This is a genomic window from Mesorhizobium jarvisii (assembly GCF_003601985.1).
GTDB lineage: Bacteria > Pseudomonadota > Alphaproteobacteria > Rhizobiales > Rhizobiaceae > Mesorhizobium > Mesorhizobium jarvisii.
Genome location: NZ_QZXA01000019.1, coordinates 1 through 83,542, shown reverse-complemented (window position 1 = coordinate 83,542; position 83,542 = coordinate 1). Strand labels below are relative to the sequence as shown.

Sequence of the window (83,542 nt, the reverse complement as noted above, 5' to 3'; positions counted from 1 at the left end):
GATCGGCTGTTGTCGCGGCTTTCGCCAATCTCCAACGTTGCTGAGAAGAGTGGGGCGCCAAAGCTGCTGATCTCCCCCCTCGTGGGGGAGATGTCCGGCAGGACAGAGGGGGGCGTCGTAGGGCGCAGCGCTTCATTTCATACCCACCCCTCATTGCCGCCCCCGCATCGTAATAAACGCCCCGAACATCACCACGGCCACCATGATGGCGCCTTCGATGATGGCGGTGACGTTGGGGTCGATGGCGAGCAGGGTGAGGTCGGTGCGCACCAGGCGCAGCACGAAGACGGCGACGATGGGGCCGAGCAGGCCGCCCTTGCCGCCGCCGAGCGCCACGCCGCCCAGCACCACGGCGGCAACGCTGGCCAGGAGGTAGGGGCCGGGGATGGGCGCGCCGATGCCGGTGCTCATGGTCAGCGCCAGGCCGCCAAAGGCGGCGAACAGGCCCGACAGCGCATAGGCGATGATGCGGGTGCGCTTGACCGGCACGCCTGAGCGGAACGCCGCCAGCTCGCTCGAGCCGATGGCATAGATGGACAGGCCAAGGCGCGAGCGCCTGAGCGGTATCCATATCACGCAGAGGCAGACGATCAGCACCAGCAGTGCCTTCGGGACCCAGGCGTCGATGGCGTCGGGCAGGCCCGGGATCGGCACGGTGCCTGAGATCAGCGCCTTCAGCCATTCGGCGGCGGCGCCGCCCGGCGCGTCGAGCACCAGCAGGGCGGCGCCCTGCAGCACGAACAGCATGGCGAGCGTGACGACGATGTCGGGCACGCGGGTGACGACGATCAAGAGGCCGTTGAGCGCGCCGAGGACGAGACCCATGGCGAGCACGAAGGGCACCACGAACAGCGCGTATTCCTCGCTAGCGCCCGCCATCATCGAGGCGGCGGTGACGCTGGTCAGCGCCATCATGGCGGCGACCGACAGGTCGATGCCGCCGGCGATGACCACCACCGTCTGCGCCGCGACCGCGAAGGCATAGGGCAGCACGGCCCGCGCCAGCGAGCCGAAATCGCCGCTGCCATAGCCGGGCTGGATGATCCTGGTGGCGATGAACAGCACGATGAGCAGGGCGAACAGGCCGATGACCCAGCCCTGGCGGCGTAGGAAATGGCTCATGGCGCCGTCCCCGAAGACGGGGACTGGGGATCGGCCAATATGCCGATATCGGCCTTGGCGCCGCGCGGCAGGCCGTAGGCGGCGCGCATCAGTGCCGGCTCGTCGGCCTCCTCCACGGCGAAAATGTCGACGAGACGGCCGCCGAAGATGACGATGACGCGGTCGCAGACGCGCTGCACCTCTTCCAGTTCCGAGGTGTAGAACAGCACCGACTTGCTGTGGCCGGCGAGCTCGCGCAGCAGCTTGTAGATCTCCTGCTTGGTGCCGACATCGATGCCGCGCGTCGGGTCGAAGCACAGGATGGTGCGGGCGTCCGCCGCGATCCAGCGGGCGATGGTCACCTTCTGCTGGTTGCCGCCCGACAGGCGCTGCACCTCGCCCTGCGCGCGGGTGTCGATCTGCAGCCGCTCGATGGCGCTGAGCACCTTTGCGCGCTCGCGGCGCATGGGGATAGGTCCCCAGTTGCGCAGCGCCGCACTGAAGGGCAGCGCGATGTTTTCACGCACCGAGCGCTGCATGGCGAGCGCCTCGGACCGGTCGCCCGGCACATAGGCGATGCCCGAGCGGATGGCGTCGATCGGGTGCGAAAACTTCACTGGGCTGCCATCGACCTCGATCGTGCCGCCCGAGGGGCGGATCGAGCCGGCAAGGGCTGCGAACAATTCGTCCTGGCCCTGGCCTTCGAGCGCCACGACGCCGGCGACTTCGCCATCCCTGAGATCGAAGGAGACGTCGTTGAGCTTGGCGCCGACGCGCAGATTGTGCACGGAGAGCCGCGGCCGGGCAGGGGTGGGTGCCGCCTTCTCGGCGGCGCTGCGCGCGGCGACATGGGTTTTCACGATGCGGGTGCCGAGCATCAGCTCGACGATCTTTTCCTCCACGCCCGGCACGATGTCGACGACGCCGACGGTCTCGCCGTCGCGCAGCACGGTGGCGCGGTCGCACAGCGCCGAGATCTCGACGAAGCGGTGCGAGATGAAGATGACGGCGCGACCGGCATCGCCCTGGCGGCGCACCACTTCCAGCACTTTTTCGGCAAGGTTGGCGGGCAGCGCGGCCGTCATCTCGTCGAGCAGCAGCACGTCAGGCTCGACAGCCAGGGCGCGCGCGAGGTCGAGCACGCGCAGCACGGCCAGCGGGATGTCGCGCGCGGTGTCGCGCAGGTCGAGGTCCGCAATGCCGAGCTCGCGCACCCAGGCGCGGAACGGCTCGACCGGCGTGCCGGTCAGCCGCAGATTGGACAGGACGTCGAGATCGGGGATCAGCGACGGCTCCTGGTAGACGGGCAGCAGGCCCGCGCGGCGCGCGGCGGCGGGCGAGCGTATGTCGCGCGCCTCGCCCCGGATCAGGATGCGTCCGGCATTGGCCGATATCGCGCCGGTCAGGATCTTCACCAGCGTCGACTTGCCGGCGCCATTGGCGCCCATCAGCGCATGCACTTCGCCCGGCAGGACGGAGAGCGACGCGTTGCGAAGGGCGGCAACCGCGCCGTAGTTCTTGGCGACGCCAGTGGCGTCGAGGAGGGGGCTTTGCGGCAACGGGTTTGTTGTCAAAATGTGTTGTTCTCGATCTCTGCGGCGGTGCGGCAAGTCGGCCGAAGGCGGCGACTTTCCTTCCCCCCTTGTGGGGGAAGGTGGATCGGCGCGTAGCGCCGAGACGGATGAGGGGTGTTCCAGCGGAGTGAGACGTCGGCATTCCCTGGAGCACCCCTCATCCGACCTCGCTTCGCGAGGCCACCTTCTCCCACAAGGGGAGAAGGAAGAAGCGCGTCCAGCCCTTACTCGCCCGGCCCCTTGCAGGCCACGATCTGGTCCTTCGTATACGTCGTCCAGTCCGGGATCGAGATCGAGACCGGCCATTCGGGGCTGAGCGACGGGTCGGCGGCAGCCTTCAGATTGGCCTTGCCTTCCTCGGTGGCGTTTTCCCAGAGCTGCGGCTGCACCAGAACGGTCTGCTGTGCCGGCTTCTTGCCGTCGAGGATCTGCAGCGCCAGCGTCACGCCCGCGCCGCCGATCGAGCCGGGGTTGGTGACGGCAGCGCCGACGAGGCCCTTTACCGAGCTCAGCTGGCCGACGAAGCCGGCATTGTCGGCACCGACGATCGGCACCAGCGGCGCCTGCGATTCCACCAGCGCGTCGACGATGACGTTGTCGATGCCGGAGGTCCAGATGCCGTTGATCGGCGTTCCCGTCGACAGGAAGGAGAGGATCTGCTGCTTGGCCTGGTCCTGCTGCCAGCCGGTGAAGACTTCCTGCGCCACCTTCACGTCGGGGAATTCGGCCAGCGCCTTCTTGAAGCCTTTGTCGCGGTCGGAGTCAGCCGAAGCGCCGGCGGCGCCGCGCATGTAAAACACCTCGCCCTTGCCGCCCATCTGCTGGAACAGCCATTTGGCGCCGAGATAGGCATATTCCTCCTGGTTGTTGGAGATGATGTAGGCCGACGGCTCGGTGACCGCCTGGTCGACGGCAACGACGACGATGCCGGCCTTGGTGGCTTCCTCCAGGCCCGCCTTGATGCCGGCCGGATCGGCCGGGTTGACGACGATGGCGTCGACCTTGGCGCTGATCAGGTTGCGGATGTCTTCCAACTGGCCGGCGGCATCGGTGTTGCGGTGGGCGATGTTGAGTTTCGCCACTTCGCCGGAAGCCAGCGCCTGCGCCTTCATGGCGCACACCATCTCCTCGCGCCAGCCATTGCCCTGCACGGTGTTGGAAATGCCGATCGTGTATTTGCCGGCGGCCGACGAGACGCCCATTGAGGCCAGCAAGGCAGCGCCCGCAAGGAGCGGGACCATGGTCAGGATTTTCTTCATTTCAGACTTCCTCCACATTGTTTTTCAGTTTCAGTTCCAAGTCGTTGAGACATGCCGTTCAGAAAGAGAGTCAGGCGGCTCAACTCGTTGTTCTCCGCATGTCGTTACCGGCATGCTTTTCACTTGACGTAGGGTCGCAGAACGTCGCGGGCGAGCAGAAAACCCCGCTTCACCTGCTCGTCGCTGCTTTCAAACCGCCTGTCCTCATGTTCGATGATGACCGATCCGTCATAGCCGGCGCGGTAGAGGCCGGAGAAGAAGCCGCTCCAGTCGACATCGCCCAGCCCCGGCATGCGCGGCACCTGCCAGCCTATCCCGGCCGAGAGGATTCCGCGCTCGTACAAACCATCATGATCAATCATCAAATCCTTGGCGTGGACATGCAGCATGTAGGGGCCGAATTCCCTGATGAAGCGGGCCTGGTCGATCATCTGCCAGACCAGGTGCGAGGGGTCGAAATTCATGCCGATATCGCCGCCCCAGGTCTCCAGGATGCGGCGCCAGACCTGCGGCGAATAGGCGATGTTGTGCCCGCCCGGCCATTCGTCATAGCTGAAGATCATCGGGCAATTCTCGAAGGCAAGCTTGATGCCATGGCCGCGTGCAAAAGCGACGATTTCGGGCCAGACTTTCAGCGCGTCCTGCCAGTTGACGTCGACGGTCTTGGACGCATCGCCGCCGCAGAAGGTGTTGACCACGGGCACGCCCATATTGGCGGCCAGCACGATCACCTTCTTCAGATGGCCGATCACCGCCTCGCGATGCGCGGCGTCGGGATGCAGCGGATTGGGGTAGTAGCCGAGGCCTGAGATGGTCAGGTGCCTTTCCGCCAGCGAGGCGGTGATTTCTTTCGCCTTTGCGGGCGAGGTGGAGGCAGCGTCGATATGGCTGGTACCGGCATAGCGCCGCGTCGCACCGGAGGTTTTCGGCCAGCAGGCGATTTCCAGCGCCTCGAAGCCGGCAGAGCTGGCCCAGGCGGCGACATCGGCAAGCGGCGTCTCCGCGAAGGGTGCGGTGAGCAGTCCAAGTTTCATAGTGCCTCCCCTAGCCGTGTCTTCACGGTCGATGTTTATAATGCCTATTGTTTGGATCGTTTCAACCTTGCGGCCTCATCATGTTCGAGACTGTGCCGGACAGCCGCCATCGGATCGTCCGAAAGCAGCTCGCCCAGCGCCGAAGTCACGGCCGCGCGAAACGCAGCGTTCGCGGCAATGCCAGGGTCGAAGATCGTGTCGATGGCAAGGATGGCCGAAGCCAGAGCCGGTGCATCGCGGCCAGTGGCGTCGGCGATCTCGGCGACTTTGCCGGCATAGGGATCCGACACCGGCCAGCGTTTGCCGAAGCGGTCCGAGGCCTGGATCAGATAGGCCATCCAGCCGGCGACCGGCACCGACAGCAAGCCGATGGAGGCGCCCTGGCGCAGCCGGTCGCGGATCGGGTTGAGCAGGCGTTGCACGATCTTCTGCGAGCCATCGGTGGCGATCTGGTGGTTGCGGTGGCGGATCGCCGTGTTCTTCAGCCGGCCGAGGCTCTGCTCGACATAGGCCGGTGGATCCATGCCGGGCACCGGCATCAGCGTCGGCAGCGTCTGCTCGACCAGCATGCGCCTGATGAAGGCCGACAGCAGCGGGTCGGCGATGGCATCCGATGTATGCTCCAGCCCGGCCAGCACGCCGAGCGTGGCGAGCGTCGTCTGGGCGCCGTTCAGCACCCGCATCTTGAGATGCTCGAACGGCGTGACGTCGTCGACGAAGGTCGCGCCGACCAGGTCCCAGCGCGGCACGCGGCCGGCGAATTTCTGCTCGATCACCCATTGCCGGAACGGCTCGCCGACGGCGACGGCGGCGTCGCGGTAGCCGAACCATTGCTCGACACTGTCGAGATCATCCTGCGTCACCGCCGGCGCGATGCGGTCGACCATGGCCGACGGGAAGGCGGCATTGGCCGCGATCCAGTCGGCAAGGCCATTGCCGCGCCGTTCGGCAAAGCTCCGCACGACGGTTTCCAGGATGACGCCGTTGGCCGGGATGTTGTCGCAGGAGAGCAGCGTCAGGGGCCGGCCATGCGTGGCCCGCCGCAGCTCCAGCGCCCGCGCGAGGATGCCGGGCACGCTGCGCGGCGCATGAGGGTTGCCGAGATCATGGACGATGTCGGGATGATCGAGATCGAGCGCGCCGCTCGACGGGATGTGGCAATAGCCTTTCTCCGTCACGGTCATCGTCACCAGTTCGATATCGCGCGAGGACAGCACCGTGAGTGCCGGTGCGGCACTTGCCTGGCTGTCCACCACCTTCACGATGCTGCCGATGACGCGAGCCTCGATATGGCTGTTTTCGCGAATCAGCCTTGTGTAGAGCCCGCTCTGCCGACCGAGCGTGTCGGCAAGGGTGGGCGGACGGATATTGATGCCGACAACGCCCCAGCGGTCGAACTGGCGCGCCAGCAAATCATCGGTGTATTCGGCCTGGTGGCAGCGGTGGAACGCGCCGACGCCGAGATGCGCCATGCCAGGCGCAAGAGTTGCCCGGTCATATCCAGGCGTCCGGACAGCGGCCGGAAGCTGGTCCAGCAAGGCCGGCCCGAGCGTTTCCGGCGCTGTCGAAGCGGCGTTCACCGGTTCGCCCCGATCACCGACTGCTCCTGGTCGATCACGGCGCCGGTCATCGGCCCGGCCGCGTCGGAAAGCAGGAAGACGGCAAGGTTGGCGATATCGTCCGGCTTGAGCAGCCTGCCGAAAGGCTGCGCGGCATTGGCGGCGTCGAGCCAGCCCGGACCGTGGCCCAGCGTCTCGGACTGCATCACGCGTTCGGCCGGCGTGTCGGTCCAGCCGACATTGATGCCGTTGACGCGGATGCGGTCGAAACGGTGGGCGTTGGCGGCGTTCTTGGTCAGCGTCGCAAGCGCACCCTTGGTGGCGGAATAGACGGCGAGTTCGGGGGAGCCGCAATGGGCGTTGATCGACAGGATGTTGACGATGGCGCCGGGCTCCCCGCGCTTCCTCATGTCGGCAATCGCCGCCTGCATCAGGAAGAACGGCGCGCGCGCATTGACGGCGAACAGCGAAGCCCAGTCGTCGAGGCTGGCATCGAGGAAGGAAGCGCGGTCGGTCAGGCCGGCGGCGTTGACGAGGCCATCGATGCGGCCGAAGCGGTCGATGCAGGCCTGCGCCAGCAGGACAGGGGCCTGCGGGTCTCCAAGGTCGGCGGCGACGAAGACGGTCGGCGTCCCGATGGCCGACAGTTCCGCCGCCACGGCGTCGCCGCGTTTGCCGTCGCGACCGGTGATCAGCAGCCCGCCGGCGCCGGCGTGCGCCAGCGCCTCGGCGATGGCGCGGCCGATGCCTTGCGTCGCGCCGGTGACCAGCACGACCTTACCTTGGAGATGAAGCTCCATTCCTCCTCCCGGAACAAAGTTTCTATTTTTTAAAATATGGAACGGCAATTCCCGATAGTCAATTGTGCCAGCAGCGCCTCATGCGCCGCGTTTTGCCGCGACGCCTTGGACCAGCGCCATGCCGACCGCCAGAGACGCCGCCAGCGAGCGGAAGCCGGCGAAGTCGGACTCCACGACTTCCAGCCAACTGTCCGACAAAGCGATCAGCGGGCTGAAGGTGCTGTCGGTGATGGTGACGATGCGGGCCTTGCGTTCATGCGCCACCGCGACAAGGTCGGGCGTGATCGAATTGTAGGGGCTGAAGGAAACGGCCAGCACGGCATCTCGGCCGCCGATGCAGCCGACCTGGTCGAGCGCGGAGGAGCCGACATTGTCGACCAGCACATTGCGCACGCCTTGCTGCGACAAGGTCAGCGACAGATAGGCGGTGACCGGGAAGGCGCGCTTGGAGCCGATGACATAGATCAGCTCGGCCGCCGCCAGCAGCGTCACCATCTTCTCGAAGCTCTCGACGTCGAAGCCGGTCTCGATACGGCCGAGCGAGGCCTGCGAGGCGCCGACCATGCCGCGCAGGAAATGCATGGCGGCGTTGGGTTCGACCTCGGCGCGCGGCTCGCCGCGCGCTTCCGGCCAGGAGCCCTTTACGTGTTCCTTGAACAGGCCCTGGAAATCGGAAAAGCCGGAATAGCCGAAGATCTGGGCAAAGCGCACCAGCGTCGAGGGCTGCACGCCCGCCTGTGCCGCCACCTGGGCGATGGTGCCGAGTGCGACATCGCTCGGATGCTGCCACATGAAGATCGCCACCTGGCGCAGCCGCTTGGGAAAATGCACGGTGCCGGAGGAGAGCACGGCGCGCAGTTCCTCATAGGTCTGCGGCTTGATGTAGCCCAACGCCGCCAGCGAGCGCCCGCGCTTGCGCGTCGCCGCCTCGTCGGCATGAGATCGTCCCGAAGATTTGCCCGCCCCACTCATGATCGCAGGCTAGTGTGGCACAATCGTATTACAATACGGAAATTGGAAATTGTGTTCGAAAGTGTTAGGCCTCACCGTCGTCATCCTAGGGTCTGCGCCGCGTCGCTGCGCTCCTTGCTCCGCCCCAGGATGACGAAGTGATAGGTGGAGGAGAAAACATGGTCTACGCAACATCGGACGGGTCGGCGGGCAAGCGCCTGAGGGTCGGCATGGTCGGCGGCGGCCGCAATGCCTTCATCGGCGCCGTGCATCGGCTGGCCATGCGACTCGACGACCAGATCGTGCTGGTGGCCGGTGCGCTGTCCTCCGACCCGGAGAACGCCGCCGCCTCGGCCGCCGAGATCGGCATCGCGCCGGAGCGCAGCTATGCCGATTATCACGCCATGGCGCTGGCGGAAGCCGGGCGCCCTGATGGCATCGAGGCGGTCGTCATCGTCACGCCCAACCATCTGCACGCACCGATTGCCACCGCCTTCCTCGAGGCGGGCATCGATGTGATCTGCGACAAGCCGCTGTCGACGACGCTCAGCGACGCCGAGGCGCTGGTGACGCTGGCGCGCGCCAAAAAACGCCGCTTCGTCGTGACGCTGAACAACACCGGCTACGCCATGGTCCGGCAGGCGCGCGAAATGGTGATGGCGGGCGAACTCGGGCGGATCGTGTCGGTGCATGGCGCCTACATCCAGGACTGGCTGACCAAGCCGATCGACGCCGAGGGCCAGAAGCAGGCGGAATGGCGCACCGATCCGGCGCGGGCAGGGCAGTCGGCGGTGCTGGCCGATATCGGTGTGCATGCCTTCAATCTGGCGAGCTATATCTCAGGCTGCGAAGCCGAGGCGGTGTCGGCGGACCTGTTCACCGCGGTGCCCGGACGCCGGCTCGACGACAATGCGCATGTCATGGTGCGCTGCGCGGATGGAGCACGCGGCACGATCCTGGCCAGCCAGACCTCGCCCGGCCACTACAACGATCTGTCCGTTCGCATCTATGGCGACAAAGCCGGGCTCGAATGGTCGGGCGGGCGGCCGGAGGAACTGCGCTTCTCGCGCTATGGCGAGGAAACCCGCACGCTGGTGCGCGGCGGCCATGGTTCGACCGAGGAAAGCCGGCGCGTCTCGCGCATGCCGGCGGCGCATCCGGAAGGCTATATCGAGGCCTTCGCCAATTTCTACCGCGACGCCGCCGACATCATCCGCGCGCATCGCTCCGGTGGCGTGGTCGATGCCGCGCGTGCGGCGCGGGTGCCGGACGTCGTCGATGGCGCGCGCGGCGTGAAGTTCGTCGCGGCGGCGGTGGAGTCGAATGCGGCGGGCGGCGCGTGGACTGCGGCGCGGTTTGCGGGGTGACAGCCGATCTCCCCTACGAAGGGAGATTGGCAGCTTTGCCGCCGGCAATCACCCGATCCCCAGCCGCTTCGCCAGATCCGACAGCATCGGGCGCTGGCCCTGCAGAAGTTTTACCTCCGCCTCCGGCAGGCTGAACCAGCCGGCCCTGTCGACCTCCGGAAATTCTTTCATCGACCCAGATCGCGGCGGCCATTCCATGGTGAAGCTGTTGCTCTTGATCGTGGCGACATCGATCTCGGTGCTAGCCTCGACCGACCAGGCAATGACGATCTTGCCGCCCGGTTGCTTGTAGTCGCCGAGGCGCGCGAAGGGGCCGTCGATTGTGATGCCGAGCTCTTCCCCGGTCTCGCGTTGCGCTGCCGCCAGTTCGTCCTCGTCCTCGTCGACGAGGCCTTTCGGGATCGACCAGGCGCCGTCGTCCTTCTTTGCCCAGAACGGGCCGCCCGGGTGAACCAGAAGCACCTGGATATCCCCATCGTTTCGACGATAAATCAGCAGGCCCGCACTGCGTTTTGCCATTTTTGCATGTCCGTTTGCGGCGCCGGTGCGAGGCCCGCCGATTCTTGAGTCGATCATGCGTGCTGAACTTGCACCGGGAAATTGCGACGCTATGTCAGATGCATCTGCATTGCACCTCATCCGCGAGTTCGGCAATCTGATAGCATCGATTCTGGGGCGGCGTCGAAATCAGTTGGGGCGTCCGGAATGCAACTCGGTCTGATCGGCTACTACAGCGATTTCGTGGTCTATCCGCTGGTGATCGCCCTTCTGGGCGTGGCCGGGCTGATCGAGGCCGGGGAGGAGAGTGCGCCGGACTGGATCGGCACGGTGGTGATCTGTCTCGGCCTTTGGACGTTGATCGAATACGTCCTGCACCGCTTCGTCCTGCATCATGTTCCCTACATCAGGGATCTGCACGACCGTCATCACGTCGAAGAGCGCAGTCCGGTGGGCACGCCGACCTGGCTCAGCCTGGGCGTGCATGCGTTGATCGCGCTGCCCATCTGGTTGCTCTCGGATTTCGCGACCGCCAGCGCGGTCGGCTGCGGGCTGATGCTGGGCTATCTCTGGTACATCAGCGTCCACCACATGATCCACCACTGGCATCCCGCCCATCCCAGCTATCTCTACACGCTCAAGCGCCGCCACGCGGTGCATCACCATATAGACGACAACGCCAATTTCGGCGTGACGTCGCTTTTCTGGGATCGGGTTTTCGGCACGGCCCGGCTTTGAGGGCAGTAGGGCAGCCGTTCAACGTCGCTTGCCGCGGCCGGCGGGTGACTTGGCGCCGCGAGGTCCCGTCTGAACCGGCGTGTTGTTCTGGTTTTCGTCGGACAGTTTGCGCCAGCGGGCCAGGCGCTCCGGATCGAGCGTGCCGGCCTTCGACGCTGCCTGCACCGCGCAGCCCGGTTCATGCACATGCGTGCAGTCGCGGAATTTGCACAGCGGTGCCAGCTCGGTGATTTCGGCGAACAGCGTGTCGATGCCGTAGCCGACATCGCTGACCTGCAGCGTGCGCATGCCCGGCGTGTCGATCACCCAGCCGCCACCGGCAATGGCGTGCAGGGACCGCGCCGTGGTGGTGTGGCGCCCCTTGGCGTCGTGTTCGCGGATGGCTCCGGTCTGCTGCGGCGATTGCTGCGCCGATCCGGCCAGCGTGTTGACCAGTGTCGACTTGCCGACGCCGGAGGAACCGATCAGCGCCACCGTCTGCCCCGCGCCGCACCAGGCGGCGAGTGCGCTCGCGGCGCCCGGTATGCGCGGGTTCAGCGTCACCACCGCCAATCCGCGCTGCAACGCGGCAGCTTGCTTCCGGTACGCCTCGGCGTCCTCAGCCGTATCGGCCTTGGTCAACAGGATCACAGGCGTCGTTCCGGCCTCGTTGGCCAGCGCCAGATAGCGTTCGAGCCGGGCGATGTTGAAGTCGGCATTGCAGGACGTGACGATGAACAGCGTGTCGACATTGGCGGCGGCCAGCTGTGGCCCCCTGCCGCCCTGGACGCGGCGTTCCAGAACCGTCTTGCGGGTGAGGCGACGCTGCAGAAGGTGACTGTGCGGCTCGACCAGCACCCAGTCGCCGACGGCGTAGTCGCCGGTGGTGGCCTGCGGCGCCAGGGACAGGTCGGTTTGTCCCGTCTGGGACAGGCCGCTCAGCCGGTCTCGATGGACCATGGCAATGCGGGTCGGGATGAGGTTTGCATCGCTCGCTTCAAGCTGGTCGCCGAAAAACTCCGACCATCCAAGGTCGGCAAGGGAGGGGGAGGAGGCCGTCACGGCTTCGACCAAGGGCACAGCGTCGCTGACATCGGACAGTATTCCCGGCAGGATGGGAGAGGCGCGGACCTCTCGGGATGGGCGATCCGCCCGTCCCGCTGTATGGGCGGCACGGCGGGGTTTGGCAAGCGTTGCCGGTTGTCGCAACAGCCCGGTGAAGATAGATTTGTGTCGGGGTCTGAAGCAGGGGGCGCGCCGGGAATGCTTCTGCCATTCTTGCATTGGCCTGCAACTCGTCGCCACGGCAGGCTGAAATATCTGGCTCTTTTCGCGCCGTTCATCCTCTTGTCCGGCTACATCGCCTATGGCTTTGTCGGCATCCAGATTGACTCGCCGCTCGCCGCCTTAAGGCACTTTGCCGCGTTCCCCAACTGTGCGGCCGCCCGCGCCGTCGGGCTTGCCCCAGCGCGCAGGGGACAGCCGGGCTATTGGCCGACGCATGATTCCGACAAGGACGGGATCGCCTGTGAGCCTTGGCATGGGGGAAGCGGCAGCGGCGTCAGCGTGCATCGCTATTGGCGGACCGGCAGATAGCTCACAGTTCCTTTTCCGCCAGTTCCCTGAATTCGTCGGGCACGGAGCGCGCCGCTTCCAGCGCCACCGTGCCGTAGCCGACGGCCTGCTTGCCGAAGCGTTCGCGGATCTTGTCGATGGCGCGGTCGGCGCCGAAGCGGGCGAGGCCTTTTTTGCTGCCGGGCCGGCGCTTCTCGTCGGCGAGGCCAAGCGGCAGGTCGAGTTGCAGTTCCGCGCTTTCCTCCAGATGCGAGACCGAGATCGCCAGCAGCGAGATGGTCTTTTCGCGTGAATGGTCGGCGAGCACGCCGCGCACAAGGTCGCCGGCGATCTCGGCCAGCATGGTGGTCGCCGAGATAGGCTGATCCAGCGTGATCGAACGCGTGACGGCGCTGAGATCGGCAAAGCGCACGCGCACCGTCACCGTGCGGCCCGGCCGCGCCTTGGCGCGCAGCCGGCTGGCGACGCGGTCGGCCAGATGCAGCAGCGTCGGCACGATCACCTGCGCCACGGCAGGCTTTTGCCCAAGCGCCGATTGCGCGCCGGCCGAGTGTGCCCGGCGCCCGGTCTCCAGTTTCCGCGGATCGCGGTTCCATGCGAGAGCGGCGAGCTTTTCGCCGGCGGCGGGACCGAGCAGCCGCGTCAGCGCGCCGCTATGCGTCCTGGCCAGCTCGCCGATGGTCTCGATGCCGATTTCGGCCAGCCGCGCCTTGGTCGCCGGACCGACGCCCCACATTAACGAGACCGGCAAATCGTGCAGGAAGGCCAGTTCGTTGCCGGGGTCGACCACCAGCAGCCCGTCGGGCTTGGCGACCTGCGAGGCGATCTTGGCCAGATGCTTGGTGGGGGCGACGCCGATCGAGATCGGCAGGCCGAGTTCGGCCCGCACGCGGCGGCGGATCGCCGTGGCGATCTCTTGCGGCTGCCCGAACAGATGCGTGCAGCCGGCGACATCGGCGAAGGCCTCGTCGATGGAAATGCGCTCGACCACCGGGGTGAAATCGTCGAGCACCTTGATCGCCGCGTCGCCCAGCCGCTGGTAGTGGCTGAAATTGCCGCCAACGAAGATCAGTTGCGGGCAAAGCTCGCGCGCCTTGCGCCCCGGCATGCCGCCGCGCACGCCGAAGGCGCGCGCTTCATAGGAGGCGGCGAGCACCACGCCGCCGCCGACCGCGATCGGCTTGCCGCGTAGCGACGGGTCGAGCAACTGCTCGACCGAGGCATAGAAGGCATCGAGATCGGCATGCAGGATGGTGGCTGTCGTTTCCATCCGGCTGCATATCCGCGGTTGCTGATGGATCGGAACGAATAGAGAACATAACATGTACATCTGTCAAGCGGCATGTCCGCGTCCGGCTGTATCGCCTGCTCTCTTCCCGCGAAAATTGCGCGGCCCATGTCGGATCGCGGTTTTCAACTACGTCTTCAAGACGGGCAACGAGGCTGTCAGCATGCCTGAATGCGGAAGGAGCACGACATGACCGACCACATCATCGCGCCTTACTCGGATTGGTTTGAAGCGCACAAATCGCATCTCGCAAAGGAGAAGGCGTTGACCCGACAGCGTCAACAACTCGCGGCGGAGCGGCGCGCGCTGCCGTGGCTGCGCATCGACAAGCTCTACGAGTTCGATACGACCCAGGGCAGGAAATCGCTGGCCGATCTCTTCGGGGGGCGCAGCCAGTTGATCATTTATCACTTCATGTTTCCGCCCAATGCGGACTATCGCTGCACCGGCTGTTCATTCCTTTGCGACCACATCGACGCCGCCAACCAGCATCTCAGGCATCACGACGTCTCCCTGGTCGTCTGCGCGCGCGCTCCCCTGGCCGAGTTCATGGATTTCAAGGCGCGGATGAATTGGCAGTTCGATTGGGTTTCGTCATTCGGCAGCGATTTCAATTTCGACTTCCAGGTGTCGTTCACCGAGGACCAGATCAAGTCGGGCAAGGTGCTGTTCAATTTCGAAGAGGTCGCGATGAAAGGCAGGGATCGCGGCGGCGCGACCGTTTTCTACAGGGATGACGATGGCACGATCTACTGCACTTTCCAGGTGCGGAGCCGGGGCGGCGAGAACCTGATCGGGACCTATAGCTATCTCGACCTCACTCCAATCGGCCGCAATGAAAACGGGCCGTCACATACGCTGGGCGATTGGGTTCGCCTTCACGACGAGTATGATGGCTGACGATCCGTTATCGCCGCGCGGTTGGGGCGCCTCGGCCTCGCGGCATCCTTCAAGAGTTTCGGCGATCATGTGTTCGCCAGATGTTCGGCCCGCAGCGCCGCCTTCATCCGTTCCAGCGCCGGCTCGCCGCCGGCCGCCAGTTCGTCGGCGGTGCGGGCGAGCTGATCGTCGGCCTTGCGGTGCTTGCTGCCCCAGGCGCCGAGCGTGGCCAGCACCGGCAACAGGTCGATGCCGGCTTCCGTCAGCCGGTAGATCGCCTTCAGCCCGTGGCTCGGATCGTCGCTGCGGGTGAGGATGCCTTCGTCCTGCAGGGTCTGCAGCCGCTCGGCCAGCGTGCGCGAGGAGATGCCTTCATCTGATTGCAGGAATTCGCGAAAATGCGTTTTCCCGGCGAAGACCAGATCGCGGATGATGAGCAGCGTCCAACGGTCGCCGAGCAGTTCCAGCGACAGGCTGATCGGGCAGCCGGACCTTTCGCGCGTCGACATGTCTATGGTTCCATTTTTAAATCACTTTACTCTTGACCCCATTTTTGCCTTGCGTCAATGGTTCCAAAAGTAAAGCAATTTTCTTTGAGCCGGACAGACGAGGAGACGACGATGAAGAAGCTTATCTTGCAGATGCAGATGTCGGTCGACGGTTTTGTCGGCGCCAATGACGACCATCGCTGGCAGCTCTGGGAATGGGGCGACGACATCGGCTGGGACCAGGAGCTGAAGCAGGATTTCAACACAGTCTTCGCCGGCATCGACACCATCCTGCTCAGCCGCAAGATGGCCGAGGAGGGCTATCTCAGCCATTGGGGCAATGCGGCGAAGAAGTTTCCACGCGATCCGTTCTACGCCTTCGCCCGGCGCGTCGTGGAGGTCCGGAAGGTGGTGCCGAGCGACAGGTTGAAAACCTCGCGCTGGGAGCGCACGGCGGTGGTGAGCGGCGACCTGCCGCGCCAAGTCGAGGCGCTGAAGGGAGGCGAGGGCGGCGACATCATCGTCTTCGGCGGCGCCGGCTTTGCCTCGTCGCTGATCGCGGCCGGACTGGTCGACGAGTTCCAGCTGTTCATCAATCCGGCCGTGCTGGGTGCCGGCCGCCGCATCTTCGACCAGGGCGGTTTTCGTAACCTCCGGCTGCTCGGCTCGAAAGCCTATGCCTGCGGCATGGTGGTCAACCGCTACGCCCCGGCGCGGTGAGGGGGCACGGCGAAGGTTCCCGTCAAAAAACTGTGTGGGCAGAATCCTTTGCCCTCGTCTCTTCGTCTTCAAGGCGCGGTCGCCGGTGGGGCGGCCGCCTCACTGCAGACGGAGAGATGACGATGATCCTGGTGACGGGTGCCACGGGGCTGAACGGCAAGGCGATCGTGCACGAGTTCGCGCGGCAGGGGCATGAGGTGAGGGCGCTGGTGCGCGATGCGGACCGGGCGTCAGTGGCGGGGCTCGGCGGCCTTGTCGGCGTCGAACTGGTCGAGGGCGACATGCGCCTGGCGGACACACTTGGCGCGGCACTCGACGGCATCGACCGCGTGCTGATGATTTCGACCGCCGCCGACGACATGACGGAAACGCAGTGCCGTTTCATCGATGCCTGCGGCCGGGCCGGCGTCGCGCATGTGGTGAAGTTCTCCGGCGCCGAATCCAACATCGGCTACGATGCGAAGAGGTTCCGCTTCACCCGCATGCATGAGGAGGTCGAACGCTATCTGGAGGGGGCCGGCATGGCATGGACGCATCTGCGCCCCAGCCAGTTCATGCAGGTGTACCTGCGCGATGCACCGACCATTGCCGCCGAGGGCGCCTTCTATCTCGCGCTCGGCGAGACCGAACTGTCGCCGGTCGATGTCGAGGATATCGCCAAGGTGGCCTTCCGGCTGCTGCGCGATGGCGGCCATGAAGGCGAGAGTCTCGATATGACCGGGCCGCAGGCGCTGACGATGAGCGATATCGCCGCACTGATATCGCAGGCGATCGGCAAGCCGGTTCGCTATATCGATGTCAGCCCCGCAGAGCGGCGGCGCAACCTGCTGGCCAGCGGCGTCCCGGCCGGCTTTGCCGATGCGCTGGACGAACAACTGGCCGAGCGGCTGCGACGGCCGAAATCGCGGGTGCATCTGGTGACGCACGACATGTTCGGTGTGCGGCCGACGCCGTTCGTCGAATTCGCCCAACGCCACGCCGCGATGTTTCGGGGTGAGGGCTAGCCGGGGCGGAAAATCGTCCGCGGCGACGTATCCTTTTTGTCGGCCCATCCGTCTCTGCTTCTCGAAAGGTCGCGCGGTCCGCGATCCGTAACCCAGGAGAGCATCATGGCGAGCATCGAGAGCGAAGCAAACAGGAACCACTACGCGGCGATCGGCGCCAATGCCGGCAAAATGAGCCCGCAGGCATTCGTCGAGTTCAACGATGCCAGTTGGACGGCGCTGACCGGCGAACCCGGCGGCGTCGACTATGTCGAGGTGGATGCCGGCGGCGTGCCTGCGCTATGGGTCGTGCCGAAGGGCGCGGACGAGCGGCGGGTGCTGTTTTATGCGCATGGCGGCGGCTTCGTCGGCGGCTCGATCTACACCCATCGCAAGCTGGTCGGCCATCTGGCCAAGGCCGTCGGCTGCCGGGCCTTGCTCTATGGCTATCCGCTGGCCGACCAGGCCAAGTATCCGGCCCAGCTCGAGGCGGCGATGACAGCCTGGGACTGGCTCATCGACCAGGACTTCGACACCAGGCGGATCGCGCTTGCCGCGGATTCCTGCGGCGCGGTGCTGACCTATGGCGTCCTGCAGCGGCTGCGCGCGCGGGAGCGGCCGCTGCCGGCCGCCACGCTGATCATCTCCGGCTGGTTCGACATGGCGCTGACCGCCACCAGTTACGAAACCAACCGTGAAAAGGATCCCTTCTTCGCCAAGGGAGGCGTCGACTGGCTGGTGACCAACTTCATCGGCGACTACGATCGGCTCGATCCGGAGGTCAGCCCGCTCTATGCCGATTTGAGTGGCTTTCCGCCGGTCTTCCTGCAGGCCGGCGCCGACGAGACGCTGGTCGACGAAAGCCGCATGTTCGCCGAGCGCGCGCGGCAGGCTGGCGTCGAGACGCGCCTCGACGTCTTCGACGACATGCTGCACTCCTTCCAGATGATGGCCGGCCGGGCGCCGGAGGCCGACGACGCGATCGGCCGCCTCGCCGCCTGGGTGCGGCCGAGGCTCGGGCTGCCGGATGCCGGTGACAATGCCGTCAGCGGCAAGGTCGCCGGCGGCAAGGCGGCGTAGGCATGAGAGGGCCGATCGGGTCGCACTTCGGGCTTGTGGATGCGCAGCGCTTGCGCAATGCTGCGGTGACGCTGAGCGACGTGCCGCGATGAACCAGCAGATCCGCAATTCCCCTGAGACGAGGCAAGGCATCGAGCCGCGCCTCGACCCCGAAGGCCTGTTCGACCTGCGCTACAGGGCGTTCCTGGAGACGGTCTCGCATTTGCGCGTCCGTCTGCACCGCTATTGCGCGCGCATGACCGGCTCGGCCCTCGATGGCGAGGACATCATGCAGGAGGCGCTGTTCGAGGCCTATCGCAAGATCGGGCTGCTCGACGACACACAGGCGCTGCGGCCGTGGCTGTTCCGCATCGCACATAACAAGTGCATCGACTTCATCCGCACCCGCCGCACGCGGCTCAAGGCCGAAGCTGGCTATGCCAGCGATGAGATCGTGCTGCCGGTCGAACCCGCCGGTGCGGGCGCCGGCCGCGCCATCGAAAGGCTGGTGGTGCACCTGCCGCCGAAGGAGCGCGCCTGCGTGCTGCTCAAGGATGTCTTCGACCATTCGCTGGAGGAGATTGCCGGCCTGGTCGGTTCGACATCGGGGGGCGTCAAGTCGGCACTCAATCGCGGCCGGGCCAAGCTCGCCGCCTTGCCGGCGCAACCGGTCGCGGCGCCGGCGCACGATCCCGAACTGGAGCGGCTGCTTAGCCGCTATGTCGAGCTCTTCAATGCCAGGGACTGGGACGGGGTGCGGGCGCTGACCAGCGCCGACGCCCGGCTGCGGGTTTCGGACTGCTACAACGGCCTGCTCTCCGACTCGCCCTATTTCGTCGAGTATGAGCACGGCGAGCCCTGGCGCATGCGGCCAGACACGATCGAAGGGGAGGCCGTGCTGGTCGTCGACAGGCGCCATGGCGAGCTCTGGCGGCCAGCCTATTTCGTGCGCGTCCATGCCGACGGCGGCGTCATCGACCGCATCGCCGATTATTACGCGTGCCCGTGGATCCTGGAGATGGTCTTCGGCGACGCGGAACGAGGCGGCGCTTTCCCTTCTCCACAAGGGGGGGAAGGTAAGAAACGCTCACTTCGCATCGTGAAAGATAATGCCGACCGTGTGGCGCATGCCTGAGCGCAGGCGGCTGACACCGTGGCGCAGGTTGACGCGGTAGTTGCCCTTGGTTCCCTGCACCGGCCGGTTGTGGACGGCGAAGGCCACGGCGTCGCCCTGGCGCAAGGGCACCACCTCGACCCGGCTCTGCATGCGCGGCCGCTGTTCGGTCAGCACGAATTCGCCGCCGGTGAAATCCTTGCCCGGCTCGGAGAGCAGGATCGCCACCTGCAGGGGAAAGGCGAGGTCGCCATAGAGATCCTGGTGCAGGCAGTTGAAGTCGCCGGGGACATATTGCAGCAAAAGCGGCGTCGGCCTGACCTGGCCCGCGGCGTGGCACTGGTCGAGAAATTCGGCATGCGTGGCGGGGTAGCGCAGGGGGATCGCCATGCGCTCGTTCCAGCGGTTGGCGACCTCGGCCAGCCTGGGATAGAGCGCGCTGCGCAGGCCGCCGACGAGGTCGGGCAAGGGATAGCGGAAGTAGCGGTATTCGCCCTTGCCGAAACCGTGCCTGGCCATGTGGATGTGGCTGCGGAAATGCTCTTCCTTGATGTAGAGGCCGGCGATCTGCCGGCACTCCTCAGGCGAGAGCAGTTTTTGCATCACCGCGCAGCCGAAGCCGTCGAGCTCGGCGGCCAGCGCTGGCCAGTCGTAAATGGCGACGCGTGTTTCGGCGGCTTCCACCGCCGCTGTGGCAACCTTGGCATGGGCGTTCATATCGCGGCCTCCTTGTCGAGCAGAGCGCGCTTGCGTTCGATGCCCCAGCGGTAGCCCGACAGCGTGCCGTCGGCGCGGACCACGCGGTGGCAGGGAATGCCGAGCGCGATGGCGTTGGCGGCGCAGGCGGTCGCCACGGCGCGCGCGCCGTACGGCTGGCCAAGGCGCCGGGCAAGCGCGGTGTAGGTGATGGTGGCGCCGCAAGGGATGGCGCGCAGCACCTCCCACACCCTTTGCTGGAATGGCGTGCCGTGGCGTATGTCGAACGGCAGGTCGAGGCCGGCGCCCGGCGTTTCGATGAAGCGGGCAATCGCGGCGAGATCATCGTGGAGGGCACCCTTGTCTTCGACCAGCACCTTGCCGGGAATGCGGTCGGCGAGGTCCTGCTCCAGCGCGTCGGCGTCCGAGCCGATCAGGATGGCGCAGACGCCGATCGCGCTGCGCGCCGCGAGGATCTTGCCGATCGCGGATTGGCCGACGGCGTAGGCGATGGCGTCGAGGGTGGCAGCGTTGCTGGCTGTCGCGGGCATGTGGGTTTGCATCGGGTTCATTGTCTTCACTCCTGTGTCTGTGGCTGAACCCTAGCTGTGTGCCTTGCGTCCCTCACTCCGATGCTTGCTTTCAAATTCAAATCTCGGGTTTGAGGTAAGCACCCTACGGCGCCCCCCTCTGTCCTGCCGGACATCTCCCCCACGGGTGGGGAGATTGGCAGCTTTGGCGCCACGCTCCTTGCTGCAACGTTGAAAATTGGCGAAGCCGTGATCACAGCCGATCTCCCCCCCTCGTGGGGGAGATGTCCGGCAGGACAGAGGGGGGCGCCGTAGAGCGCTGATTTGGACTATTTCGCATTTCACCGAGAATGTCAGGCAACACGCGTGACGGACACCTCACCCAGCACGAACACCTCGCCACTCAACAACCGCAGCTCAACCTCGCCACTCGCGGTGCGGCTCCACTCGGCCTTGCCATCGGCGACAAGCCTGCCGATGGCGGCCAAGACCTGTGTCTTCGCGTCTATGGCAGCACCGTTGGCGATCTCGATGTTCGCACCGGCGGCGGAAGGCCTTGCCATCGTGCGCATCGCCGGTCGTCACGCCCGCGAAGACCGGTAGGCCCTGTCGGCGGCCTTCGCCGACCCGTGGGCCTCGCGGTCGAGCAGCGCGCGCTTGCGCTCGGCGCCCCAGGCGTAGCCGGACAGCGCGCCGTCCTTGCGGATCACGCGGTGGCAGGGAATCGCGACCGCATGGGCGTTGGCGGCGCAGGCGGCGGCGATGGCGCGGGTTGCCTTGGGAGCGCCGATGCGCTCGGCGATCTCTGCATAGGAAACCGTGTTGCCGACCGGTATGTCCTGCAAGGCCTGCCAGACGCGCTGCTGGAAGGCGGTGCCGCGCACGTCGAGCGGCAGGTCGAGGCCGAGCTGTGGGGCCTCGACGAAGCCGACGACGCGGGCGACCAGCGCCTCGTAGTCTTGGTCGCCGCCGATCAGCCGCGCCTTGGGGAAACGGTCCTGCAGGTCGCGCACCAGCGTGTCCGGATCGTCGCCGAGCAGGATCGAGGCGACGCCCTTGCGGCTCGACGCGACCAGTATGGCGCCGAGCGAGGTCTCGCCGACGGCAAAGCGTATGTCCTCATTGGCGCCGCCCGCACGATAGCGCGTCGGCGTCATGCCGAGCATGCCGGTGGATTTCTCGTAGAAGCGCCCGCTCGAATTGAAGCCGGCATCGTAGATCGCCACTGTGACGCTGGCGCCGTCTTCCAGGCCCTGGCGAACCCGGGCGGCACGGTGTGCGGCGGCATAGTCCTTCGGCGTCAGCCCGGTGATTGCCTTGAATACGCGGTGGAAATAGCCGGCGCTGCGGCCGGCGGCATCAGCCAGTTCAACGAGCGAGGGCTCTTCCTCGCTCTGTTCGATCCTGCGGCAGGCATCGGCGACCATCGCGGCATTGCCGGCCTCCAGCGAAGGGCCATCCGGGTTGCAGCGCCGGCAGGCGCGAAAGCCGGTCGCCTTCGCCCGAGCCAGCGTGTCGTGCAGTTGCACATTGGCAGGGTTGGCGCGCCGCGAGGGGCAGGAGGGCCGGCAGTAGACGCCGGTCGTCGCCACCGAATACCAGAATTGTCCGTCCGCGGATTTGTCGCGCGCCACGATGCGCGCCCAGCGCGGGTCGTCGGTGACCGGCAGCGGCGTGGATTTCAGGTCTTTGGCGAGAGTGATGAACATGCCGCATTGGAGCCGCTGGAAGCCGGCCCCGCCACCCGTTTCCTGCCAACAAAGAATATGACAAGATCGACCCGGAGAAGGTGCGATGGAAAACATTCGATCCCTTAAGACCGAAGCCGATTACGATTGGGCGATCGTCGAAATCACAAGATATTTCGATAACGAGCCGGAGGTCGGCTCGCTCGATGGTGACCGCTTCGATGTTCTCGCGACCCTGATCGAGACATATGAGAACAAGCGCTACCTGATTGAGGCATCCGATCCCGATGACGGGTCGCGTCCAGCCGGATTCAAAGACTCGCTGTAAGCCTTTGTTTTCGCGGCATGGACCGGTTCTCCTACGCTGCCCGCTTGGGCTCCACAGCGAACGGGCTGAGCCCGAGCCAGGTCTGCATTTTCTTGCCGATAGCCTGGTCGCCGGTCAGGGAAACCTTCGCGCCGGCCTTCTCGACGGTCAGCAACCCCATCCAGATTGCCGTCATCGTGTGCAGGTCCGTCGCGACGTAAAGGTCGACATCAAAGCCCGGATCGTACCAGCACAAATCGACCTCGCCGTGCTTTTCGACGATCAGCCACCATGAGCGTTTGGACGCCGGCAGATCCTGATACAGAAATTGTATCACCGTGCGTCCTTCAGGGAGCGGCGAGGGGTTCAGATTGCGGCGCATGTCCCACATCAGCAGCGACGGATCGAGGTTCTTGAGCGACAGCCGGGACTCGACCCATTTCTGCCCCCAGAACCCCATTGCTTCGACGACGGGGCGCAAATCGCGGCCGGCCTCGGTCAGCCGGTAGTCGAAGATGCCTTTCTCGCCCGGCACCTCCTTGCGCTCGACGATCCCCGCCAGCTCGAGCTCCTTCAACCGTTGCGACAGAAGGGTCGGCGACATTTTGGGGACACCGCGGCGCAAATCGTTGAAGCGGGTCGAACCCGCCACCAATTCGCGCATCAGCACCATCGTCCAGCGGGTGCACAGCACCTCGGCGGCCATCGATAGCGGGCAGAACTGCTTGTATCCGTGCTGGGCCATGATCGGTGCTCCTTCCTCGAAGCTGGCCGAACATTAGGCCTTCATGAATGAAGCGGCCAGTACGGAAACTGTACCACCCCAGTACAGATCGCGGACTGGTTGGCGAGGGGCCGGCCATGCGAGCCCTTTGGCCGGTTGCACGGGATACCTCTGTGCGCCGCAACCAGGAGACGACCATGACTGCCTACGTTATCGCGGACATCAAGATGAACGATCCGAAATGGGTGCCGGCCTACGCGGCCTCGGTGCACGACATCGTCCATAAGCATGGCGGCAAATATCTAGCGGCAATGTGAAGACGCTTGAAGGCAAGCCGCTCGAGACCACGCTGATCGCCCTGATGGCGTTCCCGTCGGAAGCGGCGGCGCGCGCCTTCACCAACGATCCGGCCTATGCGCCTTTCGTTTCGGCGCGCCGGGGCGGCAGCGACAGCCGCTTCCAGCTGATCGACGATACCGATCTGGCCGGAACGATTCCGTATCTGCCGAAGGGATGATCCTCCCCGGCATTCCTCTCAGCGATTTCGGGATCTCCAAGCAACAACAGCCACAGCGCTTGCCTGCCGGGCCTCCGTATTTCCGGCGGCCGGCCAGCTGTGCTTTTTCAAGAAGAATGGAATGGACATGATGTCAAATCTTCGCAACAGGCTCGTCATGGCGGGGGCCATGCTGGCAGTCTGCGCCACCTTCGCACAGGCGCATCAGGAAGCGGCCAGCACCGAGACGGGTTCGAATCCGCTGGCCGAGAAGGTACGGGCGGCCAACAGCCGGTTCCTCGACGTCAAGGCGGCGACGGCCGAGGGCTACGCGCCCATTCCCTGCGCCAGCGGCATCAGCGGCGGCGCCATGGGCATCCACTACGTCAACGGCCAGTATCTGAAGGACGACAAGATCGACATCGCCCGTCCCGAGGCCGTGATGTACGAGCCGATGGCCGATGGTACGCTGAAGCTGGTGGCGGTCGAATACATCACCTCGAAGGGGCCGGCGTCACTGGAAGGCCAGCTGTTCAACTTCAACAGCGCCCCCAATCGCTATGGCCTGGGTGAATTCTACGAGCTGCATGTCTGGGCCTGGAAGGGCAACCCGACCGGCACGTTCGCCGACATGAACCCGAAAGTGTCGTGCGAACACACGATGGCGCCGAGCCAGTAGCCGGCAAGGTCAGGCGGCGCCAATGCCGTCTGGCCTTCCGAAAGGCGGTGGGGTTGTTCGCCCGGCCTCAGCCAGGCCCGGTCATTGCGGCGCCGGTTCGGGCAGAGGCAGGCGCATCCCGATGGTGTCGCGGCTCGTCCGCGGCAGAACGAAACGGCCGGTCAGGTACCAGATCACGGACACGACAAGGATCGAAAGGTAGCCGTCCACGGCATAATGCCAGCCTGTGTAGACCGAGCCGAACAGGATGAGCGCCGCGAAAGACCAGCCGGCGACGGCCCAGCGGCGGCCGAAACCGCTCAGGAAGAACGCGTTGAGCGTGACGAAGGCGACATGCATGCTTGGCATGGCGGAGATGCCGCCGCCCAGATCGGGGCGGCCGCTTGTGTAGGCTGTGAGCAGATAGCTGGCATACATACGGACCGGCGCGGCGTAGCCGTTCCGCGCCAGGGCGGTCCGCAATCCGGCAAACCGGTCGCCGCCGTAGAACTGGTCGTGAAATATCGGGCCGGCGGAAGACAGCGCCATGGCCAGAACGGTGCCGCACAGGATCGTGGTCAGCGCGAGCGCCCAGAGATAACGCAGACGCGCTGCCGGGCTGTTCCAGAAGGCGACGAACAGCAAGGTGCCGAACCATTGCACGTGCCAGCCATATCCGTAAGCGATGAAGATGACAGCCGAAATGGATTCGGGAACGACGCGATGAGCCCATGTCCAGGGATCGGCGCCATGCAGCCCAACATCGAGCTCCACCAGCATGCGGTCGGCATAGAATGGCACGATGTCGGGGATGGCGATCTTGAAGGCGGTAAAGGCGGTTATGCCGAGAAAGGACAGGAGGATCACCGGTGCGGCGCCAAGCCAGCGCTGCCTGAGCATGTCGAGCATGAACCGTGTCGGGCTATGCCTGGCAAATGTCAGCGCCATGACGCCGAGGCCGGCGGCAAGAAGCGTCGGCAGGAAGAAGACGAATGGCTCCGCGTAGGATTGCGCCAGGTGCATATAGCGGCCCGGCTGCAGGCAAAGCGCGGCCAGGGAATAGGCCAGGCACAATGCGGTCAGCAGCCAGCCGCTCCTGGTCGCGGCGATGTCCAGGTCAAAAACGCCAAGCGGGCGGCGTTTGCCGTTCCGCTGCGCGGTGTGCGCACTCATTGAGGAAACCCGCCAACTGCCCAAGCATTAACAGGGGTATTTCGTCGATGAAGTATTACTATTCGATTACACTTTGGGGTGGATAAAAAATACAAATATTGAATGCTTATATTTCTTCCCTTTCCGTCAAGGATTCGTTGACGAAGATGTCATCGTTGAATGCAGAAGTAGTGTCTGCGCCGGAGCGGTTTCCAAACCCGAAAGGTTGCCGGGCTTCGGCCGCAGTCGAAGCGGGCCATCGCCTGGTCGGCGATGGCCCTGCGGATCAGGCGGCCCTGATCAGGCCGAGTTGGGTCAGCGCCGCGACGCCGTCGTCGAGGCCGATCTCCTCAACGATCCTGCCGTCGATCACCTTCAGCACCGTGGTGCCGGTGAAGCGCATGGCGCGGCCGGTGGCGGCGGGCAGCGAACCGGCGAGGAAATCGCCGAAAGCCGGGCCGGTATGCGTGCCGCCGCCCTCCCACTGGCCGACGACAAAATCGCCCTCGGCGATGAGATCGGCGGTGGCCCAGAAGTTGAGATCCGGGAAGGCGGCGCGGAAATCGGTCATGAAGGCCTTGATGTCGTCGCGGCCCCGGCGTGGCTCATGCAGCGAATATTTGAGCAGCATGTCGGGCGCGGCGATGTCGTCGACGACGGACAGATCGCAGGTTTCACCCCAGAAGTCGGTGAACCATCTGACGACGACGGCCTTGTTGTCTTCCTGTTTGGTCATTGGGAGCGTCCTTTCGTGTTTTGCTGGGGTCATCCGCGTACCGGTGTCGCTGATGACCTGAGCCATCCCTAGGACCATCGGGGGAGCGCAAAACTCCGGTTCTTGCCGGCCAATCGAAAGACGAGGCGCCACGAAATATTGCAGGCGGGAAGGCATGCCTGCCGGGTCCCGGTAACTGTTTCTTCTCTGGTTTTGTCGCAGATTGCCCGCGGGTGGAGCAGGCGAAAACAGACGATGGCGCGTCAGGGCAAGAAAAGTCGCAATGGAGCGTTCTGGGCCAAGGCCCTGGAGCGGGCCCATCTTGGCGTCTGGGATTGGGATCTTCGCACCGGCGACTGCTTCTATTCGCCGACCTGGGCGCGAATGCTGGGCTATGAGGCAGATGAACTCGCCAACACCAGCGATCTGTGGCTGCAGCTCACCCATCCCGACGACCGCGAGCGGGCGCTGGCCAGCGGCGACCGCCACATTGCCGGGCTGACCGATGCCATCGAGACCGAACTTCGGCTGAAGCACAAGCAGGGCCACTGGGTGTGGGTGCTCGACCGCGGCGGCATCGTCGAACGCGGCGCCGATGGGCGGCCGCTGCGGCTGATGGGCGTGCAGACCGATATTTCGAAGCAGAAGGCGGCCGAGGCCGCGCTCGAACAGGTCACCATGCGCTTCCGCCTGGCACTCGCCGCCAGCGGCACCGGAATCTGGCACCACGACATCGCCACCCACAAGAGCTATTGGGATGCCCGCACCAGGGACATATTCGGGCTCGTTGCCGATACCGACGAGGTGACGGCCGACCTTTGGCACAGCTTTCTGCACCCGGACGACAAGGAAGCCACCGAGCGGGCGCATTTGCCGCCTCCGGGCTCGGACGCGGTCACCGCCTGGCAATACCGCATCATCAAGCGTGACGGTGAGGTCCGCCATGTCGAATCGCTGGTGCGCTTCGTCGCAGCTGCGGGTGCCGCCGGCCAGGTCCTCGGCACGGTGCGCGACATCACCGAGGACAAGCTGCGCGAACAGGAGCTTGCGTTCGCCGCCCGCCACGATGCGCTGACCGGCCTGTGGAACCGCGCCGCCTTCGACAGGCTGCTGGCCGACCACATCGCCGCGGGCGTGCCGCTGGCGGTGTTCTACGTCGATCTCGACTACTTCAAGGCGCTCAACGACTTCGCCGGCCACGCCGCAGGCGATCTGGCGCTGAAGAGCGTGTCGGCGGGGATTAGCCGCTGCCTGCCGCCATCGGCGCATGCGGCGCGGCTCGGCGGCGACGAGTTCGCCCTGCTGGTGCCCCATTGCGATCCCGCGCAGGCCGAGCGGCTGGCCGGAGCCATACTGGCGGCCGTGCGCGGCGCCGATCTCGGCCTTGCCGCGACCGCGCGGCGGCTCGCGGCGAGCATCGGCATCGCCATTGTCGACGACCGGGCGACCACGGTCGCCGATGCGCTGGCCTGCGCCGACGATGCCTGCTACGCGGCCAAGGCCGCCGGGCGCGATCGCTTCGCGGTGTTTTCGGCCGAGGCCGCCACCGGCGGCCTCAACGCGGCGCGGCTCGCCGCCGACACGGTCGACGCCATGGAGGACGGCCGGCTGAAACTGTTCGGCCAGGAGATCCACCGGCTGGGCCGGCCTTGGCAGGAGACCCGCCATGTCGAGGTGCTGGCGCGGCTCGCCGGACGCGGCGGCAAACTCATCCCGCCCAGCGAATTTATCCCGGCGGCGGAGCGCTTCGGCATCGCCGCCAGGCTCGATCGCTGGATCATCCGCACCGCGCTGTCGCGGCATGGCGCGGCGATGAAGTCCGGCGCGATCACGCTCGGCTTCAACCTGTCGGCGCAGACACTGAGCGATCCCGGACTGTGGAATTTCGTCGACAGCATCATCGAGGAGACCGGGGCGCCGCATTCCGGCATCGGCTTCGAGATCACCGAAACCGCCGCCGTCACCAATTTCGACGCCGCCGAGACGTTCGTGCGCAAGGCGCGCGAGCGGCGCTGCAAGGTCAGCCTCGACGATTTCGGCGCCGGCATGAGCTCGTTCGAATATCTCAGGCGCTTTCCGGTCGATGCCATCAAGATCGACGGTTCCTTCATCGAGCACATCGCCGAGAGCCGCTTCGACCGCGAGATCGTCTCGGCCATATCAGGCATTGCCCGCAGCGTCGGCTGCGCCGTCGTGGCCGAGAAGATCGAGCAAGCCGAGACGCTCGACATCCTGCAGGCGATGGGCGTCGATTTCGGCCAGGGTTTCCTGCTGCACCGGCCCGAGCCGCTGGAGCAGATCGTCGCGCGCGCCACCGGGCCGGCAAGCGCGGCGCCGGCCCGCAAGGCGTCCTAGTCAGATTTGCCGCACCATCGCTTGCGGAAATTCCAGCACGCCGGTCTCGGGCCGCCTATGCTGGGCTTCCGCCACCGTCTCGATCAGGAGGTCGAGGGCCTCGCATGCCGAGCGGCTCGTCTCATCATTGCCGCGCAGATAATGATAAGCGCGTTCGAGATGGATGCGGGCGGCTGAAAAATCGCTGGTCAATGGTTCCCTCCATGATCCCGCCCTAATTTATCTTGGCCGCTCCGGCGGAATGTGGGGTAAATATCCACAGGCGGGTTTTATTCAAATACCGAGGAATCATGGCCGCGCTGTCAGGAGAGACAGCGCGCAACGCTTTGCCCTGCCTTGTCGTGCGTCTAGACTGCGGCCTCCCTTGTCCGAGGTGACATTGATGATCGTCCAGGCCTGCATCAACGGCGCGCGTCCGCGCGACTTTCACCCGAAGCTGCCGCTGACGGCGCAGGCCATGGCCAGCGATGCCGCTGCCTGCGTCGCGGCCGGTGCCGCCGAGCTGCACATCCATCCGCGCGGCGCCGATGGGCGTGAAAGCCTGGCCGCCGTCGATGCGACGGTGCTGGCCGTGCGCCGGGCCTGCCCGGGCACGCTGGTCGGCGTGTCGACCGGCGCCTGGATCGAGAACGATGTCGCGCGCACCCGCGCGGCGGTCGCCGGCTGGCGTCAGTTGCCCGACTACGCCTCGGTCAATCTCTCCGAGGCCGACGCGCCCGCCGTGATGGATCTGCTGCGCCAGCGCGGCGTCGGCATCGAGGCCGGGCTCGCCACGATGGAAGACGCCGAGCGGTTCGTGGCGCTCACCGACCACGACCGGGTGCTGCGCATCCTGATCGAGATCGACATGCCGGACCTCGCCGCAGCACTCGCCGAGGCAAGCGGCATCGCCGCCGTGCTCGAACGCGCCGAAATGCGGCGGCCGATCCTGCTGCATGGCGTCGACGCCACCGTCTGGCCGTTCGTCGAACTGGCGCGCCAAAAGCGCTGGTCGACGAGGGTCGGGCTGGAAGACGGCAAGACGCTGGCCGATGGAACCGTGGCCAAGGACAATGCGGAAATCTTCGCGGCTGCGGTGGCGGTTTTCCGCTCGGCGTCCGCCGGCTGAACCGCGGTCTGCCTTAGCTCAGCCGGGGGACCGGTGCTGTCCACGCGCGCAAAATGTGCTTCTGGATCTTGCCGGATGCGGTGCGCGGCAGCGTGTCGGTGAGCAGGAACTCTTTCGGCACCTTGAAGCGGGCGATGCGGGCGCCGCAATGGTTGGCCAGATCGGCCGGGTCGACCACGCATCCGGGTTTCACCACCACGAAGGCGCGCCCGACTTCGCCCCAGCGCGCGTCGGCGATGCCGATCACGGCGGCTTCGGCGATGCCGGGATGGTCGAGCAAGACGGTTTCGATTTCGACGGGATAGACGTTCTCGCCGCCCGAAATGAACATGTCCTTGCGGCGGTCGACGAGGGTGACGAAGCCTTCCTCGTCACGCCGCGCGATGTCGCCGGTGCGGAACCAGCCATCGGCGGTGAAGGCGCGGTCCGTCTCTTCCGGGCGGTTCCAGTAGCCGGGCGTGATCGAGGGGCCGGACAGCCATATCTCGCCGGGCTCGCCGGCCGCGACGTCGCGGCCATCGTCGTCGACGAGGCGCAGGCCGATCGTCGGCGCCGGCAGGCCAGCCGCGCCTGCCTTGCCGGCGATGCGGTCGGCCTCGACCGGCATGCCAAGCACCGTGCCTGCCTCCGTCATGCCGAAGCCGTCGGCCATGCGCACGCCCTGGGCCAGCCACCAGCGGATGTCCGTGGCCGGATTTGGCGCGCCGCCGGTGAAGATGGCGGTGAGCGAGGTCCAGCGCGCCGGCGTGAAGTCGGGGTGTTCACGCAGCATCCTGGCCATCTGCGGCACGCAGAAATAATGGGTGACGCCAAGGGTGGGATCGGCGAGGCGGCGATTGGTGGCGCCGGCATCGAAGCCGGGCGAGATCAGCACCGTGCCGCCCTGAAGCAGTGGCGGACGCAGGCTGGTGAGGAGGCCGATGACATGGAACATCGGCGCGTCGCAGAGGAAGATGCTGGCATTGCCGACGCGGCCCAGCACGCCGAAATTGACCGCCGTGGCAAAGGCATTGCGCTCGGTGACGATGACGCCCTTTGGCCGGCCCGACGTGCCCGATGTGTAGAGGATGATCGAGGGCGCATCGTCGGCGGGCAAGGGACGGCGCGGCGCCGGCGCCGCTGCCTCGACCGCCACCGCGAAGGCGGCGACATCGACAGGGATGCAGCGCCCGGGCAATGCCGCCTGCGGGACGGCGTCATGCAACAGCAGCGCCGGATCGCAATCGGCAAGGATCGCCTGCTGTTCGGCACTTGCAAGGCGCCAGTTGACCGGCACGAAGATGGCGCCGAGCCGCATTGAGGCCTGCTGCAGGATCAGGAGGTCGGCGCTGTTGCGGGCCAGCGTGGCGATCCGTTGCCCGGGCTTGACGCCGTAGCCGGTTTCGAGAACGCGCACAGTGCGCTGGATGGCCTCGTCAAGCGCGGCATAGGTCCAGCGCCGGCCGGAGGCCAGGTCGACGCAGGCAACACGGTCCGGCTGCGCGCCGGCATGCAGAGCCACCGGGTCTGAAGTCGTCAAGGCCGGCATGCGCATCTCCTCCCAGATTGCGTCGATGGCTCGCGTCGTTGGCTTGTCGCGTCATCTGGCCTTGTCGTAAGTGCCGAGGCCCGGCTTGTAGCTCTTCTCGTCGATGAACTGGCGGATGCCTTCCTTGCGGCCCTCATTGTCGTGCGAGTTGGCCGCCTCCTGGGCGCGGACCAGATAGTCCTCGGCATTGTCATAGGTCATTTCGCCGACGCGGCGGATGGCGTCCTTGGTGGCCTTCAGCGCGATCGGGTTCTTCTTCAGAAGGATGTTGGCGACCTCGGTGACCCGCGCCTTCAACCGCGCCAGCGGCAGGCTTTCATTGACCAGCTTCCAGGCGGCGGCCTTCCTGCCATCGATGAGTTCGCCGGTCAGCGCGTGGTACATGGCATCGCGCATCGACAGCAGGTCGACCACCACCTTGGTGGCGCCGCCGCCGGGCAGGATGCCCCAGTTGATCTCGGACAGAGCGAACTGCGCCTCATCGGCGGCAAAGGCGAGGTCGCAGGCGAAGAGCGGGCCATAGCCGCCGCCAAAACACCAGCCATTGACCATGGCGATGGTCGGCTTGCCGTACCAGCGCAGGCGCCGCCACCAGCCATAGGCTTCGGATTGCGCCTTGCGGATGGCGCCGAGCCCCTTGGCTTCGGTCTCGCGGAAATACTCCTTGAGGTCCATGCCCGCCGACCAGGCGCTGCCTTCGCCCGACAGCACGAGCACACCGACATCGGCGCGATACTCGAGTTCGTCGAGAACCTCCATCATGCGTCGGTTGAGCGCCGGGTTCATGCAATTGCGCTTGTCCGGTCGGTTGAAGCGCACCCAGGCGATGCCGTTCTCGACGTCGAAGGCCACGGTTTCGTCGGTCATGGTCGGTATCCTCCCCTTCCACCACAGTCATGGGAATTGCTATGGAGCATAGCTATCTCAATTGCTATGTCGCATAGTCTTTTTCGCTTGACAAGAGCCGGCATCGCGGCGATCGGTTGGCATGGACGAAACCCAGCCTCACACCGGGCCAGAAATGATGTCCGACGACGCGCTCGATGCGCAGGTCGGCTACAATCTCAAGCGTGCCTCGGCTTTCGCGCTCAATGATTTCGCGGTCGAACTGACCGAAGCGGGCCTGCGCCCGGTCACCTATGGCATGCTGGCGCTGATCGATGAGCGGCCTGGCATCCGCGCCGCGGAACTGTGCCGTCTTCTCGGCATGAAGAGTGCCAACATGGCACCGCTGCTCGCCGAACTGGAAGAGCGCGGGCTGGTCGAGCGCGACGACCATGCCGAGGACAGGCGCGTGCGGATGCTGACCCTGACGCCGGCGGCCAGACAGGCCATGCCTGGCTGGCGGCGACAGGTTCGCCGGCACGAGGACAGGTTCCTGCAAAGGCTGACGAAGAAGGAGCGGGCGACGCTGCTGCGCCTGCTGCGCCTGATCTGGACGGAGGAAGGGTGAGGGCTAGTTGGCTTCCTCGTCCGGCGCGGAAAGCCGCAGCATCAGGGCGAGCAGTGCGATCACCGGCGGAACGATAAAACACCAGACATTGGCGTAGGCATAGCCGAGGGCGGCGGCCGCGCAGCCGGCGGCGAAGACGGCGACCGCCGCCGCCATGCGCCGCAGGCGGGCAATGAGTGCCGGGCGAGCCTCCGGGGCCGTGCCGCCGATGAGGTCGGCGAGATCGATCATGATCTGGGTGGTGGTGCCGGTCATCAGCGTCGAGGGCGGGGCGGCCGCCAGGTGGACCCGGTGCACCGCGTTCTGGATCGCCATGGCGGCGACCAGCACCATGCCGGTTACGATGGCGGCCGCGCTGTCGCCGCTGGCAAAGGGGCCAAAGCGGATCGCCAACGCGGCGCCGATGACAAGCAGCGCCAGTTTGGTTCCTAACAGGACCCCGAGCGCCTGATGTCCGCGCCGGCGAAAATGCTCGCCGGCCAGCCGGGTCAGGATGACGACGATGCAGAACACCGGCAGCGCCAGCAGCTTTGCCAGAACGCCCGAAATGCCGAGCACAAGGGAAGCGCCGAGGGTGACGAAATTCCCCGTCACATGCGCGGTGAACAGGCCCTGCAGCGCCAGGAAGCCGGCCGTGTCGACATAGCCGCCATTGAGGCTCAGCAGCAGCGGCAGTGTGGGCTTCATGGCGCCGTCGCCGAAACCAGGAAGCGGTCGGGCGCCAGCGCCGCGGCGGTGACGCCGAGTGCCGTGACATCCTCCGGCAGGGGCTCGCCGCGCATCAGCGCCGCGCTCAGCCTGGCCAAGGTCAGCGACACCTGGAAACCATAGCCGCCCTGGCCGCCGAGCCAGAAGAAGCCGGGCAGGCGCGGGTCGAAGCCGGCGACCGGCGTGCGGTCCGGCGCGAAGGTGCGCAGGCCCGCCCATGGCGTCGACGGACGGCCGATGCGCATCGTCGTCGCCTGCTCGATGCGGTCGACGGCGATGGCGACATCGATATCTTCCGGCCAGGCGTCGCAAGGCTCGGAATCGGTCTCGTCGGCGAGCGAGCCGATCAGCCTGCCGGCGTCGGGCTTGAAGTAGAATTGTTCGTGCAAGTCGACCACCAGCGGCCAACTGGCGATGTCGGTGCCGGCGGGCGGATCGAACAGGAAGGCGGTGCGTCGCTTGGGCTGGAAGCCGAGGCCGGAAAGCCCCGCCAGGCCAGCGACGACATCGACCCAGGCGCCGGCGGCGTTGACGACGATGTCGGCTGGATAGACACCGGCGCTCGTTTCCACGCGCAGGCCGCCGCCGTCTTGCGAAATGGCGCGCACCTCCTCGCTGGTGCGGATTGTGCCGCCGCCGGCCTTCAGCGCCGAGGCGCAGGCCGCCAGCATCTTGCCGGTGTCGATATCCACGGCGTCCGGCTCATAGGCGCCGCCGCAAGTGGCTTCAGCGGCAATGGCGGGAACCAGCGCGTGGAGTTCGGCCGACGACAGGCGGCGCACGCTGGGTACCAGCGCCTGCAATTCATCGGCCAGCTTGTCGATCGCGGCGCCGTCGCCTTTCCAGCCGACATGCAGCGCGCCGCGCCGATGGGCGATGAAGCCGCCTTCGACGATTGCCTGCCGGCTGGCGAGCGTCAGCGCGCGCACCAGCCGGTTGCCGTAGGTCTCGGTGAACAAAGCGGCGGAGCGGCCGCTGGCGTGATAGCCAAGATGTGGCTCGCGCTCAAGGACGGTGACGTCAGCCCAATCCCGCAAGGCCGCCGCAAGCGACAGGCCGGCAATGCCACCACCGATGACGACGATTTTTTGGGGAGGATTCGACTGCATCCAGCAGTCGTAAAAATGATTTCGTATCCAGTCAAACGGCGCGACCTTCCCTCGGTCGTTTGCGCAGCCATTTCTTCCCGTTCCAAGGGGAGAAATGGCCGGCAGGGCAGTGAGGGCAGCGCTGGCTCCGCTGATCGGCAACGTCCACTACAAGGCCACAGCCCGCCCTAATCCTCGACGAACCGCCTCGCGATAAGCAAGGTCGGCCGCCACCAGGTCCTCCATGGCAACACCCATGGCCTTGTAGACGGTGATCTGGTCGGCGCTGGTCCTTCCCGGCCGCAGCCCAAGCAGCATCTCGCCAAGCTCGGTTCCGGTTTGCGGATCGATGCCATCGAGTTCGCAAGAGCCGACCGGGGTAGGGGCGAAGGCGTCCCTGGTCTCGACGAACAGGCTGGCCCGGCCGACAAGCTCGATCGGCAGTTCGCCGCCGGGCGGGGCGACGCCCACCGACGAGACATGCGTGCCGGGCCGCAGCCATTCGGTGGCGATCACCGGCTGGTAGGAATGCGTGGCCAGGCACACGACATCCGACGAGCGCACCGCGGCCTCCAGATCGCTGACGGCGACGACGCCCGGATGCAGCGCTGCCAGTGCCTGCGCGTCCGCGAACTCCTTCGAGGCAACGCGGATTTCGGTGAAGTCCCGCACCAGCGGCAAAAGGTGCAAGTGCTGGCCGGCCTGCACGCCGGCGCCGACCACCGTTGCCACCCTGGCGTCGCGGCGGGCCAGTTCCCGCACCGAGAGCACGGCCGAGCCGGAGGTGCGCACGGCGGTGATATAGGTGCCGTCCATGACGCAGACCGGCATGCCCGTTTGCGGGTCGAACAGGTGGATGGTGGCGAGATGGCTGGGGATCGCGCGGGCGATGTTGCCTTCGAAGACGTTGACGATCTTCACCGTCAGATGCATGCCCGCCATCCAGGCCGGCATCGCCAGCGAATAGCCGGCTTGCGGAATGTCGAGCTGTGGCCGCGCCGGATTGACGATCTCGCCGCGGGACAATGCCTTGAAGCCCTCCGCCAACGCATCGAGAAGCCGGCGCAGGTCGATGCATGTTTTCACCTCGCCTTCGCTCAGGATGAGCACAGCTGTGTCGCCCTTGGTCTGGGCACTGCGGGTGGTTCGTATGGTCGATGTCATGGGATTTACCTTGGTCGGGTTGCGTTGCCCGCCAACGGTATTGCCACTCGACAGCGTGATGAAATATGCTGTTTTCGCGATTTTTGCGTGATAATCGCGCTATCCGTGGCTGGAAAGTGTGAATTCAAAAAATGGACGATCTCGACCGTATCGACCGCTCGCTGTTGCGCTTGCTGCAGGAGGATGGCCGTCGCACGACGCTCGATCTGGCCCGCCGCGTCGGCCTGTCGCCGACCGGGGCGGCGCAACGCATCAAGCGGCTGTTCGCCGAAGGCTTCATCCGGGCGGTGCGGGCCGTTCTCGACCCGGCCCGGATCGGGCAGGCACAACTCGTCTTCATCGAGGTGCGGCTCGATCATACGGCGCCGCATGTCTTCGACCGCTTCGCCGAGGCGGTTGTGCGGGCGCCCGAGATCATCGAATGCCACATGGTGGTCGGCGGCTTCGACTATCTGGTCAAGGCGCGCATCGCCGATATGGCGATGTTCCAGGATTTCCTGCAGCGGGTGATCCTGCCGCTGCCCGGCGTCAGGGAGACGCATACCTACGCCTCGATCGCCAATGTGAAGCCGGACGCGCTGCTGCCGATCTAGGACGCGGACTCGCTAGCGCCGAGCCGTAGCCTGGACGCTATACGCCCGAAAGCAGACGTACCGAATTTGGTCCAGCCGGCGGCGCGCGACCTCACAGCTCAGATGGCCAGCCCGATCGCTCGGCTCGACGCAAAGACGATTTTACGATCAGGCGATGGAAAGGCGCAATTCCCGCGATATAGGCCCGCCCTCCCAAATGATTGAAGGTCACGACCGTTGTTGCGACAAGTCGACGGCGCAAAGCGGACTCTTCAACCAAAACGGACAAACGGAAGTCGAGATGGCGATCGTCCTCGCCAAGAATAATCTCGTGACGCCGCCGATCGTAGACCCGAAAGAAATCGATCCTGTCGGTCGCAACGTCATCGCGCAACGCAGACGATGTCTTGAGACCAAACCCCGCAACCAAAGTGTCCCTTAGAGCTATTAGCCAGCCGACCCACCGCGCCTGACCCATAAGCATATGGGCGGCGAGGCGCTCGGCGTCGCCGGTCGCATTGCTTGGCAGATCGATCGCGAATGCGTCAGCGAAGCCTGCCTCGGCGTAGAGCGGCCTAAGCGCGGAATGTTGCGGCAAATCGACTCGAGCAACGCGCGTCAAAGATGTTCCGCCCCGGACTGAATGGAAGCGAAGAGCTGGTGCGTTCCAATAGCACGAAAGGGCTCTCCATCAAACGTGTCGAGGAACTTCTGCTGATGACCCTTCCGCGACCTCGGGCAACGTCCGCTCTTCCGCAGCTTGGGGGTGAGCGGACATAAGTCGGCAAGCCGCTTAATGAGTACACGCCCTAGACCGGCGGCCGTTCCCCCGCATCCAGCAGCCATTGCCGCACGGCCTGTGTCGGTTCGGGATGGCGCTGCTTTCTCGGCATGACGACATAAAAATCCTGCGTGCCGCGCATTTCGCCGCTGACCGGCTGGACCAGGCGGCCGGCGGCGAGATCGGCTGCGACGAGGAAGCGGCTGGCCAGCGCTATGCCCTGGCCGGCGATGGCCGCGTCGATGGCGAGGCTGGTCTGGTTGAAGCGCATGCGCTTGAGCTCGGCCGTCATCTTCAGGCCGACCGCCTTTTCCATGAATTCCGGCCACAGATTGTGCGCGTCGTGCAGCAGCACGTGATGCTGGATTTCGGCCGCCGGGATTTCGGCGGTCCCGATAGGCAGCAGGGCCGGGCTGCAGATTGCGATGATCTGCTGGGGAAACAACAGGTCGACGATCAGGCCGGCGCCGAAGGGCGGGCGGCCTTGCCGCACCGCGACGTCGACGCCGTCGGCCTGGAAGCTCGACACGCTCTCGCTGGCTAGCACGCGCAGGTCGACCAGCGGATTGTCGGCCATGAAATCCTGCAGCCTGGGGATCAACCATTTGGTGGCGAAACTCGGCGTCACGCTGATCGTCAGACGTGCCGGTTCGGGGCGCAACAGCTGGGTTGCCTCCGAGATCAGGTCGAAGGCGCGGCGGATGTTGGGCACATAGGCGCGGCCCTGATCGGTCAGCGCCAGGCCGCGCGGCAGCCGCTCGAACAGTTTCGCGCCGAGATGGGTCTCCAGGCCGCGAATGTGCGGGCTACCGCACCTTGCGTGACGTTCAACTCCTCGGCGGCGATGCGGAAGTTGAGATGGCGCGCCGAGGCCTCGAAGGCGCGCAGCGCATTCAATGGCGGCAGGCTGAGGAAGGCTTCGGGCATGCAGGAGTTTTTCTACTGGTTGATTTCAGGCATTCTGGTTCGAACCGGGTGATAAAACCAGTTATATCACCGTCCAAATACCGAAAACACCGGTTGCGGTGCCTGCCAACCCTGAGAGGAAAATCCGATGAGTGTAGAAAAAGTGGCTGTTGTCGTGGCCGGTGGCAGCGGCATGGGGGCGGCGGCGGCCAAGCGCCTGGCGGCGGATGGGTTCAAGATCGCCATTCTCTCCTCCTCGGGCAAGGGCGAGGCCCTGGCCAAGGAGTTGGGCGGGCTCGGCGTCACCGGCTCCAACCAGTCGAATGACGATTTGCAGCGCCTCGCCGACCTGACGCTGGAGCGCTTTGGCCGCATCGACGTGCTGGTCAACAGCGGCGGCCATGGGCCGCGCGCGCCGATCCTGGAGATCACGGACGAGCAGTGGCGCACCGGCATGGATGTCTATCTGATGAACGTCATCCGGCCGGTACGCATCATGGCGCCGCACATGATCAAGCAGAAGGGCGGCGCCATCATCAACATCTCGACTGCCTGGGTGGCCGAGCCGAACGCGATGTTCCCGACGTCCGCCGTGTTCCGCGCCGGAGTGACCGCCTACACCAAGATCTTCGCCAACACTTACGCACCGGACAATGTGCGCATGAACAATGTGCTGCCGGGCTGGATCGACAGCCTGCCGACCGTCGAAGAGCGCCGCGACAACGTTCCGATGCAGCGCTACGGCACATCAGAGGAGGTCGCCGCGACGATTGCGTTCCTGGCTTCGGAAGGGGCGGGCTATATCACCGGCCAGAATATCCGCGTGGATGGGGGTGTTATCCGGGCGCTGTGAAGCTTCGGAGCTCGCCACTCTCGCGGCCCATGCGCAATTCTTTCAATCATTTCTTGAAATAAATCGGTACCAGCCGTTTCATGGTTTGATGCTTCCGGCCAAGAGGGGAGACATCATTGACCGACTTCATCGGATTGCCGAAAGCCGAAGTCACATCCACATCGAGGGCTGCTTCGAGGCCGACGATGTGATCGCGAACTGCGAGCAAGCCGGCATTCCGCTGCGCGCGCCGCGCGACAGGCTGTTCGAAGCCCATGACCTCAAGAGCTTCCTCGAAATGCTCGACTGGTTGTGCGGGACTTTTCGTACCCGCGAGCAACTCGCCACGACGGCCTACAAGTTCGCGCAGCGCATGGGCCGGAGCGGCGTGCGCTACGCCGACGCCATCGTCAACCCGACGCACTGGCCGCACTGGCACAAGGACGTTGCGGGGATGATCGACGCGTTCGATGCGGGTTTCGCGGCCGCCGAACAGGATCGTCACCCGCCGGTCGGGCTTTGCGTCAGCCTGCTTCGCACCCAGTCGGCGGCGGAATCACTCGAGCTGGTGGAGTTGCTGAGCAGGATCAGGCACAGGCGTGTCGTCGGCCTGTCGATCGACGGCAACGAAGCGGCCGCCGGCCGTACCGGCCCACGCTTTGCCGAGGCGTTTCGCCGGGCCGGCGCGGCGGGTTTGCGGCGCACCGTTCATGCCGGCGAGTCGAGCGGCCCGGAAGGGGTTCGCGACGCCATCGAATTGCTGGGCGCCGACCGCATCGACCATGGGGTGCGGGCGATCGAGGACCCGGAACTCGTCGACTTGCTGGCGCGCAAACAGATCCCCCTGGGCATCTGTCCGGTCTCCAATCTGGCGCTCGGCGTCTACCCCTCGCTTGCGCAACATCCGATCGATGCCTTACGCAAGGCCGGCGTCCCGGTTTCGATCAACACCGACGACCCGTCGCTGCTCGACACCACGCTCGAAGCCTCCTACGCCGCCTGCGCCGAGACCTTCGGCTGGGACGACGAGACCATCCGCCATCTCGCCGCGACATCGGTGCAGGCGAGCTACGCCGATCCGGCGCTGAAGGCGCGGATCCTGACCGATCTGGCGGCCTGGCGGAGGTAGCGGCCGCTGCCGATTTTCGCCATCATGCCGTCTGGCTGATTACGCGGTCAGGGCTTCCGGCTGGTCGAATAGCGCATGAAGCTCGGAGACCGGCATAGGGCGGCCAAAATACCAGCCCTGGACATCCGTGCAGCCATTCTCCTTGACCAGCCTGTACTGGTCCTCTGTCTCGACGCCTTCGGCGGTCGTCGTCATGCCAAGCGTGGTGCCGAGTTCGGCGACGGCCTTGACGATCGCCCGGCTTTCGCTGCTCTCGCACATCAGGCTGACGAAGCTGCGGTCGATCTTGATGCGGTTGAACGGGAACGACCTGAGATAGCTCAGCGAGGAGTAGCCGGTGCCGAAATCGTCCATGGCTATGGAGATGCCGAGGTCGCGCAGACTGTACAGCGTGTTCAGCGTGTTTTCGTTGTTCGCCAACAGCACCGACTCGGTGATCTCCAGTTCGAGCCGTGACGGCAGCAGGCCTGAAGCCGCGAGCGCCGCGGCAACCTGAAGCGACAGCCCCTGCTGTTTGAACTGGGCCGGCGAAAGATTGACCGCGACCTTGACGGGGAGGGGCCATTTCACGGCGTCGGCGCAGGCACGCCGCATGATCCACTCGCCGAGCGCGTCGATGGCGCCTGTCTCCTCGGCCAATTGGATGAACTCCGACGGCGGCAGCAGGCCGAGGCGCGGATGGTTCCATCTTACCAGCGCTTCGAAGCCGGTGAGCTGCGAGGTCTTTGCATCGTGCAGCGGTTGATAATGCAGGACGAACTGTTCTTTCTTCACGCCGAGCGCCAGTTCGGACTCGAGTTGGCGCCGCTCCTGCAGCCTTGCGTCCATTCCCGGCTCGAACGACCTGCAGGTCCCGCGCCCCTCCATCTTGGCCTTGTACAAGGCAAGGTCGGCATTGCGGATAAGGGTTTCCGAACTTTGTCCGTCGTCGGGGAAGACGGCGATGCCGATGCTGCCGCCGATGTTGATCTTGTGGCCCTGGATGGAGAATTCGTCGGACAGGGCATGAATGACACGGCTTGCCAGCACGCCGGCCTCGTCGTCGCCGTCGAGCAGGAGCTGAAGGATGACGAACTCGTCCCCGCCAATTCTGGCGACCATGGCGGTTTCGCCGGCATGGTGTTTCAACCGCTTCGCCACCGCGCCGAGAAGCTCATCGCCGACCGGATGGCCGAGCGTGTCGTTGACCGGCTTGAAACGGTCGAGATCGACGCAATGGACGGCCAGCTTCTCGTCGTCCCTGAGGCTTCGCAATGCCTCGTCCATCGTGTCGGCCAGGAGGCCTCGGTTGGGCAGGCCGGTGAGAATGTCATGCGTGGCCAGATGCTGGATCTGGGCGGTGCGCTGCTCGACCCGACGCTCAAGGGTCTCGGCGGCCTCGACCTGCATCGTCATCGTGCGCCCGATAGCGTACCAGCATGCCAGCGCCAGCAGCGTGACCAACGCGACCGCCGCATAACCGGCCAGTTCGAATTCCCTTACGGACTGGACGTCCATGTTGTTGTCGAACCGGCTGTTGGGGAAACCGGCCCAAAGACGCCATGCGCTCCTGGGATCGTTGAGCGAGAGCGGAATGACTTCGGAATAGATCAGATTGGGGTCGGCCGCCGTGAAGGCACGGGAATCCGCCGCCAGGGCCGTCGACATCCTGTGCTGGTCGGATTCAAAACCGTAGCCTGAATTGACGATGACATAGTCGCTGCCCGGCAACAGTTTCCGCAGCGCCGAGGTAAGCATGATCGCCGAGACGGAGCCGCGCAGGCTGCCATCCTGGCCGAAGACCGGGACCGAAAGGATGAAGCCTGAGCGATCGGCGTCATTGCCGGTATGGATGAAATCGGTGTTGTCGCAGGTGATGATCTACTTCGTGCCGATGATCGGCACGTTCAACCCGTCGATGGCGCTCGAATTCGGATAGTTCGTCTTCAGCCAGGCGAGCTGTTTGGCCAGCTCATGGTATTCGTAGGTCTCGATCTCCTCCGGCGGGCGGGTCAGTGCATTCTCGTCCAGCTTCGCCTGTTTGTCGCTGCCGGCGGCATCGGATCTCGCCTTGGCGTTCACGATCAACTGGTCGAACTGGAGGATCGGCTCCTCGAGCTTGCCGGTCGCGGCATCGAAGCGGTCCGGGCTGAAATCCACCGGCAGGAAGTAAACCTCGGAAATGGAGACGTTGTTGGCGAGGTTGTTGTAGATCTGCTGGATCGTCGCGCGGCCCTCATCGCCAAGGTTCGTGCCATGCCGGTCGAGGTTGCGCACGCTCGGCAGATAGCTCAGGGTGCGCACATTCTCGTAGACGGCCCGCAAGGCGTCTTCGACGGTCTTGGCCGTCGCTCTGGAAGCTGCCTGGGAGTTCTCGACATAGCGCTCCTTGGCCAGCGCGAAGTTTCGCTGGGCATCGATATGCAACGCCCCCAGCGTCGCCGCCCCGGTCAACAGGATCACAACAAATCCGGCCGCTCGCCTGAATGCGTTCATCTGCGTCCCACCATCGAGTGACGAGGAATACCGCAAGGCGGTTTAGGAAGCGCTAATGGGATGTGTCTTTCTTTACCGGTCCCAGGCGTTGCGGCGCATCGGATCCGGTAGATCGAGGCACCTTCTTTTCACCGGCGAACAGGCCAAACCGGGTAGGGCGGTTCAGTTCGCTGGCCCCGCCTGCTGGTCGGCGTCGGTAAGCGTGCCCAGGAAGGCGACGATGTCGTCGATTTCGGCGTCGTTGAGCGCCGGTTTGTCGCCGGGCTTTTTGCCGTTGAAGGGTGGATCCTGATTCAAGTTTCCCCAGTAAGCCTTTGGCAGGTCGTCATATTTCCTGACCGTGCCGTCGGCATTCCTGGGATACCAATGGGCCGGATCGGTGTCGCGGCTGGCATAGAAGGCGACCGCGTCGCGCAGCGTGTGCAAGGCGCCATTGTGGAAGAAGCTCTTGCGCAGCGCGACGTTGCGCAGGGTCGGCGTCTTGAACAGGCCGCAATACTCAGTCCGTCCCTTGAAATCGGTGCGCAGCGGGCCGCACAGGCCGAGATCGGCATAGGCGGGGTCGGCATTGGCGGGAAGCGCCGCGTTGCGCGGCACGGCGATAGCGATCAGGCCGAAATCGGTGAATTGCGGCGGCTCGCCGTCATTGGCCGGTTCGCTCAAGTGGCAACTGGCGCAATTGCCCTTGGTCTCGTCCTCGAACAGCGCGCGGCCGCGCAATTCCTGCGCCGTCAGCTCAGCCTTGCCGGCGAGGAAGGCGTCGTAGCGGCTGGAATAGGGGTAGAAGTCGGCAGCGCTCTGCTCGAACGTGCCGAGCGCCTCGGCGGCGGCGTCGAAGGCATCGCTCGCGTGGTCGAACACGTCGTCGCCGAAGGCCGCCTTGAACTCATCGGCATAGGCGGCCTTGCGCAAGGCGGCGGCGACGGCGGCCTCATCCTTGTTGGCCATCTCGAAGGGCGAGAGCAGGGGGATTTTCGCCTGGTCCTTGCCATGGTCGGCGCGGCCGTCCCAGGTCAGGCCGCCGGTCGGACCATTGTCGACGCTCTCGTCGCCCTCGTCCTCGGAATCGTAGAAATGCTCGGTGAAAGAGGGCGCCGCCTGGAGATAGCGCAGCGACGGCACGGCGCGCACGCCCGGTCGGTCGAGGTTTAGACCGCCCATCTCGACCGGATCTGCCGACGCCGGACCGAAGGCGTGGCGCGGGTCATGACATGACGAGCAGGCCTGCTTGCCCGAAGCCGAGAGAGCGGGATCGAAGAACATTTTGCGGCCAAGGGCGGTCAGCGCTTGCGCCCGGGCAAAAGCGTCGGCGCGCGATAGGGGGCCGGGTTGGACGCTGCCGGTTCCGGCGCGAACAAGAGTTGCCGGCAAAGCGATGGCAAAGCCGAACAACGATGCGGCAGCGGCCGCGATCATCAGGCGTTTGCCTCGTCCTGTCGTCATGCGTTCCAGGTCCATTTCGCTGAGCAGTTAGGTTCGCACTGCGACGGATTGATGACTGGTTCGGCGCTTACGAAACCGTGTTCGCGCGGATCAGTTCGCGGCCGATCGGCTTCGGCGTCTCGCTGCGCAGCACCAGTGCCGTGGTGACCGCGCCATGGCGCGCGACGGCGTCGACGATGGTTTCAAGGTGGGCGGGCGAGGGCACGACCACTTTCAGGATGAAGCAATCCTCGCCGGTCAGCCGGTGCACCTCGGTAATCTCGGGCATTTCGGCGAACTGCTTCAGGCAAGGGCGGATGTGCTCATGCGTGGTGCGCACGCGGATGATGGCCATCATGCCGAGGCCAAGGGCGGCCGGGTCGATCACCGCGGTGTAGCCGGCAATGACGCCGCGCTCCTCCAGCCGCTTGACCCGCTCGGAGGTGGCCGGCTGCGACAGGCCGACCCGCCGGCCGAGCTCCGATATGCCGATGCGGCCATTCTCCTGCATGGCCTCGATGATGGCGATGTCGGTCGGGTCGAGCGGCGCGCGCTCATCGCTGGTCCTCATGGTGTCACTTTGAATCCATCGGTAAGGACATGATTTTTCCGATGATTTCCCATTCCCGGTGCCAGCGCAAGACGTCACCATGCACCGGTGATCGATAGGAGCAAGGCGACATGCCGCATTTCATCATCCTGCCGGGGAGCGGCGGTTCCGGCCCGGCGCATTGGCAATCGCGGTGGGAAGACGCCAATCCGGCGATGCGGCGCTTCCGGCCCTCAAGCTGGGACCTGCCCGATTTCACCGACTGGCTGGCGGCTCTGGAGGCCGCGGTGATCGCCGCGCCCGAGCCGCCGGTGCTGGTCGCGCACAGCCTGTCCTGCCTGCTTATCGTGCACTGGCAGAAGATTTCGCAAAGGCCCGTGAAGGCGGCCTTGCTGGTCGGCGTTCCCGATCCGGCGTCGGCGGTCTTTCCCGAATACGGTATGGCTTTCGCCAAACTTCCCGAGGGCAAGCTGCGCTTTGCCTCGCTTGTGGTGACCAGCACCAACGACCCCTATGGTTCGGCGGAGTATGCCGAGGCGCGGGCGACGCAATGGGGCAGCCGCCTGGCCGTGATCGGGCCGTTCGGCCACATCAACGCCGAAAGCGGCCTGGGCGACTGGCCGGAAGGTTTTGCGCTTCTCGACGGGCTGGTGTCCGAGGCTTGAAGGTGGTGGCTCAGCCGCCATTCACCAAAGCGAGGATAAGCTTCTGCAGATTGCCGCCCGGGCCGAGTTCGACGCGGTCGAAATCGCGGCTGGCCTGGCGCTGCGCCTGCGAGAGTGCGGACAGGCGCTTGGTCATCTCGCTCCGGATCTTGCTGCATTTGGGGTCGTCGGCAACCGTCAGGCCGACGGTCGCCGCCTCGATCTTGCGCACCATGTCGACAATGGTGGCGCCATGCACCTTTTCATGGGCACTGACGCCGGCGAGAAAAACCTCCCAGTTCTTCTGGACAGCGGATGGCAGCGGTGAAGTGGGGCTGGGCAAGGTGTAGGTGATGATCAATTTCGGCTTCGCCGACACCAGCACGCAGGCGCCGGCCCGTGCCTGATAGTCCCTGGTCCAGGTCAGCTTGAAATTGGTGTGGGCGATGGCGCGGGCGACGCCGACATTCGGCCCGTTCTCGCCGATCGAGCGATAGAGTTCGGGCCCGGACTGACCCGAAATGGCATAGGTTTCGACCTTCTCGACCGGCTTCCACTGCGCATGGGCGGTGACTGGCAAGGCCACCAGGGCGGCCACCAGAAGACACAGACGAACTCTCGACACAACGCTCTCCAAACCCGGACCAGACGACCTTGCCGCAACGGGCAATGTCACGGGATCGCTTTTCCTATATGCTGGTTGCGGGTGCTGCAATTATCAGGGGGAAGTCATGAAAGCTGGATATCTTGTCGTCGCCGGTGCCGTGGCCGCATTGCAGGCTGCGCAGCCGGCGTTTGCCGCGTCGTGCAGCGGCTGGAGCGCGAAGATGGAGGAAGACGAGGGCGGCAGCGTGCTGACCGCTTCGGTCTGCGGCGGCCCGAAGGGCGACGCGTATCTGATGCTGGCCTGTTTCGACAAGCCGGTGCTGAGCTACGACCTCGGTGCGAGCGGCCAGCAGCTGGAGCCCGGCCTCAGCGGCGCGTTCGATTTCAAGGCCGACGGCAGGACGGTGACCAAGACCCTGCAGCTGGAGGCAATGTACAATTACTTCGTGGTGGACCTGGAGAAAGCCGATCCGCTGCTCGATCTGTTGCGGGGGAAGGGCGATGTGTCTGTCGGTTCGGCCAAGTATGGTTCGAACAGTTTTGCGCTAAAGGGTTCGAAGGGGGCCATCGGCAAGGTGCTGGCGCAGTGCGGGAAGGCGAAGCCTGCCGCTGATGCAGATTGAGCGGCTACCGCATCACCCCGCCCAACCTTACCGCCGCCGCCCTCAATTCCTCATCCGAAAACCCGGAAAAGCCCAGCACTAGCCCATGCTTGGGCGCGCCGTCGATGAACATCGCGGACAGCGCCCGCGCGCCGACCCCTACGGCCTTCGCCGCTTCGACAATCGCCGTGTCCGGCCCGTTGCCCCTTAGCATCGCCATCAGATGCAGCCCCTGCTCGGGCACTGTCACATCGAGCCTGTCGCCGCAATGCGCCTGCAGGCCCGCGGCCAGCACGTCGCGCGCGGCTTGCACGCGGCGGCGCACGCGCCTGAGATGGGCGGCGAAGTGGCCTTCGTTCAACAGGTCGGTCAGCGCGCCCTCGGCCAGCGTCGAGGGGTAACGGTCGGAGCGCGCCCTGATCGCCATGACCGCATCGAGCAACGGCTCCGGCACCACGACATAGCCGATGCGCAGGCCGGGGAAGAGCACTTTGGAGAAGGTCCCGAGATAGGCGACGCGGTTCGCGCCATCCATGCCTTGCAGCGAGGTCAGTGGCGGGCCGGCATAGCGGAACTCGCTGTCGTAATCGTCCTCGATGATCCAGGCATCGTTGCGCCGCGCCCAGTCGAGCAAGGCAAGCCGCCGGCGCATCGTCATCGTCACGCCGAGCGGATATTGATGCGAGGGCGTGACATAGGCCGCGCGCGCCTTTGGGCAGAGACGTTCGCCGATCTCGGGATCGAGCCCTTCGCTATCGACCGGCACGGCGACAATCCTGGCGCCGCTGCCGGCCAGCACTGCGTGCGCCATGGGATAGCAGGGGTTTTCCAGCCACACGGCGTCGCCGGGGCGAAGTGCCGCGCGCGCCAGGAGGTCGAGCCCCTGTTGCGTGCCCGAGGTCAGCAGGATCTGGCCGGCGTCGCAGCGCACGCCGCGCGCGGTCCTGAGATAAGTGGCAATCGCGGTGCGCAGCGCGATGCCGCCGCGCGGATCGCCATAGCGGAAATGCTCGGGGCCGGGGCGGGCGAGGTGGCGCGACAGCAGGATGCGGAACACATCAAGCGTGCGCGGGTCGGACACCGCCACGCCAAGGCCGCAAGGCAGCGAGATGGCGGCGTCGATCTCCGGCGGGCGCGCCTTGACCAGCGTTGTCGGCAAATACGGCACGTCGGGAGCGACGAAGGTGCCGGCGCCGACCTTGGCCACGGCAAAGCCTTCCGAGATCAGCATCTCGAAACAGGCGACCGCCGCCGAGCGCGACAGGCCGAAGCGCTTTGCAAGGTCGCGGGTGGTCGGCAGCTTGGCGCCGGCAGCCAGCGCGCCGGTCTCGATCAGCCGCCTGAGCGCGGCGTAAAGCTCGCGGCTGCGCGGTCCGTCCCCGGGCAGAACCGGGATCAGCGCCGACCAATCCGGCGGATTGGTCTGATTTTTGTTGCTGTGATTGGTTCTTTTCTCGACCAATGCCATGGCGCATGGTTGGCAGACAACAGCCGAGGATGCAAGCCGTGAACGACGTTGCCGCCAGCTTTCCGACCACCAGCCGCAACCGGGTCAAGCGCCTGCATGAGCGCGGCAGCTACGACCATGCGGCCGTCTTCGCGGTGCTGGATGCCGGGCTGCTCTGCCACGTCGCGTACACCTTCGACGGCCAGCCCTATTGCACGCCGACCATCCACTGGCGCGAGGGCGACATGCTCTACTGGCACGGCTCGTCGGCCAGCCGCATGCTGCGCCAATTGCGCGGCGGCACGCCGGCCTGTCTCACCGTGTCGCATCTCGACGGGCTGGTGCTGGCGCGCACCGGCTTCAACCATTCGGCCAACTACCGCTCGGCGATGTGCTTCGGCACCGCGCGGATTGTTGATGAGCCGGAGGAAAAGATGAAGGCGCTGGCCGGCGTCGTCGACCGCTTCTACCCCGGCCGATCAGAAACCTTGCGGCCCATCTCGGCGCAGGAAGCCAAGGCGACCATGGTTATCGGCATGCGTATCGAGGAGGCATCGGCCAAAGTGCGCGCCAAGGGCGTCGCCGACGACGAGGAGGATTATGGTCACCCGGTGTGGGCCGGGGTCATCCCGGTGCGGACCGTGATCGGCGCGGCCGAGCCGTGTCCGAGGCTGCTGCCCGGCATCGAGCGGCCGGGGAATCTGGCTGGGTATGCAGAAGGAGAAGGGCTGGACGCGGCGTTGATGCAGGCGCAGGCGGTGTATGAGGGCGAGGTTAGTTAGCACCTCCACCTTCCCCCCTTGTGGGGGAAGGTGGATCGGCGCGCAGCGCCGAGACGGATGTGGGGTGTTCCAGCGGAGTGAGGCGTCGGCGTTCCCTGGAGCGCCCTCATCCGACCTCGCTTCGCTCGGCCACCTTCTCCCACAAGGGGAGAAGGGAGAGCTCACTTGCCGCCGCCACCGCCTCGCGCTATCCCGGCGCCATGATCACCTTCCGCAAGGCGCAAGCTTCCGACCTGCCGGAAATCGTCGCGATGCTCGCCGACGATCCACTGGGCGCTGCTCGCGAGGATGCCTCCTTGCCGCTGGCCCAGGGCTATCTCAATGCTTTTGCCGCGATCGATGCCGACTCCAATCAACTGCTGGCGGTGGCAGTGGACGGGGCCGAGGTGATCGGTACGTTGCAGATCACCTTTCTTGCCGGGCTGTCGCGCAAGGGCGCCTGGCGCGGGCAGATCGAGGCGGTTCGTGTCGCCAGCCATCGGCGCTCGGGCGGCATCGGCCGGCTGATGCTCGAATGGGCGATCGATCAGTGTCGGTCGCGCGGCTGCAGCCTTGTGCAGCTCACAACCGACAAGGGGCGGGCGGACGCGCACCGTTTCTATGAAAACCTTGGCTTCACCGCCAGCCATATTGGTTACAAGAAGAGCCTCTAGATGCAACTCCGTTCCGCCCCGGCGGCGACTGGCGTATAGCGGCAGGCTTTCAGGCACTATTCAAATTGCCTGACAAAGCGGATATAGGTCAGCTACATTGACCTATATGAAAATCGTCTGGGGAGGCGTGACTTGACCCTTTTGAACCTGTTGGCTTCGCGCTCGTCGCGCATGAAGGCCTCCGAAATCCGCGAGCTGCTGAAGCTGCTCGACCAGCCCGACATCATCTCCTTCGCCGGCGGCATTCCCGATCCGGCGCTGTTTCCGGCCGATGCCATCCGCGATGCCTATGCCGAGGTGCTGGGCGGCGCGGAGGCAGGGGCGGCGCTGCAATACCAGGTGTCGGAAGGTTATTTGCCGCTGCGGCGCTGGATCGCCGGGCAGATGGGCAAGCTCGGCGTCGCCTGCGACGAGGCCAACATCTTCATCACCTCCGGCTCGCAGCAGGCGCTGGATTATCTGGGCAAGCTGTTCCTGTCGCCGGGCGACACCGCGCTGGTGACATGGCCGACCTATCTCGGCGCGCTGCAGGCCTTCAACGCCTATGAGCCGCGCTATGACCGTCTGCGGCCGGAAGGCGGCAACATGACGCCGGACGCCTATCGCGCGGCGGCCGCCGCCCCCACCGGTTCTTCAAGAGGGGGCGGCAAGGTCAAGTTCGCCTATCTGGTGCCCGACTTCGCCAACCCGACCGGCAATACACTCGATCGAAAGCAGCGCGAGGCGGTGCTCGACCTCGCTGGCGAACTCGACATCGCCGTCATCGAGGACGCCGCCTATCGGGCGCTGCGCTATGATGGCGAGGGCGTGCCGCCGATCCTGGCGCTCGATTGCGCGCGCTCTGGCTCTATCGACAAGGCGCGCACGCTCTATTGCGGCTCGTTCTCGAAGATCCTGTCGCCGGGCATGCGCGTCGGCTGGGTGTGCGCGCCGCGTCATGTGGTGGAAAAGCTGGTGCTGATGAAGCAGGCTTCCGACCTGCACAGCCCTTCGATCAACCAGCTGGTCATGCACCGCGTCGCCGAATCCGTGTTCGACGGCCAGGTCGACAAACTTATCGGCGCCTATCGCCAGCGCCGCGACGGCCTGCTGGGCGCGCTCGAAGCCAACATGCCGAAGGGCGTGACCTGGAGCCGGCCGGAAGGCGGCATGTTCGTCTGGGCGACGCTGCCGGAAGGGTCGGACGCCACCGAGCTTTTGGCTCGGTCGGTGAAGGAGGCGCGCGTCGCCTTCGTGCCCGGCAACGCTTTTTACGCCGACGGCACCGGACGCAACACGCTGCGGCTGTCCTTCACGCTGGCCGACCAGCGCGCCGTGGCCGAGGGCATTCCAAGGCTGGCGGCGCTGCTGAAGGGGTAGGCCGGTCAGAGAAGGCGGCATTTCTATGCCGTCACGGTGACCAGATGCTTGAGTATCGCAAGCCTGGTGCGCGCCAGTCTGCGGAGCGGTTTTTCAAAGCGTTCCTCGCCGGCCTCGACGACGAAGATCAATGTCATGAAGTCGAGCATGAACTCGTCTATTGCCGTGTCGACCGCCTGCGACTTGCCCTTGAAGCGTCGCAGCAAGGCGTTTGCTTCCTCGACGTCGCCAACCCCAGCGCTGTCGATAAGCGCTTCCAGTCTCTGAAAACAGTCCAATCGATGTCCCTCCCGCCGCGCCACGAAACTCCGGTTTGATCGGAAAGTTCCCGTCAGGAGAATTTCTCCTGAAAAGAGATCTGCGTGGAACCTCTTTAGCCGACAGGTGTTCCTAGGTGTCTGACCCCCGCAGACATCCGAAGGCCTTTTCAACGAGGCTTTTCAAAGCCCGCCGGTTTCCCCCTCTCCGGCGGGCTTTTCATTTGCAAAGGACCGAAGGGCGGCATTTTTGGCGACGACGCCGGAAGGCAGCGCCTGTCAGTAGCCTGCGCCCGCCCGCATTGACGGCGCCCCAAGCGAATTTAGATTTGGAACATTGCGAGGAGGAATTTTCGTGGAAACCCAGGAACTGCATCGCGGCCGGCTCATCGACCACATCCAGCTGGTGGTGAGGGATCTCGCCGCCAGCCGGCGTTTCTACGAGGCGGTCTTGCAGGTGCTCGGCGTGCCGATCGGCGGGACCGGCGAGGATTATTTCTGGTCCGATGAGCTGTTCATCTCCAGCGGCGACAGCCGGGCAGCACTGGGAAAGCTCACCGGCCGTCACCATCTGGCCTTCCAGGCCAGGGACCACGCGATGGTCGATGCCTTCTACAAGGCCGGGCTGGCGGCCGGCGGCACGGACAATGGCGCGCCGGGCGAGCGGCCCTATCATCCCGGCTATTACGCCGCCTTCCTGCTCGACCCCGACGGCAATAACATCGAGGCCGTCCATCACGGTGCGCACGCGCGCAGCGCCGCTTCGGTGAAGATCACCTTCTAGAGACGGTGCACGAACGGCGCGGCTCGCGAAGCATCGTCATTCCCGCAGGGCACGCATTTCCGTTTCAATCCGTCGAGCCGCGCGGCGGTTCAGGATGATGACCAAAACAAGGAAGGCAAAGGTCGACCCGCCTCCGACCAGCGCGAAGATCGGGCGCGCGGGATTTGTCGCCCATGATCCGAGATAGATCATGACGAACCCCGGCACTATTGGCCCGACATACCAAAGCCAGGCGGATCTCAGCAGGTCGCGCTCATGAGCCAAGCGCTGTTGCAGATGGCCCATTCCACTTGTCGCAAGATCGAATCCGGCACGTGTGCTCTTGCGGAAGATATTCAAGCCCACCAACAGGAGGCCGAGCACCAGCGTTGCAAATCCTGACGCCATGATCCATTCCGCCGACGAGTCGGCTGCCAGGAATGTCACTGCACTGGTGACGAGCAGAAAGGCGGCGGCCATGCCTGCGGAGACATATTCCAAAGTGTTGCGGCGCTTGGTGGTTCGGCTCAAAGCGGCATGTCGCGCCTTGATGTCTTCGAGATTTATGACCGAGGTCATAACAGGTTGTTCCTTCCAGGAAGATTGTGACCGGTTAATCATCGTACTGCCTCCAGAACGACCTGGCCGGCCAGAACGCGCTTGATGCGGCTGATACGCGTCGCCACCGCGCCGGCCGAGAGACCGGAAACCTCCGCGATGGTCGCGGCATCCTCCTCCTCCAGGTAGAGGATCATCACCTGCCGATCGATCGGCTGCAGGCGGTGGAGCATTGCGTGGATCCGGGCCAGCGCAAGCCGGTCGGATACCTCCGTCTCCGGGGAGGGATTCGGGTCAGCGGCGATCTCCGCCGCCGGGTGATCGAGGCCGATCATTCCTTTCAGGCGTCGGGCTCGCCCGATATGATCGGCAGCGACATTGTGTGCCACACGGTAGACCCAGGTGCGCAGCGAGCAGCGCTCATCGAAAGACGTCAGGCTGCGCCAGACCTGCAGATGAATATCCTGCAACAGGTCCTGCCGCTCGATAGGGTTTGCTTCGTATCCAACTGCCAGACGAGCCAACGCGGGACCTAGCTGATCCACCGCCTGGATGTAGAGCCGGTCGACATCCGGTGGCGCGGCCGCTTCGGCACCGCCCCTCTCGTTTTGGTAAAGCATGGTCATGTCAAGGTAGTCGTACCTAAACGAAATTTCTTACAGACCAACCGAAGACTGCGCCGAACCTTCGACGCACTGGCGCACCAGCACCAATTCGAAGCACTGACCAGGTGGCCTTCCTTTTGTCCGACATCCTCGATACGAGATGGAAACCCAGCCGCGGAGTTCCATGGATACATCGCCCGAAACCGTGCCGTTTTTCAGCCAGTGGGAAACGCCTGACATGACGCTGGCCGTGCTCGCCGATGGCGCTGATGTGGCGCTGCGGCGCGATCCGCTGTGGCGGGGGTCGGGAGCGGAAACACCAGACGAATATGCGGTCTGGGCCGCCAACATCTGCGGCATGGCGTGCCTGAAAATGATCCTGGCCACGCGCGGCGAGATCGTGCCGACGATCGACTTGGCGAGACGCTGCACCCGATATGGCGGCTATGTGGTCAACGAAGGCTCGATCAGGGGCCTGATCTACGCGCCCTTCGTCACTTTCGTGAAGGCGGAGTTCGGCCTGGAGGCGCAGGTGATGACCAATGTCGCGACGTCGGACATTCCGGCGATCCTCGCCCGCTCACGCTTCTTCATCGCCTCGGTCAGCAGTTCGATCCGCTGGCCCGAGCGCGAGCCGCCGTCGAAGGGCGGCCATCTGGTGCTGGTGACGGCGGCGTCGGATGATGGTTTTCGCTTCCACAACCCATCCGGCCATACCAGCGCCACACAGGCCAACGCAGTGTTATCGCCAGCCGATTTCGATCGTTTCTTTGCCAATCGCGGCATTGCCGTCACCATTTGATTTCTAAGGGGTTTCAATGACTGAAAAGACCAGGGTCGCCATCCTCTATGGCGGGCGCTCGGCCGAGCATGACGTGTCGCGGCTGTCGGCGGCCAATGTGCTGAAGGCGATCGACCGGACGCGCTACCAGGTGGTGCCGATCGCCATTTCCAGGGATGGCAGATGGCGGCTGCAGCCTTCGTCCGAGGCCGGCGCCGACGGGGCAGGGGCTCCGGTGTCTGAGGATGGCGTGGAGGTAGCCCTGCTGCCAGGCGGCAAGGGCCGGCTGGTGGCTCTCACCGAGAGCGGCGAACAGCCTGACCCTGTCGATGTCGTCTTTCCCGTGCTGCATGGGCCGTTCGGCGAGGACGGTTCGGTGCAAGGCTATGCCGAGGTTGCCGATGTCGCCTATGTCGGCTGCGGCGTCCTGGCTTCCGCCGCCGCCATGGACAAGGATGTCGCCAAGCGGCTGCTACGCGAGGCAGGGCTTGCCGTTGCCCGCTCGGTCACCGTGCGACGCGGCGATGTCGGTTCGTTCCAGGAGATTGCCGGGGCGCTTGGGCTGCCCTTCTTCGCCAAGCCGGCGCGCCAGGGCTCGTCCTTCGGGGTGAGCAAGGTGCATGACAGGGATGGCTTCGAACAGGCCGTCGAAACGGCTTTGCGCTATGACAGCAAGGCGCTGATCGAGGAGTTCGTCGACGGCCGCGAGATCGAGTGTTCGGTGCTGGAGCGGGCCGACGGTTCGCTGACGGTTTCGCCGCCCGGCGAGATCATTCCGGCCGACAAGCATGGGTTCTACACCTACGAAGCGAAGTATTTCGACGCCGACGGCGCGCTGGTCAAGGTGCCCGCCGATGTCCCGGCGGATGTCGTTGCCAGGACGAGCGAGATGGCCGCGCGGGCTTTCCGGGCGCTCGGCTGCGAGGCCATGGCGCGCGTCGACTTCTTCCTGCGCGCCGACGGTTCGCTGCTGGTCAACGAGGTCAACACGCTGCCCGGCTTCACCGACATCTCGATGTACGCCAAGGCGCTGGCGGCGATCGGCATCGGCTACAGTCAGGTGATCGACGTGCTGATCGAGCACGCGCTGGCCAGGCATGCGGCGCGCTGATCGGCTCTGTTCAGCGTCACGCCACGCTTGCCGCCGGCCTTGGCCCGAGAATCCCGATGGGCGGATAAAGGTGCTTCTCGCCAATACCTCGGGCCGTAGGGAACATACTGACCCGCCCGGAATTGAAGGGTAACCAGCGGTCTGCCGGCAAATGTTGCACGCCGGCTCAATATGTCAGACCATGGCCGCTGGCAGGGGGAGAGACATCAAGTGGCGGCCAATCGTCGAAACGGGACGGCGTCCGAGGCGCATGGGCTGGACGATATTCTTGCGGCTGCCGCGCCCCATCCGCGAACCGCGTTGCCCAATGTGGCCACCACCGTCACAACGGTGGCGGCGCTGTATTTCGGCCGCGAGGTGTTCCTGCCGATCGCGATCGCCCTGCTTTTGACGTTCGCGCTGGCGCCGTTTGTCTCGGCGCTCAAACGGGTCGGCATTCCCCGCATCGCCGCCGTCATCGCCAGCGTGCTCAGCGCCTTCGCGGCACTTGCCTTGTTCAGCTTCGTCGTCGCCACGCAGGTCAGCGAACTGGCGCAGAACATTCCGGTCTACCAGACCAACATCCTGGCCAAGATCCGCTCGCTCAAGGAAACCGGCGTCGGCGGCGGTATCATCGCCAGATTGAGCAGCGTGGTCGAGCGTGTCGGCCAGGAGATCGACCGGCAGGACGCCACATTGCCGGCCGCCACCGCGGACAAGCCGCCGCGCGAGCCGGTGCCGGTCGAGATCGTGGCGCGCGAAAGGCCGCTCGAAGTCCTGCAGAACATCGTCGGCCCGCTGATCAGTCCGCTCGGATCGGCCGGACTGATCATCGTCGTCGTCATCTTCATGCTGCTCGAACGGGAGGATTTGCGCGACCGCTTCATCAGGCTTGTCGGCTATGGCGACCTTCACCGCACCACCGAGGCGCTTCAGGATGCAGCCAAGCGGGTGGGCCGCTACCTGCTCATGCAACTGGTCGTCAACATCGTCTACGCCATACCGATTGCGATCGGGCTGTGGATCCTCGGCATTCCCAATGCGCTGTTGTGGGGGATGCTGGCGCTGGCATTGCGGTTCGTTCCCTATATCGGTCCGGCCATCGGCATGCTTTTGCCGCTGTTCCTGGCACTGGCCGTGGCGCCCGGCTGGTCGCTGGTGTTGTGGACTGCTGCCCTGTTCGTGGTGATGGAACTGGTCACGGGCAATGTCGTCGAGCCCTGGCTGTACGGCTCGCGAACCGGGCTGTCGCCGTTGGCGATCATCGTTGCTGCCATCTTCTGGACGTGGCTGTGGGGGCCGCTCGGCCTCGTCCTGTCGACGCCGCTCACCGTCTGCCTCGTGGTGCTTGGCAGGCACGTGCCGCAGTTTGAATTCCTCGACGTGCTGTTCGGCAACGAGCCGGTGCTGGAACCGCATGCTCGGCTCTACCAGCGGCTTCTGGCCGGCGACCCGGACGAGGCCACCGATCATGCCGAGGAAATGCTCGAGGAGAAATATCTGGTCGAATTCTACGACAAGGTGGCCATTCCGGCCCTGCTGCTGGGCGAGCGCGATCGTGTGCGCGGCGTCATGGGCGACCTGCAGCGACGGCAAGTGGCGGCCAGTGCGCTCGCGCTGGTGGCCAATCTCGAAGACGATGCCAAGGAGGAAGCGGCCGAGGACGAAAGCCCGGAAGCGGGCGAGCCCGGCGATGCCGCCGACGAGGACGAGGCCGAACTGCCCGACGGCACCGGCATGTCGCTGCTTTGCGCCGGCGGGCGCGGCGAACTCGACGATGCCGCTGCCGCGATGCTGGCGCAGGTGCTGGAGGTCCAGGGGGCGACCGCGTCGAAGGCCGGATTTGCCGACATGGAACCTGCCAGCATTCGCCGCCTGGAGCTCGAAACCATCGACACAGTGGTGGTCGGCTTCCTCAACCGCGATTCAGTCAAGCACGCCCGCTTCCTGGTCCGCCGGCTGAAGCGCGCGAAGGCGGCGCTACGGGTGGGCATCGTGTTCTGGTCGGAGACCGGCAACGGAGACAAGGAAGCCGCCGACAAGCTCGCCCAGGACATCAACGCGGATTTCGTCGCCCACGGCATGGTCGACGCGGTGACCGGCGCGCTGTCGAACGAGCCGCCGGTGGCGCTGAAGCTCGTCGCCAAACGGCGCATGCGCCGGCCGCGCGCCGCGCCAAGGAAGGTGCCGGCCGCGGCGGCAAGCTAGGGGTGAAAACCGATAGTTGCGAGCGCGCTGGCCCAGGCGGACCTGCCGGCAAAGGCGCTCACAACGGCTTTGCGCGGCATCCCGTCGCCCAGCGGATCATATTCCGGCGATCGGCAGCTCGACCGTGATATTCGGCCGGCGCAACGACCTTTCGCAGCCGCGTATCGGGATGCCTTTCACCGAAAACGTCCGCCGCAAGGTCCCGTCCGACTTCAGAAGCCGATATTCCGATCTCAGTTGCGCATCGCGGCTGAAGCCAAGCGGACTGCTCGGGTCCGGCTTGACGATACTGCGAATTTCATCCTGGTAGTCGGCGATCCCTTCAAGGAGCGCCTTGATTGTCGCGGCAATCTCCGTGCGATCCTCGGGGCGCTCGATCACGGCATCCAGCAGTTCGCCAAGCTTGCGCAACGGCACCTGACGGTCCTGGTTCGCATCGCCATTGCGATAGGCAATCTCGACATCGACCAGGCTGAGAACGGAAACGAACTCTTCCTTGAGCAGGAAAATTCCGACATTCACAGGCTGCGCCGTCGGGTTATGCGCCGTCTTTTCCCTGACGCTCTCGGTTTGCTCGTCAGTCTGGGTGTCCTCTCTCCCGGTTTCTATGCTCTGCTTGCGGGAACGGTTCGTCTCGGACACTTGGGAATCGATGGCGGATGTGGTCGATTCCGCAAAATCCTGTCGAACCTCATTGGTCGATCCGCGCGCATGAACCCGGGCGTCCGCGCTGCCTCCGCCGATTTCGACCGAAGCCTCCCCATGGAAACTCCCTTCGAATCCATAATCATAGTTGTTCGTGCCGGACCTTTTGTCGGCGGTATCCTTGAGCTGCTTGTTGAAATTGTCTTTCGCTTCGCGGTCCTGACTGTCCAACACGGTGGAGGTCAGCTCGTTGCTCGCCGATGTTCGCTTCTTGATGATCACCTTGTAGGTCATCGAGCCGCCGGGCGACAGGCTGATGGAGTCGACCAGATCATCCCGCGCCAGGTCTCCGCGAAAGCTAGCAAGCTGATATTGCTCGACCAGGAAGAGCTGTGGCCGAAGGTCCTCCGGCGCGGGTATGCCGCCCTGCGTAAACGGAACACGCGCCTCCCTGAGCTTCGCCTGAAGCGGAGCCAGCGACATTTGAAAGAAATTGGCCTGGAGAGCCATGTAATTCTGAATCATGCCCGGCTTGATCACTGGAGGTTGTTGGCCAATGACAGCCGGAGGCATGGGGACATTGAGGCCGGGCAGGTCGACGGTTTCTCTGAACGCGGCTGAAGCGCGGAAGATTGCTGGCATCGAAAACCCGAATGGGGTTGTGTCCGGGCCCGGTTCGAATCCGAGCAGCAGGAAGGCCTTCAGCAGTCCGTTCTCGGTCTTCAGGTCTACCGGCGGGATGCCCATCGGATCGGGATTCGGTGCCGCGTTACCGCCCGAGAATCCCACGAAAACATCTCGTTTCAGGCCGAGCGAGATGAACACCGGCTCCGGCCGGAAAGGTACGGAATCCTCGGGGTTGACTTGCACCGATACACTCGGGCCGAGTTGCGTTTCGGCTGCGCCTGGGTCAATTGACGTTTGCTCGTTTGGCATGATCCGTTGCCCCTCCTGTTAACGGGATTCACAAAGCTGCAAAGTTAAATAAACTCGAACATATCTTGTGGGCATATCGATGCGCCTCTGAGACAATATGCCGTGGACTCTTTATACTATATCAGCTGCATTCTTGTCGCCTGTTTCCTCCGAGTGACCTGCTGGCGATGATAGAAGGGCGATTGGAATCTGATCGACACCTGCTTCAACCTTGACGTCAGCTACTGTAGGTCGGTGCTTTTGCCCTTGATGCCGAGCTCGGCAGGATGAGAACTCATGATGCATGACGATCAGGTGGATATCGACATCGATATCGCCCGCCAGATGATCCGCGATCAGTTTCCCCAGTATCGTCATGAGGACGTCACCTCGGTCGGATCGTCGGGAACCGTCAACGCCATCTTCCGCATTGGCTCAAAGAGCGCTGCGCGGTTCCCGCTGCGGGCGATGAAGCCGACCGAATGCGCCGATATGCTTCGTTCGGAGGCCGCCGCCATGGTCGAGATTGGACAGCATTGCCTGTTTCCTACGCCGCAACCGATTGGGCTCGGCCAGCCCGGTCCTCGATATCCAATGCCATGGGCAGTGCAAACGTGGATCGAAGGCGAGGTTGCCACGCCGAACGGGCTCAGTGGATCGGCGATTTTCGCCCTCGACCTTGCAAGCCTCGTGGCGTCGTTGCGCCAGGCGGACACACGGGGCCGACGCTTCGACGGGCAAGGACGTGGCGGACATCTCCCCGATCATGACGATTGGATGGCTGTCTGCTTTGAAAACAGCGAGGGCCTTCTCGATGTGGCTCGACTGCGCGATCTGTGGGCCCGGTTGCGGGAGTTGCCCGCCGCTGAGCCCGTCGTGATGAGCCACAAGGACCTTATCCCGCCAAACCTTCTCGTGCAGGGCGAGCGTCTTGTCGGCGTGCTTGATAGTGGCAGTTTCGGGCCGGCCGATCCGTCGCTGGATCTGGCGGTCGCGTGGCATCTTCTCGACCGCGAGCGAAGGGCGACCTTTCGGAGCGGCCTTCAAGTCGAGGACCTCTTATGGAAGCGCGGTGCTGCCTGGGCGTTCCAGCAGGCCATGGGCCTCGTCTGGTATTACCGTCGCACCAACCCCGCCATGAGTGCGCTGGGGCGCAGCACGCTGTCTCGCATTCTCGACAATCCTGACATCTGAACTCTGGCTGCCGGCGCGCGCCGGGCACGCCGCGGCGATGCTGGCGCAGGCGCTGGAGGTCCAGGGGGCGACGGCGTCGAAGGCTGGCTTGTTTCAAGAGTGCCGTTCCTCGGTGCAGCGCTACACATCAGCTATCCTTGGTGATGTCCCAGTCAGTTCGGACCATCCTGGCATGGTCTTCGATATAGTTCGCGATGACGTCAGCGCCGTTGGTCCAGGGGACCGCCTCGCAGCGCGCCGCCATTCCTTCGCGCTCGGTGGGGTCGAGCAGCTGTTCGATGAAGCGGTCGACATGCGGAAGGTCATGGTCGCGGCGCATCAGCAGGCCAAAACCGCCAAGCTCTGCCCAGCGGGCGCGGTTGAGCTGCAGGTCCATCTCGTCGCTCTCGTTGGGCACGAACAAGGTCGGCACCGCGCCAAGGATGTTCTCATGGAACGTGTTGTAGCCAGGCGCGACGACCGCGGCGTCGAATGCCCGGCTGTAGTTGAAACTCGGGAACAGCTCGACGATGCGATGCCTCGGCCCGACCGGCTCGTCCGACTCGAAATCGGCGCGGATCGGCGAGCGGATGTCCAGCACCAGCGTATCGGGACGGTCAAGCACGGCCTTGAGAACGCCGTTGCGGACGCCGCGCATGTCGAAATTGCTGCCGGAGCCGAGTTGCAGGGCGACGACGGTCATGCCATCGGGTATTTCGAGGAAGTTGCGCGCGGCGGCCCTGTCCAGGCGCTGATTTGGCTCCAGCAACAACACTGGCGGAACCAACAGAACCTTATCGCGCACTTCCGACGTGGGGCCGTGATCGAATTCATCGGCCAGTTCGCCGGGCTCTATAACAGCGTCGAAAGCGTCCGCCATCTCAAGGAACGGGCGGTGCGATTCCCGCCACATCGGTCGACGGACCCAGATCGAGAACAGGTTGGGGTCCATGGCCAGGGCTGCGACGACACCGTCGAAGACAGCTGTGGCGTCATAGGCAAATACCGCTGGACGCAGATGACTGATCAGGTCGAACAGTTCTTCGGCAAGCACGTCGTTCCAGTCCACGGGCGCGGCATCGATGCCGCGGTGATGGGTCAGGAAGTGAGCGTGATAACCCTCCTCGGCTGCAATTTTCATGGCGTAGGACATCGTCGCAAAAACGGGCTTCAGCCCTCGCGGCAGTCGCTGGGCGACAGCCAGCTGCTGCGCGAGATGCCCCATTCCGATGCCGTTGGACGATGCAAACAGCACCTGACGTATCGGCAAAGGCTGGATCGTCGACGCCCGCACGGCCGCCGCATCCCGCGGTTTGGAAATGTTGAACAGCCTCTCAAGGCGTTGCGGGAAAAGCTCTGCGGAATGGTAGCGGGCAACGAACTCCCTGGCCAACGCCGATTGCCGCGCGTAGGCATCCGCGTCGGTGATGAATTTGCCGATGACGCCCTCGACATCTCTCGGCGCCGCATAGACTGCCGCGTCACCGAACAATGGCTGGAAGTGCGCGGGGAGAATCGTGACGAGCCCTACCGCCAGCGCTTCGAGGATCGTGCGGCCAAAAGCCTCCGACCAGGAATCGCTGTGGTAGTAGACATAGAAATCGAGCCCTTGGAGAAACCCGGCAATGCCGGTCCATGCAAAGGGCAGTATTTCCCAGTTTGCCGGCAGCGGACCATAGAGTTCCCTAAGGAAGGGACCGCCGCCCAGGATCCTGATGCTGTAGCGGGCTGCGTCGGCAGGATAGATACGCAGCGCGTCGGCGGCCCTGCTCGGCCATTTCAATTTGTCCGGGCGGGCATGGCGGCCGATGATGACCGGATTGTGCGGCGGGCCGTCCGGCCTGCGAGGCCAGTCGTCGAGATCGATCAGATTGGTCCAGTTTTCAGGCAGGAGTTCCGCGCCCGCAGGCAAATGACGGGGCAAGGCATCGCGAACGACGGCGCTGACGGTGGCGAGCCAAACCTTGACGCCAAACGCCCAACGGCAATTGCTTACGATGCGCGCGAGGTCGTACTGCAGCTTGCCCCGCCGGTCGACCATGGGATGATGGAGAACCATGACCATGCGTTCGGTCCGGATGCCGGTCCGCCTGGTGAAGCGGTTGGACATTATCGCCGGATGGTGCACGAGGACGAGGTCGGCGTCGACCTTCGTGTCCGGGTCGATCCGTTCTGTCGCGCCGCCATCAATCAGTGCCCGCAAGTCGGGATGCATAGGGTAGGGGTTACGCAGCAATGGTCCCTTCACGGCCAGCAAGCCTGTCTTGAAACCCGCGCGGGCGGCCGCACGGATTTCCACGGCGAGCGCCGTGGAGGTGCCGCCTTCGAAGCGGACATCAGCGACAAACAGAATGTCCAGCCTCATGATCTGGGCATGTCCGGGGCGTTGCGGACGGATGCCGTCGGTGCCGCCGCCAGGAAACTGTCGATAGTCGTGCCGTAAGCCAGGACACGGCGGGGGCGCCATTTTGCAAGAAGGAGCCCCCAGTGCTCCCGCAAATAAGCCTGCCAGGGCATGTCGGCTGCGTGCAGCCGCTGCTCAACCAATGGAGGCAGATACTCGAAAATCACACCGTGGCGGCGGAATATCGTGAAGTCCGAATTGTCGGTCAGATAGATGAGCCGGTCGCTCTTTCCTGAGAGCTTGCGCTTGGTCGTAACAATGATTTCTTCGAGAAGGTCAGGATCGACACCTAAAGTCGTAACGATAATTGTCGAAATTTCTTCTTTGGATTTGTATACATAAATATTCCCCGGACCTTCATCTCCCGGATCCTGCTTATCCTTTCGAAGGAAGAGTTCCTTGAGCTTTCTCATCTGGATGGCGCTCACATGAGGGATGGAGGAATCTACCAATGGCGATTTGTACGTGTCAAACGTTCAGGCCGGAGCACCGCGCCGTGTGATGCCGACGCATTGTCGTTGAGCTGCAACCTGCACGGCCCTGGCGAGAAAGCCCCGCAACGGCGGCACACTCCGGTTACATGCCTTCGTCAAACTCGGTGGGCAGTCCGTCAGTAAGCAGGACTGGCACACTCGCCTGCGTTCCCCTTGACTATAGGGCAGTAGGCGTATTTTCTTGTTACGGCGTGACGTTGAAAGTCCTGATGCGATGCCGCGGCCGTTTTGGTCGAGGCTGGAGCGACGCAAATGGCAAGATTGCTGCTGGCAAAGATGGCTTCGGCCGCCGCCTTGGTTTCGACCTCAGTCATGCTGAGCGGATGCTGGACGATTGCAGGAAGGCCCATCCTCTGCGATTTCGGTTTTTCGCTGAAGGATGGACGGTGCGCCAAGGTCACCAAGCTCACCAAGGTCACCAAGGTAAGTACGCCTCAACCCGACAAATCGAGTTCGAAGCGCGGCGATTCCCACTATTGATCCGCCGCCTTGTTCGCCACCAACTACCAGCGCGGTCTTTGGTTTCTGATAACGCAATCATCTCGAATATCGCGCAACGTCTATCACGCGTTACGGACCATTCTGTTTGATATATAGTTCAACTTCTCCGTCTATTTCTTTTCGAGTCGCGGGGTCTATTTTCTTGGCTATCTCCGCCTTCGCCTGTTCTCCCTGATCGGCCCGAAGCCTCGCGGCGAGCGAGGCGTCGAAGTAGGCTCGGCGCAGGTCAGGCTTGCCGGTGAATAGCCCGTCGCGATGCCCCCAGGCGAGACGGACGTAGGCGTACTCATTTCCCCGGTTTGCGGAAAGCTCGAGGAGGGTCAAGGCGCGGCGAGGATCGGCAGCCAGCTTGCGGTCGCCTTTCAGATACAGCTGCGCCATAAAATACGGTGCGTACCTGTTGCCCATGTCGTTTGCGCGCTGCAACAGTTCGAGTCCTCGTGGCACGTCCTTTTTCACGCCTTCGCCCGCGAGATACGCCTGTCCCAGATTAGCCATCGCATCGATCTGGCCGGTATCGGCCGCTGCTGAATACAAGGAGGCCGCCTGGACATAGTCTTGCTTCACACCAGTGCCGAGGCGGTAAGCGTCGCCGAGCGCCGTGATCGCATTCGCCCAGCCACTTGATGCGGCCAGGCGATACCAAAGAACGCCTTCCTGCGGCAGCTTTGGTACGCCTTGGCCAGCAATATAGGCGGAGCCGATATCGGTCCTGGCTCTGAGATTGCCAAGCGCAGCGGCCCGAACGTAAAAGTCGAACGCGCGGCCGTAGTCGATCTCCCGCCCCATGCCGACGCGCGCCATGTAGCCCATATTGATGAGCGCGGCGCTGTATTGCTGATTGCCGGCCAATTCGTAGAAATGCTCGGCCCAGCTGTAGCGCCTGGCAATTTCCAGAACACGGCCGAACTGGAACTGCAGGCGCGGGTTGTTGATGTCGGCCGCCAGTGCAAAAGCGCAAGCGCGCAACGCGTCCCGAACATTGACGAGCCCGTTGGTGACACCAGGCACGGCGCGCTGTGGATCGTTGGGATCGGCGGCGTAGAGATCGCAATCCGTCACCATCGTCCGCATGCCGCGCTGCGTGTCGGGCAGGTTGCTCGGCCAAATACGAAAGGTCTCGCTGACGGCGCGCTCGCCGGCCTGCTGGAACACGAACTCCTCGCTCAACGCCTTGTCACTCGCCTCGACCGGCGCCACCGCCGCGATCGAGCTGGAGACCAGATTGCCGTTGACGTAGAGTCCGCGCTTGGTCAACGCAGCCACCTTGAAGCGGCTCTTCTCCGTCGCCTCGGCCGCGTAGCGGCTATTGGGAAAGACCTTCACAAAGCGCTCGAAGTCCTCCGGATTCTGGCTGTCGCTGATGAAGGACCATAACACCTCATCGATGGTCAGGCCGCCATTCGCTTCGGCGGCGTGCTCGGCTTGCGCAACCTGCTTGCCGGCGTCACCCTGCCGGAAGACGAATTTCGTTTCGATCGAGCCGGTGATCCAGGGAATTTGTGAGCCGGCTGTCGCCTGGCGAACGTCGCCCCGCACCGTGCGGAACGTGTCGTACACATCGAGATTGGGCATGAGCAGGGCGTTGGCGAGCGCCGACGAATAGGGGCTGTTGATGCCCGTCCCGTCATAAGCGACCTCACCGGCGCTGGTGGCAAAGGCGACCAGCACCTGGCCGCTGCCGGCCTCCGTGTAGGCGAGGCCTTGCTGCAACCCCTTCTCCTTGGCAACCGGATTGTTGCGGCAGGCATCGAGGATGAAGACTTTCACCCCGACCGGATCGTTCTTCACGATGTCGATCAGATCGTTGAGCCTCATGGCGTCGGCCGCGACGTCCTTGGCCGACGAGATCCGGGTATCGACGGGGAGCAGCAGGTTCTGGCCGTTATACTGCAAGGCATGGCCGGCGTAATAGAAGACCGCCATGTCGGCGCCTATGAGATGCGCGCGTATCGCGTCGTTCAGGTCTTTCTCCGCCGATTTCTTGACATCATAAAAGAGCAGGACGTCGAATTTGAGCTCGGTCAAGGTATTGGCGATGAGCTTGGCGTCGTTGCGGGGATTGGTCAGCGGGGCAAACGGATATTCGCTGTTGCCGACGACAATGGCCGCACGCCGCTCGGCGTGGGCCTGGGCGAGCCAGAGCGTGCTGAACGTGGCCAGGAACGCGAGCAGGAGGCCCTGCCTCAAATAGCTGGAAAAGCTCTTCCGCAACATGCCTTCACCGCCATTTCCAGAGGGAAGCATCCGGCTGATCATAACCCAAGCAACGGCAAAATTCCAACGGCCACAGGCGCTGCGCATCGTCGGCGTCAGAACCTCATGTACAGCGAGGGCTTCAGATCAGGCGGGAAAAACCCATCGGCGCTGATGTCGGCGAGGCGCGCCGGGCCGAAAATGTTCCGATATTCGGAAGTGAGTTTGACGATCGACGGCAAGCGCTCGCCCATGACATCAGCGCGGATTTTGTCGCGCATGGCATGGTGGACGCCCTGACGGGCGCACGCCGAACGAGCCGTCGTTGGCGCTGAAGTTCGTCGCCAACAGCGCCGGACGCAGCGGTGGGGCAGGGTTAATTCGAGCCCGCCGGAACACAATGTTCAGCCAACGCGTTTCACGATCCAGCAAGGGACATTCTTATTGGAGGCTGAACATGCGCAGCTTCGAACTGGTCGATCTGCTTTACGTGGTCGAGGCCTGCAAGCACGATCGCGTGGTCGGAAATTTTGTCTCGATGGCTGAAGGGGTGGAAGAGTTGCGGGTTCTGACCGGCGATTTCGTGTCGCCGGACGACGTGGTGGCAAACGCCCTTTCCACTGTAGCGCTTGCACGAGGCTGCTCAGTCGTGTTCGATGAACAGGCAGGGGCTGAAATCCAGCTTTGATGTCCTGACGGCCAAATCCTGGCGGCATTGCCCAGCTCTGCTTGCATGACGCTGAAACCCATTCTGCAGTCGTTCGGCCACGGTCGATTCATCGGCAGGTTTCATAGAACGCCCGCCACCTGGATGTGGCGGGCGTTTCAGAGCGAGCGCCCAAGTCAGGTCAGGATAAGGACGATCTTCAACGTATCCGGATCGACGATGACGATCCGACCGTCGGCCAATACGAAATACTCGTAGCTTTCGTAGGCTGGTACGATCTTGACGATGCGCGCCGGCAGACGATGCAGCCGGATCTTGTGCCGGGGAACCTCGACGCCGACAGTAATGTCGAAATCGATATTGGAGACCGGCTCGACCCGGGTCTCCTTGATGACCTGGGTGATCTGGGTTTTCTGTTCGACAGTCACATTGCTGATGGAAGCAGTCGACCCCTGATCAGTCTGTGTCGAGGCCTTGCCCTGGGCCTGCTGATCGGTGGTAGCATTTGCCTTGCCCTCGGCCTGCTGATCCGTCTGGACCTTGGCCTTGCCCTGGGCCTGCTGGTCGGTGGTCGCATTTGCCTTGCCCTGGGCCTGCTGATCCGTCTGGACCTTGGCCTTGCCCTGGGCCTGCTGATCGGTGGTAGCATTTGCCTTGCCCTCGGCCTGCTGATCCGTCTGGACCTTGGCCTTGCCCTGGGCCTGCTTATCGGTGGTAGCATTCGCCTTGCCCTGGGCCTGCTGGTCCGTCTGGACCTTGGCCTTGCCCTGGGCCTGCTGATCGGTGGTCGCGTTTGCCTTGCCCTCGGCCTGCTGGTCCGTCTGAACCTTGGCTTTGCCCTGAGCCTGCTCGTCGGTCTTGAGCTTGGGCTTGCCCTGGGCCTGCTGGTCAGTCTGGACCTTGGCCTTGCCCTGGGCCTGCTCGCCCATCTTCATCTTCGAGCCTTTTTGACAGTTGGCCGCAGCGGCCGCGCAATTGGCGTCACCGCCCGACTGGGTTTCAGCCGGCTGTGTCTGAGCAATCGCGGCACCGCATCCGATGCCGAGCGCGAGCATGCTGGTGATCAGAATTTGCTTCATGGGAGATCTCCTCGAAAGCATCAGTCCCTTCGCGGGGTAAACCTCAACGAAAAAACTTCGTTCCCGGCGAATTGGCAAAATCGACAGGCGGAAATCTCGGGAGACAGGCGGGGACAATCACATTCAGGGATGCTGTCGATGAGATCCTTTTTGCGGAACTGCTTACGGAGCGACCGTGCATGGACGGCTGGCGATCGTCCGCATCGGCCGATCCGGTAATGATTGCCGCCGGGCCTTCGCCGCGCGATCGAGACGAGCTATCGATCGACCATCGCCATGCCGCGCTCGCCGTAGCGCGGGCCGGAGATTTTTCCTGGCGCCAGCGCCTCGTCCAGCGCGGCCATTTCGGCGGCGTCGAGTTTCAGCGAGGTGGCGGCGACGTTCTCCTCCAGATATTTTCTGCGCTTGGTGCCGGGGATCGGCACGATATCGACAGCGAAATCGCTGCCTTTGCCGAGCAGCCAGGCCAGCGCGATCTGTCCTGGCTTGACGCCCCGGGCGGCCGCGATGTCGCGCACCGTGCCGGCCGCCTCGACATTGGCGTCGTAGTTCTCGCCCTGGTAGCGCGGGTCGTTGCGGCGATAGTCGCCTTCCGGATAATCCTCGGCGCGCTTGACATCACCGGTGAGGAAGCCGCGGCCGAGCGGCGAGAAGGGCACCAGGCCAATGCCGAGCTCCTTGAGCAGCGGGATGATCTCCGGCTCCAGATTGCGCTCCCATAGCGAATATTCACTCTGCAGCGCCGAGACAGGAAGGACGGCATGCGCCCGGCGGATGTTGGCGCTACCGGCCTCCGACATGCCGAAAAAGCGCACCTTGCCCTCGGCCACAAGCTTGCCGACCGCGCCGGCGACATCCTCCATCGGCACATCAGGGTCGACGCGGTGCTGGTAGAGCAGGTCGATATGGTCGGTGGCGAGCCGGCCGAGCGAGGCTTCCACAACCTCACGGATATGCTCGGGCCGGCTATCGACGCCGCTGAGCTGCTTGCCGTTTTCGATGCGGAAGCCGAATTTGGTGGCGATCGTCACCTGGTCGCGCTTGCCCTTCAGCGCCCGGCCGAGCAATGCCTCGTTGGTGTGCGGGCCATAGACCTCGGCGGTATCCAGGAAGGTGCAGCCAAGTTCGATGGCGCGGTGCAGCGTGGCGATGGACTCGGCCTCGTCGGCCGGGCCGTAGGACTGGCTCATGCCCATGCAGCCGAGGCCGATGGCCGAGACTTTCAATCCCTGGCTGCCGAGTTTTCGTGTCGCGAGGGTCATGGCTGCGCTGCTCCGTTTGGGGTTTGCAGCACCATATAGAGCGTGTGCTCAGTTGCCATAGGTGTCCAGCGCCACCTCAACCGACTGTGATCAAGGGTGCCAGGCACCGTGCAGGCTCGGACCGGAGCCATCCGTTCACATGTTGGAAGCGACGCCACGACCGGAGGGCGCCGCGTCGGAGCGGCATCACTGGATCGAGGCTGGCTGCGAAAGGATGAGGGGGCTGATCACTGGTTCATCACCCTCGACACCGTTTCCAGACAGCACCAACCCGCTGCCCAACGTGTCGAATTCGATTGCCGCTCCAAGCATTTGGGCAGCCTGCAAAACCAGGTATTCAACATCCTCGAGCGCGACATTCTCGGCCAGATTCATGACCCTGACCTGCTCGGCCGTCACCGTAATGTTGACGATGCCGGCCGTCTTGAACGCCTTCTCGACCGCTGAATTGACGTCATCGCGCAGGCGCATGGAGTAATCGTACCGCATCGAAACCTCCCAAAGGGAACGGTTTTCTGTTCAGATTGGAGCATGCGCCCGGGGTGTCGGCCTGGCAAGTAAAATCTGTGAAATATACAAATAAAATCAGTTAGTTAGTGAAATTACAGGAATGCGTATCAGACGTTCGATGAGCATCATGCGTTTGATGTGCGGAGGGCTCACTGGCCGGCCTTGACGCGTAATGGGTGTTACCATAATTATAAGCTGAATGAGTTAGATACTAACTCACCGTATTTTTAGTCCTGAGCGAGGAGCGCGCACATGGCTGAACTGGAACGCCCGGAACGGCTGCAGATCATGCTCACCACGGACGAATTGGCGGCGCTGGAAAACTGGCGCTTCGAAAAGCGCATGCCGAGCCGCTCGGCAGCGGTCCGGGAGCTGCTGCGGCGCGGTCTTTCCTCGGATGGGTTCCTGACGGCCGAGCAGGGCGTCAAGTCGCAGGAATTCGGCGTGCTGCCCGAAGGCGACGGCAAGACGAGCGATCGGCCTTCGGAGTGAAGCTTGCTTCATCCGTGGCGCGCCGCCTATGTGAATTGCGTCCGGGGAGATTGTCTTGATCCGCTTGCGCGCTACCTCATGCCAATGACCGAAATCGTGGCGGCGACGGCAACAAACAACGAAAAACAGAGCGCGACCGCCGACGCACGCCTCGCGGCCATCGTCGATTCCTCTTTCGATGCCATCATCAGCAAGGATTTGACCAGCATCATCACGAGCTGGAACCTGGCGGCTGAACGTATGTTCGGCTACACCGCCGAGGAAGCCGTCGGCCAGTCGATCCTCATGCTCATTCCCGATCACCTCAAGAGCGAGGAGACCGAGATCATCAGCAGGGTTCGCGGCGGCCACCGCGTGGCGAGTTATGAGACGACGCGAAGGCGCAAGGACGGCGCGCTTATCTCCGTCTCGCTCACGGTTTCGCCGATCAAGAACGCCAATGGCGAGATCGTCGGCGCCTCCAAGATCGCCCGCGACATTTCCGCCGCAAAGGAGAGCGAGCGCCGCATCAGGCTTTTGATGCGGGAGGTCAACCATCGCGTCAAGAACCAGTTCGCGGTCATCTTGTCGATGGTCAGGGAGACGAGCAAGCGCTCGAGCGACCCGCGGGAGTTCGAGGAACTGATCCGCGCCCGCATCATGGCGCTGTCGCGTTCGCATGATCTGCTCGTCACCTCGGAGTGGGCCGGCGCCAGCCTGTTCGACCTGATCCAGGAACATCTGAAGCCTTTCGGCCGCGAGGAGCAGATCCTGCTCTCCGGCCCGGTCCTGACGCTGCAGTCGAATGCGGTACAGAATCTCGGCATGGCTTTCCACGAGCTTGGCACGAATTCCTCCAAATATGGCGCGCTGGGCAGTGAAGACGGCCAGGTCGAGATCACCTGGACAATCGGCTCAAGCGCCCAAGGCTCCGGCACCCAGGACTTGGGTGCCAAGGACTTGGGTGCCAAGGACTTGGGCAGGAGTGTCGGTGCATCGGGCGGACGCGACTTCCAGCTGCTCTGGACCGAGACTTCCACGCCTCGCCCGGACGACAAGGGGGACGAGAGTGCGCGCAAGGGGTTCGGCACCGTCGTCTTGCAGCGGGTGGCGCCGCAGTCGCTGGGCGGTTCGGCTCAACTGGAGCGCTCGCCCGGCCGTCTCAGCTGGCGCCTCAGTGCACCGCTGGCATCGATCATCGTGCCGCAAGCCGGCATCGAAGGCGACGACGGCGCCGCGCTGGGCTTCGGCATCTGAACGTCCCGTATGCCCCGTAAAAAGAGATTGGCGTCGTTTCTCCGTCCGGCAACGGTTGGATTTTGATTGCCACTGCAATCGCGGCACTGTTCGAGACCAGCGATAATCAGGTGATGGACACAGCCAGCCAAGGGCGTCGTGCCCAACCGGGGCGGCAGGTTTTCCGCCGCCCCGGCTTGCCGGTCACCGGTGATGCGGGAGATGCCTTTCGGCGTCGACTTCCCCAACGGTGAAGCTCTGGAAGCCCGGCATGAGCTGCCATATGGCTGCAAGGCCTATGATCAGATAGGCCAAGCGGGCCAGCATGGCGCCCCCAAGGACCGTGCCGATTACGTCATAGCCGGTCACACCCATGGACAGCCAGTTGAGACCGCCGAGGATGATGAGGGCGAGCGTGACGAGGTTCATGATGCGCATAAACGCCTCCTGATGTTGCCTGACAAAAAGACGCCTGCAAAAAAACGCCTGCCGTTTCAAACGGTTCCCTCGATCACGAAATTGTGAACGAGGGTTGCGATCCGTGAATGGGGCGCGGGCTACTCGACCAGTATATGCGCCTCGCGCGCGGCCTCGATCAGAGCCTCCCTGGCGATATCGGGAGGCACGTCGCCGCTTGTCGCTTGGCGGCAGGCGCGCAGCGCGGACTGATGTTTCAGGCTGCCGGCGTCGCGCCAATGTGTCGTCAGCAATTCGATGGCCTGCTGTGTATTGGACAGGTGGCGGGTGGCGCCGGCCACGCCGACCGAAACCACCACCGGCTTGGAGAACCATCCAGGTTGCATTGGAACCTCGACAAGGTTGCCGGCGAAAAACGCGCATGTCGGCGCAAGGTTTCACCGGTTCCAATCACTGTCGCGTCAGGCTGGGCACTGCTGTGGCGACATCTTCGAATGTTGGCTCGGGGATACGCACGAGGCGCGAGACCTGAAGGTCCTGCGGGCTTTCTCGATCGAAGCGGAACGCGTTCCCCGATCCGTTGGCACTGCCAATGGCGTCGTTAGCGCACTGGAAAGCACGCGTGGTAACTGTTGATTCAACCATTGCTGGTATTTTATATGGGTGTGGTGGCGGCTCCGGCAGTGCAACGGGGGCCGGGTTGCCGGAGCCGCCTACGCGGTCCGGTTGGGGTTTGACCGCGCTGTTCCAAAATAGGACAGCGCGGTCAACGATTCGTTAAAATCCAAAATAGCTAATTAAGTCCCTGCTAATTGAGTGGCAATTTTGCCGCGACGGGAAACCGGCATTCGATCGAAGATGAATGACGGGCTGATGGAACATTAGTCGTTTCTAATTGTTTGTGTTTGTCGGCAGGGCGGGGGCATCTCTGCCGAAGATCGGGCTTCCGATCGGCCCGCGCGCCTCTGGCCGAGAGCGCGGGCTTTCATCCTTAGGGCGGCCCGGTACACCTCTGGTTGGGGAAAGCAGCGCACCGGGCCTAACCGGCCTGGGGCGGCTGCCGGCTGGCCATATATGCGGCACGTCCAATTCAACTGAAGCATTCAAATGAAGGAGATGTATATCGCGATTGGATAAAGTAACGGAACGTCCAATGGACGATACCGGAACCAAAGCGGTTACATCAGACCTTTGCGCGAGGGCCATGGGACCTTGGTCCCCATGGGAAAGCCCGCCACGGGAGCGACCCGCAGCGGGCTTTCGCAGTGGCTACATCCCGAAGGAATCGACCGCTTGTGATTGCACTGTGAACCACGTGGCCGCGTTAGCCTATGGTGTGATCGCGGAAGGCAGGCTTGGGGCTCGGTTGCAAACACGGTGGGATGTGCCCGCTCGATTGCCGCCGAGACACCGGGGAAGGCGGCTTTGCGTTCTTGTCCGGGGCCATGTCCTGAACATCCCTCATGCGGTGGATGTTCGACAGAAGGAAGGTCCAGAAGCCAGCGATCTGATTGTGGCTGGTTCCCGCTCATGGGCTCGAACCACGATTCACGCCTTCAAAGGGCGCTGTCCTACCATTAGACGAAGCGGGAGAAGCTCGGATGCTTATGCCGTCAGGACGGCGAGGCGTCAATTCGGGAAGTTGTCGACCGGCTCTTCGCAGCGATAGACCGGGCAGTGCCCGTCGCGCGCCGGGATATAGGCCGACATCGGCACTTCCGGCCAATCGCATTCATTGCCGAACTGCCTGACATAGCGGTCATAGGTGTTCGGTCCCGTGGTCAGCACCACGGCGCGACGGCTCTGGATCATGGCCCGGATGTCGGCACAACTCATGCCTCGGCTGTCGGGGCGAGCCTCGGCTGCAGCGGTCGCCGCGAGCAAGGCGCCCAAGGACATCAACAGGACAGGAAGGCGAGCGGGCATGACGGCTTCTCTTTGGTTCAGGATGCTGCATTGTCCCATAAAACCCGGGATGTGTCCGCCGGTTCCGCGACGGGCCGCGCATTGCGCGGGAAAGACGCGGTGGCCGCCCACGCAACCAAATCAGGCATCGCGCATTGCTGGTCATGGATGGCAGGAAGCCTTACGAAACGCCGCAATGGTGGCCCGGAAACGAGGGCCGCGAAGCTATGTGCTGTTCCTTCTGCGGCGGCCGAGACCACCGCTTCGAGGAGTGCCCGCAAAGGGCCGATCCGCCTGCCACGCAGCATCAGGACGATAGCGGACACTCTCGGCCTACCCGACGCGGCTAGAACTTTTCCGTCAGTCAAACCTGCCGCACGATGCAATGCAGGCCGCACCGCGGGCGCGACCTGCGCTGTCGGAGCTACATTCTGACCTTGCCGCTATCGCCAATCTCCGGACGGCTGTCGCTGACTGCCGCCGCCAGCATCTTCACATAACTGACCACGGTGCCGGGACTGTCCCAGTACTGAGCATCCTTGGGCGTGATCTTGAGCACGCGGATCGCCGGATCGTCAGCGCTGTCCCACCAGGCCTTGGCCGGTGTCGACCACAATTCCTTGATCTTGGCGCGGTCATTGGAGACTTCCGCCTGTCCGCTGACGGAGACGTATTTCTGTCCACCGGAATCCGCAAAGGCCAAGGCGACATTAGGCTCCGCCTCGATCTCGTCATCCTTGTGGCTATCGACGTCGGTGAGGAAGTAAACGGCGTTCTCACCCCGCACGACATGCGCCGCCATCGGTCGCGAGCGGATGTCGTCGCCTTCGCGGGTGGCCAACATGCAGAAGCCTATCTTATCCATCAGCTTCCAGACACGGTCGAGGTCGTTTTTCTCAATGGCCATCAGTTTCCTCCTGGTTCAAAGGTCGAGAACGCAACTCCGTCCGCTTGGCAAGGTTCCCTGTCGCGCATCGAAGACGGCAGGTTCCACCCGCTCGCCTCGTGGACGGAACTCCCGCACGTCGTCCACGTTGTGCACTCCAGATCTTCAGAGGGAATCATGGAACAACTCGTCGAGGAATTCGGCCATCCGAGCTACACCTCGTTCCCGGTCATTGCCGCGCGTTTGCTGCTCGCGGCGCTTTACGGCGCGGTGATCGGCTTCGAGCGCGAATGGCGCAACCGTCCCGCCGGGCTGCGCACCCACATCCTGATCTGCGTGGCCGCTGCCACCTTCGGCATCCTCACCATCGAGATTGTCCATGCGCCAATGTTCGCGCAGGACTCCGTCAAGGTCGATCCGATCCGCGTGGTCGAGGCGGTGACTGCCGGCGTTGCCTTTCTCGCCGCCGGGTCAATCCTGTTTTCGCGTGGAGAGGTGCACGGGCTGACTACGGGCGCCGGGATGTGGCTCGCCGGCGCGATCGGCGTCGCATGCGGTCTTGGCCTGTGGCAAGTGGCCGGTCTTGCCACGCTGATCGTGCTGGTCGTCGCGGGGCTGGTCTATCGGCTCGGTCCCCACCCGCAAGACATAAAAGGAGATCGCGGTGCGCCGTCTCCTCGCTCGGGCGATAGTCCAGGCAAGGTCGACCACTAGGCGCGATCTGGTTCGCCGAAGAAATTCGCCAATGCCCGGGCGGTTTGTTGCCACGCCTCCTCGGGGAAGAAATGGCCGCCGGGCATGGCTTGGCCGCGGACATCATCGGCCCAGCCTCGCCAAAGAGCCAGCGGCCCGCCTTCGCCCGCGTACCAGTCGGCAAGCGCGCCTTGCCCGCTCCACAGCGCCAGCACCGGACAGCGGATACGCCGGCCGGCGGCCTTGTCGGCATGGTCGTGCTCGCGGTCGAGCGTCGCCGCCGCGCGGTATTCCTCGCAGATGGCGTGGATGTGGGCGGGATCGCGCAAGGCATCGACATAGGCCTGGCGCACCTCGGGCGGAAATGCCGACGGCGACGATCCCCAGCCGCCGAGCGCGTTGTCAACGACCGCCTCGGCGGCTCCCGCCAGCATCAATTCCGGCAAGGGCTCGGGCTGCGCCAGCAGCGACCAGGGCCAGTAGCCCTGCGCCAGTCTGGCGTCGGCCCGATCCCAGGCGTCGGCCGTTGCGACGATGTCCAGCACCGCGAGCTTTTCAACGCGGCCGGGATGATCGAGTGCCATGCGGTAGGCGACCCGCCCACCGCGATCATGGCCGGCGACCATGAAGCTGCCGAAGCCGAGTTTGGCCATCAGGGCAGCCATGTCGGCGGCCATGGCCCGTTTGGCGTAAGGGGCATGAGCGCTGTCGGACGAAGGGCACGCGCTGGCGCCGTAGCCGCGCAGGTCGGCGCAGATGACGGTAAACCGCTCGGCCAATTCAGGCGCCACGTCGCGCCACATCAGATGGGTCTGCGGAAAACCGTGCAGGAGCAGCAGCGCCGGACCGTTGCCCGCACGGCGGATAAATATGCCGGCTTCGCCGGTATCGATTTCCATCGACTGAAAGATACCAAACATGGTGGTGCCTCCTTGCCGGCAACGGCCGGAGGCCGGATTTGGTTGCGGGCGGTCGCTCGGTGTCCACCTTTGTTCGCCAACCTTTCGCGCGGTTGGGCGTTGTCCCTGCGAGGAAGGCTGCCGCGGGCGGCCGTCAAAAAAAAGCAAAAGGAGGCTCGGATGAAACCTCTGGTTATCGCGTCGCTGATGCTGGCCCTGGCCGTGCCGGCGGCGGCACAGATAGATCAGCAGCAGCGCACCGACAACCCGGCCCCGCAGGCCGACAAATGCCGGGTCCAGCCCGATCAAGGCAAGCAGCAGCCAGGTGGCGGAAATCTGAGCGAAAAGCTCAATGATTGCGGCGGGGTGCTGAAGCCGCCGGCCACCGGCGACCAGGGCATGGCCACGCCGGCGCCCGACGTAGGCAAGACACCGGTGATCAAACCGGGCGAAGTGCCGGCCCAGCCGCCCGCCAAGTAGAAAGCTTGGCTGGCGGCGTTATTTCCGCAAGCCGGAACCTCGTATCCGACGAAACGTTTCTTTCAGGAATTCAATTTGAAAGGACGGGGCCTTGAGAGATATTGCCAGCACAGCCACGTTTATTGCCTCTATCGCCATCGTCATCGTCCTGATGCTGATGGCGCCGAAGAGTTTTGGGTTCGAGACCTCTCATCCGATCGTGGATGGCGATCTGCCCACGCAAAAATAGGGATCGGCATCAACAGAGAAGCAGGCGAGGGGCGTCGCCTGCTTCTTGGGTTAGCGAACCAGCACACCGGCATGATCGCACAGCGCCGTGAAGGCTTCCTGCGCCTGTGCCGCGCCGTCCTTGTCTTCCAGCGCCGCCTCGATCTTTTCGCGCGCGGCCTGGTAGAATGGACCGCGGCTGGCATGCGGCCAGTCGATGAGGATTTCACTGGCGTCCTGCAGGGTCGCCACCTCACGGATCGTGTCCGAGCCGTGCGGCTTGATCCGCACCGGTGTCGACAGCATCATTTCGGCCATTGTTTTTCCCACCTCCGGTTTTCCCGCTATTATTGAAGGATGCGGGCTTCGCGCGCGGCGTCGATCATCGCCCGCATCGCCTTTTCCGGCGGCGTCCAGCCATCCAGCGCATCGCGGCAACTGCGCAGCGCCGCCCGGTATCGCCGGCCCTGGCCGGCCGGCCAGTCGCCGAGGCATTCCAGGCCCTCCCAGGCGCTACGCACGACGCGTTCACGCTCGGGGGAGAATTTTAGGCGGATTGGTCGGGGGAACATCTTGTCGTTCAACTGAAGTCTCCGTGCATGTCGCCCGACAGTGACCGCGGATGTGGGACAACGGTACTTTGAGGGGCGCCGGATAACGCCGTCGACAAGGGAGGGTTCCAGGCCCGAAAGATCAATTTTCAGTCGTGCGCGACGGCGTCGGACAAAGGTCGCGGTGGCGGCGGAGCGGCGTCTTCCGGCGCTGGCCCGTCAAGGGGCCGGTCGTGCTCGAATTGTTCGGTGCCGGGCAAGGCATGCAGCCATGTCTCGCGGCGGCTGATCCACAATTCATATTGCGGCTCCAGGTCGGTCGGCGCGACGTCGAGGCTGCCGAGCATCACCTCGACTTCATCGTCGCCGACCCAGGCGACGCGGCCCCCGCAGGTCGGGCAGAAGCTGCGCGTGCCGTAAGAGGCGACTTCGCCCGATGTCTCGAAGGCGTCGCGCGGCCAGATGGCGAAGGCCGAATAGGCCGAGCCGCTGGCCTTGCGGCAGTCCTTGCAGTGGCAAAGGCCGACGCGTGTTGGCTGGCCGGTGACGACGAAATGCACGCCGCCGCACAGGCAACTGCCGGTTCTGCGTGTAGTGTCGGACATGATCGCGGCCCTCCCTCGGTCTGGCTTTCGTCAGTCTGGCACGCCGGGGGCCGGGCGGAACAGATGCTCGCCATTTCGTTGGTCAGAAACCGGGAAAAAATCCGGTTCATCGTACCGCCGAACAGGTTGGTGCTACCAACCCGTTCGATGTGGCCCGCAGCATCCTTCAACGCAATGCCGGCGAAATGGTTGCGGCTCGCTGCCTAGCCGCGCGCGGCCATGTGGTTGTCGAGCTTCTTGCGCGACGGGCCGTAGCGCTTGATGATGGTCTGGGCTTCGCTCTGCGGGATGCCGTATTTGCGCGCGAAGGCGGCGACCTCATAGGTCTCCTCGCTCGAAACCAGCTTTCGGTCCTGCTTGATCTTCGTTTTGTCGTCGGGCATTGCGTGCCTCGCTTTCTGTCAGCCGCACGGTCGCGGAACACCAGTATATAGGATGCCGCGATCAGACATAACAGCGATCGGCGCTGCTGGTTCCATGGCATACGGCGGACAGAAGCCTGCCGGACGCGGATCGCAGGCTGTCAGGCCGGGGCGGGGCCAGCGGCATGGGGATCGGCCTCGCCGCATTCGGCGCAAGGCGCGCTGGCGCCGGGACAGCCGCGCTGATGCGTGCCGGCGGGACAGCAAAGGCCGTTGGAGCTTGTCCAGCGTGGGCATTGGAAAACCTGCCCGGTGCCGCCACAGCCGCTACACTCGAGGACCGGTGACCGGACCAGATAGGACCCCGTCCTGAACCTGACGCTCGCGCCCAAAACTTACCCCCCAAATGGATGCACCGGACATGCCTGTACATTAGCCATGTCTACAATATCACTTTGCCGGTTACGGACAAGTTTCAGGATCGCAAATTGTTGTTGAACGTTGGCGCCAAGGGCCTGGCGCGTCGGCCTCGGTCAGCGTTCAGTCTGGCGGCGAGACGCGGCCTGGCCGCGATCCCAGCCGGCGGCCTCGACCTTGTCGAGCAGCGGGTCGACATGGGGACGAGCATCTCCCGCCAATCCTGGCAGCAACCATCGCCGGGTGCCGCCGCGCGGCGATAGTCATCGCTTTTGGCCATGGTCGATTCCCCCCTAGCCGGGGAGGATGATGCTATCAGCTGGCAACCGAAAATAATCCGATTTTACTGGCGCGGACGGCCGCGGCACTCCACATCTCAGCAATCTTGCCGGCATGATTCCGTGCAATCCTGGGATCGGGCAATGACAACGGGGGTTGGCAATGACTGACACGCAAGGGAATTCGAACCGTGCCCAACTGCACGGTGCCGTCGGGTCGCGCTCGATCGGCAGCGGCATTGTCGCACTGGCAATCGTGTTGGCGCTGGTCGGTGCCGTCATGGGGTCCTGGTACACGATCGACCAGGGCGACCGCGGCGTGCTGTTGACCAATGGCGCATTGAGTTCGGTCGTCGATCCCGGCCTGCATTTCAAACTGCCCTGGCTGCAGCGGGTCGAGAAGATCAGCCTGCGCCAGCAGGTGTTGAAATGGGGCTGCGAGAACCAGAGCGATTGCGGCAATTTGCCGGCCATGCAGGCTTATTCGCGTGACCAGCAGCCGGCCGACATGCGCGTCACCGTCAATTTCCACGTGCCGGAGGCGGAGGTCTCCAACGTCTACACCAATTACGGGTCGATCGAAGCGCTGGCCGACCGGGTCATCGCCCGCAAGGCACCGCAGGAGATCAAGACGGTGTTCGGCCAGTACGACGCCGTGTCGGTGATCCAGAACCGCGCCAAGTTCAACAAGGATGTCGCCGACGCCATCTCGTCCGTGACGGACGGCCCGGTGATGATCGACAGCGTCCAGGTCGAAAACATCGACTTTTCAGACGCCTATGAGCAGGCGGTCGAGGCAAGGATGACGGCGCAGGTGGAAGTGCAGAAGCAGGAACAGAACCTGCAGCAGGAAAAGATCAAGGCCGACATCGCGGTCACCCAGGCCAAGGGCCGTGCCGACAGCGTGAAGGCGGAAGCCGAGGCCAGCGCCTACAAGACCAAGATCGAAGGCGAGGCGACCGCCGAAGCGATCAAGGCGCGCGCCGCCGCCCTCGCCAACAATCCGCTGCTGGTCGAATTGACCAAGGCCGAGAAGTGGGACGGGCAGTTACCGAAGTCGATGATCCCCGGATCGACGGTGCCGTTCCTCGAACTCAGCACGCCGGCGCCGGTGGCGAACTAGGTCCAGGCGAGGCAACGAAGGGCCAAATGATCATCCCGCGGGCTTCGGGAGGGAATCATGCCCTTGGTTCAAAAAGCTCGACCACGTTGCCGGACGGGTCCTCGCAAAGGATCTGGCGGCCGCCGGGGCGTCGACGATCTCGTTGCGGAACGGCACGCCGGCATCGCGCATCCGGGCGGCGAGCGCCGGCAGGTCCTGCACCTCGATCACGATGCGGTTCCAGCCGCCCGGCTGCGGCGTACGGCCATCGGGCATCGGTCTTGCCGCCGACGCCATCGGGCCGGCGAGCCAGAACGTCAGGTCGTCGCGCTTGAGGATGGCCATCGCCGGACCGAACTGCTGCCGCAGCGCGAACCCCAGATGGCTGGTGTAAAATTCTATCGCCAACTCGACATCGCTGACGAGATACCGGACCGTCGCCATTGCTGGCTCTCCTCGCAAACTGATCAAGCCCCCCTGTTGAGGGTAGCTTTCCAGGCAGCCCGCGGCAAGGTTGCAGCCCGGCGACGGCCTCCTGTCGGCAAGCGCCGGACCGGTGCCGACGTCCGTCGCGGCAGCGTTTGCGGACAAAAAATTCCGGGCCGGTGTCGGAACTGCACGGCGTCGCTCGTCCTTGGGTCGATATCCATTGCAACCCTGGAGAGACAGCATGTCGGACTTCACCCAATCGCCGTGGCAGACCGCGGCCCTTCTCATTGCCCGCCTGATCTTCGCAGCCGTCTTCCTGATGGCGGTGACCTTCAAATTCATGGGCATGGGTGCCACCGCAGGTTTCATCGCAGCCGCCGGCTTTCCGTTTCCGCTGTTCCTGGCATGGTGCGCGGCGATCCTGGAGGTGGCGCTGGTGCTGTGCTTCCTGAGCGGCGCCTTCTTTACACAGGCAGCGCTGATAGCCGCCGCCTATGTGCTGTTCCTCGGCTTCGCCTTCCACGGGCCCAGCCACTGGGCCGGCAACCAGGCCGAGTTCGGCTTCTTCGTCGACCATTTTTCGTTCATGGCCGGACTGCTGTTTGCCGCCGTGCATGGCCCGGGCAGGGTACTGGCGCTGAACCTGGGCTGGCCAGGCAGGGCATGAGCAGGCCTGGCCTCACAGCTTGTCGTTGTTTGTCAGGTTCGAAAGGACAGCAAGGACTTATCCGCCATCCGGCGTGCAGCCGGTTGTGCCCTGAGGTACGAGCGTGACAAAACGACTGATGTCATCACGATTTGATAGGCGCCGATCATGGCGCCTATGACAGGCAGGATAAAAGACGCGGGGCTTGAATCCTTTGGATCGATGCCCAGCAGAGAGGCCAGCAACATCAATATCGCTACGAACAATACCGTAAGCAAGCCGAACGAGATCAGCAGACGCGGGAACGCATAGCCGAACACTTTGGAGCCGCGTTGGCCGGCAACTGCAAGCGTTTGGTCATCATCGGCAATGACCGCAGGCAACATGGTGCCCCATTTCGCGAACGCAGCGATGCCGGAAAGAACCCAGACCAGGAGCGCTGCCAGCATGGCGACGGATGGACGGATGCCGCCGATGACCATGACGATCCCAAACGCAAGTGGACCTATCGCGCCGAGGAAGCCGAGCAACAGGCAACGCTTCACGAAAGTGAAGAATGCCTTGGGCCGTTCCTTCAGCCAATCGGATACCTGGTCGGGATCAAGCTGTGTCAGAACGGCGATGTGAGCAGGAATCGCCAAGAAGCTCGAAACCATTACACCGACGAAGATTGAAGCTCCGGAGTTGATGTGTATGAACCTGTTGAGCAACGCTAGTCCACCGGCCAAGAAGATGTATCCGACAACCCATTTCCAGTTGCGGATATAAACTTCGAGCGAAGCCGCCCAAATATTGTCCTCGACCAACACCCCGTCTCCCATCTTCGCCCGACTTGCAATCAGTATCGCTGTCGCGTTGCGGTTTTCTTAATTGCATAGGGCCAATTTTCATCTTATCGACGTCGAGATCGCCAAAGAATTCGGCACTAAAATTGGGGAGAGTCAAAGCGTGCCGCAGGCGCGCAACGAATATGATCGGCGCTCTAAAATAGTGTGTGAAACAGCGGGAGCACAATTCTTGCAACGCAAATAGCGCAACTATTTCAATCGCCCCTGCGTGATGTCATCACATCTGATCGTTGTAGGGTTCCTTCATCTGGCCGACCATGCGGGCCAGTTTCGAGAAGGACGGCATGTCGGCTTCCGGCTGGCACTGGTTGGCGAGTTCCAGCAGCCGGATCGGAAAATTGACGGCGTCGCGGCTCGACGCCGACATGCCGTTGGACCGCTCCTCGCCGGTTTCGCTGGCCTCGGCCTTGCGCAGCGCGATATCGATCTCCTCCGAAGTCAGCACCCCCTTGCGAACCAGGACGTGGTTGATCGAGGCGACTGCCATCAGCAGGCCTTCGAGTTGCAGATTGGCGACGTTCATGGTGTTCCCTCCATTGACCAAAGAGGAAACGCGCCAGCGGCGTTTCCGATCCGAAGCCAGGCGCGGAGCCGGTTTCAACCGCGATGCCGGGCAGGCGCTGGCTCGTGCTACCGGCCTATTCCTGCGTCAGGCGCTCGCCATATTCGCGCCACACCGCCTTGACCTCGAGGCTGCCGAGGCGCGGGATCGACGGATCGCCGCAGGTGATGGCGACGGCGCTGATGTCGTAGTTGGGGTAGGCGTTGGCGACGAAGCGGATCGCGTCGCCAAGCGAGTTCACGCGGATCATCGGATCAGCCTGGCCCTGACCGGTGCTGCGCACACCGGAAACCGTGGCTGGAGCATGCCGCATCCTGAAGACGGATGCCATGGCTGGCCTGTCCATCGTCCTCTCCTACAAGGCCGTACGACGCGAATCATTCCATGAGCTTCTTCTGATGGTCCCACAGCTGGCGGCTGATGAAAAGCCGGCTAGCCAATGCGGGCATCAGTGGCGGCGCAGAGCTTGGCCGAGAAGGAGGGTTTTTGATGGTATAGGAATTTTTTCCTTGACCGGGTGAGGGCAGCCATGCTACATATTTGTCCATGGTGCTGATTTGCGCCAACGACCCGCCCGCCGAGGCGGGTTTTGTGTTTCTGCCCCCCTTTCTGTGACGGCGCTGTGGCTGCCTATTTGAACGCTGGCGGGCCGTAGAGCGCGACCTTTGCGAGCAATCCAATGACCCAACGCTACGCCACGATCATCACCGACGATGACGGCCGCGAAATCGTCAGCGCCATCGGCGCGTTTGAGGGTGCGGCGCCACGCCCGCGTCTGGGCCGGATCGAGCCGGTGGCATCCGGCGTGCTGATCGGCATGGTGCGGGATGCTGGCGGCGGCTTTTCTTTCGAGCTACCGGGCGCCGGCGCCAACGCGGTGTCGCTTGCCATGGCGCGGCTCAAAGCCCGGGCCGCGGCGCCAAAACCTTCCGCGATCGCAAAATCCAAGCGGACAAAGCGGACGAAGAAGAAAGCCGTCCGATCGAGGAATCCGGCCGGATCAATGCCGAAGGCAAGCAAGGCGGCCAACAATGCCGCTGCGAAGGCGATGGGCCAGGCCGATGGCTGACGAAGCCGACGCCAGGCCGGTGCGCCGTATGACAAAGCCGGCAAGGCGCAGGCCTGCCGCCAAGGCTGCCTTGGCGCCGACGCCCCGCGCGAAGCGGACGAAGAAGACGCTGGGCGGTGATTTCCTGGCCGCCGTGCGGGCCGATTTCCGCGCGCATGGCGCCGGCGTCATTGCCGAGGTGCGGGCCGACAAGCCCGACCAGTATCTGAAGATCGTGCTGTCCGTCTTGCCCAGGGACTTCGATGTTGCCATCAACCAACTGGACGCCTGGAGCGATGAAGAGATCCGCAGCCGTATCCGCAGCCTCGAAGCCGTCCTCAGGCCATTCCTCGAAGAGCCCGCCGCTCGCCGCGAAGACGGAGTATCTGGCGCTGCTGGCGGAACTTGACCGCCGAAGACGCCGCAACCTGCTGGCGGCCTACAAACCGTATCGGCGCCAGGCCGAGTTTCACGCGGCGGGAGCGCTCAACCGCGAAAGGCTGTTCATGGCCGGCAACCAGCTCGGCAAGACCAGGGCCGGGGGCGCCGAATGGGCCATGCATCTGACCGGCCGCTATCCCGCGTGGTGGCAAGGCAAGGTTTTCGACACGCCCGTGCGGCTGTGGGCCGCCGGCGTGACCGGCGAGGGCACGCGCGACAACCCGCAGCGCGTGCTCGTCGGCCCGCCGCAGCAGCAGGCGGCCTGGGGCACCGGCATGATCCCGGCGGACGCTATTCGTCAGACCATCATGGGCCGCGGCGCGCCGGGCGCGCTCGACAGCGTGGTGGTGCGCCATGGCGGCGGCGGCGATGTCCAGGCCGGTGAGAGCGTGCTGTCGTTCAAGAGCTTCGAGAAGGGCCGCGAGAAATGGCAGGGCGAGACGCTGCACGGCGTCTGGTTCGACGAGGAGCCGCCGCTCGACATCTATTCCGAAGGCCTGACCCGCACCAACGCCACCGGCGGGATAACGATCGTCACCTTCACGCCGCTGCTGGGCATGAGTGACGTGGTGTTGTTGTTCCTGTCGGCGGGGGAGGTGGAGAGGATGGGGAAGGGGTGAGAAGCGGTCCGCGCAGGCCTTCCCTTCTCCCCTTGCGGGAGAAGGTGGCCGAGCGAAGCTCGGTCGGATGAGGGGTGTTCCAGCTTGGCGCCGCCGCGCTCCGTCACACACCCCTTGTATCTGCACGGAGGAGACTTTGTGCGATGGAAGCGACTGAGCCTCGAACCGGACGGCCATCCGATTCGAGGCTTGGCGAAGTCGCCCGACACCCCTGCGGCTACAACCGTGGATGAGC

The 83,542-nt window shown here is 64.3% G+C and carries 93 protein-coding genes, 1 tRNA gene and 3 pseudogenes; 39 read left to right on the top strand and 58 right to left on the bottom strand.

Annotated elements, in window-relative coordinates; genetic code table 11:
* Window positions 1-150 precede the first annotated feature (150 nt).
* The 7 genes from D3242_RS31610 to D3242_RS31580 all read right to left on the bottom strand — a co-directional run bounded on the left by D3242_RS31610 (window position 151) and on the right by D3242_RS31580 (window position 8,299).
* Window positions 151-1,122 carry an ABC transporter permease gene (locus D3242_RS31610; RefSeq protein ID WP_019859386.1) on the bottom strand — a complete coding sequence of 324 codons (972 nt, stop codon included), beginning with the start codon at window positions 1,120-1,122 and terminating at the stop codon, window positions 151-153.
* Window positions 1,119-2,660 (bottom strand): sugar ABC transporter ATP-binding protein, encoded by a 1,542-nt coding sequence (locus tag D3242_RS31605; RefSeq protein ID WP_064981848.1) that lies wholly within the window; start codon window positions 2,658-2,660, stop codon window positions 1,119-1,121. Before D3242_RS31605 ends, D3242_RS31610 begins: the two co-directional genes overlap by 4 nt.
* A gap of 239 nt (window positions 2,661-2,899) precedes the next feature.
* The gene (locus D3242_RS31600; protein WP_064981846.1) at window positions 2,900-3,934 is read right to left on the bottom strand and encodes an ABC transporter substrate-binding protein; all 1,035 of its coding nucleotides are present in this window, start codon (window positions 3,932-3,934) and stop codon (window positions 2,900-2,902) included.
* A 119-nt stretch (window positions 3,935-4,053) separates the two neighbouring features.
* Window positions 4,054-4,968 carry a sugar phosphate isomerase/epimerase family protein gene (locus tag D3242_RS31595; protein WP_064981845.1) on the bottom strand — a complete coding sequence of 305 codons (915 nt, stop codon included), beginning with the start codon at window positions 4,966-4,968 and terminating at the stop codon, window positions 4,054-4,056.
* 44 nt (window positions 4,969-5,012) lie between these two features.
* Window positions 5,013-6,548, bottom strand: coding sequence for a mannitol dehydrogenase family protein (locus D3242_RS31590; RefSeq protein ID WP_064981843.1), 1,536 nt, complete (start codon window positions 6,546-6,548; stop codon window positions 5,013-5,015).
* Window positions 6,545-7,327: an SDR family oxidoreductase gene (locus D3242_RS31585; RefSeq protein WP_064981841.1), complete on the bottom strand. Its 783-nt coding sequence runs from the start codon at window positions 7,325-7,327 to the stop codon at window positions 6,545-6,547. The genes D3242_RS31590 and D3242_RS31585 overlap by 4 nt, the downstream gene beginning before the upstream one ends.
* A gap of 78 nt (window positions 7,328-7,405) precedes the next feature.
* The gene (locus D3242_RS31580) at window positions 7,406-8,299 is read right to left on the bottom strand and encodes a MurR/RpiR family transcriptional regulator (RefSeq protein WP_064981839.1); all 894 of its coding nucleotides are present in this window, start codon (window positions 8,297-8,299) and stop codon (window positions 7,406-7,408) included.
* 158 nt (window positions 8,300-8,457) lie between these two features.
* Between D3242_RS31580 and D3242_RS31575 the strand changes: the two genes are divergently transcribed.
* Complete coding sequence (locus tag D3242_RS31575; RefSeq protein WP_064981838.1) at window positions 8,458-9,645, top strand: Gfo/Idh/MocA family protein; 1,188 nt, start codon at window positions 8,458-8,460, stop codon at window positions 9,643-9,645.
* A 48-nt stretch (window positions 9,646-9,693) separates the two neighbouring features.
* On the opposite strand, the gene D3242_RS31570 is transcribed toward D3242_RS31575, so the two are convergent.
* Window positions 9,694-10,164: an NUDIX hydrolase gene (locus D3242_RS31570; RefSeq protein WP_027047067.1), complete on the bottom strand. Its 471-nt coding sequence runs from the start codon at window positions 10,162-10,164 to the stop codon at window positions 9,694-9,696.
* A 186-nt stretch (window positions 10,165-10,350) separates the two neighbouring features.
* On the opposite strand from D3242_RS31570, the gene D3242_RS31565 reads away from it, so the two are divergent.
* Window positions 10,351-10,881 carry a sterol desaturase family protein gene (locus tag D3242_RS31565; protein ID WP_019859376.1) on the top strand — a complete coding sequence of 177 codons (531 nt, stop codon included), beginning with the start codon at window positions 10,351-10,353 and terminating at the stop codon, window positions 10,879-10,881.
* Window positions 10,882-10,899: 18 nt separating this feature from the next.
* On the opposite strand, the gene rsgA is transcribed toward D3242_RS31565, so the two are convergent.
* The gene (rsgA, locus tag D3242_RS31560) at window positions 10,900-11,940 is read right to left on the bottom strand and encodes a ribosome small subunit-dependent GTPase A (protein ID WP_064981836.1); all 1,041 of its coding nucleotides are present in this window, start codon (window positions 11,938-11,940) and stop codon (window positions 10,900-10,902) included.
* 183 nt (window positions 11,941-12,123) lie between these two features.
* Between rsgA and D3242_RS31555 the strand changes: the two genes are divergently transcribed.
* On the top strand, window positions 12,124-12,456 hold the full coding sequence (locus D3242_RS31555) for an excalibur calcium-binding domain-containing protein (protein ID WP_038647988.1): 333 nt from the start codon (window positions 12,124-12,126) through the stop codon (window positions 12,454-12,456).
* Window position 12,457: 1 nt separating this feature from the next.
* Here the strand turns inward: D3242_RS31555 and dinB are convergent, their stop codons facing one another.
* A complete protein-coding gene (dinB, locus tag D3242_RS31550) occupies window positions 12,458-13,705 on the bottom strand; it encodes a DNA polymerase IV (protein WP_064981834.1) in 1,248 nt (415 codons plus the stop codon).
* A 207-nt stretch (window positions 13,706-13,912) separates the two neighbouring features.
* Here dinB and D3242_RS31545 point away from each other — a divergent pair, with 207 nt between their 5' ends.
* Window positions 13,913-14,623, top strand: coding sequence for a DUF899 domain-containing protein (locus D3242_RS31545; protein WP_064981975.1), 711 nt, complete (start codon window positions 13,913-13,915; stop codon window positions 14,621-14,623).
* Between the two features lie 65 nt (window positions 14,624-14,688).
* Here the strand turns inward: D3242_RS31545 and D3242_RS31540 are convergent, their stop codons facing one another.
* A complete protein-coding gene (locus D3242_RS31540; RefSeq protein ID WP_064981832.1) occupies window positions 14,689-15,111 on the bottom strand; it encodes a winged helix-turn-helix transcriptional regulator in 423 nt (140 codons plus the stop codon).
* 111 nt (window positions 15,112-15,222) lie between these two features.
* Between D3242_RS31540 and D3242_RS31535 the strand changes: the two genes are divergently transcribed.
* The 4 genes from D3242_RS31535 to D3242_RS31520 all read left to right on the top strand — a co-directional run bounded on the left by D3242_RS31535 (window position 15,223) and on the right by D3242_RS31520 (window position 18,987).
* Window positions 15,223-15,810, top strand: coding sequence for a dihydrofolate reductase family protein (locus D3242_RS31535; RefSeq protein ID WP_064981831.1), 588 nt, complete (start codon window positions 15,223-15,225; stop codon window positions 15,808-15,810).
* A 116-nt stretch (window positions 15,811-15,926) separates the two neighbouring features.
* Window positions 15,927-16,814, top strand: a complete 888-nt coding sequence (locus tag D3242_RS31530) for an SDR family oxidoreductase (RefSeq protein WP_223217702.1) — start codon at window positions 15,927-15,929, stop codon at window positions 16,812-16,814.
* Between the two features lie 105 nt (window positions 16,815-16,919).
* Window positions 16,920-17,873, top strand: coding sequence for an alpha/beta hydrolase (locus D3242_RS31525; protein WP_019859366.1), 954 nt, complete (start codon window positions 16,920-16,922; stop codon window positions 17,871-17,873).
* Between the two features lie 88 nt (window positions 17,874-17,961).
* A complete protein-coding gene (locus D3242_RS31520) occupies window positions 17,962-18,987 on the top strand; it encodes a sigma-70 family RNA polymerase sigma factor (protein ID WP_223217703.1) in 1,026 nt (341 codons plus the stop codon).
* Here D3242_RS31520 and D3242_RS31515 read toward each other — a convergent pair.
* The 4 genes from D3242_RS31515 to ada form a co-directional block, all read right to left on the bottom strand.
* Window positions 18,940-19,683: a 2OG-Fe(II) oxygenase gene (locus D3242_RS31515; protein WP_019859364.1), complete on the bottom strand. Its 744-nt coding sequence runs from the start codon at window positions 19,681-19,683 to the stop codon at window positions 18,940-18,942. The genes D3242_RS31520 and D3242_RS31515 overlap by 48 nt on opposite strands.
* A complete protein-coding gene (locus D3242_RS31510; protein ID WP_064981829.1) occupies window positions 19,680-20,234 on the bottom strand; it encodes a methylated-DNA--[protein]-cysteine S-methyltransferase in 555 nt (184 codons plus the stop codon). Before D3242_RS31510 ends, D3242_RS31515 begins: the two co-directional genes overlap by 4 nt.
* 311 nt (window positions 20,235-20,545) lie before the next feature.
* Window positions 20,546-20,755 (bottom strand): hypothetical protein, encoded by a 210-nt coding sequence (locus tag D3242_RS31505; protein WP_223217704.1) that lies wholly within the window; start codon window positions 20,753-20,755, stop codon window positions 20,546-20,548.
* Window positions 20,756-20,773: 18 nt separating this feature from the next.
* Window positions 20,774-21,901 (bottom strand): bifunctional DNA-binding transcriptional regulator/O6-methylguanine-DNA methyltransferase Ada, encoded by a 1,128-nt coding sequence (gene ada / locus D3242_RS31500; protein ID WP_064981825.1) that lies wholly within the window; start codon window positions 21,899-21,901, stop codon window positions 20,774-20,776.
* Between the two features lie 85 nt (window positions 21,902-21,986).
* Here ada and D3242_RS31495 point away from each other — a divergent pair, with 85 nt between their 5' ends.
* Window positions 21,987-22,208 carry an XRE family transcriptional regulator gene (locus D3242_RS31495; protein ID WP_019859360.1) on the top strand — a complete coding sequence of 74 codons (222 nt, stop codon included), beginning with the start codon at window positions 21,987-21,989 and terminating at the stop codon, window positions 22,206-22,208.
* Between the two features lie 31 nt (window positions 22,209-22,239).
* Here D3242_RS31495 and D3242_RS31490 read toward each other — a convergent pair whose 3' ends face one another.
* Window positions 22,240-22,932 carry a winged helix-turn-helix transcriptional regulator gene (locus D3242_RS31490; RefSeq protein WP_064981824.1) on the bottom strand — a complete coding sequence of 231 codons (693 nt, stop codon included), beginning with the start codon at window positions 22,930-22,932 and terminating at the stop codon, window positions 22,240-22,242.
* A 47-nt stretch (window positions 22,933-22,979) separates the two neighbouring features.
* Between D3242_RS31490 and D3242_RS34420 the strand changes: the two are divergent.
* Window positions 22,980-23,428, top strand: a pseudogene (locus D3242_RS34420) (DUF1330 domain-containing protein).
* 121 nt (window positions 23,429-23,549) lie between these two features.
* The gene (locus D3242_RS31480; RefSeq protein WP_171880376.1) at window positions 23,550-24,086 is read left to right on the top strand and encodes a hypothetical protein; all 537 of its coding nucleotides are present in this window, start codon (window positions 23,550-23,552) and stop codon (window positions 24,084-24,086) included.
* Between the two features lie 81 nt (window positions 24,087-24,167).
* On the opposite strand, the gene D3242_RS31475 is transcribed toward D3242_RS31480, so the two are convergent.
* Entirely contained in the window at window positions 24,168-25,238 is a 1,071-nt protein-coding gene (locus D3242_RS31475) for a phosphatase PAP2 family protein (protein ID WP_064981822.1), read from the bottom strand.
* A 265-nt stretch (window positions 25,239-25,503) separates the two neighbouring features.
* Entirely contained in the window at window positions 25,504-25,953 is a 450-nt protein-coding gene (locus D3242_RS31470; protein ID WP_027047062.1) for an ester cyclase, read from the bottom strand.
* Between the two features lie 234 nt (window positions 25,954-26,187).
* Here D3242_RS31470 and D3242_RS31465 point away from each other — a divergent pair, with 234 nt between their 5' ends.
* Window positions 26,188-28,287, top strand: coding sequence for an EAL domain-containing protein (locus D3242_RS31465; RefSeq protein WP_064981820.1), 2,100 nt, complete (start codon window positions 26,188-26,190; stop codon window positions 28,285-28,287).
* On the opposite strand, the gene D3242_RS31460 is transcribed toward D3242_RS31465, so the two are convergent.
* Window positions 28,288-28,479 (bottom strand): hypothetical protein, encoded by a 192-nt coding sequence (locus D3242_RS31460; RefSeq protein WP_019859353.1) that lies wholly within the window; start codon window positions 28,477-28,479, stop codon window positions 28,288-28,290.
* 190 nt (window positions 28,480-28,669) lie between these two features.
* Here D3242_RS31460 and D3242_RS31455 point away from each other — a divergent pair, with 190 nt between their 5' ends.
* Entirely contained in the window at window positions 28,670-29,395 is a 726-nt protein-coding gene (locus D3242_RS31455; protein ID WP_064981818.1) for a 3-keto-5-aminohexanoate cleavage protein, read from the top strand.
* 13 nt (window positions 29,396-29,408) lie between these two features.
* Here the strand turns inward: D3242_RS31455 and D3242_RS31450 are convergent, their stop codons facing one another.
* Complete coding sequence (locus tag D3242_RS31450) at window positions 29,409-30,929, bottom strand: AMP-binding protein (protein ID WP_081295936.1); 1,521 nt, start codon at window positions 30,927-30,929, stop codon at window positions 29,409-29,411.
* Between the two features lie 45 nt (window positions 30,930-30,974).
* A complete protein-coding gene (locus D3242_RS31445) occupies window positions 30,975-31,790 on the bottom strand; it encodes a p-hydroxycinnamoyl CoA hydratase/lyase (RefSeq protein WP_019859350.1) in 816 nt (271 codons plus the stop codon).
* 157 nt (window positions 31,791-31,947) lie between these two features.
* On the opposite strand from D3242_RS31445, the gene D3242_RS31440 reads away from it, so the two are divergent.
* Window positions 31,948-32,376: a MarR family winged helix-turn-helix transcriptional regulator gene (locus D3242_RS31440; RefSeq protein WP_245435309.1), complete on the top strand. Its 429-nt coding sequence runs from the start codon at window positions 31,948-31,950 to the stop codon at window positions 32,374-32,376.
* 3 nt (window positions 32,377-32,379) lie between these two features.
* On the opposite strand, the gene D3242_RS31435 is transcribed toward D3242_RS31440, so the two are convergent.
* The 3 genes from D3242_RS31435 to D3242_RS31425 all read right to left on the bottom strand — a co-directional run bounded on the left by D3242_RS31435 (window position 32,380) and on the right by D3242_RS31425 (window position 35,336).
* On the bottom strand, window positions 32,380-33,063 hold the full coding sequence (locus D3242_RS31435) for a YoaK family protein (RefSeq protein ID WP_064981814.1): 684 nt from the start codon (window positions 33,061-33,063) through the stop codon (window positions 32,380-32,382).
* A complete protein-coding gene (locus D3242_RS31430) occupies window positions 33,060-34,193 on the bottom strand; it encodes an NAD(P)/FAD-dependent oxidoreductase (protein ID WP_064981812.1) in 1,134 nt (377 codons plus the stop codon). Before D3242_RS31430 ends, D3242_RS31435 begins: the two co-directional genes overlap by 4 nt.
* A gap of 147 nt (window positions 34,194-34,340) precedes the next feature.
* Entirely contained in the window at window positions 34,341-35,336 is a 996-nt protein-coding gene (locus tag D3242_RS31425) for an ornithine cyclodeaminase family protein (protein WP_064981811.1), read from the bottom strand.
* 131 nt (window positions 35,337-35,467) lie between these two features.
* On the opposite strand from D3242_RS31425, the gene D3242_RS31420 reads away from it, so the two are divergent.
* On the top strand, window positions 35,468-35,929 hold the full coding sequence (locus D3242_RS31420; RefSeq protein WP_019859344.1) for an Lrp/AsnC ligand binding domain-containing protein: 462 nt from the start codon (window positions 35,468-35,470) through the stop codon (window positions 35,927-35,929).
* Window positions 35,930-36,020: 91 nt separating this feature from the next.
* On the opposite strand, the gene D3242_RS31415 is transcribed toward D3242_RS31420, so the two are convergent.
* Window positions 36,021-36,530, bottom strand: a complete 510-nt coding sequence (locus D3242_RS31415) for a DUF2867 domain-containing protein (RefSeq protein WP_064981809.1) — start codon at window positions 36,528-36,530, stop codon at window positions 36,021-36,023.
* A 187-nt stretch (window positions 36,531-36,717) separates the two neighbouring features.
* Window positions 36,718-37,616, bottom strand: a pseudogene (gene gcvA, locus D3242_RS31410) (transcriptional regulator GcvA).
* 127 nt (window positions 37,617-37,743) lie between these two features.
* Between gcvA and D3242_RS31405 the strand changes: the two are divergent.
* On the top strand, window positions 37,744-38,448 hold the full coding sequence (locus D3242_RS31405) for an SDR family oxidoreductase (RefSeq protein WP_064981807.1): 705 nt from the start codon (window positions 37,744-37,746) through the stop codon (window positions 38,446-38,448).
* Between the two features lie 46 nt (window positions 38,449-38,494).
* Here D3242_RS31405 and D3242_RS34205 read toward each other — a convergent pair whose 3' ends face one another.
* Window positions 38,495-38,656, bottom strand: coding sequence for a hypothetical protein (locus D3242_RS34205; RefSeq protein WP_223217959.1), 162 nt, complete (start codon window positions 38,654-38,656; stop codon window positions 38,495-38,497).
* On the opposite strand from D3242_RS34205, the gene add reads away from it, so the two are divergent.
* Window positions 38,636-39,556 (top strand): adenosine deaminase, encoded by a 921-nt coding sequence (gene add / locus D3242_RS31400; RefSeq protein ID WP_244839820.1) that lies wholly within the window; start codon window positions 38,636-38,638, stop codon window positions 39,554-39,556. The genes D3242_RS34205 and add overlap by 21 nt on opposite strands.
* 39 nt (window positions 39,557-39,595) lie before the next feature.
* Here the strand turns inward: add and D3242_RS31395 are convergent, their stop codons facing one another.
* From D3242_RS31395 to D3242_RS31385, 4 genes are all read right to left on the bottom strand, one after another.
* Window positions 39,596-41,293: a putative bifunctional diguanylate cyclase/phosphodiesterase gene (locus D3242_RS31395; RefSeq protein ID WP_223217706.1), complete on the bottom strand. Its 1,698-nt coding sequence runs from the start codon at window positions 41,291-41,293 to the stop codon at window positions 39,596-39,598.
* Window positions 41,294-41,416: 123 nt separating this feature from the next.
* Window positions 41,417-42,031, bottom strand: a complete 615-nt coding sequence (locus D3242_RS34200) for a hypothetical protein (protein ID WP_223217707.1) — start codon at window positions 42,029-42,031, stop codon at window positions 41,417-41,419.
* Between the two features lie 162 nt (window positions 42,032-42,193).
* Entirely contained in the window at window positions 42,194-43,474 is a 1,281-nt protein-coding gene (locus D3242_RS31390) for a cytochrome-c peroxidase (RefSeq protein WP_064981973.1), read from the bottom strand.
* Between the two features lie 67 nt (window positions 43,475-43,541).
* Complete coding sequence (locus D3242_RS31385) at window positions 43,542-44,024, bottom strand: Lrp/AsnC family transcriptional regulator (protein WP_019859338.1); 483 nt, start codon at window positions 44,022-44,024, stop codon at window positions 43,542-43,544.
* A gap of 110 nt (window positions 44,025-44,134) precedes the next feature.
* On the opposite strand from D3242_RS31385, the gene D3242_RS31380 reads away from it, so the two are divergent.
* Window positions 44,135-44,668 carry an RBBP9/YdeN family alpha/beta hydrolase gene (locus D3242_RS31380; protein ID WP_064981803.1) on the top strand — a complete coding sequence of 178 codons (534 nt, stop codon included), beginning with the start codon at window positions 44,135-44,137 and terminating at the stop codon, window positions 44,666-44,668.
* Window positions 44,669-44,678: 10 nt separating this feature from the next.
* On the opposite strand, the gene D3242_RS31375 is transcribed toward D3242_RS31380, so the two are convergent.
* On the bottom strand, window positions 44,679-45,272 hold the full coding sequence (locus tag D3242_RS31375; RefSeq protein WP_223217708.1) for a DUF922 domain-containing Zn-dependent protease: 594 nt from the start codon (window positions 45,270-45,272) through the stop codon (window positions 44,679-44,681).
* A 202-nt stretch (window positions 45,273-45,474) separates the two neighbouring features.
* Here D3242_RS31375 and D3242_RS31370 point away from each other — a divergent pair, with 202 nt between their 5' ends.
* Complete coding sequence (locus D3242_RS31370; protein WP_064981972.1) at window positions 45,475-45,876, top strand: hypothetical protein; 402 nt, start codon at window positions 45,475-45,477, stop codon at window positions 45,874-45,876.
* Window positions 45,877-45,880: 4 nt separating this feature from the next.
* On the opposite strand, the gene pdxR is transcribed toward D3242_RS31370, so the two are convergent.
* Window positions 45,881-47,323 (bottom strand): MocR-like pyridoxine biosynthesis transcription factor PdxR, encoded by a 1,443-nt coding sequence (gene pdxR, locus D3242_RS31365; RefSeq protein ID WP_064981800.1) that lies wholly within the window; start codon window positions 47,321-47,323, stop codon window positions 45,881-45,883.
* A gap of 5 nt (window positions 47,324-47,328) precedes the next feature.
* Between pdxR and D3242_RS31360 the strand changes: the two genes are divergently transcribed.
* From D3242_RS31360 to D3242_RS31350, 3 genes are all read left to right on the top strand, one after another.
* Complete coding sequence (locus D3242_RS31360; RefSeq protein WP_019859331.1) at window positions 47,329-48,084, top strand: pyridoxamine 5'-phosphate oxidase family protein; 756 nt, start codon at window positions 47,329-47,331, stop codon at window positions 48,082-48,084.
* Between the two features lie 200 nt (window positions 48,085-48,284).
* Window positions 48,285-48,737, top strand: a complete 453-nt coding sequence (locus D3242_RS31355) for a GNAT family N-acetyltransferase (RefSeq protein ID WP_064981798.1) — start codon at window positions 48,285-48,287, stop codon at window positions 48,735-48,737.
* Window positions 48,738-48,908: 171 nt separating this feature from the next.
* A complete protein-coding gene (locus tag D3242_RS31350; RefSeq protein ID WP_064981971.1) occupies window positions 48,909-50,096 on the top strand; it encodes an aminotransferase-like domain-containing protein in 1,188 nt (395 codons plus the stop codon).
* A gap of 23 nt (window positions 50,097-50,119) precedes the next feature.
* Here the strand turns inward: D3242_RS31350 and D3242_RS31345 are convergent, their stop codons facing one another.
* On the bottom strand, window positions 50,120-50,374 hold the full coding sequence (locus tag D3242_RS31345; protein ID WP_223217710.1) for a hypothetical protein: 255 nt from the start codon (window positions 50,372-50,374) through the stop codon (window positions 50,120-50,122).
* A gap of 334 nt (window positions 50,375-50,708) precedes the next feature.
* Here D3242_RS31345 and D3242_RS31340 point away from each other — a divergent pair, with 334 nt between their 5' ends.
* Window positions 50,709-51,137, top strand: a complete 429-nt coding sequence (locus tag D3242_RS31340) for a VOC family protein (RefSeq protein WP_064981797.1) — start codon at window positions 50,709-50,711, stop codon at window positions 51,135-51,137.
* Between the two features lie 36 nt (window positions 51,138-51,173).
* Here the strand turns inward: D3242_RS31340 and D3242_RS31335 are convergent, their stop codons facing one another.
* A complete protein-coding gene (locus tag D3242_RS31335) occupies window positions 51,174-51,695 on the bottom strand; it encodes a hypothetical protein (protein WP_064981795.1) in 522 nt (173 codons plus the stop codon).
* Window positions 51,696-51,733: 38 nt separating this feature from the next.
* On the bottom strand, window positions 51,734-52,300 hold the full coding sequence (locus tag D3242_RS31330) for an RNA polymerase sigma factor (RefSeq protein WP_064981794.1): 567 nt from the start codon (window positions 52,298-52,300) through the stop codon (window positions 51,734-51,736).
* A 163-nt stretch (window positions 52,301-52,463) separates the two neighbouring features.
* On the opposite strand from D3242_RS31330, the gene D3242_RS31325 reads away from it, so the two are divergent.
* From D3242_RS31325 to D3242_RS31315, 3 genes are all read left to right on the top strand, one after another.
* Window positions 52,464-53,081 carry a C39 family peptidase gene (locus D3242_RS31325; RefSeq protein ID WP_064981792.1) on the top strand — a complete coding sequence of 206 codons (618 nt, stop codon included), beginning with the start codon at window positions 52,464-52,466 and terminating at the stop codon, window positions 53,079-53,081.
* A gap of 16 nt (window positions 53,082-53,097) precedes the next feature.
* Window positions 53,098-54,171 (top strand): D-alanine--D-alanine ligase family protein, encoded by a 1,074-nt coding sequence (locus D3242_RS31320; RefSeq protein ID WP_064981789.1) that lies wholly within the window; start codon window positions 53,098-53,100, stop codon window positions 54,169-54,171.
* Window positions 54,172-54,381: 210 nt separating this feature from the next.
* Window positions 54,382-56,358 carry an AI-2E family transporter gene (locus tag D3242_RS31315; RefSeq protein ID WP_064981787.1) on the top strand — a complete coding sequence of 659 codons (1,977 nt, stop codon included), beginning with the start codon at window positions 54,382-54,384 and terminating at the stop codon, window positions 56,356-56,358.
* 96 nt (window positions 56,359-56,454) lie between these two features.
* Here D3242_RS31315 and D3242_RS31310 read toward each other — a convergent pair whose 3' ends face one another.
* Entirely contained in the window at window positions 56,455-57,939 is a 1,485-nt protein-coding gene (locus D3242_RS31310) for a hypothetical protein (RefSeq protein WP_147377514.1), read from the bottom strand.
* A gap of 276 nt (window positions 57,940-58,215) precedes the next feature.
* On the opposite strand from D3242_RS31310, the gene D3242_RS31305 reads away from it, so the two are divergent.
* On the top strand, window positions 58,216-59,112 hold the full coding sequence (locus tag D3242_RS31305; RefSeq protein WP_171880378.1) for an aminoglycoside phosphotransferase family protein: 897 nt from the start codon (window positions 58,216-58,218) through the stop codon (window positions 59,110-59,112).
* 127 nt (window positions 59,113-59,239) lie between these two features.
* Here D3242_RS31305 and D3242_RS31295 read toward each other — a convergent pair whose 3' ends face one another.
* Window positions 59,240-61,456 carry a glycosyltransferase family protein gene (locus tag D3242_RS31295; RefSeq protein ID WP_064981783.1) on the bottom strand — a complete coding sequence of 739 codons (2,217 nt, stop codon included), beginning with the start codon at window positions 61,454-61,456 and terminating at the stop codon, window positions 59,240-59,242.
* Window positions 61,453-61,908, bottom strand: a complete 456-nt coding sequence (locus tag D3242_RS31290) for a hypothetical protein (RefSeq protein ID WP_147377513.1) — start codon at window positions 61,906-61,908, stop codon at window positions 61,453-61,455. The genes D3242_RS31295 and D3242_RS31290 overlap by 4 nt, the downstream gene beginning before the upstream one ends.
* A gap of 333 nt (window positions 61,909-62,241) precedes the next feature.
* Here D3242_RS31290 and D3242_RS31285 point away from each other — a divergent pair, with 333 nt between their 5' ends.
* Complete coding sequence (locus D3242_RS31285) at window positions 62,242-62,469, top strand: hypothetical protein (protein ID WP_064981779.1); 228 nt, start codon at window positions 62,242-62,244, stop codon at window positions 62,467-62,469.
* A 90-nt stretch (window positions 62,470-62,559) separates the two neighbouring features.
* Here D3242_RS31285 and D3242_RS31280 read toward each other — a convergent pair whose 3' ends face one another.
* Both D3242_RS31280 and D3242_RS33755 read right to left on the bottom strand, forming a co-directional pair.
* A complete protein-coding gene (locus tag D3242_RS31280; RefSeq protein WP_064981967.1) occupies window positions 62,560-64,707 on the bottom strand; it encodes a caspase family protein in 2,148 nt (715 codons plus the stop codon).
* Window positions 64,708-64,802: 95 nt separating this feature from the next.
* The gene (locus D3242_RS33755) at window positions 64,803-64,967 is read right to left on the bottom strand and encodes a hypothetical protein (RefSeq protein WP_019859315.1); all 165 of its coding nucleotides are present in this window, start codon (window positions 64,965-64,967) and stop codon (window positions 64,803-64,805) included.
* A gap of 176 nt (window positions 64,968-65,143) precedes the next feature.
* Here D3242_RS33755 and D3242_RS31275 point away from each other — a divergent pair, with 176 nt between their 5' ends.
* Entirely contained in the window at window positions 65,144-65,374 is a 231-nt protein-coding gene (locus D3242_RS31275; RefSeq protein ID WP_064981777.1) for a hypothetical protein, read from the top strand.
* A gap of 155 nt (window positions 65,375-65,529) precedes the next feature.
* Here D3242_RS31275 and D3242_RS31270 read toward each other — a convergent pair whose 3' ends face one another.
* The 3 genes from D3242_RS31270 to D3242_RS31260 all read right to left on the bottom strand — a co-directional run bounded on the left by D3242_RS31270 (window position 65,530) and on the right by D3242_RS31260 (window position 68,165).
* Window positions 65,530-66,432 carry a DUF1236 domain-containing protein gene (locus D3242_RS31270; protein ID WP_064981775.1) on the bottom strand — a complete coding sequence of 301 codons (903 nt, stop codon included), beginning with the start codon at window positions 66,430-66,432 and terminating at the stop codon, window positions 65,530-65,532.
* Between the two features lie 257 nt (window positions 66,433-66,689).
* Window positions 66,690-67,694 (bottom strand): aldo/keto reductase, encoded by a 1,005-nt coding sequence (locus D3242_RS31265; protein ID WP_064981773.1) that lies wholly within the window; start codon window positions 67,692-67,694, stop codon window positions 66,690-66,692.
* Window positions 67,695-67,880: 186 nt separating this feature from the next.
* Window positions 67,881-68,165 carry a hypothetical protein gene (locus tag D3242_RS31260; RefSeq protein ID WP_223217711.1) on the bottom strand — a complete coding sequence of 95 codons (285 nt, stop codon included), beginning with the start codon at window positions 68,163-68,165 and terminating at the stop codon, window positions 67,881-67,883.
* Between the two features lie 291 nt (window positions 68,166-68,456).
* Here D3242_RS31260 and D3242_RS31255 point away from each other — a divergent pair, with 291 nt between their 5' ends.
* Complete coding sequence (locus D3242_RS31255) at window positions 68,457-68,696, top strand: hypothetical protein (RefSeq protein WP_064981770.1); 240 nt, start codon at window positions 68,457-68,459, stop codon at window positions 68,694-68,696.
* A gap of 78 nt (window positions 68,697-68,774) precedes the next feature.
* Window positions 68,775-69,932, top strand: a complete 1,158-nt coding sequence (locus D3242_RS31250) for a sensor histidine kinase (protein WP_019859309.1) — start codon at window positions 68,775-68,777, stop codon at window positions 69,930-69,932.
* A gap of 183 nt (window positions 69,933-70,115) precedes the next feature.
* Here D3242_RS31250 and D3242_RS31245 read toward each other — a convergent pair whose 3' ends face one another.
* The 5 genes from D3242_RS31245 to D3242_RS31225 form a co-directional block, all read right to left on the bottom strand.
* Complete coding sequence (locus D3242_RS31245) at window positions 70,116-70,349, bottom strand: DUF378 domain-containing protein (protein ID WP_019859308.1); 234 nt, start codon at window positions 70,347-70,349, stop codon at window positions 70,116-70,118.
* Window positions 70,350-70,468: 119 nt separating this feature from the next.
* Window positions 70,469-70,714 carry a DUF982 domain-containing protein gene (locus D3242_RS31240; protein ID WP_064981768.1) on the bottom strand — a complete coding sequence of 82 codons (246 nt, stop codon included), beginning with the start codon at window positions 70,712-70,714 and terminating at the stop codon, window positions 70,469-70,471.
* A 1,132-nt stretch (window positions 70,715-71,846) separates the two neighbouring features.
* Window positions 71,847-71,920: transfer RNA gene (locus D3242_RS31235), tRNA-Gln, on the bottom strand.
* A 37-nt stretch (window positions 71,921-71,957) separates the two neighbouring features.
* Window positions 71,958-72,254, bottom strand: a complete 297-nt coding sequence (locus D3242_RS31230) for a hypothetical protein (protein ID WP_064981965.1) — start codon at window positions 72,252-72,254, stop codon at window positions 71,958-71,960.
* Between the two features lie 403 nt (window positions 72,255-72,657).
* A complete protein-coding gene (locus D3242_RS31225) occupies window positions 72,658-73,140 on the bottom strand; it encodes a pyridoxamine 5'-phosphate oxidase family protein (RefSeq protein WP_019859304.1) in 483 nt (160 codons plus the stop codon).
* Window positions 73,141-73,296: 156 nt separating this feature from the next.
* On the opposite strand from D3242_RS31225, the gene D3242_RS31220 reads away from it, so the two are divergent.
* Window positions 73,297-73,833 (top strand): MgtC/SapB family protein, encoded by a 537-nt coding sequence (locus tag D3242_RS31220; RefSeq protein WP_064981766.1) that lies wholly within the window; start codon window positions 73,297-73,299, stop codon window positions 73,831-73,833.
* Here the strand turns inward: D3242_RS31220 and D3242_RS31215 are convergent.
* On the bottom strand, window positions 73,830-74,732 hold the full coding sequence (locus tag D3242_RS31215; RefSeq protein ID WP_064981765.1) for an alpha/beta fold hydrolase: 903 nt from the start codon (window positions 74,730-74,732) through the stop codon (window positions 73,830-73,832). The genes D3242_RS31220 and D3242_RS31215 overlap by 4 nt on opposite strands.
* 159 nt (window positions 74,733-74,891) lie before the next feature.
* Here D3242_RS31215 and D3242_RS31210 point away from each other — a divergent pair, with 159 nt between their 5' ends.
* Together D3242_RS31210 and D3242_RS33750 are read left to right on the top strand one after the other, a co-directional pair.
* The gene (locus tag D3242_RS31210) at window positions 74,892-75,191 is read left to right on the top strand and encodes a hypothetical protein (protein ID WP_064981963.1); all 300 of its coding nucleotides are present in this window, start codon (window positions 74,892-74,894) and stop codon (window positions 75,189-75,191) included.
* 91 nt (window positions 75,192-75,282) lie between these two features.
* Window positions 75,283-75,420: a hypothetical protein gene (locus D3242_RS33750; RefSeq protein ID WP_019859300.1), complete on the top strand. Its 138-nt coding sequence runs from the start codon at window positions 75,283-75,285 to the stop codon at window positions 75,418-75,420.
* Between the two features lie 50 nt (window positions 75,421-75,470).
* Here the strand turns inward: D3242_RS33750 and D3242_RS31205 are convergent, their stop codons facing one another.
* From D3242_RS31205 to D3242_RS31190, 4 genes are all read right to left on the bottom strand, one after another.
* Window positions 75,471-75,716, bottom strand: a complete 246-nt coding sequence (locus D3242_RS31205; protein WP_019859298.1) for a DUF982 domain-containing protein — start codon at window positions 75,714-75,716, stop codon at window positions 75,471-75,473.
* A gap of 29 nt (window positions 75,717-75,745) precedes the next feature.
* Entirely contained in the window at window positions 75,746-75,982 is a 237-nt protein-coding gene (locus D3242_RS31200; protein WP_019859297.1) for a DUF982 domain-containing protein, read from the bottom strand.
* A 116-nt stretch (window positions 75,983-76,098) separates the two neighbouring features.
* The gene (locus tag D3242_RS31195; RefSeq protein ID WP_064981763.1) at window positions 76,099-76,554 is read right to left on the bottom strand and encodes a GFA family protein; all 456 of its coding nucleotides are present in this window, start codon (window positions 76,552-76,554) and stop codon (window positions 76,099-76,101) included.
* Window positions 76,555-76,757: 203 nt separating this feature from the next.
* Complete coding sequence (locus tag D3242_RS31190; protein WP_010910426.1) at window positions 76,758-76,937, bottom strand: DUF3606 domain-containing protein; 180 nt, start codon at window positions 76,935-76,937, stop codon at window positions 76,758-76,760.
* 837 nt (window positions 76,938-77,774) lie between these two features.
* Here D3242_RS31190 and D3242_RS31180 point away from each other — a divergent pair.
* A complete protein-coding gene (locus tag D3242_RS31180) occupies window positions 77,775-78,734 on the top strand; it encodes a prohibitin family protein (protein ID WP_081295932.1) in 960 nt (319 codons plus the stop codon).
* A gap of 55 nt (window positions 78,735-78,789) precedes the next feature.
* Here the strand turns inward: D3242_RS31180 and D3242_RS31175 are convergent.
* Window positions 78,790-79,157 (bottom strand): annotated as a pseudogene (locus tag D3242_RS31175) (VOC family protein).
* 226 nt (window positions 79,158-79,383) lie between these two features.
* On the opposite strand from D3242_RS31175, the gene D3242_RS31170 reads away from it, so the two are divergent.
* Window positions 79,384-79,809 carry a DoxX family protein gene (locus D3242_RS31170; RefSeq protein ID WP_010910424.1) on the top strand — a complete coding sequence of 142 codons (426 nt, stop codon included), beginning with the start codon at window positions 79,384-79,386 and terminating at the stop codon, window positions 79,807-79,809.
* Between the two features lie 32 nt (window positions 79,810-79,841).
* Here D3242_RS31170 and D3242_RS31165 read toward each other — a convergent pair whose 3' ends face one another.
* From D3242_RS31165 to D3242_RS31155, 3 genes are all read right to left on the bottom strand, one after another.
* Window positions 79,842-80,594: a hypothetical protein gene (locus D3242_RS31165; protein ID WP_147377512.1), complete on the bottom strand. Its 753-nt coding sequence runs from the start codon at window positions 80,592-80,594 to the stop codon at window positions 79,842-79,844.
* Between the two features lie 259 nt (window positions 80,595-80,853).
* On the bottom strand, window positions 80,854-81,159 hold the full coding sequence (locus D3242_RS31160; protein WP_019859293.1) for a hypothetical protein: 306 nt from the start codon (window positions 81,157-81,159) through the stop codon (window positions 80,854-80,856).
* Window positions 81,160-81,274: 115 nt separating this feature from the next.
* Complete coding sequence (locus D3242_RS31155; protein ID WP_019859292.1) at window positions 81,275-81,544, bottom strand: hypothetical protein; 270 nt, start codon at window positions 81,542-81,544, stop codon at window positions 81,275-81,277.
* A gap of 333 nt (window positions 81,545-81,877) precedes the next feature.
* On the opposite strand from D3242_RS31155, the gene D3242_RS31150 reads away from it, so the two are divergent.
* Genes D3242_RS31150 through D3242_RS31140 form a run of 3 tightly spaced genes read left to right on the top strand, consistent with a single transcriptional unit; the run spans window position 81,878 to window position 83,307 of the window.
* The gene (locus tag D3242_RS31150) at window positions 81,878-82,267 is read left to right on the top strand and encodes a hypothetical protein (protein WP_064981757.1); all 390 of its coding nucleotides are present in this window, start codon (window positions 81,878-81,880) and stop codon (window positions 82,265-82,267) included.
* On the top strand, window positions 82,260-82,655 hold the full coding sequence (locus D3242_RS31145) for a hypothetical protein (protein WP_019859290.1): 396 nt from the start codon (window positions 82,260-82,262) through the stop codon (window positions 82,653-82,655). Before D3242_RS31150 ends, D3242_RS31145 begins: the two co-directional genes overlap by 8 nt.
* Entirely contained in the window at window positions 82,543-83,307 is a 765-nt protein-coding gene (locus D3242_RS31140) for a terminase large subunit domain-containing protein (RefSeq protein ID WP_019859289.1), read from the top strand. Before D3242_RS31145 ends, D3242_RS31140 begins: the two co-directional genes overlap by 113 nt.
* The last annotated feature ends 235 nt before the right edge of the window (window positions 83,308-83,542 follow it).

What these genes read in the sequence shown, in the direction of transcription:
- D3242_RS31495 (WP_019859360.1), top strand. Translation starts at nt 21,987, where the DNA reads ATGGAAAACATTCGATCCCTTAAGACCGAAGCCGATTACGATTGGGCG.
- D3242_RS31265 (WP_064981773.1), bottom strand. Translation starts at nt 67,694, where the DNA reads ATGACCCTCGCGACACGAAAACTCGGCAGCCAGGGATTGAAAGTCTCG.
- D3242_RS31575 (WP_064981838.1), top strand. Translation starts at nt 8,458, where the DNA reads ATGGTCTACGCAACATCGGACGGGTCGGCGGGCAAGCGCCTGAGGGTC.
- D3242_RS31355 (WP_064981798.1), top strand. Translation starts at nt 48,285, where the DNA reads ATGATCACCTTCCGCAAGGCGCAAGCTTCCGACCTGCCGGAAATCGTC.
- D3242_RS31205 (WP_019859298.1), bottom strand. Translation starts at nt 75,716, where the DNA reads ATGGCCGAAATGATGCTGTCGACACCGGTGCGGATCAAGCCGCACGGC.
- D3242_RS31310 (WP_147377514.1), bottom strand. Translation starts at nt 57,939, where the DNA reads ATGCCAAACGAGCAAACGTCAATTGACCCAGGCGCAGCCGAAACGCAA.
- D3242_RS31540 (WP_064981832.1), bottom strand. Translation starts at nt 15,111, where the DNA reads ATGTCGACGCGCGAAAGGTCCGGCTGCCCGATCAGCCTGTCGCTGGAA.
- D3242_RS31250 (WP_019859309.1), top strand. Translation starts at nt 68,775, where the DNA reads ATGCCAATGACCGAAATCGTGGCGGCGACGGCAACAAACAACGAAAAA.
- D3242_RS31280 (WP_064981967.1), bottom strand. Translation starts at nt 64,707, where the DNA reads ATGTTGCGGAAGAGCTTTTCCAGCTATTTGAGGCAGGGCCTCCTGCTC.
- D3242_RS31545 (WP_064981975.1), top strand. Translation starts at nt 13,913, where the DNA reads ATGACCGACCACATCATCGCGCCTTACTCGGATTGGTTTGAAGCGCAC.
- D3242_RS31230 (WP_064981965.1), bottom strand. Translation starts at nt 72,254, where the DNA reads ATGCCCGCTCGCCTTCCTGTCCTGTTGATGTCCTTGGGCGCCTTGCTC.
- D3242_RS31390 (WP_064981973.1), bottom strand. Translation starts at nt 43,474, where the DNA reads ATGACGACAGGACGAGGCAAACGCCTGATGATCGCGGCCGCTGCCGCA.
- dinB (WP_064981834.1), bottom strand. Translation starts at nt 13,705, where the DNA reads ATGGAAACGACAGCCACCATCCTGCATGCCGATCTCGATGCCTTCTAT.
- D3242_RS31285 (WP_064981779.1), top strand. Translation starts at nt 62,242, where the DNA reads ATGGCAAGATTGCTGCTGGCAAAGATGGCTTCGGCCGCCGCCTTGGTT.
- D3242_RS31530 (WP_223217702.1), top strand. Translation starts at nt 15,927, where the DNA reads ATGACGATGATCCTGGTGACGGGTGCCACGGGGCTGAACGGCAAGGCG.
- D3242_RS31190 (WP_010910426.1), bottom strand. Translation starts at nt 76,937, where the DNA reads ATGCCCGACGACAAAACGAAGATCAAGCAGGACCGAAAGCTGGTTTCG.
- D3242_RS31510 (WP_064981829.1), bottom strand. Translation starts at nt 20,234, where the DNA reads ATGAACCCGATGCAAACCCACATGCCCGCGACAGCCAGCAACGCTGCC.
- D3242_RS31325 (WP_064981792.1), top strand. Translation starts at nt 52,464, where the DNA reads ATGGATACATCGCCCGAAACCGTGCCGTTTTTCAGCCAGTGGGAAACG.
- D3242_RS31440 (WP_245435309.1), top strand. Translation starts at nt 31,948, where the DNA reads ATGTCCGACGACGCGCTCGATGCGCAGGTCGGCTACAATCTCAAGCGT.
- D3242_RS31445 (WP_019859350.1), bottom strand. Translation starts at nt 31,790, where the DNA reads ATGACCGACGAAACCGTGGCCTTCGACGTCGAGAACGGCATCGCCTGG.
- D3242_RS31170 (WP_010910424.1), top strand. Translation starts at nt 79,384, where the DNA reads ATGTCGGACTTCACCCAATCGCCGTGGCAGACCGCGGCCCTTCTCATT.
- D3242_RS31595 (WP_064981845.1), bottom strand. Translation starts at nt 4,968, where the DNA reads ATGAAACTTGGACTGCTCACCGCACCCTTCGCGGAGACGCCGCTTGCC.
- D3242_RS31420 (WP_019859344.1), top strand. Translation starts at nt 35,468, where the DNA reads ATGGACGATCTCGACCGTATCGACCGCTCGCTGTTGCGCTTGCTGCAG.
- D3242_RS31405 (WP_064981807.1), top strand. Translation starts at nt 37,744, where the DNA reads ATGAGTGTAGAAAAAGTGGCTGTTGTCGTGGCCGGTGGCAGCGGCATG.
- D3242_RS31210 (WP_064981963.1), top strand. Translation starts at nt 74,892, where the DNA reads ATGAAACCTCTGGTTATCGCGTCGCTGATGCTGGCCCTGGCCGTGCCG.
- D3242_RS31295 (WP_064981783.1), bottom strand. Translation starts at nt 61,456, where the DNA reads ATGAGGCTGGACATTCTGTTTGTCGCTGATGTCCGCTTCGAAGGCGGC.
- D3242_RS31370 (WP_064981972.1), top strand. Translation starts at nt 45,475, where the DNA reads ATGGAGGAAGACGAGGGCGGCAGCGTGCTGACCGCTTCGGTCTGCGGC.
- D3242_RS31245 (WP_019859308.1), bottom strand. Translation starts at nt 70,349, where the DNA reads ATGCGCATCATGAACCTCGTCACGCTCGCCCTCATCATCCTCGGCGGT.
- D3242_RS31180 (WP_081295932.1), top strand. Translation starts at nt 77,775, where the DNA reads ATGACTGACACGCAAGGGAATTCGAACCGTGCCCAACTGCACGGTGCC.
- D3242_RS31320 (WP_064981789.1), top strand. Translation starts at nt 53,098, where the DNA reads ATGACTGAAAAGACCAGGGTCGCCATCCTCTATGGCGGGCGCTCGGCC.
- D3242_RS31220 (WP_064981766.1), top strand. Translation starts at nt 73,297, where the DNA reads ATGGAACAACTCGTCGAGGAATTCGGCCATCCGAGCTACACCTCGTTC.
- D3242_RS31290 (WP_147377513.1), bottom strand. Translation starts at nt 61,908, where the DNA reads ATGAGAAAGCTCAAGGAACTCTTCCTTCGAAAGGATAAGCAGGATCCG.
- D3242_RS31215 (WP_064981765.1), bottom strand. Translation starts at nt 74,732, where the DNA reads ATGTTTGGTATCTTTCAGTCGATGGAAATCGATACCGGCGAAGCCGGC.
- D3242_RS31600 (WP_064981846.1), bottom strand. Translation starts at nt 3,934, where the DNA reads ATGAAGAAAATCCTGACCATGGTCCCGCTCCTTGCGGGCGCTGCCTTG.
- D3242_RS31480 (WP_171880376.1), top strand. Translation starts at nt 23,550, where the DNA reads ATGGACATGATGTCAAATCTTCGCAACAGGCTCGTCATGGCGGGGGCC.
- D3242_RS31380 (WP_064981803.1), top strand. Translation starts at nt 44,135, where the DNA reads ATGCCGCATTTCATCATCCTGCCGGGGAGCGGCGGTTCCGGCCCGGCG.
- D3242_RS31145 (WP_019859290.1), top strand. Translation starts at nt 82,260, where the DNA reads ATGGCTGACGAAGCCGACGCCAGGCCGGTGCGCCGTATGACAAAGCCG.
- D3242_RS31160 (WP_019859293.1), bottom strand. Translation starts at nt 81,159, where the DNA reads ATGAACGTCGCCAATCTGCAACTCGAAGGCCTGCTGATGGCAGTCGCC.
- D3242_RS31490 (WP_064981824.1), bottom strand. Translation starts at nt 22,932, where the DNA reads ATGGCCCAGCACGGATACAAGCAGTTCTGCCCGCTATCGATGGCCGCC.
- D3242_RS31155 (WP_019859292.1), bottom strand. Translation starts at nt 81,544, where the DNA reads ATGGACAGGCCAGCCATGGCATCCGTCTTCAGGATGCGGCATGCTCCA.
- D3242_RS31610 (WP_019859386.1), bottom strand. Translation starts at nt 1,122, where the DNA reads ATGAGCCATTTCCTACGCCGCCAGGGCTGGGTCATCGGCCTGTTCGCC.
- D3242_RS31555 (WP_038647988.1), top strand. Translation starts at nt 12,124, where the DNA reads ATGCTTCTGCCATTCTTGCATTGGCCTGCAACTCGTCGCCACGGCAGG.
- D3242_RS31475 (WP_064981822.1), bottom strand. Translation starts at nt 25,238, where the DNA reads ATGAGTGCGCACACCGCGCAGCGGAACGGCAAACGCCGCCCGCTTGGC.
- D3242_RS31225 (WP_019859304.1), bottom strand. Translation starts at nt 73,140, where the DNA reads ATGGCCATTGAGAAAAACGACCTCGACCGTGTCTGGAAGCTGATGGAT.
- D3242_RS31395 (WP_223217706.1), bottom strand. Translation starts at nt 41,293, where the DNA reads ATGCTTACCTCGGCGCTGCGGAAACTGTTGCCGGGCAGCGACTATGTC.
- D3242_RS31330 (WP_064981794.1), bottom strand. Translation starts at nt 52,300, where the DNA reads ATGACCATGCTTTACCAAAACGAGAGGGGCGGTGCCGAAGCGGCCGCG.
- D3242_RS31150 (WP_064981757.1), top strand. Translation starts at nt 81,878, where the DNA reads ATGACCCAACGCTACGCCACGATCATCACCGACGATGACGGCCGCGAA.
- D3242_RS31385 (WP_019859338.1), bottom strand. Translation starts at nt 44,024, where the DNA reads ATGAGGACCAGCGATGAGCGCGCGCCGCTCGACCCGACCGACATCGCC.
- D3242_RS31450 (WP_081295936.1), bottom strand. Translation starts at nt 30,929, where the DNA reads ATGCGCATGCCGGCCTTGACGACTTCAGACCCGGTGGCTCTGCATGCC.
- D3242_RS33755 (WP_019859315.1), bottom strand. Translation starts at nt 64,967, where the DNA reads ATGCGCGACAAAATCCGCGCTGATGTCATGGGCGAGCGCTTGCCGTCG.
- D3242_RS31465 (WP_064981820.1), top strand. Translation starts at nt 26,188, where the DNA reads ATGGCGCGTCAGGGCAAGAAAAGTCGCAATGGAGCGTTCTGGGCCAAG.
- D3242_RS31505 (WP_223217704.1), bottom strand. Translation starts at nt 20,755, where the DNA reads ATGGCAAGGCCTTCCGCCGCCGGTGCGAACATCGAGATCGCCAACGGT.
- D3242_RS31140 (WP_019859289.1), top strand. Translation starts at nt 82,543, where the DNA reads ATGAAGAGATCCGCAGCCGTATCCGCAGCCTCGAAGCCGTCCTCAGGC.
- D3242_RS31580 (WP_064981839.1), bottom strand. Translation starts at nt 8,299, where the DNA reads ATGAGTGGGGCGGGCAAATCTTCGGGACGATCTCATGCCGACGAGGCG.
- D3242_RS31240 (WP_064981768.1), bottom strand. Translation starts at nt 70,714, where the DNA reads ATGCAACCTGGATGGTTCTCCAAGCCGGTGGTGGTTTCGGTCGGCGTG.
- D3242_RS34200 (WP_223217707.1), bottom strand. Translation starts at nt 42,031, where the DNA reads ATGAACGCATTCAGGCGAGCGGCCGGATTTGTTGTGATCCTGTTGACC.
- D3242_RS31565 (WP_019859376.1), top strand. Translation starts at nt 10,351, where the DNA reads ATGCAACTCGGTCTGATCGGCTACTACAGCGATTTCGTGGTCTATCCG.
- D3242_RS31585 (WP_064981841.1), bottom strand. Translation starts at nt 7,327, where the DNA reads ATGGAGCTTCATCTCCAAGGTAAGGTCGTGCTGGTCACCGGCGCGACG.
- D3242_RS31260 (WP_223217711.1), bottom strand. Translation starts at nt 68,165, where the DNA reads ATGCGCCTGCGCGATGACGTCAATTCAGCGGTCGAGAAGGCGTTCAAG.
- pdxR (WP_064981800.1), bottom strand. Translation starts at nt 47,323, where the DNA reads ATGGCATTGGTCGAGAAAAGAACCAATCACAGCAACAAAAATCAGACC.
- D3242_RS31270 (WP_064981775.1), bottom strand. Translation starts at nt 66,432, where the DNA reads ATGAAGCAAATTCTGATCACCAGCATGCTCGCGCTCGGCATCGGATGC.
- D3242_RS31275 (WP_064981777.1), top strand. Translation starts at nt 65,144, where the DNA reads ATGCGCAGCTTCGAACTGGTCGATCTGCTTTACGTGGTCGAGGCCTGC.
- D3242_RS31435 (WP_064981814.1), bottom strand. Translation starts at nt 33,063, where the DNA reads ATGAAGCCCACACTGCCGCTGCTGCTGAGCCTCAATGGCGGCTATGTC.
- D3242_RS31515 (WP_019859364.1), bottom strand. Translation starts at nt 19,683, where the DNA reads ATGAACGCCCATGCCAAGGTTGCCACAGCGGCGGTGGAAGCCGCCGAA.
- D3242_RS31195 (WP_064981763.1), bottom strand. Translation starts at nt 76,554, where the DNA reads ATGTCCGACACTACACGCAGAACCGGCAGTTGCCTGTGCGGCGGCGTG.
- D3242_RS31470 (WP_027047062.1), bottom strand. Translation starts at nt 25,953, where the DNA reads ATGACCAAACAGGAAGACAACAAGGCCGTCGTCGTCAGATGGTTCACC.
- D3242_RS31520 (WP_223217703.1), top strand. Translation starts at nt 17,962, where the DNA reads ATGAACCAGCAGATCCGCAATTCCCCTGAGACGAGGCAAGGCATCGAG.
- ada (WP_064981825.1), bottom strand. Translation starts at nt 21,901, where the DNA reads ATGTTCATCACTCTCGCCAAAGACCTGAAATCCACGCCGCTGCCGGTC.
- D3242_RS31455 (WP_064981818.1), top strand. Translation starts at nt 28,670, where the DNA reads ATGATCGTCCAGGCCTGCATCAACGGCGCGCGTCCGCGCGACTTTCAC.
- D3242_RS31335 (WP_064981795.1), bottom strand. Translation starts at nt 51,695, where the DNA reads ATGACCTCGGTCATAAATCTCGAAGACATCAAGGCGCGACATGCCGCT.
- D3242_RS31255 (WP_064981770.1), top strand. Translation starts at nt 68,457, where the DNA reads ATGGCTGAACTGGAACGCCCGGAACGGCTGCAGATCATGCTCACCACG.
- D3242_RS31350 (WP_064981971.1), top strand. Translation starts at nt 48,909, where the DNA reads ATGAAGGCCTCCGAAATCCGCGAGCTGCTGAAGCTGCTCGACCAGCCC.
- D3242_RS31360 (WP_019859331.1), top strand. Translation starts at nt 47,329, where the DNA reads ATGGTTGGCAGACAACAGCCGAGGATGCAAGCCGTGAACGACGTTGCC.
- D3242_RS31525 (WP_019859366.1), top strand. Translation starts at nt 16,920, where the DNA reads ATGGCGAGCATCGAGAGCGAAGCAAACAGGAACCACTACGCGGCGATC.
- D3242_RS31535 (WP_064981831.1), top strand. Translation starts at nt 15,223, where the DNA reads ATGAAGAAGCTTATCTTGCAGATGCAGATGTCGGTCGACGGTTTTGTC.
- D3242_RS31305 (WP_171880378.1), top strand. Translation starts at nt 58,216, where the DNA reads ATGATGCATGACGATCAGGTGGATATCGACATCGATATCGCCCGCCAG.
- D3242_RS31425 (WP_064981811.1), bottom strand. Translation starts at nt 35,336, where the DNA reads ATGACATCGACCATACGAACCACCCGCAGTGCCCAGACCAAGGGCGAC.
- D3242_RS31570 (WP_027047067.1), bottom strand. Translation starts at nt 10,164, where the DNA reads ATGGCAAAACGCAGTGCGGGCCTGCTGATTTATCGTCGAAACGATGGG.
- D3242_RS31430 (WP_064981812.1), bottom strand. Translation starts at nt 34,193, where the DNA reads ATGCAGTCGAATCCTCCCCAAAAAATCGTCGTCATCGGTGGTGGCATT.